This window comes from Psychroserpens mesophilus, from assembly GCF_050617655.1.
Lineage (GTDB): Bacteria > Bacteroidota > Bacteroidia > Flavobacteriales > Flavobacteriaceae > Psychroserpens > Psychroserpens mesophilus_A.
This window is the reverse complement of the sequence record NZ_JBODQC010000001.1, coordinates 1-115343: the sequence shown is the minus strand read 5'-3', so window position 1 is coordinate 115343 and position 115343 is coordinate 1. Positions and strand designations below refer to the sequence as shown.

Below are 115343 nucleotides of genomic sequence, written 5' to 3'. Positions count from 1 at the left end.
TAGGGTTTGACAAAGAAAACTCAAAAAGACAATTATGAATGCTACTATAAGTTGACCTATTTCCAAGCCAAGAGCGATTTCTAAAATGGCCAGTAGTTTGTTTTCAGAAGCTGTTGTTAAAGCGTTGAGGTTGTCTGCAAAACCAAGTCCATGAACCAATCCGAAAAAGAGTGTAATGAAAAAGAGAACTCCAATTTTAGTATGTAGTACTTTTTTTCCAGCTGTGAAAATATTAAATAGAGCTACAATTAAGATGATAAACGAAATCAGAAATGATATGACTTTAAGATCCACACTTATTATATTATAAGTCACCAAACTCAAAGATAAACAGTGTCCAACTGTAAAGACAGTTATTAATAATAAGATTCGTTTCCAGTCTTTAAAGAGGTAAGGAAGTATTAAAACTATTAAAAAAAGAATATGCTCATAAGCATTAATATGAAGGACATGGTAGATGCCATCTTGCAGGTTTGATATAAAATTATCTATCATGGTTTATGTGTTTGGGTTATTTCAAAGTTACATTTTAAAATTTATACTTAAATACAAACTCACAAGAAAAGTAGTGAGTTATTATAAACTGAAAAGAAGAAAAATATTTTCTTTAATATTTCGTTTGATGCAAGAAATGCAAAATAATTTTATTTAACTTCGTATAAAAGTTAAATTAACTAAGGAGTAATAGAACGTTAAACCTTTGTACTCTGATGTGAATTTTATTTTTTAATTACAATTTTTTTATATCTTTAACGCTTAAACTAATAAAATTAAGAACTAGAACGATGAAAAGACTATTTTCTATCTTAGCCATAGCAGGATTAATGGCTTTCACTACTACTGTAAATGCTGCAACAACAATTGCAACTACACTACAAGACGCAGATGTACCAACTGAAGAATTATCTTTTACACAACAGGTAAAAGAGCGTTTTATTGAAGGTGGACCATTCTTTATGGGTATTGTATTGCTGTGTTTAATCTTAGGATTGGCAATCGCTATTGAAAGAATTATTTATTTAAATCTTGCGACTACAAACACAAAAAAATTAACTCAAAATGTTGAAGATGCTCTTCAATCAGGTGGTGTTGAAGCAGCTAAAGAAGTTTGCAGAAACACAAAAGGACCTGTTGCATCTATTTTTTACCAAGGTTTAGATAGAGCCGATGAAGATATTGATGCTGCTGAAAAAGCTGTTGTAGCTTATGGAGGTGTGCAAATGGGACAATTAGAAAAGAATGTGTCTTGGATTTCGTTATTTATTGCATTGGCACCAATGCTTGGTTTCATGGGAACTGTACTCGGTATGATTGATGCCTTCGATAAAATTGAAGCTGCAGGTGACATGAACCCTTCATTAGTTGCTGGTGGTATTAAAGTGGCTTTATTAACAACAGTATTTGGTCTGATTGTTGCTATTATATTACAAATCTTTTACAATTACATTATCTCTAAAATTGATAGTATCGTTAATGATATGGAAGATGCTTCAATAACTTTAATGGATTTATTGGTAAGACACAAAAAGTAATAATCATTTATTAAATCATACATAATATGAATATTCAAAAAATAATCAAAATTGGTGCTTTAGTAATTGGTCTGATTGCAGTTTACTTCTTAGTAAGAATAATGATGCTTGGCGATGATGCTATTGAGGCTGATGTAGCAAACCAAAGTGTTTTAACGGGTTTTGCAAATTTGGCTTATGTTGTTCTTGCAATTGCAGCGATATCTGCTCTCCTATTTAGTCTGATAAACTTATTTAGTCATCCAGATAAACTTAAGAAAGCATTAATCTCTTTAGGTGCTTTTGCTCTTGTTTTAATAATCGCATGGTTTGCATCCTCAGGAGAAGAACGACTTTTAGACGAAGGAAAAGTTTTAACTGCAGGAGAATCTCAAATGGTTGAAGCAGGAATCAAAGCATTCTACATTTTAATTTTGTTAGCAGCAGGTCTAATGTTGTTTTTCGGAGTTAAAAAGACGTTAAGTAAATAAAAATACAAACTAAATTATGGCAAAACGATCAGCACCAGAAGTAAATGCAGGATCTATGGCTGATATTGCATTCTTATTGCTCATATTCTTCTTGGTAACTACAACTATACCTAAAGATTCAGGTATTACGCGTAAGTTACCTCCAATTGAAGAAAATGACGAGGATGTAATTATCAAAGAGAAGAATATTTTTACCGTATTGTTAAATGGTAAAGATCAGCTTCTAGTTGAAGATGAATTAATGGAAATAAAAAATCTGAGACAAGCAGCAGTAAAATTTCTTGATAACGGAGGAGATGGAACTTGTTCTTATTGTAGAGGTGCAAAAGACCCTAAATCTTCTGATAATCCTGATAAAGCAATTATTTCATTGAAAAATGACAGACAAACTTCTTATGCTGCTTACATTACAGTTCAAAATGAATTAGTAGCTGCTTATAACCAGCTTCGTAATAGAAGAGCTTTAGAAATCGGTCCTAAGAAAGGGTTTCCTGACATGGATTTTATAGCAATGGAAAAAGCATATGATGATGTAAAATTTTCTGGAAACAAAGAAAAACTTAAAGAAGTCATTGAACAAATCAAGATTGAGATTCCTCAAAAGCTTTCTGAAGTAGAATAATCAAAACATAACACATGTCTAAATTTAAAAGTAAAAAAGATAATAGTTTGCCTGCTGTAAATACGGCATCTTTACCAGATATTGTATTTATGTTATTGTTCTTCTTTATGGTAGTAACAGTAATGAGAGAAGACAATTTGTTAATTGAAAACAGGTTACCTCAGGCAGACCAAGTTGAAAAACTCGATAAAAAATATCCAATCAGTTATATTTATGTTGGTAAACCTGCCAAAGGTTATGAGAAATTTGGTACTGAAGCCCGTTTACAACTAAATGATAAGTTGGCAGAAATTAGTGAAGTTCAAGCTTTTATAAATGCCGAAAGAGCTGCATTACGTGAAGAGTTAGTTCCTAAATTAACAGTGTCATTAAAAGTTGACAGAGAGGCTAACATGGGTATCGTAGGTGATATTAAAAAGGAGCTTAGAAAGGCAAGCGCATTCAGAATTAATTATACCACTGCAACTGGAGATGCTAAAGCTAATCTAGATAAGTAGTTTAAGAACTTAAATCAATTAAATAAAACAAAAGCATCCTAATACAGGATGCTTTTTTTTATGTTAGCCTCTAAATCTTTTTATCACTATTGCGTTATATTTGTACTATGAAAGCTAAGCTCTCTTATTTATTTTTTATAGTCTTGGGATGCTACATGTCTGATGCACAAAATCAAGCAGATACATCAGTTAAGTCAGATACAACTACTGTAGTAGATGATAAATACAGAGAAGATCAGTTTTATGTATCGGTTACTTATAACCTGTTGGGAAATAAACCTGATGGTGTCTCTCAAAGTGGTTTTTCTAGTGGGTATCATTTTGGATTTATCAGAGATATACCAATTAATAAAAGAAGAAATCTAGCCCTAGGTGTTGGTATTGGACTTTCTGCAAATTCATATAACCAAACCTTGCAGATTTCTAAAAATGATAATGATTTTCAGTATGTTGTATTAAATGATAATGAAATTGCATACAGTAAAAACAAGTTTACGACTTACCTAGTAGAGTTTCCTATTGAGTTTAGATGGCGAACTTCTACAGCTATCGAATACGATTTTTGGCGAATTTATACAGGCGTAAAATTTGGTTATATTTTATTTAATTCTTCAAAGTTTAACAGTGCAGGAAATGATATAAAATTGTCTAACATTGATGATTTTAATGCCTTTCAATATGGTTTGACTTTTAGTGCAGGATATTCAAATATTAGTTTTCATTTATATTATGGACTCAATCAAATTTTTAATAATGCAACGCTAGAAGATGGAGCGTCTATTGATATGAATTCTGTACGAATAGGGTTGATGTTTTATATCTTATAAGGGCTTTAAATCCAGTAATTTAACAAAACTAACTGTGGCATCAAGCCTATAAAAAAACCAATAATTAACTCTATGGTTGTGTGGGCTTTTAAGTGCAATCTTGATGTTGCAATAGCGCCTAAAATGATACACATCAATGCAATAGTTCCATTTATATTAATCTTAAAATGAATGCCTAACGCTACGGCAAACATAAAAAATCCTGCAGCAGCTATCATATGAATGCTGGCCTTGAACTTGACAACAGCCAATGCAAAACAGGTTATTGTAGAGATTAAAATACCAATAAAAAAGAAATATAATTCGGGAATTTCATTTTGAGGGAGTACTCTAATTAACACTAAAACAATGATAAGACTGTTTAGCAACAGCGGAAGCTTACGCTCGTCTGTAGTTTCAAGATATACCGAATTTACTTTTTTTAACGTTTTTAAAAGATAATACAGTAACAACGGAAGAATTACAGTTAATATCGTAATAGAAAACAGTTTTGCTATAAGAACGGAATCTGGAATAAAGCGAGGAGTCTTCGAAAAATAAAAAATAACTCCTAAGAGAGGCATTAGTAAGGGATGAAAAATAAACGATATGCTTTTTAAGAGCGGATTGGTCATATTTTCTTTCTCAGTCTAGCCACAGGAATGTCTAATTGCTCACGATATTTAGCAACAGTACGACGCGCAATAGGATAGCCTTTTTCCTTAAGAATTGAAGCTAGCTTTTCATCAGTAAGTGGTTTGCGCTTATTTTCTTCTTCAATGACTGTTTCTAAGATTTTCTTAATTTCACGAGTGGAAACTTCTTCTCCTTGATCGTTAGTCATCGATTCTGAGAAAAATTCTTTAATCAATTTTGTACCATAAGGCGTGTCAACGTATTTGCTATTAGCTACACGAGAAACAGTGGAGACGTCCATATCAATTTCATCAGCAATATCTTTAAGAATCATAGGTTTAAGTTTGCGCTCATCACCTGTGAGAAAATATTCTTTCTGATAATGCATAATAGCACTCATGGTTACAAAAAGTGTTTGCTGACGCTGTTTAATTGCTTCAATAAACCATTTGGCTGCATCTAATTTTTGCTTGATAAAAAGCACTGCGTCTTTTTGTGATTTACTTTTATCTTTTGCCTCTTTGTAACCCTTCATCATGTTGCTATACTCTCTTGATACATGAAGTTCAGGAGCGTTTCTTCCGTTAAGAGTAAGGTCTAATTCGCCCTCAACAATTTTGATAGCAAAATCAGGAACCACATGTTCTACCATTTTATTGTTTCCAGCATAAGAACCACCTGGTTTCGGATTAAGACGTTCAATTTCCTCTATAGCGTCTTTGAGTTGTGCTTCGGTAATATCGAATTTTTGAAGTAGTTTTTTGTAATGCTTTTTTGTAAACTGATCGAAAGCTTTGTCTATAATATCGCAAGCGAGTTCAATATCAGGATACTTTTCTTTTCTGTGTAATTGAATGCTTAAACATTCCTGAAGATTTCGCGCTCCAACACCAGCTGGATCCAATTGATGAACTTTATGAAGGATTTGCTCAACCGAAGCTTCATCAGTATAAACGCCTTGTGTAAATGCCAAATCATCAACAATATCACTTAATGAACGACGTATATAACCACTCTCGTCAACACTTCCTACTAAAAATTCGGCAATATCACGCTCGTCGTCATTTAACCTGAATGTATTTAATTGATTCGTTAAATGTTGGGTGAAAGATGTTCCAGCTGCATAAGGCACATTTTTTTCTTCATCATCACTACTGTAATTATTGGCTTGTGTGCGATATTCTGGTATTTCGTCATCACTTAAATAATCATCAACATTTATATCTTCAGCTTCAATGGTTTCATTGTCATTAAAGTCATCATTAGAATTATCAAATTCATCGAGATTGTCGTCAAACTCATCACTGGTTTCTTTGCCGCTTTCTAAAGCCGGATTTTCTTCTAATTCTTGCTTTAAACGTTGTTCAAAAGCTTGAGTAGGCAACTGAATCAACTTCATGAGTTGAATTTGTTGTGGTGACAACTTTTGAGATAATTTAAACTGTAAATATTGTTTAAGCATGTATTGAGTTTGGTATTGTAGTAAAGTTAAAAAAAAACAATCTATATTTTTATGTAAACATAGATTGTTTTAATTAATTTTTAAACCAAATTAAATTTAAAATTCTGCATTTTGAGGTGTTCTTGGATAAGGAATGACGTCTCTAATATTTCCCATTCCAGTTGTGAACATCACTAAACGCTCAAAACCCAGACCAAAGCCTGAATGCACAGCTGTTCCATATTTACGAAGGTCTAAGTACCACCAAAGCTCCTTTTCATCAATATCAAGTGCTTTCATTTTTTCTTTGAGTACATCCAATCGTTCTTCACGTTGCGATCCTCCAACCATTTCACCAATGCCAGGGAATAATATATCCATAGCTCTTACTGTTTTTCCATCTTCATTCAAACGCATATAAAAGGCTTTTATATTTGCAGGATAATCAAATAAAATCACAGGGCATTTAAAATGCTTTTCAACTAAGAAACGTTCATGTTCACTTTGCAAATCGGCTCCCCATTCTTCAATGATATAATTGAACTTCTTTTTCTTATTTGGTTTGCTATTCTTTAAAATATCGATAGCTTCTGTATAGCTTACACGTTTAAAGTTGTTGTCGACTACAAACTTTATTTTTTCAATTAAGCTCATTTCCGAACGTTCAGCTTGAGGTTTTGTCTTTTCCTCATCCAGTAAACGTTGTTCTAGAAATTCTAAATCTTCACGATTGTGTTCTAAAACATAACTTAAGACAGATTTCATAAAATCTTCAGCTAAATCCATGTTTCCAGCCAAATCCATAAATGCAACTTCAGGTTCAATCATCCAGAATTCAGCTAAATGACGAGAGGTGTTAGAGTTTTCTGCTCTGAATGTTGGTCCGAAAGTATACACTTTTCCAAGAGACATTGCGTAAGTTTCTGCTTCTAACTGGCCAGAAACGGTAAGATTGGTTTCTTTTCCGAAGAAATCTTGTTTGTAATCAACATTGCCATCTTCACTTAAGGGTGGATTTTTAGCATCTAAAGCACTTACTCTAAACATTTCACCAGCACCTTCTGCATCGCTTCCTGTAATAATTGGCGTGTGCATATAGTAAAAGCCGTTCTCATTAAAATACTTGTGAATCGCAAATGATAAAGATGAACGTAAACGCATGACAGCACTAAATGTACTTGTTCTGGTGCGTAGATGTGCATTTTCACGTAAAAATTCAAAAGAGTGTTTTTTAGGCTGAATAGGATATTCGTCTGGATGAGAATCACCCAAAACATCAATTGAAGTCACTTGTATTTCAACTTTCTGACCTTTACCTTGACTTTCAACCAAGTCTCCTTTAATATGAACTGCAGCACCTGTAGTAATGCGTTTTAGAAGGGCTTCATCAGTGTTTTCAAAATCAACAACACACTGTATATTATTAATTGTAGAACCATCATTTAAAGCAATAAAGCGATTGGCTCTAAATGTTCTTACCCAACCTTTAACTTCAATAGGTTGTAAAGTGATATCCTGTGTTAATAATTGTGAAACTGAGTATGTCATTTTAATAAATTTTTATACAAATATATATGTTTATGATAAGATGTTTTCTTCTGAGTCTTCGTCGTCATCAGAATCTTCAGGAATGATATTTATAGCTGGTTTTCGTAATACTTCCTTGTTTGCAATATTTCTTTCTAATGACAATAAAAGAGATGGTAGTAATAAAAGGTTAGATAACATAGCAAACAATAATGTTGCTGAAACCAATGCGCCTAATGCTACTGTACCTCCAAAACTTGAGGTTGTAAAGACAATAAAACCAAAAAATAAAACGATAGATGTGTAAAACATACTTACACCTGTTTCTCGTAATGCAGCATATACTGATTTTCGTATTTTCCAGTGGTTAGCCTGCAATTCTTGTCGGTATTTTGCTAAAAAATGAATCGTGTCATCTACAGAAATACCAAAGGCAATACTAAACACCAATATGGTTGAAGGTTTTATAGGCACGTTTAAAAACCCCATCAATCCAGCAGTAACCAGCAGAGGTAATAAGTTTGGAACCAGTGACACTATAATCATTCTGAAAGACCTGAACATATATGCCATAAACAACGAAATAAGAAAGATGGCAAGACTTAAAGAAATCACTAAATTTCTAACTAGATATTTTGTCCCTTTTTGAAACACTAAAGCTTTTCCAGTCATGGTCACTTCATAGCGTTCTTTTGGAAATACTTTATTAATTTTATTTTGAAGATTTTCTTCAATACGCTCCATTTTATCAGTACCAATGTCTTTCATAAACGTTGTGATACGAGCATACTGACCAGTGCTGTCTACAAAATTTTTAAGCATATCGACATTAGAAGACGAGTTTTTAGCATAGGACAAAATAAAACTGTTTTCTTGACTTGTTGGTAATTGATAGTATCTTGGGTTGCCATTGTAGTATGCCTGTTTGCTATACTTTACCAGGCTTACCGCAGAAATTGGCCTTGATAATTCTGGCGTATCAATTATGAGTTCCTCTAATTCGTTCATACGCTTGAGCGTACTTAGTTTCATGACGCCTTTTTTACGTTTGGTATCTACCATTATTTCTAATGGCATGATTCCGTTAAATTCACTTTCAAAAAATTTGATGTCTTTGAAGAACTCTGTGTCTTTAGGCATGTCTTCAATCAAACTTCCTGAAATTTTAATTTGGTAAATACCAATAATACTCGCGATTAAAAGTACTAATGATGTGATGTAAATTGTGATTTTTTTATGCTTTACCATGCGCTCAATCCAGTTTACAAAACCACCAATCCAGCGCTTATTTAAGTGTTCAAGATGTCGTTCTTTAGGATAAGGCAAAAAGGTGTATATGATTGGAATGACCAGTAAGCATAGCATGAATATAGCCAATATGCTTAAAGAAGCCACAATACCGAACTCTTTAAGTAAGGTGCTTTCCGTTAAAATAAATGTAGCAAAACCAGAAGCCGTAGTTACGTTCGTCATTAAAGTAGCATTACCAATTTTTGTAATAACGCGTTGAAGCGATTTCACTTTATTGCCATGGAGTTTAACTTCATGCTGATACTTGTTGATTAAGAAAATACAATTCGGAATTCCAATTACAATAATTAAAGGAGGAATTAAAGCGGTTAACACTGTAATTTCATAATTGAGTAAACCTAAAATTCCGAAGGTCCACATTACTCCAATACAAACAACAATCAGTGATATAAATGTAGCTCTAAACGACCTAAAGAACAGGAAAAATATGAGAGATGTGACACCAAGGGCTAACCCAATAAAAAGACCGATTTCATCAACAATATTTTGGGAGTTTAAGGTTCTGATATATGGCATACCAGAGACTCTTACATCAAGATTATTTTTAGCTTCAAAATCATCTATTTTGTCTTGAAGGGTAAGCATGATAAAGTCTTTTCTGGCAGGCGTATTTACGATATCTTTTTTAAGATATATGGCTGTTCGAATTGTTTTTGTGTCTTTGTTGAACAAAAAGTTATCGTAAAAAGGGTATTGCTCAAAAAGTTCGTCCTTTAGAACGTCTATTTGCTCAATTGATGTAATGGAGTCTTTTATAAAAGGTTCTAAATCAAATTTTTCAGCCTTAGTATTTTTAACTAATTTTTGAAGATCTTTAATAGAAACCACAGTTTCAACTTCGTCGTAAGATTTAAAATCTTCAGAGAGCTTATTCCAGGCATTTAATTTTTCAACTGTAAATAGCGTGGTGTCTTTTACTCCGAGTATAATCAGGTTTCCTTCTTCACCAAAAATATCCAAAAACTCATTATAAGTAACATTGACTTCGTGATCATCAGGTAATAAATTGGCTTCAGTATAGGTAAAGCGCATGTGTTTCCATTGAGAACTAAAGAATATAGTTGCCAATACAATACTTATGAGTATGCCTATTTTATTACGTAAAATTAATCGCGCAATAACTTCCCAAAAACCTGTTGAAAATAATTTAAACATCTACCTATTAAAAAGGAGCGACAAAGGTAGAAAAAAGCAAGGGATATGCTCTATAAATAAATGCTAATTTATTGTAATTATAAGCTAACGTTAAATGTGAATTTTACGGCAATATTATCTTCCAGTTTAGGTAAATGATATCCTCCATAACGATAAGCGAAACTCAGACCAAACCCAAACAGTAATTTATTGAGCTCAAAGCCAGCTTCAGAAAAACCCTTTTGAAGTGTTCCAAACGAAATGTTTTTATGGCGTTCAATATCGTGCATGTTTCCTATTGCAAACCTTGATATCAACACTAATTGAGGTCTGTAACGTTCGCTAATTTTGAAAGGTTTTACGAAATGTTTTATTTGAAGTGTGGCGAAACGATCTGAGAAAAATTCATTAAAATACATGGTTTCAAAACTATTAACACCAGCTACAGAAAACCGATTCATAATGGTTTCCTTTCTGATGTTATTTGGGTAGGCATGATACAAATGAGTTAAAGGTGTGTTTCCAGTTGCTAAACCACTACTTAGTACCAATTCTGAAAACACATCATCATTGTATCTTATTTTATGTTGAGTTCTAAAGTCGACCTTAAAAAAATTAAAATCACCTTTTATGACATTCTTAAAGCTTTGTGTTAATTGAAGTGTAAATTGCGGATAACCATTATTGGTTTCTACTACTTTATCTTTTAAGGTCTCATAAGTGCTAAACGGACTCCATTGCAAACTGATTTTAGCAGTAGTGATATCAAAATTACTAAAGCGCTCATCTTTAACCATAAAATTATAGTCGTAAGTTGGGTCAATTTTACTGATTGCAAACTCAGTTTCTGTAATCAAGTGATTTGATAACTGATGCTCAATATTAATAGCTTTTGTAATGTGTTTATGGAATAAATCGATATTCAATAAGCGCGGTTCAAAAAATTGAAAAAAGCGTTTGTCAGTTAAAAAACTGGAGCTTCCTGTTTCTTGTAAATCATCAACATAGGAGAGGTTAATCCAAGTATCAGTAGATTTATTAACTCTAAAACCACCTCCAATTCTATATTTAAAGCGATGATCTTTAAATCCATAAACCACATAACTATCGATACGATATTTTTCTGAAAACTCATCGTTGGTTACACCTCCTAATCCCGTTCTTAAACCTTCATACTGATTGTATTTTATGAGATACCTAAGATCGACATTTAAAAATTTTGTTGGAAAGTAACCATTGCCTAATTGCTTGAGATAGTCAATTTTATTAATCGTATCTTTTTTAACCAGTGACGAATCCTGTTGGCTTATGGGTTCTTGTGAATGCAATGCATAAGAACATAGTGTTATAAGTAATAAAAATATACACTTCTGCATTGAGGACTATAATGAGTTAAAATTAATAGAATAAAAAAGCGACATAAGTTAGTCGCTTTTTTGAGATTTATACAGTCATGATTTCTTTTTCTTTGACTTCAAAAATATGATCTATTTTTTTAACGTACTTGTCTGTCATTTGTTGTATGTCAATTTCAGCATTTTTTTGTTGATCTTCAGAAGCATCATCAAGTTCTTTAATGTCATGATTTGCATCTTTACGTGCATTTCTAACACCTATTTTAGCGTCTTCTGCCTCTGCTTTTGCCTGTTTTGATAAATCACGTCTACGCTCTTCTGTTAAAGGAGGCACATTGATGATAATTGTTTCACCATTATTCATTGGGTTGAAGCCCAAGTTGGCAATCATAATACCACGTTCTATCTCCTGAAGCATGCTTTTTTCCCAAGGTTGAACAGTAATTGTTCTTCCATCTGGAGTGTTCACATTTGCGACTTGAGACAAAGGTGTTTGAGAACCATAGTAGTCTACCATAACACTTCCAAGCATTGCAGGACTTGCTTTTCCTGCTCTAATGTTCACAAATTGTTTTTCTAGGTGCTTGATAGCACCATCCATAGCTTCCTGAGCTGTATCTAATATAAATTTTATGTCTTCGTTCATTTTAAAAAACTTTAATTCGTAAAAGACTTACCAAAAAATAAGCCAAATATTATAGATTTACTTTAGTTCCAATATTTTCTCCGGAAACCACCTTCAATAAGTTTCCTTTTTTATTCATGTCAAATACGATGATTGGTAACTTGTTTTCTTGACTAAGAGTGAAAGCCGTTGTATCCATAACCTTAAGCCCTTTTCGCAATACATCATCAAATGTGATATGATCAAATTTAACAGCAGTTAAATCCTTTTCAGGATCTGCAGTATAGATGCCATCAACACGAGTTCCTTTTAAAATCACGTCTGCTTCAATTTCAATAGCCCTTAAAACGGCAGCTGAATCTGTTGTGAAATATGGATTTCCTGTTCCACCACCAAAAATAACAACACGTCCTTTATTTAAATGACTCATTGCTTTTCGTCTAATAAAAGGTTCAGCAACTTCGTTGATTTTAATGGCTGTTTGTAATCGGGTTTTTACACCAGCATCTTCTAGTGCATTTTGCAGTGCTAGTCCGTTAATAACAGTCGCTAACATTCCCATGTGGTCACCCTGAACGCGATCCATTCCATTCATGGCTCCAGCAACACCTCTAAATATATTACCACCACCAATAACAATAGCGACTTCTACACCTAAATCTGTTATTTCTTTGATATCTTTTGCGTATTCTGATAAACGCTCAGGATCAATTCCATATTGACGAGAACCCATTAAGGCTTCACCAGATAATTTGAGTAGGATTCTTTTGTATTTCATTTTTTCGTGTCTATTGTCTTTTATGGTCAACCGTAATTTGTCACATTAACTATCAACTTACCTTAAGGTAATAATTTTGACTCATTTCACGGTCGTGTTGAAAGTTTAACAAATATAATCATTATTGTAATTTAGAAAAGTAGAATTTAGATATAAAAAAAACCTCTCAATCATTGAGAGGTTTTTTTATAAAAAATATATAATAGATTATCCTACTGTAGCACGCTTAAATCCAGTAACAACAACATCACCATAAGATGCAACATACTGAGCAACAGTTTGTTTTTCATCTTTGATAAATTTTTGATCTAATAAACATTGTTCTTGATCTAAGGTTGTATTGTCAGAAATAAAACGTTCCATTTTACCTGGTAAAATTCTGTCCCAGATTTGTTCTGGCTTACCTTCGGCTTTTAATTCTGCTTTTGCTGCTTCTTCAGCTTCAGCAATAACTTCAGGAGTTAATTGCGCCATAGAAATATAGCTAGGTACATTTTTTAAAGTTTTACCTAAACGTCCTAATTCGATATTGTCTTTTTCGATAACTGCAATTCTGGCTTCAGTTTCAGATGCAATAAAAGCGGGATCAAAATCTTTATAAGATAATGTTGTTGCTCCCATTGAAGCAACTTGCATTGCAACATCTTTTACTAAAGTTTCAACATTGTCAACTTTTGCAGATAAACCTACTAAAGCAGCAATTTTATTGATATGAACATATTGTCCAACATAAGGAGCATCTAATCTTTCAAAAGCAGTGATGTCTAATTTTTCACCAATAACTCCAGTTTGTTCAATTAATTTCTCAGCAACAGTCATTCCACCAAAATCAGCATCTAAAAAAGCTTCTTTTGTATTGTAGTTTAATGCAAGTTCTGCTAATTCGTTTGCTAATGCTACGAAGTTTTCATTTTTTCCAACGAAATCTGTTTCACATCCTAATACAATAGCAACACCTGATGTGTTGTCTGCATTAATTTTTGCAATTGCAGCACCTTCAGATGATTCTCTGTCTGCTCTTTTTTCAGCTACTTTTTGTCCTTTTTTACGAAGTACCTCAATAGCTTTGTCAAAATCACCTCCAGCTTCAACTAAGGCTTTTTTACAATCCATCATACCAGCTCCAGTGGCTTGTCTTAATTTATTTACTTCTGCGGCTGTAATTTTTACAGTATTTTCCATAGTGATATAAAATTTAAAAAAGTCGTTTAATTATCATTTTATAAAGAAAACAATTAAACGACTTAATTATATTGTGTAATTGTTAATTTATTCTTCTTCGTTTGCAGCAACAGGTTTAGCTACTTTTGCTTTTTTATCTGTTTTTGCTTCTTTTTTAGCTGCAGGTGACTTTTCACTTTTAGCATCTTTTTCAGCTTTGTCTGATTTTCTTTCAGCTAAACCATCTGCAACTGCTGATGTTACGACAGACATGATGCAGTTAATAGATTTAGAAGCATCATCGTTAGCAGGAATTAAGTAGTCTACTTCACGCGGATCAGAGTTTGTATCTACCATTGCGAAAATTGGAATATTTAATTTTTGAGCTTCTTTAATTGCGATGTGCTCACGTTTGATATCTACAACAAATAATGCGCCTGGCAAACGTGTCATATCAGAAATAGAACCTAAATTCTTTTCTAATTTAGCACGCTGACGATCTACTTGCAAACGTTCTTTTTTAGATAAAGAGTTAAATGTTCCGTCTTTCTTCATACGATCAATCATAGCCATTTTCTTAACAGCTTTTCTAATGGTAACGAAGTTCGTTAACATTCCACCTGGCCATCTTTCAGTAATGTAAGGCATATTTACATTACCTGCTTTTTCAGCAACGATGTCTTTAGCTTGTTTTTTTGTAGCGACAAATAAGATTTTCTTTCCTGAAGCTGCAATTTTATGCAAAGCTTCGGAAGTTTCTTCAATTTTTGCCTGTGTTTTGTAAAGATTGATGATATGGATACCGTTACGTTCCATATAAATGTAAGGAGCCATATTTGGGTCCCATTTTCTTGTTAAGTGTCCAAAGTGTACACCTGCGTCAAGTAAGTCTTTTACTTTTACTTTTTCCATGTTGTATTCGTTTACGTTCTGTTAAATTAGCAATGATAAAGTGGTTGCTTTCGCTCGCCTTCATCATTTAGATGCTAAACTTTCTCCCAAACTCGTTTTGGGATTTCTTTATGTCATCCTAAATTTAGTTCAGGATGTTTTTAATCTTGCTGAATTATTTTCAGCGGTTTTAATGAAAGCTGTTCTGATGATTGACCAGAACAGCTTTGATAATTTTTTATATTCCGAAGAAAATTCAGAATAATAAAAAAGAATAGGATTAACGCTTCGAGAATTGGAATTTCTTCCTTGCTTTTTTCTGACCGAACTTTTTACGTTCAACCATTCTTGGGTCTCTTGTTAATAATCCTTCTGGCTTTAATATTAGTCTGTTTTCTGGATCTAGCTCACACATTGCGCGAGATAATCCTAAACGGATCGCTTCGGCTTGACCTGTAATGCCACCACCATAAACGTTTACTGTAATATCAAAGTTGCCATCGTTGTTAGTCATGGTTAAAGGTTGGTTTACTTTGTACTGCAATGTAGCAGTAGGAAAATAAGCCTCCATGTCTTTTTTGTTTACCGTGATCTTGCCTTTTCCTTTAGCAAGGTACACACGAGCAACAGCCGTCTTTCTACGACCGATTTTGTGAATTACTTCCATTAGTTAACTTGGTTTAAGTCAATTGCTTTTGGTTTTTGAGCGTCATGTTTGTGCTCAGAACCTACAACAACATTTAAATTACGGAATAAATCTGCACCTAATTTGTTTTTAGGGAGCATTCCTTTTACTGATTTTTCTACGATTCTTGCTGGATCTTTTCCAAACAATTCAGTCGCAGTTAAACTTCTTTGACCACCTGGATAACCTGTGTGACGAATGTACGTTTTGTCATTCCACTTGTTTCCTGTTAAGTTGATTTTTTCTGCATTGATAACAATTACGTTGTCTCCGCAATCAACATGTGGTGTGAAGTTAGGCTTGTGTTTACCTCTTAAAAGTATTGCTACTTTAGAAGCTAAACGACCTAGCGTTTGATTTTCAGCATCAACTAAAACCCACTCCTTGTTAGCAGTAGCTTTGTTTGCTGAAATCGTTTTGTAGCTTAATGTGTCCACACTTATTCATATTAATTACTTGTCTCACGACAAGCAGGTTAAACTTTTCTCTCTCAAAAAGAGTTTGCAAATTTACGATTATATATTTGATTACCAAATAGTGTACAGATATATTTTATATCTGTTTTTTAAACAAGTATGGAGTAAATTCGTGAGATGAATTTTTTAAAGAAATTTAGGGATAGGATTTTAAGACTAAATTCCATTGAATCAATTTAAATAATTCAATGTTAATATATAATTTTTGAGGTTTTGAATTTAGTTTTTTCTTAAATTTAATTGCAGATTTATTAAAGTAATTGCTCACACTATATTTTGTAGTAATCCCTTTTTTTTCCAAGTGTCTGTAGCATGTATATCTTAAATAAGGAGCTAAATTTTTCCCTCTAAAATTAGGTAATGTATACATGTTTAGTAAGTAAGCTTCATCGGTGTTTAATTTGAATTTACGGTTCTTAATTTCAAAATCATTCAATTCAATAAACATATAAGCTGCAATTGTGCCTTCATTTATTAATCCAACACATTCTTGACCATCAGTAAAACTTTTATGAATTTTCGTTTCAGTAATAGAATCTGTTTCAGCAAGGACATTACTTAAATCTTCTTTTTTTAAAGACCTAAAAGAAAATAACTGATCAGTTTTTAGTATTGGTTTTTCAGTAGGAATGACTTCCTCCTCAACCCAATAATAAGGCATGATATCAATGCCAATTTTTGCAAAGGCATGTCTTACTCCTTGAAGGAATAATCCATTTCTAATTACTTCTAAAATAACTTTGAAACTATAAGGCGATTTCTTTTTAGTTGTCATTACTGTATTATTTATAAATACGTCCATAACGTCCATTACCAGGCTCTAAACTCATTTGGGTTCTGAATTCTTCAGGAGTCATAATCTCACGTTCGTTTGCTTTAGCTATGACGTGAATTCTTTCCAGTAATTCACTATTGGTAGCTAATTTTGTTCTGGTAGTGTCGTACCATATATTATCTTCAATTCCAACACGAACACCACCACCAACAGCAATAGACAATGAGTTCATTTTTAGCTGACTGTTTCCAATACCTGCTAAACTCCAAAACGATTCTTTTGGTAAATCATTAATCATGACACCTGTATGCAATATGTCTGCTTGTGCGCATGCGATGTTTCCAAATAACAAGTTGAAATAATATGGAGCCTGCAACAAATTTTTACGTTCTAAATATTTGGCATAGTTAATCATACCTGCATCAAAAACTTCTAATTCTGGAACTATACCACGTTCTTTCATGACTCTTGCCAGGTCTTGAACCATTTTTGGTGAATTAACACTTGCGGTTGCATTAAAATTTAAAGAACTCAATGTCAAACTTCCCATATCTGGTTTTAGATGCCCTTCAAGTTGTAAAGCATCAGATCGTTGTTCAAGTTCGCTAAAATCTCTACCACTTAATGATACACACAGTACAAGTTTAGGCGCGTATTTTCTGATACCTTCAATAATTTTGGCATAGATTTCTTTTTCATAAGTTGGCTTTCCAGAAATAGCATCTCTGGCGTGCAAATGTACCATAGTAATACCTATTTCATTCGCTTTATGAACGTCTTCTATTATTTCTGAAGCTGTAACAGGTACATGAGGCGTCATGTCCTTTGTTGGTATCATGCCTGTTGGCGTGAAATTGATAATTAGTTTGTCTTCCAAAATTGTGGAGATTTTGTTGAGTGTGGAAGGTAAAAGAAATTGTCAGAAAACTATCAATAATAGGATTTACAGCGATTTAAGCCGATTAATTACAAATTCTTATTAGAATTCCTTCATTTTTCAATAATTATTTGTGGTTGTTTAAAGGTTAAAATTTACATCAACCACAAAATCAGATGCTTTTTACGTTAACTGTCGCACGTTGTAACCTATCATTAATTGATTTCCCCAATCCGAAATCTGGAAAACGTTCTGCTATAATGATATCTAAATCCTGCTTATCCAGTTGATGTAATGCATCATATAATTTTGAAGCTGCTTCTTGTGTATCTGTGGATTTCGAAAGTACGATTTGAAAGGCTATGGCTTGATGGTCTGAAAGCTTATTAATGGCTAAAACACCAATTCGCTTATCTCTGTTTTTTTCAATAGCTTCGGAAAGATTGTCCACTAAAATAGTCTTAGTTTTTGGTGCATAATGCCGCTCTAACATTCCTGGAGCATCAGGTGTAATTTCCTTTTTGTTTTTAATTTGAATTGAACCAACAATAGATTCAATGGTTTCAATAGGTGTAGAACCTAGACGATAAATGATAGGTTCATCGCCTTCAAAACCAATGATTGTGGATTCAATGCCTCGCTGACAGGATCCACCATCGAGTACCATTTGAATATCATTTTTAAAATAATCGTTGACGTGTTGTGCAGTTGTCGGACTGATACTCCCAAACGGATTGGCACTTGGTGCAGCCAAAGGGAAATCTAATTGGTTCAGCAAATCTAAAGCCATTTGATGATTTGGAATACGAACGGCAACCGTCTCTTTTCCTGCTGTAATGATATCAGGAATAATCGATTGCTTGGGAAGAACAAGCGTCAAAGGTCCAGGCCATAAAGCATCAGCTAATTGTTGCGCTTTTTTAGGCACGTAACTCACGATGGTTGGTAAGAGTTCTACCGATGGGATATGAACAATTAAAGGATTAAAAAAAGGACGCTTCTTCGTTTCAAAAATGCTTTTGATGGCTTTTTCGCTGAATATATTTCCTGCCAGACCATAAACTGTTTCAGTGGGAATTGCCACTAACGCTTCAGCATTTAAAATTGTAACTGCTTTCGATATGTCTTTTGAAATAATAGTCATAGTTTCAATATGACTGCAAACTTACTTCAAAAACTTATACATTTAAGCATCGAGTTGTTTATTTTTCTTCTCTTGCTTTTGCTGTAAAAGTGCATAGCCTATAATTACCATTTCAAGACCTAATATGGCGAGTTTTGCTTTTTTACTTTTGGTTAAAGCGCTTGTGATTCCGAGTACTTTTGTAATAATCATAACTGTGACTTTTTGATGTTAAAAATTAGGCGTTATCTCTTGGCTGATGGATTTCCCTTCTTTCTTTTTGTTGTTGATTAATATCTCTGCCATCAGACTCCTTTTTATTTATTGCCTGTTCTGAAATACTCGTTTCGTTTTTCTCGAGTTTGTCGTTTTTATCTGCGTTAGTGCTCATAATTTTAATTTTTTGTGAGTTTTAATATACGAAACAGGAGTTACACCTTTTTGCTGATTTAAGGTTAGAATTAACTGAAATACGACGACTTATTATTTTACATCCTAAATTTCAGTTCATGTCAATCCATTTATTAGTTTTGCAGCTTTAAATAAATTGAGATGATTTCAGTTGATAATTTGGCGGTTGAGTTTAGTGGTCATACCTTGTTTAGTGATGTGTCATTTACGATTAATGCAGATGATAAAATTGCCTTAATGGGTAAAAATGGTGCAGGAAAATCGACCATGATGAAAATTATTGCAGGTGTTCAAAATGCCACTCGTGGTAATGTGAGAACACCTAAGGATGCGATTATTGCGTATTTGCCACAACATTTATTAACCGAAGACAATACAACTGTATTTGATGAAGCTTCAAAAGCCTTTAGTCATGTATTTGAAATGCGTGATGAGATGGAAGACCTGAACAAGCAACTCGAAACCAGAACCGACTATGAGTCTGATGAGTACATGAAAATCATCGAGCGTGTGTCTGATTTAGGTGAAAAATATTATGCTCTGGAGGATGTGAATTACGATGCTGAAGTTGAAAAAGCACTCAAAGGGTTAGGGTTTAAGCAAGACGATTTTACCAGAGAAACCAATGAGTTTTCTGGAGGTTGGCGAATGCGTATTGAACTGGCTAAAATTTTATTACAAAAACCAGATTTGATTTTATTAGATGAGCCAACCAATCATATTGATATTGAATCGGTCATCTGGCTAGAAGACTTTTTGGTCAATAAAGCGAATGCCGTTGTGGTGATTTCTCACGATAGAGCGTTTATAGATAACATTACCAATCGTACGATTGAAGTGACCATGGGTCGTATTTACGATTACAAAGCCAAATATACCCATTACCTGCAATTACGTGAAGACCGAAGAGCACATCAAATTAAAGCGTATCAGGAACAGCAAAAATTTATTGCCGATAATCAGGCGTTTATTGACCGATTTAAAGGCACGTATTCCAAAACCAACCAGGTGTCGTCACGAGAACGTATGCTTGAAAAGTTAGAAATCATAGAAGTGGATGATATTGACACTTCTGCGTTGAAATTGCGATTTCCACCAACACAGCGTTCAGGAGATTATCCTGTAACAGTGAAAGAGGTTTCTAAATCTTATGGAGAGCATGTTGTGTTTAAAAACGCGAATATGTCGATTGCCAGAGGAGAGAAAGTCTGTTTTGTCGGTCGAAATGGCGAAGGGAAATCCACGATGATAAAAGCTATTTTAGGTAACATTAATGTGGAAGGCACTTGCAGTTTAGGTCATAATGTGAAGGTTGGTTATTTTGCGCAAAACCAGGCTGCTTTACTAGATGAAAATCTCACCATTTTTCAAACGGTTGATGAAGTCGCTAAAGGTGATGTACGCACCCAAATTAAAAATATTTTAGGTCGCTTTATGTTTAAAGGCGATGAAATCGATAAAAAAGTGAGTGTGTTGTCTGGTGGAGAAAAAACCAGATTAGCGATGGTGAAACTGCTGCTGGAACCTGTAAACCTGCTGATTCTCGATGAGCCTACAAATCACCTCGATTTAAAATCTAAAGACGTCTTAAAAGAAGCCTTACAAAATTTTGATGGCACACTAATTCTCGTATCTCACGATCGTGATTTTCTGCAAGGTTTGGCTAAAAAAGTATTTGAGTTTAAAGATCAGCGTGTGATTGAACACTTTGAAACGATTGATGCGTATTTAGAGCGTAATAAGATTGAGAGTATCAAAGCGCTTGATTTATAGTTGCAAAAATGTTGATTTGTTGATGTGTTTCTTTATTCATTTTGCCTTGATGCAAAACGAATCAAAACATCAAGACCAAGCCAAGGAATTTTTCAGTTTTGCAAACTGAAAACCGATTTGAAAACTCCGCGTCGAACAGAGTTCTCCTGTTTTCGGAGCTTTTCTTCATCTATTCTTCGCCTTGGCGTTCAATTCTGTGAATTGATTTGGGACATGCGATTTATAATGTTAGTTTTTATCTCAATCATAATTTCTAATTTTGCTAACTGCGTTAGGGATTGAGGCATTTGTTGAAGCTCTTTTTGTGTTGTTCCACATAAGCAACACAAAAAAGCGACTGCCGAAAGCCCGACCCTTGGGTAACGCCCAAACTAGTAAAGCGATAGGATTACATCAAATTTAACAGCTAAGCGTTTAATTTTTAAGTATTTTTGCAAGATTATGCAAGAGTTACAACTTTCAGACTGGTTACCTACCACAAATAAAGAGGTCAAGATACGAGGTTGGGAATACCTTGATGTGATCTTGTTTAGTGGTGATGCGTATGTAGACCATCCAACCTTTGGTCCTGCAGTAATTGGTCGTTTGCTTGAAAGTATGGGCTTGCGTGTAGCAATTGTGCCGCAACCTAATGTAAATGATAACCTACAGGATTTTGTAAAACTTGGAAAGCCTAGATTATTCTTTGGTGTGACAGGTGGTTGTATGGATCCTATGGTGAGTAATTATAACGCGAATAAGAAGCGTCGTGACAAAGATGCCTATACACCAAATGGCGATATCGGATTTCGACCAGATTATGCATCTTCTGTATATGCTAACATCTTAAAAGACAAATGGCCAGATACACCAGTTTTAATTGGAGGAATTGAAGGTTCTTTACGTCGTGTCACACATTACGATTACTGGAGTGATAAATTGATGCCAACGATTTTAGAAACTTCTAAAGCTGATATGCTGGTCTATGGAATGGGTGAGCAACCCTTACGTGAAATTGTTCGTTTGCTTGAAAAAGGGGTTCCGTTTAGCAGTTTGAATACCATTAATCAAACGGCTGTACTTTTAAATAAAGAGGAGAGCATTCCGAAAAACAGCAACTGGGAAGATGTAGAAATCGCTTCTCATGAAACCTGTTTACAGGATAAAAAACAATACGCTTCTAATTTTAAGGTCATTGAACAGGAGTCGAATAAACTGGCTGCACGACGTATTTTTCAGAAAGTAGGTGATAAGACTTTGATGATTAATCCGCCTTATCCAACCATGACTGAGGAAGAAATTGATGCCTCTTTCGATTTGCCTTACACGCGTTTACCACATCCAAAATATAACAAGCGTGGACCAATACCTGCGTTTGAAATGATTAAATTTTCGATTAACATTCATCGTGGATGTTTTGGTGGTTGTAGCTTTTGTACCATTTCGGCACATCAAGGCAAATTTATTGCGTCGAGAAGTCAGGAATCGATTTTAAAGGAAGTCGATACCGTTGCCAATATGCCAGATTTTAAAGGCTACTTGAGTGACATTGGTGGCCCAAGTGCCAACATGTATCAAATGAAAGGAAAAGTACAATCTATTTGTGACAAATGTGTGGCTCCCAGTTGTATTTCTCCAGTGATTTGTAGTAATTTAGACACGTCGCACAAACCCTTAACCGAATTGTATCAGGCAGTTGATCGTCATCCGAAAGTGAAGAAATCGTTTATAGGTTCTGGAATTCGTCATGATATGCTGGTGCCTGAGTTTAATAAAAATGCCAACCCGAAAGAGCTCGACGACTATACTGAAGAAGTAATGACCAAGCATGTGTCTGGACGCTTGAAAGTCGCACCAGAACACACAAGTGATCCTGTATTAAAACTGATGCGGAAACCGTCGTTTAAATACTTCCATAAGTTTAAAGAACGTTTTGATAAAATCAATATCAAGAATGGTTTGAAGCTTCAGCTCATCCCTTATTTTATATCGAATCATCCAGCCTGCGAAGCCGAAGACATGGCTAATCTTGCTGCCGAAACCAAAGATATGGGCTTTCAGTTAGAGCAGGTGCAAGGCTTTACGCCAACACCTATGACGGTTGCGACTGTGATTTATTATAGTGGTTACCATCCGTATACACTCAAGGAAGTGAACACGCCAAAAACTCGAAAGGAAAAAGATGAGCAGCATCGTTTTTTCTTCTGGTACAAGGACGAAAACAAGGCGTGGATTAAAAAGACCTTAAATAAATTGGGGCGTCAGGATTTACTGGACGTCTTGCTTCCAGCTAAAACTGAAAAATGGCGTAAAAATAAACCGAAAGGTGATGCCAAACATACTTTTGATGATGCGGTTCCTTTTAATCAGCGGAAGAACAAGGTGAAGTATGCGAAGGGGAAAAATAAAAAAAGACGATAATTATTTTAATTAATTTTCTAAAACTTTTACAAATTCCCCAATTACTCTCATTTCTTTGCTGTTTTCTTCATCAAGAATTATACTTGCAAAACTCTTATCATAAGAGTTAGGTTTCAACATTATTGAATTATGCTGATAGCCTTCCTCTGTGACAGTTTTATCACTTACATATGTTTTCACAGTAAATGCTGAATTGAAATCTGGGTCATAAGTATCTCTGTTTTCTATTAGAAGAATTTTACCACTACGAGAACCTGCGTAATACTTTTTGAATATGCAAATAGAGTTGTTTGGAATAATTTTGTTCATAGATTCACCAATTACTCTGCAAGCAAAATAATCATCTTCAGCGAATTTTTCAGGAACAGATATTAAGTCGTATTCTTTTTCATCTTGCATTTCGCTGAAAGTTCCTGCCGCTGCGTGAAAATTATATAACGGAATTTTAAATTCTAATGAATTCTCTTCTTGTTTTAATTTTTTTGATTCTTGTTTTACAGTAGGTCTAGATGTCTTTTTCTTTTCTGTTGCTGTTATGTAACCATATAAATCATCCTTAACTGGTTGTTCTAATTGAAATTTAAAATGAACGACAGGTTTGCCAGACTCAGGCATTTCTGCTTGTTGGATTGAGTTTTTAATTATTGATGCATCACCCATGTAATAAAAGTCTGTTCCTTCAGCATCTTCTTTTTTTACAAATAGCAATATGCGTTTAGAACTAATTACATTTTGAATCTCAGGACTATTTAATTTTCTATTAGATCTAGATTCCCAAGCAAAAATTGAAGGTGAAATGAAATGGTCGTTGTACTTTATTGTATCATCTATGTCATCTGACTTATGATAAGTTACAAAACATGGAGTTACTTCATTTCTGGTTCTGTAACCGTAAATTGTGCTGCTGATGTCATTCTCCCAGTTCAATAATCTACAAACATCTTTTCTACTATATTTGTTAAAAAGCAATAGACCGTCTTTATAATTTTTTTTGTTAAAAGTACTGTCGAAGGTATATATTGAATAATTTATTGAATCAAGTAGAAAATCTTTAAAGATACTGTTGTCAAGTATTTCTATGAATTCACGATGGAATTTGAAAGAATTTTTTTCCAAGTATATCACTTTCTTTTCCTTTCGAATAAAACTAAAATTAATATTAGAAATACTAGATTCTATAGTTTCTACGCTTGGTATGTAATTATACTTTTCAAATATTAATTCATTAAGTTGAGAAATGCTTAATTCATTATCATTTAATAATTCTTTTAATATTAAACTTTCTTCGATTCTTTTAGAATTGTTTATTTCCATTGAAAAAAGTTCTAATAAACTTGATAGATTTTTATCTAAAACTTTATCAAATGTCTTATCAGCCTTTTTAATAAAATTAAAATAAGACTTAGAGTATTCAACGAATGAGAATGGTTCTCTTGCATTATTTTTAACAAAATCCATCATCATAGGAATTCGACCAATTCTACTCTTTAAATTATTGTAGTCAATCTTTAGGTCTTTAAGCAGTTGCATGTTAGCAGAATCGATTGAAGCGTATATTTTTTCTTTTGTAATTTCATCAAAGTTAATAGTGGATTCGCCTGGTATCATGCTACTGCCTTCAGAAATTAACTTTCTTATTTTGTCCTTATTGAAGGATGTATCTCCATATAAGGCAATAGGAATTAAATAATTGTTTTTATAATTACCTATAAAATCAATGACTGTTAAGTAGTGTTTTTCATAAGTTTTTCTCAATCCTCTACCTAATTGCTGAATGAAAATAATAGCAGATTGTGTTGGACGTATCATTACAACTTGATTAATTTTAGGAATATCTATTCCTTCATTAAATATATCAACAGTAAAAATATAGTCTAATTTTATTGCTAAGTTGTTACTCTCTAATTTATCAATGGCTGTTGCCCTTTCTTCTTCTGAATTGTCTCCAGTCAAAGCAACAGTATTGTAACCTCTTTGATTAAATTTTTCAGATAATTCTTTTGCTTCTGCTTTCTTTGAACAAAAAATTAGACCTCTGGTTATCCCATTGTCTGAACCGTAAAATTCAATTTTTTCAATGATTTTTTTCACTCTTTCGTCAGCAGTTAATAACCTAAAATCAGATTCATTTTCAAGTATTTCATCATTAACAGATAAATCTGTAACACCGTAGTAGTGAAATGGAATAAGCATGTCTTCTTCCATAGCTTTACTTAATCTAATTTCATAAGCTATGTTGTGGTCAAATAGGCTATAAATATCATTTCCATCAGTTCTGTCAGGTGTTGCAGTCATGCCAAGAAGAAACTTTGGTTGGAAATAATCTATTAATCGAATGTATGATTCAGCACCAGAGCGATGGGATTCATCAATAATTATATAGTCAAAACAAGCCCTGTCAAATTGTTCTAAATGAGTTGATTTAGATATTGTTTGAACGGTTGAAAAAACAAAGTCACAATCTAATTCTCTTTTGTTACCAGAGTACAAACCCATTGTTTTTGTGTTACCAAAAATTATTTGGAACGTCTCCATTGCTTTTTTTGCAATGTTTAATCTATGGACTACAAATAACAGTTTTCTAGGATTAAATGCTTTAGCATCAAAAGCTGCTAAAAATGTTTTTCCTGTGCCTGTTGCTGAAATTATTAAGGCTTTGTTATTATTTTTTCTTAATATCTCTAAGTTTGCCAATGCTTCACTTTGCATTGAGTTAGGAGTTATTTCTAAACGAAGCTCCTCAGATAATTCTTTCTGACTTTTTTTATAAACGAGATATTGTTTTTTATAAACTTCTTCATAGTTTTTAATATAAGCTTCATTTACAATTTCTCCAACACTAAAATCACTCTCAAATTCATTGATTACTTTATTTACAATCGAACTAGAGTTTCTAGCCGAAACTTTCATGTTCCATTCTTTATTTGTCGATAATGCTGAAGAGGTTAAATTACTACTTCCAACAATTAAATTATAATATTCAGAATGATTAAAAATGTAACCTTTAGAATGTGAATTTTCTTTTGTTATTATTTTTAATTCAATGTTTTTGAATTGGGATAATCTTTTTAAAGCTTCAGGCTGTGTAAAATTAAGATATTGTGAAACAAGAATTTTACCTTTTATTCCTTTTTCGTCAAGACTCTTAAAAGTATTTATTAAAGTAGCAACACCATTTGTGGTAACAAATGCAACAGATATGTAAAAACTCTCACAGTTTTCTAATTCCTTAATAATTGTGGATAGTACTTTTTTTCTTGGTATTTTCCTATTGACAAGTAATTCAGGTTGAAATAGAGCATCTGATTCTAATGACTTGTCAATGAATCCTGTTAGTATGCTGTCTTTAAAATTATCGTTAAACGATTTCTCCATCCTCAATTAATCTATTTACTATTGGAATATCTGCCTCAGCCCAATCAAGTTTATTTAAGTGCTCTATTGTTAACCATTCAGACGAAATGTGTTCATTTAGTTGAATATCTTTTGTTTTAGCATAACATTTAAAACAATGCATAGTTAATTCAAAGTCAGGATACCTATGAACAACGGTTAGAAATAAATCGCCAATTGCAGAAGGAACAAAATTCAGCTCTTCAATTAATTCTCTTTTTAATGCTTCTTTTTTTGATTCTTCCTTCTCAATTTTTCCTCCAGGAAATTCGAATTTTTCTGAAACATATAATAACTTATTTTTTGGTCTCTGAACACATAAAATTTCATTAGCGAAATATATTATTGCTGCAACAACTTCAATTTTTTTCATGATTCCAAATATCTAATGCGCCTCCAACCAATTATCACCAATATCTAAATCGACATCAAGAGGTACGTCCAGTTTGTAAGCATTCTCCATTTCGGTTTTGATGAGTGTTTTTAGTTCTTCGAGTTCGGGTTTGTACACATCAAATACCAGTTCATCATGTACCTGCAAGAGCATTTTCGATTTGTAATTGCCTGCCTGGAGTTTGTCGTAAATCTTAATCATCGCAATTTTAATGATGTCAGCTGCAGAGCCTTGTATTGGTGCATTTACTGCATTTCGTTCGGCAGCACCACGAACCACAGCATTACGAGAATTGATGTCTTTTAAATATCGACGTCGCCCTAAAACCGTTTGTACATAACCGTTGTCGCGAGCAAAATCAACCTGCTCATGAATGTAACTGCGTAATTTTGGATAGGTGTCATAATAGGTGTCAATGAGTTCTTTAGACTCGCTACGTGACAGATTCGTTTGGTTGCTCAACCCAAACGCAGAAACTCCATAAATGATTCCGAAGTTAACGGTTTTGGCATTGCTACGTTGCTCACGAGTGACTTCAGAAATAGGAACATTAAATACTTTTGAAGCTGTTGACGCATGAATGTCTTCACCATGTTTAAAGGCTTCAATCATCGTTTCTTCTTTGCTTAATGCGGCAATAATGCGAAGTTCTATTTGTGAATAATCGGCCGCTAAAAGCGTGTACTCTTCATTTCTTGGAACAAAAGCTTTTCGAACCTGACGACCACGTTCGGTACGAATTGGGATGTTTTGTAAGTTCGGATTGTTACTACTCAATCGTCCAGTGGCAGCAACGGTTTGCATATAATCAGTGTGTACACGTCCAGTTAATTCTTCAACCTGTAAAGGTAAAGCATCGACATAAGTGCTTTTTAATTTTGATAAACCTCTGTAATCTAAAATTTGCTGAATGATGTCGTGGTCTTTGGCTAAATAGGATAATATATCTTCGCCTGTTTTGTATTGACCAGTTTTGGTCTTTTTTGGCTTGTCGACCAATTTTAGTTTTTCAAATAAAATGATGCCTAACTGCTTTGGTGAAGCAATATTGAATTCTTCGCCAGCCGCTTTATAAATGCTTTTTTCAAGGTTTGCAATATCGCTATTGAGTTGTTCAGATAAGGAATTTAAAAACGCTTTGTCTAAATTAATACCTTCTAATTCCATAGCAGCAAGTACACGTAGCAACGGAATTTCAATCTCATCAAACAATTTTTGCGTATTGGCTTCTCCTAATTCTTTTTCGAAATGTTCTTTTAGCTGAAGCGTAATATCGGCATCTTCTACAGCGTATTCGGTTTGTTTTTCTAAAGGAACCTCACGCATTGAGAGTTGATTCTTCCCTTTTTTGCCAATGAGTTCTGTGATGGAAATTGGAGTGTAATTCAGATAGGTTTCTGCCAGCACATCCATATTATGTCGCATATCTGGATTGATGAGGTAATGCGCTAACATGGTATCAAAGAGTTTGCCTTTAACTTCAACATTGTATTTTGACAGGACTTTGATATCGTATTTTAGGTTCTGACCAATTTTTTGAATGGTTTCGTTTTCAAAAAACGGTCGGAGGACTTCAATGAGTTCTTGTGCTTCGGTTTTATCTTCTGGGAATGGCACATAAAACCCTTTGCCAGCTTCCCATGAAAAAGCGATGCCAACGAGTTCTGCTGTTAAGGGATTCAATCCTGTGGTTTCCGTATCAAAACATACAGAAGTTTGGTTCAGTAAGTTTTTTACAAAGAGTTTGGTTGCCATTCCTGAAGCGACACTCTGGTAAAAATGTGAGGTCGTTTCGGCTGTTTTTCTGGTATAGTCTGAAGTGGTTTCAGTAGTTGCTGAAGCATCTCCTCCAAAAAGAGAAAACTGACCTTCACCAGCTGATTTTTGTTCTTTAGGAGTAGCTTTTTCTTCTGAAGGTTTAATGTCTTGAGTTTGTGTTGCTGGAGTTACTTCTTTTTCTGAAGCAAAGGTTTTCAGAAAGTTATCTGTGAGTCGTCTGAATTCTAAATCGGTGAAAATTTGTTTTACTTTTTCAACATCAGGATGATCGAGTTCAAAATCTTTAGCATTAAAGGTCACAGGTACATCGAGCATAATCGTTGCCAATTGTTTTGAAAGGAGTCCGAGTTCTTTATTCGCTTCAATTTTCTCTTTCATTTTTCCTTTCAGCTCATGCGTATTGGCTAATAGGTTTTCCATGCTGCCATAAGCGGCTAAAAATTTCTTAGCTGTTTTTTCACCAACACCAGGTAATCCAGGAATATTATCACTAGAATCTCCCATCATTCCTAGAAAGTCAATCACTTGCAAAGGATCTGTGACTTCAAATTTCTTTTGCACTTCAGGAATTCCCCAGGTTTCATAACCACCACCAAATACAGGTCTGTACATAAACACATTTTCGGTAACGAGCTGTGCAAAATCTTTATCAGGTGTTACCATATAGGTTTTATATCCTTCTTTTTCCGCTTGACGAGACAAAGTTCCAATAACATCATCGGCTTCATAACCTTCTTTTACCATAATTGGAATGTGCATGGCTTCTAAAATGTCGCAGATATAAGGAATAGCCGTTTTAATGCCTTCAGGTGTTTCATCACGATTGGCTTTATAAGCTTCAAACATCTCTACACGATCCACACTTCCACCTTTATCAAAACATACTGCTAAATGATCTGGTCGTTCACGTTTGATAACGTCTAACAACGAGTTCATAAAACCCATAATGGCAGAGGTGTCTTCTCCCTTAGAGTTGATTCGAGGATTCTTTATAAAAGCATAGTAGCCACGAAAAATAAGGGCATAAGCATCAACAAGAAATAGGCGTTTTTGATCTGACATGAACTTTAATTTTGAAGTTTATAAAGCTACAAAAACTTATGCGTTTATATGGAACAAATTGAATAGCAATTTGTAATTTTCCGAAGTAAAATAAAAACGAATGAAAAAATTTTCAATAGCCATTCACGGAGGAGCTGGAACTTTAGTCAAAGGAATGATGACGCCAGAATTAGAAGCGAAATACAGAAGCGATTTAAAAGCGGCTTTAGACAAAGGGTATGCTGTTTTAAATGAAGGAGGAACAGCTATTGACGCTGTTGAAGTTGCTGTAAAAGTTTTGGAAGATTCTCCCTTGTTTAACGCAGGAAGAGGTTCGGTGTTTACAGCAACAGAATCTCATGAAATGGATGCCAGTATCATGGATGGAAAAACGTTAAATGCTGGAGGCGTAAGTTTAGTTTCAGGAATTAAAAATCCAGTAAGTTTAGCTCGTGATGTTATGGAAAAGAGTGAACACGTGTTTCTGGCTGGAGAAGGTGCAATGCAGTTTGCTAAAGAACTCAGCTATACCTTAGAGAATGATGCGTATTTCTATGATGAATTTCGTCATAATCAATGGTTAGAAATAAAGGATACTGATAGTTTTCAGCTGGATCATTCTATAAAGAAAGACTCAAAATTTGGAACCGTTGGTGCAGTGGCTTGTGACCAGAACGGAAATATTGCAGCAGCAACTTCAACAGGTGGCATGACCAATAAAAAATGGGGACGCGTTGGTGATAGTCCTATGATTGGCGCAGGAAATTATGCCAATAATAAAACCTGTGCCATTTCATGTACTGGAAGTGGTGAGTTTTTTATTAGAGGAGTTGTGGCTTATGATGTAGCGTGTTTGATGGAACATAAAAATATGAGTTTGAAAGCCGCTTCCGAAGAAGTGATTCATAAGCGGATTCTTGAAATTGGTGGAGATGGTGGATTGATTGCTGTAGATACTCAAGGTCATATTGCAATGCCTTTTAATACGGAAGGCATGTATCGTGCAAGTAAAACTTCCGAAGGAGAAGAAGATATTTCTATTTATAAATGATTAAGTTGTTTTCCTTTTAAATCTTTTTATAGGTAAAAAATAAAAAATCATACTCCATATAAATAGGACATTGAATACAAATAACACTGTTCTATGATTATAGAAAACGACAGTCATTGCCATATCAATAAATAGCATGAGCATAAAAAAGTTTGGTGTGTATAAAATGAGGTCTTTTAAAGCATCATGATTATACAGTGTTTTGTCTTTTATTTTGAGACTTAACCAATGAGGGTTTTCGGACGGAATAGGTGACCAAACTTGGTTTTGGTCTCGATCTAAGAAATTGAAGAATCGTTTTAATTTAAGTAATGATTTTTCTTTGTAGTTGATTATTAGTTGATGCTTTGGAAAACTCAAAAATGCTATTAATACAATGGCTAAAGATTCAATAAAGTGTCCAAATCTAAAAGCGGTTAACGTAAATAGAGATGTATGAAAAATGATGATAAACCAAAGGGTTAGGTTTCTTGTTCTTTTAAATAGAATCAATACAGCAATGGCAAATTCAGTAAACATGGCAATATATGATAACAGCTTTGCCAAGACCATTTCTGGTAAAAACACTGAAGCATACAAATACACAGGATTCTCTCTGGCTGTTCCCAACCAGGTATCCATAAATGCTCCAGACCACCAATCGGGTTCTAAAAATTTATTGATTGAAGCACCAAAATACACTAAACTCAATTGAAATATAAGTAAGTAAGGTGGTTCTTTATCATTGGTTAATCCAGCTAAAAACAGAGCACAACCACAAATAAAGGTGTGGTTAAAAAATAAAGGTTTTGAAGATAATATGTTTGTTATAACCACAAGCCCAAGGATTATACTTGCTGTTCGGACTTTAATATTAAACATCAAGGAAAAAGCACTTAAAACATACATCGCTCGTAACGAGTATTTAAAAACATTTGGGTACTCGTTAAACCAGTCTAAAGCTGGAATAAAAGGAATAAAAGGGTCTTGAATTTTAAAAAAAATATGATGTGCTGTCATTAATATGACTAATAATTTGCACATCAGCAGTATGTTTGGATGTAACTTTGTACCTCCAAACTGAAAGGGTCTTACTATGAACGTTGATAGGCTACTCATTTTTATATCTCCATTCTTTTTCTTCATGACCATTAATTGAATATATCATCAAAACTTGGGCATGATCATCTTTACCATAAGTACGTTCGTATTGTGAAATTAAAGAGAAAATGTTATCAATAGAGCGTTGTTCCCAGCCGTTCATTTTATATTTATAGCGAGCATAAGTTTCTTCTGGAGTCAGTTTTTTTCCGTTGATGGTAACAAATACTTCAAATTTTATATGACTATCATATGGTGCCCAACAAAAAAAACGCTCAGGAATAAAACGTGCATAAGCTATTGAGCCGACTTGCAGTAGCAAAAAAAGAATTCCTATTAAAAGCCTGATTTTCATAAGCTTCAAATCTATGTGAAATTGAAATAAGCTTCAAAAAAATTAGATGAAAGGAGCTTCAATAGGGAGGACTGTTACTTTTCTGTTTTTAATGTTGTACTGATCACCATTAGAAAGGACATGAATCGTAAGATTAGCAATAGTCATTGGTGTTCCTTCTGGAAGCACTTTTTCGTTATTGTGAGTTAATTTACTTCCATCAAAAACAATGACCATTCCAGAGCCAATAACCGTACAGTCATTTCCATCTTTTATAATCATACCTGTATCTTCTGCTAGTCCGATGCCTAAAAGATTAGGATGTTTTGCTATGGCTTCAGATTGTCTTCCAAAGCGACCACGACGAATAAAATGCGTGTCTATAATGACTTCAGGAATCAAGCCTAAACCGCTGTACATTTTAACTGCGCCTTTAATGAAAGACTCTGTAGCACTTCCTCCAGCAATCATTTCATTAGCCATTGCCATTGCACCTGCACTAGTACCAGCAATCACAAAGCCTTCTTCATTTTTGTAGCGATCTAATAAAATATTATGAATAGCTGTTCCGCCAATTTTATTTGTAATTTTTGATTGGTCACCTCCTGAAAACATGACACAATTTGCCTTCTTAATTAAGTCTATAGCATGTTGTTTTTCAGCATCCTTTTTAGAACGTATGTCTAATACCTCAACATTTTTACAGCCTAAAGTAGTAAAAGCTGTCACATAATTATCACCAACTTCTTTAGGAATGCTAGATGCAGTAGGAATGACCACAATGTTAGCATTTGTGCCTCCAGCTTCTTTGACGACATGGTATAAAATACCTTCTTCAATAAATTCTAAAGTGTACATTTCATTAGTGTCAATACCTTTATCTTCATTTCCTCCAATGGGAATTAGAGTTCCTTTTATCTTCTGCATACGATCTGTTCTGTAGTTTAAATATTAAGCAAAAATAAACTAATTTTTCTTTTGAAAAATGTTATATTTATAATCTTTCACATTAACTAACTGAAATTAAATTTACATGAAAATACGCGAGATAAATGCCATGAGAGGGCCAAATTATTGGTCTGTAAGACGTCATAAATTAATAGTGATGGTTCTTGATCTTGAAGATATGGAAGAAAAACCTTCTAACAAAGTTGAAGGATTTTACGAACGATTAAAAACCATGTTTCCTGGCATGTTTGAACATCGTTGTTCTGTAGGTGAAGCTGGTGGCTTTTTCCAACGTGTTGAAGAAGGCACTTGGATGGGACATATCATAGAGCATATTGCTCTTGAAATCCAAACGCTTGCAGGAATGGATGTTGGCTTCGGAAGAACAAGAGGTTATGGGGAAGAAGGTGTTTATAACGTGGTGTTTGCTTACATGGAAGAATCGGTTGGTCGCTATGCAGCTAAGGCTTCAGTTAAAATATGTGAAGCTTTAATTAGTGGAGAAGAGTATGACTTGTCTGATGATATTCAGCATATGAGAGAGCTTCGGGAAGCTGATCGCCTAGGTCCAAGTACAGGTTCTATTGTTGAAGAAGCAGAAGCTCGTGGAATTCCATGGATTCGATTAAATAAATATTCACTTTGTCAGTTAGGTTATGGAGCCAATCAAAAACGAATTCAAGCAACGGTTACAAGTGAAACAAGTAGTATTGGTGTTGAACTGGCATGTGATAAAGAAGATACAAAGTATTTATTAGAACAAGCAGAAGTTGAAGTGCCAAGAGGAGATATTATTCGTCGTGAACGCAGTTTGGAAGAGGCTTGTCGTTATGTTGGTTACCCTTTAGTGATTAAACCAATTGATGGTAATCATGGTCGCGGCATTACCGTTGATATTCAAAACTATGAAGATGCGCTTCAGGCTTTTCATCATGCGAAGGAAAGCTCTAAAAGTGGAGCAATCATCGTTGAAAAATTTATTAAAGGAGCCGATTACAGATTATTGGTGATTAATAATAAATTGGTTGCTGGTGCCATTAGAACTCCTGCACATGTTATAGGAGATGGAACATCTACAGTACAAGAACTAATTGATAAAGTCAATTCAGATCCCAGACGTGGTTATGGTCACGAAAATGTTCTAACTCAAATTACGGTAAATGAACTTACGAAAACGATTATTAAAGATGCTGGATATACTCTAGACTCAGTAATTGCTGAAGGTAAACGACTTATTTTAAAAGATACAGCTAACCTAAGTACAGGAGGAACTGCAGAAGATATTACAGATATTATTCATCCGGCAAATGTATCTATGGCTGAGCGAATTTCAAAAATTATTGATTTGGATATTTGTGGAATTGATATCATGACAACCGATATTTCCAAGCCATTATCAGAAACAGGAGGAGCCGTTCTGGAAGTCAATGCAGGTCCAGGATTTAGAATGCATTTGGCTCCAACAACAGGATTGCCTAGAAATGTAGCAGCTCCAGTTATTGATAAATTGTTTCCTCAAAAAGGAGATACTGGTCGTATTCCAATCATTGCCATTACAGGTACTAATGGAAAAACAACGACCTCACGTTTAATTGCTCATATTGCCAAAATGAACGGTTATCGAGTAGGTTATACAACAAGTGATGGTGTTTACATTCAAAACAGGCTATTAATGACTGGTGATTGTACAGGTCCTGCCAGTGCAGAGTTTGTACTTAAAGATCCTACCGTTAATTTTGCTGTGTTAGAGTGTGCCAGAGGTGGATTATTACGAGCCGGATTAGGCTTTAAAAAATGTGATGTGGGAATTGTGACCAATGTCGCTGCAGACCATTTAGGTCTTAAAGGAATTCATACCATAGAACAGTTAGCTAAAGTTAAAGGTGTTATTCCAGAAACCGTATTACCTGATGGATATGCGATTTTAAATGCTGATGATGATTTAGTGTATGACATGCGAAGAACTGTGGATTGTAACGTGGCTTTGTTCTCTATGGATGAAAATAATCCTCGAATTAAAGCCATGCAACGCCTCAATGGGATTACTGCCATTTATGAAAATGGATATGTAACTATTTGTAGAGGTGAATGGAAAATGCGCATTATGAGAGCTGAAAATATTCCACTAACCTATGGTGGTAAAGCAAAATTCATGATTCAGAATGTGTTAGCTGGAATTTTAGCTGTTCATGTACAAGGTATAAGTATAGAAGATATGAAAGCAGGTTTAGAAACCTTCATTCCTTCGGCATCTCAAACACCAGGACGATTGAACCTTTTTAAATTTAATAATTTTACAATTTTATTAGACTATGCACATAATGCAGCTGGAATGAGAGCGTTGCAAAAATTTACAGATGAATTAGAAGCAACTGTTAAAGTTGGTATTATTGCTGGCATTGGAGATAGACGTGTTGAAGACAACAACGAAATGGGATCTATTGCTGCTGAAATGTTTGATGAAATCATCATTCGCCAGGATAAACGCCTGCGTGGAAAAACAGAAGAGGAACTTATTAAGATGTTAAATGATGGTATTAAAATGAAAGATCCTAATAAGAAAACAACAATCATACCTTCTGAAAAGGAAGCCATCACCTTTGCAGTTAAAAACGCAGTAAAAGGCTCACTTATTATATTGTGTAGTGATGTCATTCCTGATGCTCTGGAATTAGTTAAAAAGTTTAAAGAACAAGAAGCTAATGGTGAATTAAGCTTTGCCTAATGTTAGCTTAGGTATAGACACAAAAAAACCCGAAACAACGTTTCGGGTTTTTTTATTTTATTATTTAGGCTCTTAGCAAACTCTTACTTCTTTTACTTTAATGTGTAAACTTTTTCTGTAAGCTTTAATGCTAATGATATCTGTACTTTTCTTACGGTTAATCTTAATAACTTGAGCTTTAATTCCAGACGCTGCAGTTGCATCACTCTTATTTATTTGAGTGTCATTGTTTTTTTCAATTACAGTTTCAATAGTATCACTGTTTTTAGTATCTGTACTAGCTTCTTGTGCTGTAGATAAGAAAGGTAATAATGTGATTGCTAATATTGTTAAAACTGTTTTCATAATTGTTTGTTCTTATTATTAAACTCATGTCAAAGAAACACAACATTAAAGTTGAAGATGAATATTTTGGATAAAAGCGGTTACTTTTTAGATAAGATGAAATCGCTCGCAAAAAACATCGATGAACTACACAAAAACGGCTTGTAGCCCAATAAATACGTTGTAGATGAAATGGTGGTTTTTTTAGATAAGTGGTTTTTTGGTGTGCATTTCACCGATAAAAATAGCATTGCTTTTTAGAGACCCTTTGTTTATAGGTGTTGCAAGTATTATTTTAAAAAAAGGCTGTTTGTCGATGCCTTTTTGATTCTGGTAGGATGACTAGAAGGATTGAATTTTTTGTATCTTTCTACTTTTACCGAAACAGAACATGAACGATTCTAATAATACCTACGCAGCACTTTTCAATGCACAAAAAAACAATCAATATATAGTTGGTAATACAACGTATAGAGAACGAATTAAAACGTTGAAATCACTTAAACTCGCTTTAGAAGTTACCTTCAAGCAAGAAATAAGAGATGCACTCTATAATGATTTTAAAAAACCACAACTTGAAACAGACCTTACAGAGATATATCCAGTTATTGATGAAATTAATTTTGTAAGCCAACATTTAAAGTCCTGGTTAAAACCTCAAAAAGTAGATACACCTATGGCGTTGCTTGGCAGTTCGTCATGGATTAAAAATGAATCTAAAGGAGTGTGTTTGATTATCTCTCCTTGGAATTTCCCTGTAAATCTTACATTCGGACCTTTAGTGTCTGCAATTGCTGCAGGAAATACGGTTATTTTAAAACCTAGTGAGATGACACCTCATACCTCTAAGGTCATGTCTAAAATTGTAAAGGCAATTTTTAATACCAATGAAGTCGCACTTGTTGAAGGTGAAGTTGAGGTCTCACAAGAGTTACTCAAACTTCCTTTTAATCATATCTTTTTTACTGGTTCACCTAATGTTGGAAAGATTGTAATGGAAGCAGCCTCAAAGCATTTAACGTCTGTGACTTTAGAGTTAGGAGGAAAGTCGCCAGTTATTATTGATGATACCTCTAATTTAGATAAAGCGGTTAAGAAAATTATCTTCGGAAAGTTTCTCAATGCAGGACAAACCTGTATTGCACCTGATTATGTATTTGTCAATGAGTCTATAACTTCTGAATTTAAAAGTGCATTTAAAAAGTATCTTACTGAGTTTTATACTGAAAATCCTTCCGCTTCAGATTCCTTCGGAAGAATTGTAAATCAGAAACACTTTAATAGGTTGAAAGGCTATTTAGAAGATGCCATCTCTAGAAATGCTGTAATTGAACTAGGTGGAACTTTAGAAGAGCAAGACAATTATATAGAACCAACGTTGGTGTTTAATGCTTCCGAAGACAGCGATCTCATGCAAAATGAAATTTTCGGACCTATACTTCCAATAAAAACCTATGCTAAAACCGATGAGGTTGTCAATTATATTAATTCTAAAGAAAAGCCGTTAGCGCTGTATATCTTCAGCAAAAACAAAAAAACCAGCGATTACATTATCAATAATACCAGAGCAGGAAGTACATGCATTAATCATAACTTATTACAATTTTTAAATCATAACTTGCCTTTTGGAGGTTCAAATAACAGTGGTATAGGAAAGTCTCATGGTCTTTATGGTTTTTTAGAATTTACGAATCAACGTTCCGTTTTAAGGCAACATACTTTTGGCGCAGTAGATTTGTTGATGCCACCTTATACTAATTTTAAACAAAAAATAGTGGATTTGACTATTAAATGGTTTTAAGCTTCAACAAAATAATCAGAATGAATATTTTTATTCTCTCCATTTTGATATTTCATATAGGTAAACCCTTTGTGAATACAATAAGAACCTACATCACCTGATGTATTCATTGCTATATAAGCAATTTGAAATTCTTTGTATCGCTCATTTTTACTTGTAATTCGTTTTACGGCTTCTTCACAAGCCTTTTGAGGTGACATGCCATTTCGCATGAGTTCAACAATTAAAAAACTGCCAACTGTTTTTAAGACTTCTTCACCCATTCCTGTTGCAACCGCACCACCAATTTCATTATCAATAAATAATCCAGAACCAATAATTGGCGAATCGCCTACGCGACCTTTCATTTTATAAGATAATCCAGATGTTGTACATGCTCCAGCAATATTTCCATTACTATCCATACACAACATGCCAATTGTATCATGATTTTCTATATTGATTAAAGGTTTATATTCAGGTGACTTTAGCCATTCTTCCCAGGCTTTCTTTGAGTCTTCAGTAAGTAATTTGTCTTTTTTAAAACCTTGACGATACGCAAATTCTTCAGCTCCAAAACCAGTTAACATTACATGAGGTGTTTCGGTCATAACGCGTTTAGCCAATGCTGCAACATTCGTAATGTTTTCGACACAAATAACTGAGCCACAATCACCATTGCTATCCATAACACATGCGTCAAGTGTAACATTTCCTTCTCTATCAGGAGCACCACCTTTACCAACAGTGGTGTTTTTGATATTTTCCTCTTCAATGGCAACACCAGCTATAGCAGAATTTAATGCTTTCTTGCCTTTAGAGAGTTGTTCACCAGCTTTTGCATTTGCGGCTACAAAAGCCCATGTGCATATTGCAATTGGTGTTTTGGATATATTTGCAGTCATAATCATTTCATTTTTATTTTCTTTTGAAGGATTTTCAACACAACTACTCAATGAACTTCCAACAGCAATTCCGACTCCAGTTAGCGATGCTTTTTTTATAAATTGTCTTCGCTTCATTGAATTAATTTTTTAGAGTTTTTATAGCCATACCACAAAATATAACCATAGCAAATAGTAATAAATAAAAAGGCGAACTTAAATCCGTTGGCATCAATTAAACTCCCGCAAATTAACGGAATGATTGCTCCACCAACAATCGCCATACATAATAAACCTGAACCTTTAGGTTTTAAATCGCCAATACCATCAATAGCCAGTGTAAATATGGTTGGAAACATAATAGAATTAAACAATCCGACAGCTAAAATGCTCCACATAGAAATTAAACCTGTATTAGAAATTGAAATGATTATCAGCAAAATGGCAATGCTTGCAAAAACACCAAGCACTTTACCTGGTTTCATTATTTTGGTTAAGTATGAACCTACAAAACGTCCAATCATTGCTCCAGACCAATAGAAAATTACGAAAATCCCAAGTAAGGCTTTATCATCTGCGCCATTTAAAGATTTAAAGAGAATAGTTGCTACTGTATCTGCAATTTTCATTAGCACTGAACTTTCTCTTATAAGCGGAACCATATTCATGTCCTGAAAATAATTCACCAGAAAACTTCCAATAGATACCTCTGCACCAACATAAAAGAAAACACCAAGCACACCAAGCATCAAATTTTTGTTTTTCAATGCACCAGAATAAGAACCAGTATGTGTTTCATCTATTAATTTTGGAAGCTTTGCAAAAAAGAAAATTACAGCTATAATCATTATAAATGCCGCTAAACCTAAAAAAGGTTTTTGAACAGCTGAAGCTTCAGTTGCTAAATACAATTGCCTGGCTTCTCCGGTAAGACTTGCAATTTCTGTTTCGGTTTTAATTTTATCACTTAAAATAAACAATGCGCCAACTGCTGGAGCAATTGCTGTTCCCAAAGAATTAAAAGCTTGTGATAAATTTAACCGACTCGATGCACCTTCTTCACTTCCTAAAACTGCTACAAAAGGGTTGGCTGCTACCTGCAAGATGGTGATGCCTCCAGCTAAAATAAAGTATGCCAAAATAAATATTCCGAAGATGCGATAGGAAGCAGCTGGATAAAATAGTAAACAACCTAAAGCCATAGTAGTTAATCCTAAAATGATTCCTTTTTTATATCCAATTTTCGAAAGAATATAACTGGCAGGAACCGATAAGACAAAATAAGCACCAAAAAAAGCAAACTGTACCATTATTGCTTGTGCATAGCTTAGTGTGAATAGTTCGCGTAATCTTGGTATTAATGAGTCGACAAGCACTGTGATAAATCCCCAAAGAAAAAACAAGGTGGTTAAAAGAACAAAAGACGAGTGGTAGCTTTTTTGTGGGTTCATATATTTTTATTTACATCATTGAGCGTTTCTCAGGTCGTGGTATTTTAATGATTATTCTATGCTTATTTCATCTGTAAATATCCAGCTTCGTCCATCATGTGGATAGCCTAAGTGCCACTCTGGAAGTTCTCCTAACGTTTTAGCAATGATTTTGATATAGCGATAATTTGATTTTGTTGGTTTGAATTCTAAACTTTTGATAGTGACCTCATCGGATGGTGTTGGTGTTTCAAAAGTGTAATTGTCAACAGAGGTGAACGTTTTCCCATCTTTTGAAACAAAACATTCAACTTCTGTAGGATAAAAAATCCATGAGCGTTGATCTTTTAAAAAGTTAATGGTTACTAAATTCAAGGGTTTTTGACTTCCCAAATCTACGGTTGCAATAACATCTTCATTCCAATAGCCTTGCCATGTTCCTGTTCTAAAGTCTTTTGTGCCTAAGATACCATCTATAAGCGCATCGTTACCTCCAGCATTGTACTGGTTGGCATATTCGGTGTCTAGTTTAATAGAAAGGTTAGGGTCTATTTTGTAAAATTTAGTTTCAACTGTTGCACTCTTAGTTCTATTTTTTTCTGAATACATCTTAAGAGTTGTTGGTTCGGAAATGATAAACGGGTTCTCATATTCAACAAATTCTTCAGTATCAAAACTGTAAAAAATGGAAGCATCTTTATCTACATTATCTAAAACAACTTCAGTTTTGCCTTTAAAAGCAACATTGCCTTTTGCTATAAATGGAACGGGAACAATCTGAAAGTTCTCAATTTTTGTGACAGGTTCTTGTCCGTCAAGACTTCCCCAAAGTGCTGGGTTTCCTGTCATTTTAAATTCTAATGTTCCACCAGATATAAGATCTTTATGCGAAATGAATGTCTTATCGAGTGATTTACCATTTAAAGTTGCCGATTGGATGTAAATATTGGTATCGCTTAGGTTATGAGCTATAATATTGAACTGTTTTCCGCTTTCTAAATTAATGGTTGCTTTATCAAACAGAGGTGTTCCAATAATATATTGATTACTTCCAGGAGTTACAGGGTAAAATCCCATTGAAGCAAACACATACCATGCACTCATTTGTCCGCAATCTTCATTTCCAGAAATACCATCGGGTTCGTTGGTATACAATTCGGTTAGAATTTGATGAACTTTCTCTTGAGTTTTATGTGGTTTATTGACAAAATTATAGAGGTAAGCCATATGGTGACTAGGCTCATTGCCATGAGCATATTGTCCTATGAGCCCAGTAATATCAGCCTGGTTTCTACCAGATGTTTCAGCTTTTGCTGTAAATAATTCATCTAATTGAGCTTCTAATTTATCTTTTCCACCAAGAAGCTTTATAAACCCTTTAATATCCTGTGGTACATAAAAACTATATTGCCAGGCATTAGCTTCGGTATAATTAAAATTCACTTCATAAGGATCAAAAGGTGCAAACCATGTGTTTCTAAAACGACCTCGCATAAATTGTGTTTCTGGATCAAAAATGTTTTTATAGTATTGTGCTCTTTTAGTATAAGTCTCATAATCCTCTTCTTTTCCCATTGCTCTTGCCATTTTTGCTATCGTCCAATCATCATAAGCATATTCTAAGGTTTTAGAAACCGATTCGCTTTCTTCTTCCACTGGAATAAATCCAAATTTCTTATAACTTTTAAGTCCGAGTTGATCTCTCGTTGCCGAATGCTTCATTGCTACAAAAGCTTTTTCAACATCATAATCTCTAATGCCTTTCATATAGGCATCAGAAATAACAGGAACTGCATGATAACCAATCATACAACCTGTATAATTAGCACTTAAGTCCCAAATTGGCATGATGCCACCTTCGTCATATTTTGCTAAAAAGGTATTGATGAAATCGTTAGTTCGTTCTTGTTCTATAAGTGTATAAAGTGGATGTGCAGCGCGATAAGTGTCCCAGAGAGAGAAGACCGTATAGTAATCAAAATCGTTAGTTTGATGAATGTTTAAATCCATCCCTCTATAACGACCATCCACATCTTGGTATAAGTTTGGAGCAATCATAGTGTGGTACAATGCCGTATAAAAATTAGTTTTGTAATCTTCATTTTGAGATTCAATAACGATTTTTTCCAGTTGGCTTTCCCAAGAATTTTGAGCTTCGGTTTTAAGGTCATCAAAAGATTTATGACCAATTTCTTGTTCTAGGTTGTTTTGTGCTCCAGCCTCATCAACGGCTGAAATAGCAATCTTTACATAAACAGGATCGTTGTCTGGGTTTTTAAACTGAATCGCTGCTTTTTTACTTTGATATTTATAGTTTTTTGAAACAGGAGTGTTGCCTTCAAGATAAGTAATGTTCTTGATAGGCTTTGAAAAACGAATGTTATAAAACAAACGTTGGTTTGTAGCCCAAGCTTTTGAGTGTCTGAAACCCGAAACCGTAGAATCATTAAGCATCTTAATTTTATAATCTAACAATTCATCGCGATGTTCTAAATCTAAAATAACGAATTGATCTTCTGAAGATGGGTAACTGTATTTATGAATACCACTTCGATTAGAAACACTTAATTCAACTTCAATATTTGTTGTATCCAGTAAAACTTTATAATAACCAGCCTGAGCGGTTTCATTTTCATGAGAGAAATGAGCACGATAACCAGAGTTTCCATTTTTACCATTATTGAAATTGATAGTATTCGTAGGCATTATAAGAATATCTCCATAGTCGCTTACACCTGTTCCGCTTAAATGCGTATGAGAAAAGCCATAAATGTATTTATCACTATAATGATAACCAGAACAGCCATCCCAACCGTCAAGTCTTGTATCTGGACTGAGTTGCATCATACCAAAAGGCATTGTAGCTCCAGGATAGGTGTGACCATGACCTCCAGTGCCAATAAAAGGGTTTACATAATTAATAAGTGGTTTGTCTTTTTTTGCGCTATGTTTATCAGAATCTTGGCTACAACCAGTTAAAATAAAAGCCACTAAGGCAAAAGAAAAGATAAGTCGCATGAACAGGGTTTTAAATTGACTGAAAAGATAGTAAATCTTAAGGTATAGTTAAATATGTTTTTTATCTATATACTTAAGCTTTGAAATGAGTTATCTTTGGAAAAACTACGTTTATGATGCGATGGATTATCTTTATTATAATCTATATTCTTTTTTCAGTATATGGCTTTCAGGCTATTAAAACTATAACAAAATTAAGTTGGGTACATTATTTGTTTATTGCTATTGCAGTTGTCGTAGCAGGTAATTTTGTTTATCAGTTTTCTATAGGTTCTGAAGGACGAGTTCTAAATCCTGCCAAGAGTTATGCTTTTGGATTTTTACTGGCATTTATGTCCTTAAATGTAGTCATGGTTCCTATTCTAATTGGCGAGGATCTCATTCGTTTATTTTTAGGACTTTATGATAGATTGTTTGCTACCAGAGAAACGTTCTACATGCCATCCAGACGAAAGTTTATTAGTACCATTGCTTTTGGATTAGCAGCTATTCCTTTTGCGTCATTGCTTTACGGAATGTATAAAGGAAAGTACAGGTTTCGAGTTTTAAATTATGTGCTTCATTTTGAAGATTTACCTGATACTTTTGATGGTTATAAGATTACCCAAATTAGTGACATTCATTCAGGAAGTTTTGATAACAGAAAAAAAATTGAATATGGAGTTAATCTTATCAAAAAGCAAAAGAGTGATGTCATTCTCTTTACTGGAGATATGGTGAATAATAAATCTTCTGAAATGCTGCCTTGGACAAATTTATTCAGTCAACTTAAAGCTAAAGATGGCGTGTTCTCTGTCTTGGGAAATCATGATTACGGTGATTATATTGATTGGACAACTCCAGAGGCAAAAGCTCAAAATTTAGCAGATTTAGTTCAGTTGCAAAAAAAAATGGGCTATGACGTGTTGCTAAATGAAAGTCGGTTTATTGAACGTAACGGACAACGAATAGCAATCATGGGAGTTGAAAACTGGGGAAAAGGAGGTTTTAAGAAGGCAGGAGATCTTCAAAAAGCCAAAGCTGATGTTAATCCAGATGATTTTAAAATTTTGATGACACACGATCCTAGTCACTGGGAAGCTGAAGTTGTAAATGATGATTATCACTATCACCTAACTTTAAGTGGTCATACACATGGCATGCAATTTGGAATTGAAATTCCAGGTTGGATAAAGTGGAGTCCCGTAAAATGGAGATATAAGCAATGGGCAGGAATTTATGAACAACTAGGGCAATATATAAATGTAAATCGAGGATTTGGTTATTTAGGGTATCCAGGACGTGTTGGAATTTGGCCTGAGATAACTGTGATTACACTTAAAAAAGGTTCAAATAATGCATAATAGCATGGAATTGTTATTTTTACTCCGAAATTGTTTATTTTTATAAATAATTAAGAGTGAACCTACTAGGTTAGATTATCTAAAGGATAACAAAAAAATGTGTAGGTTTGTAGTAACATGTTTAATTTAAAAGTTTAAACGTATGTCAAAATTTGGGGAACTTATAGATGTTGACATTCCTGTTTTGTTGGATTTCTTCACAGAATGGAATGAACAATCTACGGCAATGCATCCAGTAATGCGTGATGTTGCTGCCGCTCTTGGTGATAAAGCAAAAGTCATTAAAATCGACGTTGATAAAAATAAGGAGTTGGCTGAAGCACTTCGTGTTAAAGGTCTGCCTACACTTATTATTTATAAAAACGGAGAAATGAAATGGCGCCATAGCGGAGAACAAGATGCTAATACACTTATTGGCATTGTTCAAGAGTTTCTTTAAAAACGTAAGGCTTTAAATTTAAATCCAGCTTTGCTAAAAAAGTCTAATACTTTAGGAAGCGCATACATCATATTTTTTGATGCTTTTATACTATCATGAAATACGATAATACTTCCATTTTTACTTTTTGAAATAACATTGTCTACGCATTCGTCTCCAGAAAATTCTTTTTGCCAATCGAACGATAAGACGTCCCACATAATAATTTGATAACCTAAAGCCATCAATTGTTTTCCTTGCTTTGGTTTTATTTGTCCGTAAGGAGGACGAAATAAATAGGATGGTTCAGGTTGCTGAAGTTGTATTTGTTTTTCGGTTTCTAATACTTCAGCGACATAAGTTTCCGTTTTTGTTTTCCATCCTTTTACATGATGTTGGGTATGGTTACCTATTGCATGATGATCTTTGATAATGTTTTGAAAGATATCGGGATGTTTTGCAATGTTTGTGCCTATACAAAAAAATGTTGCTTTAGCATCAAACTCTTTAAGTGTGTTTAATGTCCAATTTGTAATTTCAGGAGTTGGACCATCATCAAAAGTTAAATACAACTCTTTACGATGAGTTGAAATATCCCAAACATAATTTGGAAATATTTTTTTAGCAACTAAAGGCGTTTTAACAGGAGTGATGTTCACAATTCACTATTGATCTAATTTCAGAATACTATCTATGGTGTCTTTAACAATATCAGCATCTTCTCTAAAATATTCATCTTCATCCTCAGAAGCTTCATCCTCACCTGTAAAGTGTTTAAAGAGTCTTAGGTAATTGTTGAATTTTTCAGTTTCTTTTAGTGCTAAATCTTTATCATTATAAATAACCAATAAATCAACTAAACCTCTGTAGCGTTCAATATCTGAAACGATTTCATCTAAATATCGTGTTTGATTTTCAATTGTTAATTCGCTGTAATACTTTAAGTTTTCTTGATATTTTTCAGCGACATCTTGATATAGTTTTCTGGCTTTTTCGGTTTTTTCAATTTCGTAGTATGCACCAATATAGGGCTCAAGCAATGTGTAATACCCAAATTTATCTACAGGCATTTTTTCCATGGCTAGGTCGGCAATATTTTCAGCTTTTTCAAGTTGGTCTTCATTTATAAGTTCTTCTATTAATCGCGCCAAATTACCTCTGTAAGTTATACCATTTTTACGAGTTTCAACATCATGATAAATGTTATTACTACCACTATTTCCCCAATTCCAAGACATTACTTTGTCGTACATTAATTCAGAATCGATTCGTCCCATATCGAATGGATTAGCTCTATCAATAGGTGTTTTTATTGGGACTAATTTATAGCACAAACCATCTAACTGAAGGTAATCTTTCATCCAAATATAATCTTCGTCACTAAAGGCACCACCTGTGAAATAAATTGGGCGTTTCCAGTCATTATTTGCCACGATATCTAACATTAATAATCTGTTTTTATGTAAAGCACTTCCTTTAATTTCGACACCTAAATAAGGTAAAATCTTATCAGCATTTTTTTGCTTAACAATACCGTTATCTAAAACGGTTTGTTTATCAACAGGAATTCTAATATAGCGTGTTGGAAAATAATTTGAATTAAGTAATTGAGATGGGTAGCCTGTTGGATCTTCACCTTCGCGTTGTAGAATATATTTCAATTTGTATTTAGGGTCATCATTAGCAATAAAATTTATAAAATCTTTGATCATTAAAGTGTCATCAGTAATTTCTCGCCTAATGACATAATCTCTGGTTCCATATTTATATTGATCATGCGTTAATTGTGAAGGAATAGGGTCACTTTCATAAGCTTTTCGTTTCATTTGGTCAATGTACCAGTCTGTTTGAAATAAACTTGTATTAACAACTCTCACATCGGTACGAACACCTTCAATTTCTTGTAGATACCAAAGTGGGAAACTGTCGTTGTCACCAATGGTAAACAAGATAGCATTAGGTGCACAAGATTCTAAGTAGTGCCTTGCCATTGCGTTTGCAGTATACTTATCAGATCTGTCATGATCGTCCCAGTTGTTTGCGGCTAAAATTCCCGGAACTAATACCAAACAGACAATAGTGATCAATGGAGCTAAAAATTTTGAAGTTACTTTAGTTTTTAAAAGGTCGTAAATAGCATACACCCCAAAACCTATCCAAATGGCAAATACATAAAATGAACCTACAACAGAATAGTCACGTTCTCTTGGCTCAAATGGTCTTACATTGGTGTAAAACTGAATGGCTAATCCTGTAAACAGAAAGAACACCAGCATCACCCAAAAACGTTTTGGGTCTTTCGACATGAGATAAAAGAAGCCTATGAGTCCTAAAATAAAAGGAAGAAAGTAATACGTGTTCCTTGCTTTATTGTTCTCAACATCACTTGGTAAATTATCTTGAGACATGCCTAGATGAAGCTCATCAATAAAGTCGATACCACTAATCCAATTACCATGTAAATCAGTATATTTACCTTGAATGTCATCTTGACGTCCAGTAAAATTCCACATAAAATAACGCCAATACATATAGCCCAATTGATAATCTATCATGTAATAGAAATTATCAAGAAGTGAAGGTTTTTCAATATCTAAAAATTGTTGGCCAAATTGCTTTAAGAAATTATGATAATCTTCATAATCAACCTGACCTTCCATCACATCTTTTCTAAAGGCATTGACTTGTTCTTTAATGCTATTTACTCTTAGGTTAGAATATTGACTTGCCTCATCATTAGAGTAACCTTGATCTAAGGCATCATTATAAAGCGTAATACCTAAATCAGGTTTAATTTTAAAATCAAGTAATCCAGTAAACATCATATAGTTCTCAGCATGTTCTGTACTCCACATACGAGGTAAAATTGCTGCTTGCTCAGAATTGTAATTTTGTTTAGCGTTTTTATAGTCGTTCACTATAACGTACTTGCCTTTTTCATAGTCTTTTTCATACTTGGGTTTATCATCCACATAAGGATTGTTTTCATCTAAACCTGTGTACTGTTCCGTAAAAAGAGGGCCGTAAAACAGATGTGTTTCAGGATATTGTTCTAAGTTATAATATGCTAAAAGCTCTCTTGCACTTGACGGATTGTTTTCATTAATAATAACATTTGCGTTTGCTCTTATTGGAAGCATAAGCCAAGACGAAAATCCAATGAAAATAAATATCAAACACAATATTAAGGTGTTGGCATATTTATAACCTTTCTTTCTGGTTTCTTTTAATCCGAAGTAAAATGCTGCAATTAAGACTATTCCAGCTATGATAGACCCTGAATTAAATGGCAAACCTATGGTGTTGACAAAGAATATTTCGGAAGCACTAAATAGTTTTAGTGCATTAGGCAGTAATAATTTGAATATGAATAATAAAATAGCGACAGCTACAATATTGGCAATGATAAAATTCTTAACCGTTACTGTTTTGTAGTTTTTAAAAAAGTAGATTAATCCCAAAGCAGGAATGGTTAATAATCCCATAAAGTGAACTCCAAACGATAAACCAATTACAAAAGCAATTAAGATTAGCCATTTATGACCTCTTGGTTCATGCATGTCTTGTTCCCAGCGCAGACCTAAATAGAATAGTATTGACATTATTAATGTTGCCATTGCATACACTTCTGTTTCAACAGCATTAAACCAAAAAGAGTCTGTAAATGTAAAGGCTAAACTCCCAACTAAAGCACTTCCTAAAATTGCTATTGATGCATTTTTAGTGATTTCACCATCATTAGATAGAAGTTTTCTTAACAAGATGCTTATGGTCCAGAACATGAAAAGTATAGTAAAAGCACTGGCCACAGCACTCATCATATTCATCATCATTCCTATAGCTTCGTTGTTTCCAAAAGTAAAAATTGAGAAAAACGCTCCTAAAATTTGAAACAAAGGAGCACCAGGTGGATGTCCAACTTGTAATTTTGAAGAGGTCAATATGTATTCACCAGCATCCCAAAAACTCACAGTGGGTTCAACGGTTAATGCATAGGTAATCAATGCTATTGTAAAAGCAAACCATCCTAAAATGGTATTCCATTTCTTGAAATTGAAATGTGTCATATCCAAGGTGTATTAGTGCGAGCGAATTTACTAATAAATATATAAAACGCTCAATTTTTTAAGTAAACGTTATGCTTTTTTGATTATTTTTTAGAAATTTATTTGTACAAATAAAACTTTGTAGTAAATTTGCACTCTCGTTTTGAGATACTGGCCTATGGTGTAACTGGTAACACGTTGGTTTTTGGTACCAAAGAGTCTAGGTTCGAGACCTAGTGGGCCAACAAAAAAAGTCTTCCAATTATTGGAAGACTTTTTTCTTTTATTGGTATTTCCTGTCTAATATCTATATTTTAAATGTAATAACAGGTCGTTTTGCATGATTTACTAAATCTTCACTGATACTTCCGTTAAAGAAATGAGCAATACCTTGTCTGCCATGTGTGCTGATTCCTATAAGATCTGCATCAATATCTTTTGAGAAATTTAAAATGCCTTTTTCAACACTTTCGTCATTATAGATGTTTATTGTGTAGTTTTTAAAACTATAGCCTTCAATAAAATTACTAATACGCTCGTTAGCCTTTTTAGTCGTAGTGAAATTTCCTGCAGTATTTACCATCAACAAATGAATTTTAGCTCCAAAGGCTGTTGCAAACTCAGTCGCTTGACGATAAGTTTCCTTATTGTCGTTCTTAAAGTCTGAAGCAAATACTAAGTCATCAATACTAAATTCTTCATGTTCATTTTTAATCACCAATACAGGAACATCAGACATTCTAACAACTTTTTCAGCATTAGAACCTACAAACATTTCTTTAAAACCACTAGCACCATGTGATCCCATAATAATGATATCTGCACCTTGCTCATGGCAAATCTCGACAACGCTGTTAAAAGACGCTTCGGGTTTAACAATTTCATGAACCGTTATGTCTTTTAAGTAATCACTATCCATAATTTCTTCAAACTTTCTATGCGCCATTTTCATAAAAAACATAACCTCTGGAACTTCTACACGTGCACTTACTGTATCAATTTCTTGCATTGGAATTTCTAACATATGCAATAAATGAATTTCACTACCATGTTTTTTTGCGATTTGTGCTGCTACTTTTAAAGCGTTTTCTGCCTCTGGAGAAAAGTCTGTCGGAACTAATATTTTTTTCATAAATTACAGGATTGATTTTAATCATATAAATTTAATAATAAAAATCGACATATCGCATCTTGGTGAAATCAATATAATTATTGTATATTTGCAGCGTTGTTTGAAGAAAAAAGAATAATGAGCGGACGAAAAGTCCGCTCTTTTTATACTAAAAATGTTCAGAGATTCCGTAAAAAAATTATTAGAAGAAGGGCTTAATCAAAGAAAAGACTTGTTTCTGGTTGATTTTGATGTAAAAGGAGATAACGCTATCAAAATCGTTATTGATGGCGATAATGGTGTTCTGGTAGAAGATTGTATGTTCATCAGTAGAGCGATAGAACACAATTTAGATAGAGAAGAACAAGATTTTTCTCTAGAGGTATTGTCTGCAGGTGCCACATCACCTTTAATTAATAAAAGACAATACAAGAAGAATATTGGTAGAACGCTAAGTGTAAAAACAACAGACAATGAAGATTTTGAAGGAAAGCTCACAGAGGCTGACGACAAAAAAATTCTTCTGGAATGGAAAACGAGAGAACCTAAACCTGTTGGTAAAGGTAAAGTAACTGTAAAAAAGCAAGCTGAATTATTGTACGATTCGATAAGTAAAGCTCAAGTTGTAATAAAATTTTAATTCATAAGAGTAATGGAAAATATAGCGTTAATTGATTCTTTTTCAGAGTTTAAAGACGATAAGTTAATCGATCGTGTGACGTTAATGGCGATTTTAGAAGATGTCTTGAGAAATGCCCTAAAGAAAAAATATGGAGATGATGATAATTTTGATATTATTATCAATCCAGATAAAGGAGATTTAGAGATTTGGAGAAATAGAATTGTAGTAGCTGATGATGAGGTTGAAGAACCAAATCAGGAAATTGCTTTATCTGAAGCTCAAAAAATAGAACCTGATTTTGAAGTTGGTGAAGATGTTGCTGAAGAAGTAAAACTTGTGGATTTGGGTCGTCGTTCCATTTTAGCATTAAGACAAAACTTGATTTCTAAGATTCATGAACACGATAACACAAATATCTATAAACAGTTTAAGGATTTAGAAGGTGAAATATATTCAGCTGAAGTACATCACATTCGTCATAGAGCTATTATTCTTTTAGATGACGAAGGCAACGAAATTATCCTTCCAAAGGACAAACAAATTCCTTCAGATTTCTTTAGAAAAGGAGAAAATGTTAGAGGAATAATTGAAAGTGTTGAGCTAAAAGGAAACAAGCCAACAATAATCATGTCGAGAACTGCACCTGTATTTCTTGAAAAATTATTCGAGCAGGAAATTCCTGAAGTATTTGATGGATTAATTACCATTAAAAAAGTAGTTCGTATTCCTGGAGAAAAAGCAAAAGTAGCTGTAGATTCGTATGATGATAGAATCGATCCCGTTGGAGCTTGTGTTGGAATGAAAGGTTCTCGAATTCATGGTATTGTTCGTGAATTAGGAAATGAAAATATTGACGTGATCAATTACACCAACAACCTTAATCTTTTTATCACGAGAGCGCTTAGTCCTGCACGAGTGACTTCTATTAAAATTGATGAAGACGGAAAACGAGCTGAAGTGTTGTTAAAGCCAGAAGAAGTATCAAAAGCTATTGGTAGAGGTGGTCATAATATTAGGTTGGCTGGTCAATTAACGGGTTATGAGATAGATGTATTCAGAGAAGGTGCTGAGGAAGATGTTGAGTTAAGTGAATTTACAGATGAAATTGAAAGCTGGATCATTGAAGAATTCAGTAAAGCAGGTTTAGACACTGCAAAAAGTATATTAGAGCAAGATGTTGATGATCTTGTAAAACGTACAGATTTAGAAGAAGAAACAATATTAGATGTTATTAGAATTCTAAAAGAAGAATTCGAAGATTAATACCTGTTTAACATCGTAAAGTTAATTTGGTATAAAATATTTTTAAGTTATATTATAAGCAGTTTATGGCTCAAACAAGATTAAATAAAGTATTACGAGAACTCAATATCTCTATTGATCGTGCTGTTGATTTTTTAGAATCAAAAGGTGTCGAAATAGAAAAGAGTCCTAATACTAAAATATCAGAAGACGTTTACACAATTCTTTCCAACGAATTTCAAACTGACGCTAATAAAAAAATGGCGTCGCAAGAAGTTAGTGAAGCAAAACTAAAGGAAAAGGAAGAATTGCGCGAACAGCGTGAGCGTGAGCTGGAAGAAAAGGCTAAAGAAGAAGAGAGGAAGAACAAAGAGGTTGTCAAGGCAAAAGCTGATCTTAGTGGTCCAAAACAAGTTGGGAAAATAGACCTAGATAAGCCTAAAAAAGCTGTAGAACCAAAACCTGAAGCGCCTAAGGAAGTTGCAAAACCAGAAGCAAAAAAGGAAGAGGTTAAAAAAGAAGAAGCGCCTAAAAAAGAAGACAAGAAAGTTGAAAAACCAAAGCTCAAAGAAACGCCTAAAGAAGTCGTTAAAGAAGAGCCTGCAGACGAAACCTTAAAAACACAATATAAAAAGTTATCAGGACCAACAATTGCTGGTGAAAAAATAGACCTTTCTAAATTTAACAAGCCTAAGAAGAAAAAAGAAGACAAGAAACCAGCCGATAATAAGTCTGGTTCTGGAGGTGATTCCAACAAGAAAAAACGCAGACGTATAAGCAAAGGTCCTGGCTCGGGAGGAGACAACAGCTATGGAAATAGAGGTGGAAACCAAAGAGGAGGATATAAAGGAAAAGGTAAGCGTACTAGCACAGTAAAAGAAGAGCCAAGTGCTGAAGAAGTTCAAAAGCAAGTTCGTGAGACCTTAGAAAAACTTCAAGGAAAATCAAGCAAAGGAAAAGGTGCAAAATATAGAAGAGAAAAAAGAGATTTACATAGAGAGCAATCTGAAATCGATCAGAAAATTGAAGATGCAGAAAGTAAAACTCTTAAAGTAACCGAGTTTGTAACTGCAAATGAAGTTGCTACCATGATGAATGTTTCTGTTACTGAAATTATTTCAGCATGTATGTCACTGGGTATGATGGTAACCATGAATCAACGTTTAGATGCTGAAACTTTATCAGTTGTTGCTGACGAATTTGGCTATAAAGTTGATTTTGTAACTACTGATATTGAAGAATCAATTGAAGAAGTTGAAGATAGACCAGAAGACTTAATAACTCGTGCTCCAATCGTTACCGTTATGGGTCACGTAGATCATGGTAAAACATCATTGCTGGATTATATTCGTAAAGAAAATGTAATCGCAGGAGAGTCAGGAGGAATTACACAGCACATTGGTGCTTATGGAGTTCAGTTAGAAGATGGACAAAAAATAGCATTCCTTGATACACCAGGTCACGAGGCTTTTACAGCTATGCGTGCTCGTGGAGCTCAGGTTACCGATTTAGCAATTATTGTGGTTGCTGCCGATGATTCAATCATGCCACAAACAAAAGAAGCAATTGCACATGCTCAAGCAGCAGAAGTACCAATTATTTTTGCGATTAATAAAATAGATAAGCCTGGAGCTAATCCTGAAAAAGTAAAAGAAGGACTGGCACAAATGAATCTTTTAGTTGAAGATTGGGGTGGAAAAATTCAATCTCATGATATCTCAGCTAAAAACGGAACAGGGATTAAAGAATTACTTGAAAAAGTATTGCTAGAAGCAGAATTATTAGAGCTTAAAGCAAATCCAAATAAACTAGCTAGCGGAACAGTTGTTGAAGCCTTTTTAGATAAAGGACGTGGATACGTATCAACAATTCTGGTTCAGGCTGGGACATTAAAAGTTGGTGATTACGTACTTGCTGGAAAAAACAGTGGTAAAGTAAAAGCTATGCATGACGAACGTGGCAAAGAAGTAAAAGAAGCTGGACCTTCAACACCAGTATCAATTTTAGGTCTGGATGGAGCGCCTCAAGCAGGTGATAAGTTTAGCGTGTTTGAAGATGAAAGAGAAGCAAAACAAATTGCTGCAAAACGAACACAACTTCAGCGTGAACAATCGGTCAGAACACAACGTCACATTACATTAGATGAAATTGGTCGTCGTATCGCACTTGGTGATTTCCAAGAACTAAATATCATTCTTAAAGGAGATGTGGATGGTTCTGTTGAAGCATTGACAGATTCATTCCAAAAATTATCTACTGAAGAAATTCAAGTAAACATCATTCATAAAGGTGTTGGAGCGATTACAGAAAGTGATGTGTTATTGGCAACAGCTTCCGACGCAATTATTATTGGTTTTAATGTTAGACCAATGGGTAATGCAAGACAAATTGCTGACAATGAAGAAATAGATATCAGAACATATTCTATTATTTATGATGCTATCAACGATTTAAAAGATGCGATGGAAGGAATGTTGTCTCCAGAACTTAAAGAAGAGATTACAGGATCCGCTGAAATTAGAGAAACCTTTAAGATTTCTAAAATTGGAACGATTGCAGGTTGTATGGTTACTAACGGTAAAATCTACAGAAACTCAGGAATCCGTTTAATACGTGATGGTGTGGTGATACACACAGGAGAATTATCGTCATTAAAGCGTTTTAAAGATGATGTCAAAGAGGTTGCTAAAGGTTACGATTGTGGTATTCAATTAAAAGGATATAACGATATACAAATTGATGATGTTATTGAGGCATTCCAAGAAGTGGAGGTTAAGAAGAAATTGAAATAATTAATCCTTAAGAAACAAAAAAAAAGCGACCATATGGTCGCTTTTTTTTGTTTCTAAGCTATAACTAAAAGAATTATTTTTTATCCTTTTTAGGTTCGAAAATAAAAGCGTTATTATATTTCTTTTTAATTTTTAATAATGCCTTGTCGGCTTCAAGTCTGCTTCTAAAGTTTCCTACCCAAATTTTTGTATTTGGTGAGTCAAATTCCATGCTTACAGGCCATTCATTAAATGAGTTTAAAAAATTCTGTTTTGAGGTTTCTGCGCCAGATCGCGTACCAGAATAAACTTGAATCTTGAATAGATTTACTGTTTTAACATCTTTCTTATACTCTAATAACTTGTCTATATCACTATCTTGATCAATATTAACAGTTCCGTTTTGAGCAAAACCCATTATCGTGAAACTAAAAAAAGCAATTGCTATTCCTGAAAATTTTATCTTATGATTTATCATAACTATGTGATTTAATGCAAAGAAAATGATTTTTTTTTAGTGTGTACATATTTGATTCAATTATATAACTTAATAAAGATTTAAAATATTATTTAGAATCTGTATAAATTAACAATTAACAGTTCACTAACATTTCTAAAATCGACATTATGTCTTATTTTTGCGTGAGATTTTACAAACGTTTTTTTTCAATTTAATTAATGAAAAAATCATACCAAAGTTTAGAAGATAATTCAACTAACACTATGATACAAGTGATTTACCGTAAACTAACAGCAAATTTCCTCAATTTAGGGTTAGTTTTTTTACTCACGATTTCTACATCACTTACTGCTCAGGAAGGTGATCCAGCTAAAGGAAAAACTTTATATAATACAAATTGTGCTTCTTGTCATCAATTAGATAAAAAGATGACTGGACCTGCTTTGCGAAATGTAGAAACTCGTTTAGCAGAAGAACATGGCTTGGATAGAGAATGGTTAAACAAATGGATTAGAAATAGTGCTGGCTTAATTAAATCTGGTGATGCTTATGCAAACCAAATTTTCAATGAGTATAACGGTACAGCAATGACTGCTTTTCCGCAATTATCAGATCAAGATATTTCTGATATTTTGGCATACACTGCAGAACCACCAAAGGAAACTGAGACTCCTGTAGCTGCGTCTGGTAGTGAAACTAGTCAATCTGAAGATGGTGTCTCAAATAAATTAATATTAGGTGCTTTAGCAATTTTATTTGCTTTACTGGCAATGGCTTTAATTTTAGTCCGTAAAACTTTAAACCGTTTTGCTGAAGCTAAAGGGGTTGATATTGTTCAAGAAGACAAAAGCCTTCCTATCTGGAAAGCTTTCGTTCAAAATCAATTTTTAGTTCTTGTGTTTTCAATATTTTTATTATTAGCTAGTGCCTATTTTGTTTATGGTTATATGATGCAAGTTGGAGTTGATCAAGGTTATGAGCCTGTTCAGCCAATTCATTATTCGCACAGAATTCACGCTGGAGATAATGGTATTGATTGTAAATATTGTCACTCTTCGGCTAGAGTAAGTAAGCATTCTGGTATTCCGTCATTAAATATATGTATGAATTGTCATAAGTCTATTTATGAAGTTGCTCCAGAAACACAAGCAGAAGGTATTAACGAATATGGGGTAGATTACAATGCTGAAATTAAGAAGTTATATGCTGCCGTTGGTTGGGATGATGCAGAACAAAAATACACTGGTGAAACACAACCTGTGAAATGGGTAAGAATTCATAATCTTCCTGATTTCGCATACTTTAATCACTCTCAGCACGTGACTGTAGCAGGCGTTCAATGTCAAACATGTCATGGACCAGTTGAAGAAATGGAAGTCATGTATCAATACTCATCTTTAACTATGGGTTGGTGTATTGATTGTCATAGAAAGACTGAAGTTAATGTAAAAGATAATGCGTATTACACCAAAATACATGAGCAATTATCTAAGAAATATGGTGTTGATAAATTGACAGCTGCTCAAATGGGTGGGCTGGAATGCGGAAAATGCCATTACTAATAAGTTTAATAAGAAGTAATTCAATTATATAATATGTCATCAAACAAGAAATACTGGAAAAGTGTTGAAGAGCTAAACCAAAATAGCTCTATTGTTGAGACGCTTAAACAGAATGAATTTGTTAATGAGATTCCTACCGAAGAATTCTTAGGTAATAAAGAGTCTCTAGAATCATCTTCTACTACGCGTCGTGACTTTTTAAAATACGTGGGTTTTAGTACTGCCGCAGCAACATTGGCTGCTTGTGAAGGACCAGTAATTAAGTCTATTCCTTATGTAGTGCAACCTGAGGAAATTATACCTGGAGTTGCTAACTACTATGCAACAACCATTGCTAACGGTTTTGATTTTGCAAGTATATTAGTTAAAACAAGAGAGGGTCGTCCAATTAAAATTGAAAACAATACAATGGCCACTACTAATGGTGGTGCTAATGCCAGAGTTAACGCTTCGGTTTTAGGATTGTATGATATATTAAGAATAAAGTCACCAATAAAAGGAGATTCTGAAATCTCATGGTCAACTTTAGATACTGAAGTAGGTCAGAAATTAGAGGCAATGAAGACTTCTGGAAAGCAAATTGTGTTATTAACACAAACATTTGCAAGTCCTTCGACTTCAAAATTGATTTCTGAGTTTTCTAATACTTATGGCAATGTGCGCCATGTGGTTTATGATGCAGTTTCAGAATCTGCGGCTTTAGATGCTTACCAGGCTAAATATGGTGAGCGTGGATTAGCTAATTATGACTTTTCTAAATCAACGACCATAGTGTCGGTTGGAGCTGATTTCTTAGGAGATTGGCAAGGTGGTGGATTTGATTCTGGTTATGCAAAAGGACGTGTGCCTCAAAATGGTAAAATGTCTCGTCATATTCAGTTTGAATCTAATATGTCTTTATCAGGAGCTAATGCAGACAAACGAGTGCCTTTAACTCCAAGTCAACAAAAACAAGCATTAGCAAAATTATATAGTTTAATAGTTGGTGGCTCTGTGTCTTCAGACTTACCAGAACATATAAATATAGCTGTTCAAAATGCAGCCAACGAATTAAAGAAAGCAGGAAGTAATGGTGTTGTAGTTACTGGTATTCAGGATGTGAATGCTCAGGCTGTTGCTATCGCAATCAATGAATCTTTAAGAAGTAAGGCGTTTGATCCAAAAACACCTATTAAAACAAGACAGGGTAGTACTAAAGATGTAATGGCTTTAGTGAATGATATGAATGCTGGTAAAGTCGGAGCGCTTATCATGAGTGGTGTTAATCCGCTATATACATTGCCAAATGCTGCGGAATTTGCAGAAGGCCTCAAAAAAACTGAATTGTCTGTTGCATTTTCGATGAAAGCAGATGAAACAGCTTCACTTTGTGATTATATTGCAGCTACTCCTCACTACTTAGAATCTTGGGGAGATGTTGAAATGAAAAAAGGTCATTTCAGTATTATGCAACCAACAATCCGTCCATTATTTGATACACGTCAGTTTCAAGAAGCTTTATTAAAGTGGACTGGTAATGATATGACATACCGCGAGTATATTAAAGAGGCTTGGGGAGGTTCAATACTATCCGGAACACCTTTTAACAAAGCGGTTCAGGATGGGGTTTATGTTCCTGGAATGTTTGGGAGTAGACCAGCAGGATCTTCTATCACATCAACAGAAACTTCAACCGAATTAAAAGATAAAAAAGATAGAACGTTTGTAGGTGGTATCATCCATGATGTAGCTGTAGGTGTCGGTCTAAAGGATGAAGATAAAGATGAATATACAACAACGTCATCCTCAACGACAACAAACAGTTCTAATTCTGTTTCTGGTATAGCAGCCATTGATGCAGGAAGTGCAGCAAGAAACCTTGCTTCGTCTGCAAATTCTGAAGGTATGGAGTTGCAACTTTATACAAAAACAGGAATGGGAGATGGTCAACAAGCCAACAACCCATGGTTACAAGAATTTCCAGATCCTATAACTAGAACCTCTTGGGATAACTATTTAACTGTTTCCGCTGCTGATGCTAAATCATTGGACTTAATAAATGAACACGATGCAACAGGTGCTTTAAATGGTAGTTATGCTGATGTTACGGTAAATGGAGTAACGGTTAAAAATATACCTGTAATTATTCAGCCAGGACAGGCTAAAGGATCTATAGGATTATCTTTAGGTTTTGGTAGAACAGCAGGTTTAAAAGATGAAATGAAAACTGGTGTTAACGCTTATCCGTTATATCAGAATTTTAATAACGCTCAAAGCGCAACCATAAATAAAGCAGAAGGAATACACGAGTTTGCATGTGTACAATTGCAAAACACATTAATGGGTCGTGGTGATATCATCAGAGAAACCACCTTAGAAGTTTTCAATACCAAGGATAAAAAGCACTGGAATCCAATACCTATGGTGTCTTTAAACCATGTCGAAACTCCAGTAACATCACCAGAAGTTGATTTATGGGATGAGTTTGACAGATCTATAGGTCACCATTTTAATTTATCTATTGACTTAAATTCATGTACAGGTTGTGGAGCATGTGTTATTGCATGTCACGCTGAAAACAATGTGCCAGTAGTAGGTAAAGAAGAAATTAGACGCAGTCGTGATATGCATTGGTTGCGTATAGATAGATATTATTCATCAGAAGATACGTTTGCTGAAGATGATACGAAGAAAGATGAATTTTCTGGACTTTGGGGAGATAAAGGTTCATTGGGTGGATTTGGAGAAATGGAAAATCCAGCTGATAATCCACAGGTTGCTTTTCAGCCAGTAATGTGTCAGCATTGTAATCACGCACCTTGCGAAACAGTTTGTCCAGTGGCTGCAACGTCACATGGTCGTCAAGGTCAGAATCATATGGCTTACAACCGTTGTGTTGGTACGCGTTATTGTGCAAACAACTGTCCTTACAAAGTAAGACGTTTCAACTGGTTCTTATACGCTCAAAACGATGAATTTGATTACTATATGAATGACGATTTAGGTCGTATGGTATTGAATCCTGATGTTGTGGTTCGTTCTCGTGGTGTGATGGAAAAATGTTCTATGTGTATTCAAAAAACACAAAAAACAATTCTTGATGCTAAACGTGACGGACGAGAAATTAAAGATGGAGAGTTCCAAACCGCATGTTCAGCTGCTTGTAATAATGGAGCGATGGTATTTGGAGATATCAACGATAAAGACAGTAAAGTTGCAAAACTTTTAAAAGATGATCGTATGTATCACTTATTAGAAAGTGTTGGTACTAAGCCAAATGTGCAGTACCATACTAAAGTGAGAAATACAACAGAAGCATAAAAATTAATTAAGAAACAATTATAATAGATTATGGCGTCTCATTACGAAGCACCTATTAGAAGACCCTTAGTTACGGGAGAAAAATCATATCACGATGTATCGATAGATGTGGCAGCTCCAGTTGAAGGAAAAGCAAACAAATCTTGGTGGATTGTATTTTCAATAGCACTTATCGCTTTCCTTTGGGGAATAGGTTGTATTATCTATACAATTTCCACTGGTATCGGAACTTGGGGTTTGAACAAAACCGTTGGTTGGGCTTGGGATATTACTAACTTTGTTTGGTGGGTTGGTATTGGTCACGCAGGAACATTAATTTCTGCAGTACTTTTATTATTCCGTCAAAAATGGAGAATGGCAATTAACCGTTCTGCTGAAGCAATGACAATTTTCTCTGTTGTTCAGGCAGGTTTATTTCCAATCATTCACATGGGGCGACCATGGTTGGGATATTGGGTATTGCCTATTCCAAATCAATTTGGTTCACTTTGGGTTAACTTTAACTCACCTCTACTTTGGGATGTGTTTGCAATCTCAACTTACTTATCGGTGTCATTAGTATTCTGGTGGACAGGTTTACTTCCTGATTTTGCAATGTTACGTGATCGTGCTATAAAACCATTTCAAAAGAAAATTTATGCTTTGTTAAGTTTCGGTTGGTCTGGTAGAGCAAAAGATTGGCAACGTTTTGAAGAAGTATCTTTAGTTCTTGCTGGTTTAGCAACACCTCTTGTACTTTCTGTACATACTATTGTATCTTTTGACTTCGCAACCTCTGTAATTCCAGGTTGGCATACCACAATTTTCCCACCTTATTTTGTTGCTGGTGCAATTTTCTCTGGATTTGCAATGGTAAATACGCTTTTAATCATTATGAGAAAAGTATGTAATCTTGAAGATTATATCACAGTACAACACATCGAGTTAATGAACATAGTCATTATGATTACTGGTTCTATTGTTGGTGTGGCTTACATTACTGAGCTATTCATTGCATGGTATTCTGGTGTTGAATACGAGCAGTATGCATTCCTTAACAGAGCAACTGGGCCTTATGCTTGGGCATATTGGGCAATGATGACTTGTAACGTGTTCTCACCACAGTTTATGTGGTTTAAAAAATTACGTACAAGCATCATGTTTTCTTTCTTTATTTCCATAGTTGTAAATATTGGAATGTGGTTTGAACGTTTTGTTATTATTGTAACATCATTACACAGAGATTATTTACCGTCGTCTTGGACAATGTTCTCACCAACATTTGTTGACATTGGAATTTTTATCGGAACAATTGGATTCTTCTTTGTATTATTCTTATTGTACGCAAGAACATTCCCTGTAATTGCTCAAGCTGAAGTGAAAACAATTCTGAAATCTTCAGGAGAGCGATACAAAAACATTAGAGAACGAGGAGACAGTTTAGTAGGTACAGGTTCTGATGCCAGAACGTCTAACTTGAAAATTGAAGAAACCACAACTGCTAAACGACCATTGCAGGATAAAAAAGAGAAATTAGAAAACTTACTGAAAGGTGTTGGAACTTTTGATGCGACACTACAAACAGCAGATGATTTAAAAGTTATCAATGGTATTGGTCCTAAAATGGAAGAAGTACTTAACGGTATTGGTATTTTTACTTATGCTCAAGTAAGTAAGATGACAAAAAGAGAATATGACTTGTTAGATGATATTACAGGTTCTTTCCCAGGAAGAGCTGAACGTGATGACTGGTCTGGACAAGCTAAAAAATTAATAAACTAAAAATAGTACATGGAAGCTTCAAAAGTAATTCACGCTATTTATACAGATGATGACGTCTTAATGAATGCTGTCAAAAAAGTTAAGGCAGAGAGACATCACATCGAAGAAATATATACGCCTTTTCCTGTTCACGGACTAGACAAAGCTATGGGCTTAGCTCCAACGCGTATTGCAATTGCATCATTTATATATGGATGTATTGGTTTAACTGTTGCTATTGTGATGATGAATTTTATCATGATTGAAGACTGGCCTCAAAATATTGGAGGGAAGCCAAGCTTTAGCTATATAGAAAATATGCCAGCTTTTGTACCTATTATGTTTGAGTTGACAGTATTTTTTGCAGCTCACTTAATGGTAATTACATTTTACTTAAGAAGTAGAATGTGGCCATTTAAAAAAGCTGAAAATCCAGACCCAAGAACTACTGATGATCATTTTCTTATGGAAGTAGCTGTTCATGGCAACGAAAACGAATTGTCAGAGTTATTAAAAGAAACTGGAGCAGTAGAAATTAATTTAATTGATAAAGAGCACTAATTTATTCAGATGAAAAGCTTATTTAAAATAATAGTAATATTAATGATGTTTGCAAGTATTCTTTCGTGTAAGAAAGATACAAGACCAAATTATCAGTTTATGCCAAACATGTATGAACCTGTAGGTTATGAAACCTATGCTGAGTCTGATGCTTTTCCAGGAGGAGTTGAAGCGCAATTACCAGCAGAAGGATCAATACCAAGAGGTGATTTTATGCCTTTCGAAATTGAAAATACGAATGACGGTTACCTTTTGGCTAAACAAACCTTAATGAGTTCTTTAGATTCAACTCAGATTGATTCGGAAAGAGGAAAAGAATTATACGATATTTATTGTGGGATTTGCCATGGTAACAAAGGTAAAGGACAGGGTAAGTTAGTCAAAAGAGAAAAAATTCTAGGTGTGCCTAGTTATGATGATGCCGGAAGAGCTATTACCGAAGGAAGTATTTACCATACAATATACTACGGAAAAAATGCAATGGGCTCTTATGCTAATCAATTAAACGAAGAAGAACGTTGGCAGGTTGTAGATTATGTTTTAAAATTAAAAACGGATCTAGAAAAGTAATTTAGATAAAGATTATATACAGATATGTACACATTTTCAAGTAAATTAAAAATATTTTCTATTGTACTTATTGTTTTAGGTATACTAGGCGTTGCTTATGGCTTTATGACATCTCAAAAATCTTTAGATGAAGTAAAGGAGATGATTGCTCATGAAGAAGCTGGACATCATGGAGCTAGTCATGATGCTGAAACTAAAGCACACGTTGTAGCTGGAGTAGAAGATCATTCAGACAATGCTCATAAAGCTAATGCACACGATGCTTTAGCAGATACTGATCATCACGCTGAAGCACACCACGATGATGAGCATGCCGAACATGTTATGCATCAAATTCATAACAGACCTTATGCAGCTTTGTATGTTGCAGCGTTTTTCTTTTTTATGATAGCACTTGGTGCTCTAGCATTTTACGGTATTCAATGGGCTGCTCAAGCAGGATGGTCTCCAGTTCTCTTTAGAGTTATGGAAGGTATTACAGCTTATGTGTTGCCTGGAGGATTAATAGTATTAGCGATTGCTTTTGTGGCAGATAGCCATTTATTTGTATGGTTAAAAGAAGGAATAACTACTGAAGGTCATGAAAATTACGATGCTTTGGTTGCAGGTAAATCGGATTGGTTAAATAAACCATGGTTTTTTATCAGAGGCTTAATTTTCTTAGGTGGTTGGGTTCTATATAGACAATTTTCAAGAAAGTTCTCTATCGCTCAAGATAATGCTGATATAAATGATAACCGTAACTTTAAGAAAACGTTTCGTATATCAGCTGCATTTCTCGTGTTTTATATCTACACAGAGTCTATGATGTCATGGGACTGGATCATGAGTGTTGATCCTCATTGGTTCTCTACATTATTTGGCTGGTATGTGTTTGCATCTATGTTTGTTAGTGGTATAACTGTAATTGCAATGATTACAATGTACTTAAAATCTAAAGGTCATTTACCATTTGTTAATGACAGTCACTTGCATGATTTAGCAAAATTTATGTTTGCTATTAGTATTTTCTGGACATATTTGTGGTTCTCTCAATTCATGTTAATTTGGTATTCTAACATACCTGAAGAAGTAACATACTTTGTAACACGTTTCCAAGATTACCAATTGCCATTTTTAGGTATGGTAGCTATGAATTTTGTTTTCCCATTACTACTTTTAATGAATAGTGACTATAAACGTATTCCATGGTTTGTTGTAATGGCTGGTATTGTGATTTTATGTGGTCACTATATTGATGTGTTCAACATGATTATGCCTGCAACCGTAGGAGATAGATGGTATATTGGGATACCTGAAATTGGATCCGTAATGCTTTTTGCTGGGATATTTATTTTTGTTGTATTTACTGCGCTTACAAAAGCACCATTACTAGCTAAAGGAAATCCATTCATTAAAGAAAGTGAACATTTCCATTATTAATAAATTAAATAAAGAAGACAAACGACAATGACTGCTTTTTTAACACTTATAATAGTACTTTTTATTGCTATCGCTATATGGCAAATGGTAAAAATATTTGATCTAGCTCAAATAGGTTCAGATAATGATCAAGTAGCTACTGATAAAGATAATACCATTAATGCATATTTAATGATGGGATTCCTTGTCTTTATTTATGCCATCACTATAGCTAGCTTCTGGTATTTAGGAGATTTACCATTAATATCAAATGCTGCTTCAGAACATGGATCAGAGATTGATAACTTAATGATCATCTCAATGATTATCATTTTTATTGTACAAACGTTTACACAGTTTCTCCTGCATTATTTTGCTTATAAGTATAAAGGTGAAAAAGGACGTAAAGCATTATTTTATGCAGATAATAATACATTAGAAGCTATTTGGACTTTTATTCCTGTAGTCGTATTAGCAGGCTTAATTATTTATGGTTTGTTTACATGGACTAGCATAATGAATATCGATGAAAGTGAAGACCCAATAGTTATTGAGTTATATGCTCAGCAATTCAACTGGAAAGCAAGATATGCTGGTGAGGATAATACTTTAGGTATGGCCAACGTGAGATTGATTGATATTGATCGTGCTAACATATTAGGTGTTGATGAATCTGATCCAAATGCCCAAGATGACATTATCACTACTGAACTTCATTTACCTGTTGGCAAACCAGTTTTATTCAAAATGCGTTCTCAAGATGTTTTACATTCAGCTTATATGCCACATTTTAGAGCACAAATGAATTGTGTTCCTGGAATGATCACACAATTTGGATTTACGCCAACTGTAACAACCGCTGAAATGCGTCAAAATCCAGATATTGTTGAAAAAGTGGCTAATATTAATGCTTTGAGATTAGAGAGACAAGACGAAATTGAAGCTAAAGGACAAGAATTATTATATGAGTTTGATTACCTTTTATTATGTAATAAAATTTGTGGTAAATCTCACTATAATATGCAAATGAAGATTATTGTAGAAACCCAAGAGGAATATGATGCTTGGTTAAGTGAGCAAAAAACCTTCAAGAATTCTTTAACTAACTAAAAGATTTAAAAAAAGAAAATAGATTATGTCAGCACACGCAGATACTCACGCACACGACGATCACGGACATCATCATAAAGAGACTTTTGTGACTAAATATATTTTTAGTCAAGATCACAAAATGATTGCCAAACAGTATCTAATAACGGGTACCATCATGGGAGTTATAGGTGTATTAATGTCTATAATGTTTCGTATGCAAATTGCTTGGCCAGAAGAACCTAACGTTCTTTTTGAAGCATTACTTGGAAAATGGGCTCCTGATGGAGTTATGGATGCAGATATTTATCTTGCATTAGTAACAATTCATGGTACCATTATGGTATTCTTTGTATTAACTGCAGGATTAAGTGGAACCTTCAGTAACTTACTTATTCCGCTTCAAATTGGAGCGCGTGATATGGCATCTGGTTTTTTAAATATGGTATCATACTGGTTGTTCTTCTTATCTAGTGTCATCATGATTATTTCGCTATTTGTGGAAGCTGGACCAGCTGCCGCAGGTTGGACAATTTATCCACCTTTAAGTGCCTTGCCTATGGCTCAAGGAGGTTCTGGTATGGGTATGACTTTGTGGCTCGTTTCGATGGCTATATTCATTGCTTCATCATTACTTGGTTCATTAAATTATATAGTAACTGTAATTAATTTACGTACAAAGGGGATGTCTATGACAAGATTGCCATTAACAATTTGGGCTTTCTTCGTAACAGCTATTATTGGTGTAGTATCATTTCCTGTACTTTTATCTGCTGCTTTATTGTTAATTATGGATAGAAGTTTCGGTACATCTTTCTTTTTGTCAGATATATTTATACAAGGGGAAGTATTACATTATCAAGGAGGTTCTCCTGTACTATTTGAACATTTATTCTGGTTCTTAGGGCATCCTGAAGTATATATCGTGATATTACCAGCGATGGGATTAGTTTCTGAAATTATGGCTTCAAACTCTCGTAAACCAATTTTTGGTTATAGAGCAATGATCATGTCAATTTTAGCAATTGCATTCTTATCAACAATTGTTTGGGGTCACCATATGTTTATATCTGGTATGAATCCTTTCTTAGGATCTGTATTTACATTTACAACATTATTGATTGCTATTCCTTCAGCTGTAAAAGCATTTAACTGGATAACCACCATTTGGAAAGGAAACATACAAATGAATCCAGCCATGCTGTTTTCTATAGGATTTGTTTCCACATTTATTACAGGTGGTCTTACCGGTATTATTTTAGGTGATAGTGCTTTAGATATTAACGTACATGATACATATTTCGTAATTGCACATTTCCACTTAGTAATGGGTATATCTGCACTTTACGGAATGTTTGCAGGAATCTATCACTGGTTCCCGAAAATGTTTGGTCGTATGTTGAATAAAAACTTAGGGTATTTACATTTCTGGGTAACGGCAATTTGTGCTTATGGTGTATTCTTTCCAATGCATTTTATAGGTATGGCAGGTTTACCAAGACGTTACTATACAAATTCTAGTTTCCCATTATTTGATGATTTAACTAATGCTAATGTGGTAATTACTCTGTTTGCAATTGTAGGTGGAACTTTTCAATTAGTATATTTATGGAATTTCTTTCATTCTATTTTCTTTGGTAAGAAGGCAGAACAAAATCCTTGGAGATCAACAACGTTAGAATGGACAGCTCCAGTAAAACATATGCATGGTAACTGGCCAGGAGAAATCCCTCATGTTCACCGTTGGTCTTACGATTATAGTAAACCTGGACACGATGTAGATTTTGTTCCTCAAAATGTACCTTTAAAAGAAGGAGAAGAAGAATTACAACATTAACATGTTTTTATAAAAATATTGAAAAGCCTTTCGCAAATAACGAAAGGCTTTTTGTTTATCTTTGCTTGAACTGAATATGTTTCAGTGTCTAAAGACATAGTTTATGAACGAAAACTTAGATCCTACAAATGAGAATTTTTCTCCAGAAGAACTGGATGTAGAAAAAAAACTGAGGCCCTTATCCTTTGATGATTTTACAGGTCAGGATCAAGTATTAGAAAATCTTCAAATTTTTGTTCAAGCTGCCAATCAGAGAGATGAAGCCTTAGACCATACATTGTTTCACGGACCTCCAGGACTTGGAAAAACAACACTTGCTCATATTTTGGCAAGTGAGCTCAGTGTAGGAATTAAAGTGACTTCTGGTCCAGTTCTGGACAAACCAGGTGATTTAGCAGGTTTGTTAACCAATCTCGAAGAGCGTGATGTTTTATTTATTGATGAGATTCACAGGCTCAGTCCAATAGTGGAAGAGTACCTGTATTCGGCTATGGAAGATTTCAAAATTGATATTATGATTGAGTCTGGTCCAAATGCCAGAACTGTTCAAATTAATTTAAACCCTTTTACTCTTGTTGGAGCAACTACCCGTTCTGGATTATTAACATCTCCTATGCGAGCCCGTTTCGGAATTCAAAGCCGTTTACAATATTATAACACCGAATTATTAACCACAATTGTACAACGCAGTGCATCAATTCTTAGTGTTCCAATTACAATGGAAGCTGCAGTTGAAATTGCTGGTAGAAGTCGAGGTACTCCCAGAATTGCCAACGCATTATTACGTCGTGTTAGAGATTTTGCTCAAATAAAAGGCAATGGTAATATCGATATTAAAATCGCAAAGTTTGCTCTAGAAGCTCTCAATGTCGATGCGCATGGTTTAGATGAAATGGATAATAAAATTCTACAAACCATTATCGATAAATTTAAAGGTGGTCCAGTTGGAATTACTACTATTGCGACCGCAGTTAGTGAAAGTCCTGAAACGATTGAAGAAGTCTATGAGCCTTTTCTCATACAGCAAGGGTTCATCATGCGAACACCTCGCGGACGAGAAGTTACAGAGCAAGCATACAAGCATTTGGGAAAAATTAAAGGTCCAACTCAAGGTGGATTATTTTAAAATTATTTAAGTCATTCTGAACTTGTTTCAGAATCTTATTAAACCTTTGAAGTAAACAGTTTTAATGCATTCAAAAAAAGACATTCCTACAGTTTCTTTACCTAAATTTCTAAAGCATTCCTTGGAGATTTTAAAAAACCCGTTACCTTTTCACCATCGAAACTTTAATGAAAAAGGCGATATATTCAGATTAAAAGTTGGTTTTAATTCAGACGTTTTTTTTACCAGAGATACTGCATTTGCACAATATGTCCTTCAGAAAAACCAAAAAAACTATGTCAAATCTAAAATTCAAACAGAAGATTTAGTAAAATATGTAGGTGAAGGCCTATTAACTTCCGAAGGAGAAAAATGGAAGAAGCAACGAAAAATGATGCAACCAGCATTTCATAAAAAGCAACTCGAAACATTGCTAAACGGAATGCAAGACACGATAGTTTCCGAATTTAAAAACATTAAAATAAACGACACAACAGACCTTTTTCCAATTTTGAATGACTTAGCATTTCAAACTGTGGTGAAATCTCTATTTACAAAAGCTGCAAAAGAAACAGATATGGAAAGGCTTCAATTTATTACTGAAGCTAATCAAAAAATGCTTGTTAGAGAATTACGTCAACCATATTTAGGTTGGTGGTTTAAAAGTAGCGGAACTTTAAAGAAGCATTTAGATCTTTCAAAAGAAGCAAGAATTATTTTAAAGGGTATTGTTGATGATAGAAAATCTTCAGGACAACATTATGGTGATTTATTAGATATGCTTTTAGAAACCAGATATGATGATGGCAAAGGGATGACTGAAGAACAACTTATTGATGAAATCTTAATCATTTTTACAGCAGGACATGAAACCACTTCTAATGCCCTCACGTTCACATTTCAGTTACTGGCAAAGCATCCTGAATGGCAAGATAAAATACATGCGGAATGGTTGAATTTAAGTAATGATGCAGATTTAATGACTCGTGTTTCAACATCTAAAGTGTGTCAGCAAGTCCTTGAAGAATCGATGCGATTGTATCCTCCAGCTTATTTTATAGATCGAGTCAATGTGACAGATGATGATTTCAACGGAATGCATTTTAAAGCGGGTTCTAATCTATTGTTTTCGGTTTATGAAATGCATCGTCATCCAGAGTTGTGGGAGCAACCTGAAGCATTTATGCCTGAGCGATTTGATGGAGGTGGACGACAATTTTCTGCTCAATACTTTCCGTTTGGCGCAGGACCAAGAAAATGTATAGGAAACAATTTTGCTATGTTTGAAATGATTATCGCTGTAAGCGAACTCATCTCTAAATTTAAAATTCATGCCGATTTTGAAAGTATTGAAATCACACCATTAATCACTTTGAAACCAAAAAATGCATTTCTAAGATTTGAAGAACGATTGTAATGCTTGATAACAAATCGAAATACAGCCAATTCATTAAAACTGAAGCCAAGCGACTCGGTTTTTTATCGTGTGGTATTTCTAAAGCTGAGTTTTTAGAAACGGAAGCTCCAAGACTTGAAAAATGGCTTAAGTCTAATGCACATGGTGAAATGCGTTATATGGAAAACCATTTTGATAAACGACTTGATCCTACTAAGCTGGTTGAAGGTTCTAAAAGTGTTGTTTCTTTATTATTAAACTACTATCCGCAAGAAACTCAAAATGAAAACACGTTTAAGGTGTCTAAATATGCTTACGGTACAGACTATCATTTTATTATTAAAGATAAGCTAAAACAGTTGCTACATTCAATTCAAGACGAAATTGGTGACGTTCATGGTCGCGCATTTGTAGATTCGGCTCCAGTGTTAGATAAAGCTTGGGCTGCTAAATCGGGTTTGGGTTGGATTGGAAAGCACAGCAATCTTCTCACGCAGCAAGTTGGTTCGTTTTATTTTATTGCAGAATTAATTATCGATTTGGAATTGGAATACGATTACGCAGTGACCGATCATTGCGGAACGTGTACAGCCTGCATTGATGCCTGTCCTACAGAAGCCATTACTGAGCCTTACGTGGTAGATGGAAGTAAATGCATTTCCTATTTTACAATTGAATTAAAAGACAATATTCCTTCAGAGTTTAAAGGCCAGTTTGATGACTGGATGTTTGGTTGTGATGTATGTCAGGATGTTTGTCCGTGGAACCGTTTTTCAAAATCTCATAGTGAGCCTTTATTCAATCCACATCCTGAATTATTAGCAATGACTAAAAGCGATTGGGAAGAAATTACCAAAGAAACTTTTAATCAGGTATTTAAAAACTCAGCTGTAAAACGTACCAAGTTTGAAGGTTTACAACGGAATATTAAGTTTTTAAAATCTTAGCTTTAGTAGAATCTCTTTTTACTAGTGCAGTTTCTAATTCAATAATTTTTGGGTTTACTTCTTTTCCTTTTTTTGAAGCTTTTAATTCTTTATACAATTGCTTAAAAGCCATTTTTCCCATTTCATATCCAGGTTGGTCAATAGTAGATAACGAAGGTGTAATAGCTGAAGACATAAACCAATTACTAAAACCAACTATTGAAATATCTTCTGGAATTTTCACTCCTAATCTATTAAATTCAGTAATCGCTCCAATAGCAACCATATCTGTATTTATAAAAATCCCATCTACATCATTATGATCTTTGATTAATTGTGCTGCATTTTTTTTGCCTTCCTCAAAGCTCTTATCACTACAATCACATATATATACTAAACTTGGGTCATAAGCCAAATTGTTATCTATTAGAGCCTTTTTATACCCAAGAAACCTATCAATAGAGTTTTGTGGTAATAAAGGACCTCTAAAATGGGCGATACGTTTGCAACCGATATCAATTAAGTGTTGAGTTGCAGTATATGCCGCTTTTCTATCATCTATAATAACTTTTGAGCAGTTTACAATTTTAGCAATTTTATCAAACATAACTATAGGTTTGCCTTGATCAATAACATCAGTAAGATGTTTAAAATCTGAAGTGCCATTAGCTAACGAAATTAAGATGCCATCAACATGTTTGCTTAATAGCAAATCAATTTGCTTTTTTTCAAGTTCAAAAGATTCATTAGATTGTAAAATAATAACAAGATATCCTTTTCTTTCAGCTTGAGAGATTATACCTTTAATTACTGTGGAAAAGAAGTGGTGTACAACTTCAGGAATAATTAATCCAATAGTTTTTGATTCTTTGGTTCTAAGGTTAACTGCAAATGAATTCGGCCTGTAATTTAATTGAGTTGCTGTTTCTCGAACCAGTTTTCTGGTTTTTTTACTAACATCAGGATAATCTTTTAATGCTTTTGAAACCGTAGTTATCGAAATATCTAAAGTTTCGGCAATTTCTTTTAGTGTAACTGGTTTCAAAATGTCAAAATTTTAATCGCAAAATAATAAAAATAAATGAAATCGAAAACGTTTTCGATTCACCGAAAACGTTTTCGATTTATGAAATTCTCTAAAAAAGAAATATTAAATATAGATTCGGTAAAAATTAACCACTATAATTATCAAATTATTAAAATAGACTAAAAATGATTACAACTAAAAAATGTTACAGTTTATTGCTAATGCTAATGATTTCGATATCTGCTGTTTTCGCTCAGTCGAAAATCTCAGGTAGTATTACTGACAGTGCAGGTATTCCTTTAGCAGGAGTTAATGTTATTATTGAAGGAACGACTCAAGGAGCAGTTTCAGACTTTGATGGAAATTATACCATTGCAAATGTAGAAAACGGAACATATACGTTAAATGCAACGTATTTAGGTTTCTCTAAGTTTTCTCAAAGTGTTACAATTAATAACGAAGACGTTATTATTAATATTTCAATGGCTGAAGATGCAGAATCTTTAGATCAAATTATTGTAACTGGTGTTACTAATCCAAAATCAAGAATAGAATCGAGTGTTTCTGTAACAACAATGCGACCAGATGTTATTGAACAATCTGCGCCAAGAACTACAGCTGAAATTTTCAGAACTATTCCTGGTATCCGTTCAGAGTCTTCTGGAGGTGAAGGAAATTCTAATATAGCTGTTCGTGGTGTTCCAGTTTCATCTGGTGGATCTAAATATGTTCAGTTACAAGAAGATGGGTTACCAGTTTTACTGTTTGGTGATATGTCTTTTGCTACAGCAGATATATTTACGAGATATGATTCAAATATTTCTAGAATTGAAGCTATTAGAGGTGGTTCGGCATCAACGTTGTCGTCAAATTCACCAGGTGCAATTATTAACTTAATTAGTAAGACTGGTAAAACTGAAGGTGGTTCTATAGCAACTTCATTTGGATTAGATTATGGAAATTTCAGAACAGATTTCGAATATGGAGCTCCAATAGCCGAAGGACTTTACTTTCATATGGGTGGTTTTTACAGAGTTGGTGAAGGTATTCGTGATGCAGGTTATACTGCTAATAATGGTGGACAATTCAAATTTAATTTTACTAAAGAATTTGATAAAGGTTATGTGAGATTATATGCTAAATATTTAAATGATAGAGCTATTGCCTATTTACCAAATCCAATTCAAGTAACAGGAACCAATGCTGATCCTAATTTTGAAAATGTGCCAAATTTTGATGCAAATAATCAAACCTTACATACACCATACTTATCTCAAAATGTTGGTCTTGGAGAAAGTGGACAATTAAGAAGATCAAATGTTAGTGATGGAATGAATCCAATTTCTACATCAGTAGGTATGGAAGCGTCTTTTGATCTTGGTGATGGATTTAAAATTAAAAACAATGGAAGGTTCTCATTTAATAAAGGTGGTTTTAATTCTCCTTTTCCAGCCAGTGTTTCAACTGTATCAGATTTCTTAGCTGGTGATTTTGCTACAGATAATGGATATGATTCTTTAGTTTATGCTAATGGAGATGGAGCAGTGCCTTCAAATTCACTAATAGCTCCAGTGGTACTTTTCGATACCCAATTAAATAATTTCAACAACTTTATGAATGACATTCGTTTAACAAAGTCATTTGATAATATTGATGTAACTGTTGGTTATTTTAAAGGAATCCAAAACGTATCCATGTCATGGTTGTGGAATTCTTACTTATTAGAGGCACGAGGTGATGATGCAAGATTAATTGATGCTGTAGATGCTGGTGGAAACACTTTATCTACTAATGGATTAGTTGGTTATGGAGCTGCTTTTTTCGGAAATTGTTGTCAGCGTAGTTATGATACAAGATATAATACATCTGCACCTTATTTAGCAGTAGCTATTGAAGTTTCAGAGAAATTAAACTTTGATGCTAGTGTTCGATACGATAAAGGTAAAGTAGACGGTTCGTTTGCTGGACCAGTGACTTCAGTTAATGACATAAATAACGATGGTGACATTTCACTACCAGAGCAAACGGTTCAATCTATAGATTTAGCTAATCCAACTACAGTAAATTATGAATATGATTATGTTTCTTTTTCATTAGGAGCTAATTATTTATTAAATGATGACCAAGCTATTTTTGCTCGTTATAGTAGAGGTGGTTCAGCTAAAGCAGATCGTATTTTATTTGCTGGTTTAGACTATACAAATAGTGATAGAATAAATGCACTAGATTTTATAAATCAAGCAGAAATTGGATACAAAAGAGGATTTGAAAAAGGATCACTTTATGCAACTGTCTTTTTCGCTAAAACAGTTGAAGAAGGAGGATTTGAAGCTACTTCTAATAGCATTATAGAAAATGATTACAAATCTATTGGTATTGAAATAGAAGGTTCTTACAGATTTAGCGAATCTTTTGATATTAGAGGTGGATTAACCTTTACAGATGCTGAAATTGATTCAGGAGATAATGCTGGTAACACACCAAGAAGACAACCAGACTTTATTTATAATTTTATTCCTACGTTTAACTTCGGAAAAACAAATCAGAATTCATTTGGTTTAAGTTTTATAGGTCAAAGTAAAGCTTATGCTCAAGATTCGAATGAGTTAGTATTACCAGGTTTTGTAATCATTAATAGCTTTGTTAACTTGGGAATAACAGACAACCTAAAAGCTAATCTTTCAGCTAACAATATTTTTGATTCTTTAGGTATCACTGAATCTGAAGAAGGAAGTATTGTTGAAGGACAAACAAATTATTTAAGAGTTAGACCAGTTCCTGGAAGATCAATTTCTTTGGGACTTAACTATAGTTTCTAATAAATTTTAATTAAGTGTTAACAAAATTTATTGAGTTTTAAGTTGATTTGAGTTGAGAGTCAATGCCTTTTAATAGCATTGGCTCTTTTTTCACAAAAATTAAGTTACATTACTTAATATTAAAACGTTTTAAAACATAAGGCTATGCTAAAAAAACCAAAATTAAGCTTCTGGCAAATTCTGAATATGAATGTTGGATTTTTTGGAATTCAGTATAGTTTTGGATTACAACAAAGTGCAGTAACTCCAATTTATGATTTTTTAGGAGCAAGTCCTGATCAAATTCCTATTTTACATCTCGCAGGACCAGTAACAGGTTTATTAGTTCAGCCTATCATTGGAGCATTAAGCGACAAAACATGGAGTCCGAAATTAGGAAGGCGTAAACCATTTTTCTTAATTGGAGCTATTCTGTGTAGTTTAACTTTAATAGCATTTCCGTTTAGTAGTTCTCTTTGGATGGCAGCAGGTTTGTTATGGATTTTAGATGCTGGAAATAATACAGCAATGGAACCTTACAGAGCTTTGATTGCAGATAAATTGAATGAAGAACAACAACCTTTAGGTTTTCAGATGCAAAGTTTCTTTACAGGATTAGGACAAGTATTAGCTAATGTATCATTGTTTGTTTTTCCATTAATTTTTATTGGAATGACTGGTTCCTTGCCAACTTGGGTTTATGCTTCATTTTTTTTAGGTGCATTTTGTTCTATAGCTTCGATTTTATGGAGCATCAGCAAAACAAAAGAAATCCCTCCAACAGCTGAAGAATTAGAAAAACTCAGAGAGAAAAGGAGTGTTTTTGAACCACTAATAGAAATTTTCTCAGCCATTAAAGATATGCCAAAGGTGATGTGGCAATTGGCTTTAGTGTATTTATTTCAATGGTATGCGTTATTCTGTTATTGGCAGAACTCTTCAAAAAGTGTTGCGCTTTCAGTGTGGAACGTAACTCCAGAAAATAAGGAAGTCTATAGCGAAGCTGTAAGTTGGACAGGTTTAGTTAATGGCTGGTATAATGTAGTCACTTTTTTAGTTGCTTTTGCTCTTGTAGGATTTGCTAAAAAGTACAGCGCAAAAAAAGTACACGCGTTTTGTTTACTTATTGCTGCAATTGGATTTCTAGCCTTTCCACATATTGAAAATAAAAACTTACTATTCTTCGCAATTACAGGATTTGGAATTGGATGGGCAAGTATGATGGGAATACCATATTTAATGGTGGTTTCAGATATTCCAAAGGAAAGATATGGAGTTTACATGGGAATTATAAATATGATGATTGTTCTACCTATGATTCTACAAACGCTATCGTTTGGTTATGTGTTAAAACATTTTTTAAATAATGATCCGCGAATGGCAATTTCATTTGCAGGAGTTCTTTTAATTATTAGTGCGATTTTAACATTATTTATTAAAACTAAAAAAGCACCAAACAATATAATCGCTACACCAATAGGTCACTAATTTTAATATTAAATTATTTATGAAAAACATAGATATTCTATGCGTTGGAGAAGTTTTAATTGATTTTATAGGTCATCAATCAGAAGTATTGATAAACGACACTAGAGATTACCATAGATATTTAGGTGGTTCACCAACAAATGTAGCTATGAATTCTTCGAGGTTAGGATTGCATGCAGCTATGGTTGCAACTGTTGGAGATGATGGTTTTGGAGATTATATCTTTAAAAGATTTCATGAAGTTGGTGTAAATACAGATAGCGTTAAAATAATTAAAAACAAACCTACAAGTGTCATATTTGTTTCTAGGTCAGAAACCACTCCAGATTTCATACCTTTTAGAGAAGCAGATGCAGAAATTATTGAAGATCAAATTTCCAAAGATATTTTATCTAAAACGACAATTTTTCATACCACTTGTTTTGCTTTAAGTAAAAAACCTGCTCAAACTACAATAATTAAAAAAGCAGAAGAAGCGTTTCGTCTTGGTAGCCAATTGAGTATAGATTTAAATTATTCTAATAAATTATGGAATAGTAAAGAGGAAGCATTAAATGTTTTAAAAGAGTATTGCAAGTTCAATCCTTTAATTAAAATAAGTGAAGACGATTTAATTCGACTTTTTGACAAGAACATGTCTCACAAACAAATGTTTGAATTTTTTCATGACGAAGGAGTTGATATGGTATGTTTAACTTTAGGTTCAAAAGGTGTGAAGTTATCTCAGAAAAATAAAAAAATAATAGAAATGCCTGCTATCAAAATCGAAAAAGTAATGGATGCAACAGGAGCAGGAGATGCCTTCTGGTCAGGCTTTTTGTTTGCTTACATTAAGAAAAAACCTTTAGAGAAATGCTTAGAAGTTGCTTTAAAACTTGCTGCTCTTAAACTGCAAAATGTTGGTAGATTACCTGATAATATCAATATACTTTCTAAACTATTATAGTAGAATTAAATTAAAACCACTCAGTAATGAGCCTAGTATATAACAAATCAATTGAATTATTATTTAAATGTTCTTCCGAAGATGGATTTCTGGCGAGTGCACAAAATATTTCTAATTATAAAAGGGTTTGGGCACGAGATGGTGTTATCTGTGGCTTAGCTGCTTTAGCTTCAGGAAATGAAGAGCTTATTCAAATTTTTAAAAAAACCATAGAAACCTTAGCTGCTCATCAACACAAGATAGGAACTGTCCCTTCTAATGTTAGTATTCAAAATAATGATATAGATGTCAGTTATGGTGGTTTAGCAGGTAGAGTAGATGCCGTAACGTGGTTTGTTATAGGAGTTTGTCAATATGCGTATTGTAAAAAGGAGGATTCATTTATTGATAAATACAAGTCTAATATCGAAAAATGCTTCACACTTTTAGAAGCTTGGGAGTTTAATAATAAACATTTATTATACGTGCCTTTGTCTGGCAATTGGGCTGATGAATACATAACTGATGGCTATGTTCTATATGATCAACTACTCAGATTATGGGCTTTAAAAAGTTATAATCATTTTGTGAAGAGCGATAGCATATCGAATAAGATTGAAAACATAAAAGAACAGATTCAAATTAACTTTTTTCCTGATTCTGGCGGAGAAAAATTTCATGAAAAAGCATATAACGAAGTTAAATTTAAAGATTATTTGCCTTGTTCTTTCTCTCCTTCAGGATATAAAATTCAATTTGATGCCTTTGCGAATGCTTTAGCTGTGATGTTGAATATAGGTGATGAAGATTTTCAAGATAGACAAATGAATTTTGCATTCAACTTGGCCTCAGAAACAAAATTAGGAATGCTTCCAGCGTTTTGGCCACCTATATCAGAAGATGATGAACACTGGAACTTATTAAAAAACAATTGTAAATACGAATTTAGAAATTATCCAAACGAATTTCATAATGGAGGAAGTTGGTCAATGGTCAATGGTTTTTTTGGTTTAGCACTATTTTCAAAAAATAAAATACAACAAACTGATTTTATTCTGGAAAAAATTAATAATGCGAATGAGATCTCCGATTTTTCTTTTTATGAGAATTTCAATACAAAAACTAGAGAGCCTAACGGAGTACCTTATTGTGCTTGGAGTGCAGCAGCAGGAGTTTTATTACATCAAACAAGGTATAGTGATTTTAAACTTTTAATTTAATTTAGAAAATTACTTAAACGTAAAACCTGTTGCAAATTTAAAAACAAAATTATCTCCAGAATCTGGTAGGCTGTGAAATCCATAACGATAAAAACCGCCAACTCCCAACCCTAAGTAGCCTACATTTAGATAATTCACCTTGATAAGGTTTCGAAGCTCTAATCCTGTTTCCAAAAAGAGCTCATTTTTGATGTTAAAGACAATAGTTTCATGATTAGCTGGATTGGAAACATCTCCAATTCCAAAGTTATTATGAAGCACAATTTCAGGCGTAAAATAGCCTTTGTTGTTAAGTAACATTCCGAAGTTATGATTTGTAAAGAGGTTCACGTATCTGTCTGATAAAAATTCGTAAGGTTCAGTCGTTTGAAAATGATTATGAAATACATAAGGAAATGTATCATCATAACTTCCTTCACCTGTAAATAATTGTCCGTAAGGAATTGAACTATCAATATAACCCATATCTAATCTATAAGTAGTTTTTCCTAAACCTTTGGTTCTGAAACTGTGATCTAATGTAAAACGAATCTTGTTATAACTAAAATCACTTCCGAAGACATTTGATAAACCACGAGAATAGGTAAGGTTAAAAGCTGGGTCATCACTTGCTATTCTCGTAATGGAATTAAAAATGTTATTCAATTTCTCATTCACAAAGTATCCAATACCAATATTTATCTCAGAATTCGTATAGCCAACAATAGATTTACCACTAGTATTAAAACTATAATTGTACAGCGGATTAATTTCTGCTGTGTTAAAACCAACAGTCCAGTCAATATTCCTAAAGAGTTTCATTTTGGTATTGAAACTAAACGCTTCTATTTGATCCATTTGTTCGGCAAGCACATATCTTGGGTTAAATAAAGGCTGATTATGCTTAAAATAAGAAGAACCTGTTTCTTTTAAATTGTTTTCATACTTTAATTGAATGGCGATGTCTTTTTTCCCTGGTACATCAATTAATAGTTCTCCACCATATTTCCATTCGTAATCCTGAAATCCGTAACCTGCAAATCCGCCAATTGAGATATGCTCAAAAATATCTTCATTGGTGTAAAATCCTGCACCTAATCGCAACCCTTCATATTTGTTATAGCTAACGAGTTTTAGAAGATCAATGTCAATATACTTTAACGGAAACAAGCCTTTGGAAAGTTTTTCAGAATATGTCAAAATCTTATCAAATTTTAGTTGTTCACCAATACTGTCAATGACTACATAAGTACGTTTTTCTTTTATGGTTAACGAATCTTGGCGAATGGTGTTCCAGAAATTAAAATCTTTTTTAATCGCTTCCTTTTGAATCCCGACAGGCAAAACAGGAAAGTCTTTTTTAGTCAAAGCTGGATTGAGCTCGACTTTGGAAAGATAACTTTTACCAACATATTTGATTGCTCTAGATGTTTCACCAATACTGATTTGAAAATTTAATTGCTCGGGAAACCAATGCTCCTGATTAATGAATGCATATTTCTGCTGGATAGAAACCTTTATCTTTCCTGAATTGAAGGTTGTGGCATCTACACTCTGAACTGCATAACCATTAGAATTGATATAAATTAAACCTTTTAAACCTTCGAAATTCCTGTTTGTATTAGGTTCAAATGAAATAGCAAAAATGGTATCTTTACCTCGTAAATATTCTTCTTTAAGTCTGAATTTATATTTCTTAGTACTCCCTTTCGAAATCGGATTTAAATAATCGGTTTCAAATAAAGTGATGTATTCTTCATAAAATGAAAATGGCTGAATACTATTGGCTAACAAAGCGAAGTTTGGATTTTTAAATCCAGAGCTTCTTGTGGCAATAATACTATCTTCAGTAAATCTTGGCTTAAGGTATTTGTGTTTTGCTACAGTTTCAGTGATAAAAAAATATGATTTTTCAAAAAACTTATCTAATTCATTTAAGCTATCTTCTTTGACTTCCATTCCTTCTCCATCAACCACAATTTTGTCATAAGATTGATAGGTAAATGTGTTTAAATTTTCAGGATTATTTAAAGCTCTATTTTTAACTGCGTTTCTGATAATTCGATGTGCAGGATTTTCTGTGTTGGTAATAACCACTTCATCAAGCGTACTTATTTCTTTTTTAAGAGCAATTGTATTTGAACTCAAATCAGATATATCTAGTCTTTGAGATGCATAACCAACATAACTTATCGTAAACGTCTTTACGGTATTTGGAGCATAAAACATTCCGTCAATGTCAGAGATTGTTCCGCTGTACACATCATCATTAAATATAATGTTTGCAAAAGCTATGGGTTCATTGGTTTCAAAATCGACAATTGTAAACGATAAACCATTTTGGGAAAAGCTCTTAAAGGCTAGTAATAAAATTAATACGAGGATTTTTTTCATTCAGAAAGCAAGGGTTGATTATTCTTACAAACGACTAAAGTATAAATATAGTATTCTATTTAAAAACAAGTGCTTGTAATCCTTTTTTTTAAGATAACATTTGCTATAAAACCGTTACATTTGTAGCTTATTTAATTCAGGAAGTTAATTCACAAATCCATGAGCAAACAAAGTAAAAGAAGAGAGGCTTTAGTATATCATGCAAAACCAAAACCAGGAAAGATTGAAGTTATTCCCACAAAAAAATATGCTACGCAACGTGATTTATCTTTAGCGTATTCTCCAGGTGTTGCTGAGCCCTGTTTAGAAATTGAAAAGGATAAAAACAACGTTTATAAATATACTGCTAAAGGCAACTTGGTTGCCGTTATTTCTAATGGAACAGCCGTTTTAGGTCTTGGTAATATTGGTCCGGAAGCCTCAAAACCAGTGATGGAAGGAAAGGGATTACTTTTTAAAATTTTTGCTGATATTGATGTGTTTGATATTGAAGTTGGTACAGAAAATGTTGAAGAATTTATTCAAACCGTAAAAAATATAGCACCTACGTTTGGAGGTATAAATTTAGAAGATATTAAAGCTCCTGAAGCTTTTGAAATTGAAAGACGATTAAAAGAAGAACTGGACATTCCAGTCATGCATGACGATCAACATGGAACTGCAATTATTTCCGCAGCAGCACTAATTAATGCTTTAGAAATAGCAGATAAAAATATTGATGAAGTACAAATTGTAATCAGTGGAGCTGGAGCAGCAGCCATTTCATGTTCAAGATTATATCAAGCATGTGGAGCTAAGCGGGAAAATATGGTAATGCTAGACAGTAAAGGCGTTATTAGAAACGATCGCGATAACTTAAGCTCTCAAAAAGCAGAGTTTGCTACACATCGAAAAATTGATACACTAGATGAAGCCATGAAAAATGCAGATGTATTTATTGGTTTGTCTATGGCAGATATTGTTAAGCCAACCATGTTAAAAACGATGGCAGCTAACCCAATTGTGTTTGCAATGGCTAATCCAAACCCAGAAATTGAATATGACCTTGCTGTTGCCACACGAGACGATATCATTATGGCTACTGGAAGAAGTGATCATCCTAATCAGGTAAACAATGTACTTGGTTTCCCTTTTATTTTTAGAGGTGCTTTAGATGTCAGAGCTACTAAAATAAATGAAGCTATGAAAATGGCTGCTGTTAGAGCATTAGCCGATTTAGCTAAAGAACCAGTACCAGAACAAGTCAATATAGCTTATGGTGAAACTAGGTTGACGTTCGGAAAAGATTATATTATTCCTAAACCTTTCGACCCAAGACTTATTGCTACTGTACCACCAGCTGTTGCCAAGGCAGCAATTGAAAGTGGTGTTAGTAAAGAACCTATTATGGACTGGGATAAATATGAAGAAGAACTCCTACAGCGATTAGGCTCAGATAATAAGATTGTACGTTTGCTTCACAATCGCGCAAAATTAAACCCAAAGCGAGTGGTATTTGCTGAAGCAGATCAACTCGATGTTTTAAAAGCAGCACAAATAGCTTATGATGAAGGGATTGCAATTCCAATTTTATTGGGTCGAAAAGAGTCCATTTTGGAACTTATGGAAGAACTTGAGTTTGACGCAAATCTCGAAATCATTGATCCAAAATCTGACGAAGAAGTAGAGCGTAAAAACACATATGCTAAAGTCTATTGGAAGAACAGAAATCGTAAAGGAGTGACATTGTTTTCTGCGGAAAAAATCATGCGTGAACGTAACTATTTTGCAGCTATGATGGTTAATGAAGGTGATGCTGATGCTTTAGTTACTGGCTTTTCCAGAAATTATCCTTCGGTTGTAAAACCTATGTTAGAACTTATTGGTTTGGCTCCTGGAGCTACTCGTATTGCGACAACAAATGTCATGATGACAAATCGCGGACCAATGTTTTTAAGTGATACGTCTATAAATATTAATCCTTCGGCTAATGATTTAACTCGTATAGCACAAATGACTGCCAAAGTGGTTAGAATGTTTGGAATGGAGCCTGTCATGGCAATGACATCATACTCAAATTTTGGATCTTCAAAAAATCAAACAGCAACCAAAGTTCGCGAAGCCGTTGAGTATTTACATAAACGTCATCCAAATTTACTGGTAGATGGAGAATTACAAACAGATTTTGCATTAAATAGTGAAATGCTTCAGGATATTTTTCCCTTTTCAAAGTTAGCTGGTCGAAAAGTGAACACCCTTATTTTTCCTAATTTAGAATCTGCCAATATTACCTATAAATTGCTAAAAGAGTTGAATAAAGCAGATTCAATAGGTCCAATAATGATGGGAATGCGCAAACCAGTACACATCCTTCAATTAGATGCTAGTGTTGACGAAATTGTTAATATGACAGCAATCGCAGTTATTGATGCACAGCAAAAGGGAAAAATTGAAAAAGAACGCCTAAAACATTAGCAAAACATCATCTTTGAAATGTAAATAATTTTATTACATTTGAGTTTTTTAACCGAAGCTCATAAATGATTACGCATATTCAGGGGAAATTAGTAGAGAAGAACCCAACAGATGTTGTTATAGATTGCAATGGTGTTGGTTACTTATTGAACATATCGTTACATACATATTCTCAAATTCCTGATCAAGAAAATCTGAAACTATATGCGTATTTAATTGTGCGGGAAGATGCACATACGCTTTTTGGATTTTCTTCAGTCTCTGAACGCGAAATTTTTAAACTTTTATTGTCTGTAAGTGGTATTGGAGCCAGTACAGCAAGAACCATGTTATCCTCACTAACACCACAGCAAGTTAAAGAAGGTATTGCTCATGGTGATGTGGCTTTAATTCAATCTATAAAAGGAATTGGTGCTAAAACAGCAGCAAGAGTTATTTTAGATTTAAAAGAAAAAGTGTTGAAGGTTTATGATATAAACGAAGTTTCTGTTAATAAAAACAATACTAATAAAGATGAAGCGTTATCTGCTTTAGAAGTTCTCGGATTTGCCAAAAAGCCATCCGAACGCATTTTAGATAAATTATTGTCTCAACAACCAGATTCAAGTGTAGAAACCCTTATTAAGGACGCATTAAAAAATTTATAAATTTGATTACAACAACTAACTATAACTTGCTTAAATCTTTACAACATTTTATCTTGATTCCAATTCTGGTACTGGTTAGTACTCATGCTTTTGCTCAGCAAACACCAACAACTCAAGATACTACAGCGACTACTCAAACAGGTTTTTCACTAGGTAATATGAATATGCCTAATCCACAAAGTATTGTTTCAAAATACACCTATGATCCTCTTACAGATCGCTACATCTATACAGAATCGGTAGGTAAATTTAATATCAATTATCCTATCATATTAACACCTGCAGAGTTTCAAAAATTAGTATTACTAGAACAACAACAATTATACTACAAACAAAAAATAGATGCTAAAGAAGGTAAAAAAGAAGGAGCAGAAGATGAACAAAAGAATCTGTTACCAGAATTTTATGTCAACTCAGGGTTTTTTGAAACTATTTTTGGAGGTAATACAATAGAAGTGATTCCTCAAGGTTCTGTTGAAATGGATTTAGGGATTTTGTTTACAAAACAAGATAACCCAACATTCTCTCCTAGAAACCGTAGTAATTTTACATTTGATTTTGATCAACGTATTAGCTTAAGTTTATTGGGGAAAGTTGGTACGAGATTACAAGTAACAGCTAACTATGACACAGAGTCTACTTTCGATTTTCAAAACTTAGTGAAGTTAGAGTATACACCAACTGAAGATGATATTGTTAGAAAAATTGAAGTTGGTAACGTAGCCATGCCTCTTAATAGCTCCTTAATTACTGGTGCTCAAAGTCTTTTTGGTGTAAAAACAGAATTGCAATTTGGAAAAACAAGAGTGACAGCTATATTTTCTGAACAGCGTTCACAATCGCAATCTGTTACAGCTCAAGGAGGTGGAACCTTAGAAGAATTCGAATTTTTTGCAAGAGATTATGATGAAAACAGACACTTCTTTTTATCGCAATACTTCAGAAATAACTATAACGAAGCCATGCTTCGTTACCCTTTTATAAATAATAACATCCAGATTACTCGAGTTGAAGTTTGGGTCACAAATAGAAGTAATCAAACTGAAAACGTAAGAAATGTCGCTGCTTTACAAGATTTAGGAGAATCTGAAGTTATCGGTTTAAACAGTCCGCCACCAGGATTTGTTACTGTAGGTGCTAACGCTCCATCAGATAATGGTAATAATAGATTCGATCCTACTAATATTGGAGGACCTGGTTCTTTATTGTCGCCTTTAGTAAGAGACATTACAACGGTTGAACAAGGTATTCTTGTACCAGCCAATGAAGGTTTTGATTTTGGTAAGCTAGAAAATGCCAGAAAATTGCAACAAGGTTCAGATTATCAATTGCAACAACAACTCGGTTATATATCACTTAATCAAAGACTCTTAAATGATGAAATTCTGGCTGTTGCATTCCAATATACCATTGGAGGAGAAGTGTATCAGGTAGGTGAATTTGCAAATGATGGTATCAATTCTACTGCAACAAATAATGATGATGATCAGGATGGTATTCCTAATGATGCCGATGTAGATGTTAATGGAGATGGTACTCCAGATAATGGATCTGATACTGATGGTGACGGAATTAATGACAACTCAGATGCCGATGTTAATGGAGATGGAGTTATAGATAATGGAACAGATTCTAATGGCGATGGCATAAACGATAATTCTACAGTAGTCAATGGGTCTTCTCAAAGCTTAATTGTTAAAATGCTTAAGAGTCCAATAACTAGCGTGAATCAACCTATTTGGGATTTAATGATGAAAAACATCTATGACACAGGTGCTTTTCAATTAGAAAAAGAAGATTTTAGACTTAATATCTTCTATACAGAAGCATCACCATTAAACTATATCTCACCAGTGGTTTTACCAGATGGAACAACTGTTCCTTTTCCACCTTTTGATAATAACTCACCTTTTGATAATACAGATGATGGTGAAATTATAGATACACCCTTAATACGGTTATTTCATTTAGACCGATTGAACTTTAATAACGATCCTCAGGCTGGTGGTGATGGTTTCTTTGATTATGTTGAAGGGATGACAGTATTGGCACAAAACGGAAAAATCATTTTTACTAAAGTGGAACCATTTGGTCGTTATCTCTTTGACATTCTTGATACAGATGGTAACCCAAATAACAATGCTGCCGATTATGAGCAAGACACGTATGATAACCTTAACCAAGAAAAGTATGTGTACGATATCCTATATAAGCAAACAAAGACCGCAGCTTTAGATGAAGCTGAAAAGAATAAGTTTCAAATAAAAGGACGCTATAAATCTTCAGGTAGTGATGGGATTCCGTTAGGAGCTTTTAATGTTCCAAGAGGTTCTGTTGTTGTTACTGCTGGTGGTCGTACTTTAGTTGAAGGTGTAGACTATACAGTGAATTATCAAATTGGTCGCGTTCAAATTTTAGATGAAGCTCTTAAAGCATCCAACATCCCAATTAACGTTTCTGTAGAAAATAATGCAGTTTTCGGACAGCAAACGAGACGTTTTACAGGTGTTAATGTAGAGCATCAATTTAATGATAACTTCGTTTTAGGAGCAACACTTTTAAATCTTAACGAAAGACCTATTACGCAAAAAGCTAACTATAATACAGAGCCAATTAACAACACCATTTTTGGTTTTAACGGAAATTACTCAACTGAAGTCCCATTTTTCACTCGATTGGTAAACAAACTTCCAAATGTAGATACCGATGTGCCTTCTAATTTATCTGTTAGAGGTGAATTTGCATATTTAGCACCTGGAGCTCCAAAAGGTACCGATTTTAATAACGAGGCAACGGCTTATGTTGATGACTTTGAAGGAACACAAGGCGCTATCGATTTATTATCGCCTCAATCCTGGTTTTTATCTAGTAGACCTAGGCAGTTAGGAAAAGTCTATCCTGGATTTAACGGAGAAGATGAGAATGGTATTCAGAATGGTTTTGATAGAGCTATGCTAAACTGGTACACGATTGATCCAATCTTTTATAGTAATCAAAGACCAGGTGGAATTACAGATGATGATGTTTCTAACCTTTATACAAGACGAATTTTTATTGACGAAATATTCCCAGAAGTAGACATTGCTCAAGGACAACAAACAATTATTAATTCTTTAGATTTAGCTTATTATCCAACAGAAAGAGGACCTTATAATTTTGATCCTGATGCTACAGACGGAGTCATTGAAGCCGATGATAGTTGGGCTGGGATTACAAGACAAATTACCTCTACAGATTTTGAACAAGCCAATGTAGAGTATATAGATTTCTGGGTGCAAGATCCATTCCTTGATGATCCTAATCCTTCATCAGCTCAAGGAGGTAAACTATTTATCAATCTTGGTAATATCTCTGAAGATGTATTAAAAGATGGTAAAAAACAATATGAAAACGGACTTCCAGAAGATGGTAACATTAGTGATTTAACAGCAACAAGTTATGGTACTGTTGTGCCAAGAAATCAATCGCTAATCTATACATTTTCAACAGCTGGTGAGCAAAGAGATAATCAAGATGTTGGTTATGATGGTTACGATGATATTGAAGAAGCAGGTCTTAATGTTAATGGTGTTATTAATGGCGCAGCATTCGGTCCAGATCCATCAAATGATAATTATACCTACTATTTAAATACCGATGGAGATATTCTTGAACGTTATAAGCGCTATAATGGTTTGCAAGGAAACACTCCAGATGTATTTACTGATACTAATAGAGGTTCAACAGCACAGCCAGATGTAGAAGACATCAACAGAGACAATACAATGAATACAATTGACAGCTATTTTCAATATGAAATAGATATCAATCCTAACGCATTGAATATGGCTAATAACCCTCTAATTAATGATGTTAAAACTACAACAGTCACACTTCCAAACGGACAAGTGCGTAATGATATAAAATGGTACCAATTCAGAATTCCAATTTCAGATCCTACTCAAGCTATAGGAGGAATCACAGATATTCGTTCTATTCGTTTTGTAAGATTATTTGTTAATGGCTTTCAACAACCAAGAGTATTGCGTTTTGCAACACTTGACTTAGTGAGAAGCGATTGGAGACGATATACATTAGCTTTAGATGATGAGCCAAATAATGATGGTGACAATACAGATCTGAATGTTGGAGTTGTAGGGCTTCAGGAAAATGATGGGAATTATGTCTTGCCTCCAGGTGTTGAATTAGAACAATTAAATAATAATAATAACATTATCAGACAAAATGAACAATCCTTACAAGTTGAGGTTTGTGAGTTAGAACCAAGAGACTCTAGAGGTGTCTTCAAAAATATCAACGTAGATATGCGTCAGTACAATAAACTACGTATGTTTATTCATGCCGAAGATGGAGAAACAGGTAATTTAAGTGATGGTGATCTGGTTGGTTTTATCAGAATGGGTAATGATTTTACTCAAAATTACTATCAAATTGAAGTGCCTTTACAAGTGTCTTCTGGTAGTGCTAGTCCAGAAAATATTTGGCCAGAAGTTAATGAAATAAATATCGAGCTCAGTATTCTTGAACAAATAAAATCTTTAGGAATAACTAACGGAACTTTAGCAAATGAAGATCCAACATTTTATGATATAGTAGATGGTCAACTTATCGAAGTCGATGAATTTGACACACATACGATTGGGCAACAAAGAGTTTCCATTAAAGGTAATCCAAACTTTGGAGATGTAAGGGTGTTGATGGTTGGTTTGAAAAACCCAGACAATAATGGTATGAATGTCTGTGGAGAAGCATGGTTTAATGAACTTCGTTTATCAGATTTAGATAATGAAGGTGGCTGGGCAGCAGTTGCCGCTGTAGATGCTAATTTTGCCGATTTTGCTGATATAAGTGCTACAGGAAGAAAAAGTACTATCGGATTTGGTTCTGTCGAGCAACGTCCTAACGAACGAAGCAGAGAAGACGTTCAACAATTTGATATTGTTACCAATGTGAACTTAGGGCAACTATTACCGAAAAAATGGGGAATCCAAATTCCGTTTAACTACGGTATTGGTGAGGAAATAATTACACCAGAATATGATGAATTCTATCGAGATATAAAATTAGAAACTCAATTAGAAAATACAAATAATAAAGATTCGATACTTAATGTTAACGAGAGTTATACCAAAAGACAAAGTATTAATTTTATTGGTGTAAGAAAGAATAGAACTACCGAAAAAAAACCACGTTTTTATGATGTTGAAAATCTAACCTTCAACTATACCTACAATAAAACAGAACACAGAGATTTTGAAATTGAGAGGTCTTTAGAACAAAATGTTAGAGTTGGAGTAAATTACAATTACAGTTTTGAACCTAAAAATATTGAACCGTTCAAAAAAAATGATTCTTTATTTAGAGGAAGGTACTGGAAAATATTAAAAGATTTTAATTTCAATCCAATACCAACCAGCTTTTCTGTAAACACAGATATTCTCAGACAATTCAATAAACAAAAGTTTAGAGAAGTAGACTTAACTGGAGATAACATTGGTTTAGAAGAACTATTTAGGCGAAATTATAATTTCAACCTTCAATATGTCATAAATTATAACCTAACAAAAGCACTGAGTCTTAATTTTACAGCATCAAATTCAAATATTGTACGTAATTATTTTGTTGATGATGTTATAAATGGTAGACAAGATCCTAGTTTAGATGTTTGGGATGGATTCTTTGATTTAGGAGATCCAAATATTCAAAATCAACAGCTTCAAGTTAATTATGAAATTCCTTTATATAAGATACCAACATTAAGCTTTTTAAGAGCTACATATTCATATACTGGAGACTTTCAGTGGCAAAAAGGCTCAGATTTAAATGAAAATTTACAAATTAGAGATCCAGATAATCCTAATGTTATTAATACATTTAATTTAGGTAATTCCATTCAAAATGCGAATACGCACAATATTAATTCAACATTAAACATGGAAAATCTTTACAAGTATATTGGGCTTGTAAAAAAGCCTGTTCGTGGAGCTAGATCAAATAGCCGTTTAAGAGGCGCTGTTCCAGCAGGATTGAAGCCTAAAGATGATAAAGCAGATTCTAAAAGTGATGATAATACGAGTGCAAATGATAATGCTTCAAAAAGCAAAGTTGCAGCTGGCACAAAAATTTTAAACGGAGCTATAGACTTATTAACGAGTGTAAAACGAATTCAGATCAATTATTCTGAAAATAATGGTACATTTTTACCTGGTTATTTGCCAACGCCTGGGTTTTTAGGAACATTGAAGCCGTCTCTAGGGTTTACTTTTGGTAGCCAGGCAAACATTAGAGATAAAGCAGCACGTAATGGTTGGTTAACTATATATGACCAATTCAATCAACAATATACTGAGGTTACCACACGTATTCTTGATATGTCGGCAAATGTAGAATTGATTGAAGATTTGAAAATTGATATTACTGGAAATAGAACTTACTCAGAAAACTTAACACAAAACTTTAATACAACAGATATCAATAACGATGGCTTTAGTGATACTTACAATGCACTCCTCACAAATTCATTTGGTAACTTTAGCATTTCTACAGCCTTAATTAAAACAGCATTTCAAAAAAGCGACGAAACACAATCTGAAGCTTTTGATGATTTTAGATCAAACCGATTGATTGTGGCTAATCGATTAGCAAGAAAATTTTATGGCACAGATAGTTACGCCACAGATGGAGAAGGCTATCCACTAGGTTTTGGTAAAAATAGTCAAGCGGTTTTATTACCAGCATTTTTAGCAGCATATAAAGGGCAGAAAGCAGATAAAATAGGATTGTCGGCATTTAGAGATGTCCCAATTCCTAATTGGCAATTAAAATATACAGGTTTCATGAAAATGAAATGGTTTAAAAAGAATTTTAAACGCTTCTCTATTACCCATGGTTACAGATCAAGTTACACCATAAATCAATTTAGAACGAATCTTGATTTAGAACCTGGAAGTTTACAGCCAGGAGTGGCCTACGAAGATCAGGATCAAGATAAAGTGCTAGATCAATCAGGCAACTTTAAAAACGGAACTATATTTAGTAATATCAACTTAGAAGAACAATTCAGTCCATTATTCAGATTAGATTTTGAAATGAAAAATTCAGTCAAGATTTTAGCTGAAATGAAAAAGGATAGAATTCTGTCTTTAAGTTTTGATAATAACCTTTTAACTGAAATTCAAGGTAACGAATATATCCTCGGGTTAGGGTATCGAATTAAAGATGTACGCATACGATCTAAATTAGCTGGACCTAGACAAATTATTAAGAGTGATTTAAATATGAAAGCAGATGTTTCAGTAAGAAATAATAAAACAATCATTCGATATTTAGATATTGAGAATAATCAAATTACACAAGGTCAAACTATTTGGGGACTTAAATTTGCTGCCGATTATGCATTTTCAAAAAACCTGACCGCTATATTTTATTTTGATTATACCTTCTCAGAGTATGAAATCTCAACAGCTTTTCCTCAAACAACAATACGTTCAGGATTTACACTGCGATATAATTTTGGTAATTAATGATATATATTAAACCAAAAAAATTATTTTTGTAAGCATATTAATCATAACTAAACAGATGAAAATACCATCAGATTTAAAATATACCAAAGATCACGAATGGATTAAGATTGAAGGTGATACTGCAACTATAGGAATTACTGATTTTGCACAAAGTGAATTAGGAGATATTGTGTATGTTGAGGTTGAAACAGTAGATGAAACACTTGATGCTGAAGAAGTTTTTGGAACTGTTGAAGCTGTGAAAACAGTTTCAGATCTATTTTTACCGCTTTCGGGTGAAATAACCGAATTTAATGAATCGCTAGAAGACGAACCAGAAAAGGTTAATTCAGATCCTTATGGAGAAGGATGGATGATTAAAATGAAATTCTCTGATGCATCACAAGTTGAAAATCTTCTTTCGGCAGAAGATTATAAAGCTCTAGTAGGTGCTTAAACGTTGGTCATTGTTAATTTTGTTTTTGTACGTCGCGACATTAACTTTTGCTAGTTTAGGGAATGTTAGTGGTGTACCAAAAATAGGATTTTCATTTGATGACAAAATTTATCACTTTTTAGCCTATGCCATTCTTACCTTTTTGCTGCATAATTATTTTACCATAACTACTGTAAAGCGAAAAGTTTTACTCTCTGTTGTAATTGCGGTTATTTATGGCATTATTATTGAGGTTTTACAATCGATTGTAACAGATTTCAGAACACCTGATTATCATGATGTTCTTGCAAATACAGCAGGCGCATTATTTTTAATTTTGTTATTAAGATTTAAAAACAAACTAAAGTTAAAATAAATAATAGCTTGCTTTTTTAACATATTTTTGGTTAATTTAGCAGACCTAATACATTAAAATAGATATGGAACCCAAAAAGAATACAAAATCAGATGTGAGCAGAAATGCTTCACTCTACTTTGCTGTAGGTCTTGCGTTAATGATGACATTGACTTATTTAACAATTAATTATAAGTCATATGATAAGTCTAATATTGATATTGGAATGGTGGATGTTGATGACGAATTAGAAGAAGAAGTTCCAATTACTCAACAAGAAATTATACCTCCACCTCCACCGCCACCACCTCCAGTTGTGCCTGAGGAGATTGAAATTGTTGAGGATGAAAAAGAAATTGAAGAAACTGTTATAGAATCTACAGAAACAGATCAGGAAGAAGAAATTGTAGAGGTTGAAGAAGTCGAAGTCGAAGAAGTTGATGAAGATATAGAGGTTCCATTTGCAGTTATTGAGAACGTGCCAATATTTCCAGGATGTGAAAAAGAAAAAGGCAACAATGCTAAGAAGCAATGTATGTCTGATAAGATTGCTCAATTTGTAAATAGAAAATTTAATACGGAACTAGCTGGAGATTTAGGTTTAGAAGGCAAACAACGTATTAGCGTTATTTTTAAAATTGATAAAAGTGGTAATATTACCAACATAAGAGCAAGAGCTCCTCATCCAGGTTTAGAAAAAGAAGCAAAACGTGTTATTGGGCTACTTCCAAAAATGCAACCAGGTAAACAGAGAGGTAAAGCTGTAACAGTGCCTTACTCTCTTCCAATTTTATTTCAAGTTCAAGACTAAATAGTCATAAACATATCAGTATTCAAAATCCCATCTAAAATTAATTAGATGGGATTTTTACTTTGGTATGCTTATTGTGATTTTATCATAATATTAACATTAACATTTAAATATTATGAAAAATTTAGAAAAATCGCACAATATTGCTGGTCAGAGCAATAAGAAAGTGCAAAAATCGCAAAAGCATGATGCAAATTTACAAAAAAACTCAATGCTCTATTTTCAAATAGGTCTTATTCTTTGCTTATTGGGTGCTTATGGTTTATTTGAAATGAAGTTTGAAAAAAAAGGGGTTGTTATCCCTCAAGTTCCTCACATTGAGGAAATTGCAGAGGTTCAAATTAAAAACTACGTTATTGAGCCAGATGTAATCGTCGAAAAACAAGTTGAGCAACGCTCTCAAAAGCTTGCGGACAAACCTCCTGTAATTGTGGATAATGAAGTAGAGATTGTTGAAGCAAAAATCGATTTGGTTAAGCCTGAAATTTTGAACAAACCCATTGCTGTTCACAATATTGAGGATATTGAAAAGCCAAAAGTTGTTGATGATCCGTTTAATATGATAAATGTTGAAGTTGTTCCTATTTATCCTGGATGCGAATACGCTACAACCAATAACGAGCGTATTAAATGCATGTCTCAAAAACTTGGGAAATTGGTTCAGAGAAAATTTAATACTGGATTAGCAAACGAATTAGGATTATCAGGTCTACAAAAGATAGATGTGCAGTTTAAAATTGATAAAAATGGTCTAATCACCGAAATTAAAACAAGGGCACCTATGCAGCAACTGGAAGACGAAGCTAAGCGAGTTGTAAATAAGATTCCTCAAATGACACCAGGTAAACAACGTGAAGAGCCTGTTTCTGTACTTTACAATTTACCAATTATGTTTCAGGTAAGATAATTAAAAACTATTTTAAAGAAACAAAGCTGTTATCCATTGGATAACGGCTTTTTGTATTAAACATGAATTGGTTTTGGGTTTTGCTTTCACTTTTGAAAAAAATAGTATCTTTCCGACATCAAAAACGCATCCTTTGTTTATGAAAAATTGCTGCATTATTCTTTTTACTTTATTTATTGGCTTGTCAAATGCACAAACGGTTGAAAACTACGAAAAGCCACCAATATTCCCTGGATGCGAAGGTCAGCCTATTAATGCACTCAAAGTGTGTTTTAATAATAAACTCAATCAGCATATTTTTAATACATTCAAAATTCCAGAGATTGTTAATGATGAATCTTATCAAGGAGATATAAAGATTCTTTTTGAAGTAAATCAAGAAGGTCAAATTAATGTGCTTTTTATTGATGCAGTTTATGACGAACTCAAAGACGAAACTAAACGTGTTTTTGAAGAATTGCCTAAAATAACTCCAGGAACTTATAATGGCAAACCAACCTATTTTCAATATTCTTTAAGTGTAAAGATTCCTTTAGTTAATCCAGAGATTTTAACGAATGAAGTTAAACCTTTACCAAGCGTAAAAGAAATCGCAGACCTAAATGATTTGGTGAGTAATGAATTTGACAGTGTTAACATAAGGACCACTAAATACGAAAAGTTAGAGTATCAAAGTCAGCTTAACATTCCGTTTACCCATAACTATTATGCTAGGTTCGACCAACAAATGAATGGTTTGGGGACAAATAGCCATACAGCTGCAAAACCATTCATGTATGCTGAAGTTGCTAAATACTATGATTTTAAAGCTGAAAAAGAAGCTCTAATTAAAGGAACAGATGCGTGGTGGAGCAGAAAACTATGGAACGAACACTTAGTTGCTGTTCAAGGGAAAGATTACTGGTTTACAGTTGATCCAGTTTTTGATTTACAAGTAGGAAAAGATACTGAAGCAGATTTTAATACCACATTTAATAATACAAGAGGAATTTTTATACAAGGAGGTTTAGGTAAGAAGTTTAATTTCACAGCTTCTGTTTACGAGAGTCAAGGTCGATTTGCACAATATTTCAATGAGTATGCTGAAAGCCTGAAGGCATCAGGATCAGATCCAGCCATCATTCCTGGTCGTGGTATAGCTAAAAGATTTAAAGATGATGCATATGATTATCCAGTCGCTGAAGCATACCTGTCTTATACTCCAGCAGAGTTTTTAAACATTCAATTTGGTCATGGTAAAAATTTTATTGGAGATGGTTACAGGTCATTGTTACAAAGTGATGTCGCCAGTCCTTATCCATTTTTAAAGTTGAATACTAAATTTTGGAAAATTAAATATACAAATACTTGGATGTGGTTAAGAGATGTAAGACCTGAAGCTACTGTAGATGATGCGTTTCTTACCAAATACATGGCAAATCATTACTTAAGCTGGAATGTTTCAAAACGATTAAACATAGGTTTATTTGAATCAGTAATGTGGATCGATTCAAACGATAGAGGCTTCGATATTAATTATCTTAATCCAGTCATTTTTTACAGAGCGATCGAATTTGCTACAGGTCCAGAAGCTGGTAATGCCATTTTAGGAGCTTCAGCTAAATATAAATGGAACAATAAGGTGAATCTTTACGGTCAATTTATTCTTGATGAATTTTCATTAGATGATATCACAGGAGGAAATAAAAGCTGGAAAAATAAATTTGGATACCAGTTAGGTGTGAAATACTTTGATGCGTTTAAAGTTAAAAATTTAATGCTTCAATTAGAATATAACCGAGTCAGACCTTACACGTATTCTCATAATTCCATTGTCTTGAATTATGCTCATAATAATCAGCCAATGGCACATCTTTGGGGAGCAAACTTCAGTGAAGCTATCCTCATTGGTAGGTATAATTACAAAAGGTGGTTCGCAGATGCTAAACTTATTTTTGGAAAACGAGGTTTCGATTTTAACGATGGGACTGACTTTGCTAACTATGGGTCTAACATCTACAGAACAGAAGATGATCGTATTGCCAACTCAGGAATAACTGTTGGTCAAGGCAACACTACACATGTATTTCAAGCTGATGTAATAGCTGGATATATTATAAATCCGGTTACTAATTTAAGAATGTTTGCGAACGCTACATTTAGAGACTATAACCCTCAAGCAGATACTGCAGCAGCTTTAAAAACCAACACCTCTTGGTTTAATATTGGAATTAGAACAGATTTGTTTAACTGGTATAATGATTTCTAAACGGAATTTTTTTTATAAGCTCTCATAAAAGATTTTCTTGTTTTTTGAAATTTATCAAATCTAATCTTACAAGCCATTAATAAAAAGCGAATTACTTTTGATTAGCATTGCTCAAAAACTTTTTTCAGAGTATCTTTGCAAACGCAATAAAAACTCTTGTATTGAGCACAGCAAAAACATCAATTCCTAAAGCTTCAATAATTTCCGATTTTAAAGAAATTACAAAGATAAGATTATCTGTAAGTGTTGTTTTTTCTGCAATTGCAGGATATTTACTTGGTGCAGTAGCAGTAGATGTATACACCTTAATTTTGTTAGCTTTTGGTGGCTATTTTATGGTTGGAGCATCTAATGCTTATAACCAGATCATTGAAAGAGATTTAGACGCTTTAATGGATCGCACTAAAAACCGACCAGTTCCAGCTGGACGAATGTCGGTACGAACCGCATTCATCATTGCAACCATTTTTACAATTGCAGGAATTACGACACTTTACGTGATTAATCCAAGAACAGCAATGTATGGTGCAATATCCATCTTTTTATATACCTGTGTTTATACACCATTAAAAACTAAAACACCATTATCGGTTTTTGTTGGAGCCATTCCAGGAGCTATTCCTTTTATGTTAGGATGGGTTGCAGCCCGAAATGACTTTGGTATTGAACCAGGTACGCTTTTCGCTTTACAGTTTTTTTGGCAATTTCCTCATTTTTGGGCCATTGGCTGGTTCTTGTTTGACGACTATAAAAAAGGAGGGTTTTTTATGTTGCCAACTGGTAAACGAGATAAAGGAACAGCAGTACAAACTATAATGTATACCATTTGGACGATTATAATTTCTATCGTCCCAGTGTTCGGTGTTACAGGAGATTTAAAGTTGTCCGTTGTGGCTGCTGTAATTGTTTTTGCCTTAGGTTTAGTAATGCTTTTTTATGCATTTGAATTGTTTAAAAAAAGAACAGCAAAAGCAGCAAAACAGTTAATGTTATCAAGTGTCTCATACATCACCTTGTTACAAATAATATATGTTATTGATAAGTTTATAAGATAAATATGGATTTAACGGAAGGAACGATACAGGAAAAAAACGATAGAGCAAAACGAATGATGCTCTGGTTCGGAATCATTTCACTTATCATGTCATTCGCTGGTTTAACCAGTGCTGTTCTGGTAAGTAGAAAACGTGAAGATTGGATGCATGATTTTGAAATGCCTAATGCATTTTTAATAAGTTGTGTACTAATTATTGTAAGTAGTTTGACTTTTATACTAGCTAAAAGAGCATTAAAAAGCGGAAACAGAAATCTTACAACAATTATGTTATTATTAACTTTTGGGTTGGGAATAGCGTTTATTTATTGCCAGTTTTATGGTTTTGGTCAAATTATTTCCTCAGGCTATAATTTTACAGGACCTACTAGCAATGTCACAATGAGCTTCATTTATGTTATCGCATTTGTGCACATTTTACATGTTCTCGCAGGACTTATTTCACTATTAGTCGTAATTTATAATCATTTTAAACAAAAATATAATGCAACAGAAATGCTGGGCATGAACCTTTCAGCTACGTTTTGGCATTTTATAGATATACTGTGGCTATTCTTGTTTTTGTTTTTATCATATTTGGTATAATTTTTTAAACAATTTGATAAGCTAAAAGCCTATATCTAGTCTAGTATTAGTGTCTGTTTTCAATTTTTAGAAGATGATGTTTTTTTAGATAGATAAAATGATTATTTTTGTGCAACTTTTAACAACTAAACGCTTTATATGGATACTACAGTAGCAAATACTGGAACAGAAGGCAAAACTTGGGGTGGAGGAAACGAACCCTTAAAAGCCAGCTATGGTAAGATGATGATGTGGTTCTTTATCGTATCTGATGCCTTAACATTTTCTGGATTTTTAGCAGCTTACGGATTTTCAAGATTTAAGTTTATTGGTTCATGGCCAATAGCAGATGAGGTGTTTACACATATTCCATTTTTTCACGGAAACTATCCGATGATTTATGTTGCTTTCATGACATTTATATTAATTATGTCATCTGTAACAATGGTACTTGCTGTTGATGCTGGTCATCACATGAAAAAGGCCAAAGTTACATTTTATATGTTTTTGACCATTATTGGTGGTTTAATATTTGTAGGTTCTCAAGCCTGGGAATGGGCAACATTTATTCAAGGTGACTATGGAGCAGTACAAACTAAAGGAGGAAATATTCTTCAGTTTGGTAAATATGAGACTATAGATGGTGAACAGGTATTTAAACGTGTTGCTGTTAGAGATATTGCGCTTGATGCTCATGGAGAAAGAGTTCAGCATGAACGTAAAAGCGGTCTTTGGTTTGTGAGTGAAGGAACCTTACCTTCTTATTCAGTTGATGAAGTATACAATGGTTTACAAGCTAATACTGATGTTTTAGTAAGAACGCAAACCATTAATGAAGAAGGTCATAAAACCGTATTATCGAGAGAAGAATCGTTAAAGCAAATTAAAAATAACGGTCAGTTAATCGTTGAAGGTGCTAACTTGCATGTCAATGAATATGGAACCTCACTATTTGCTGATTTCTTTTTCTTCATTACAGGATTTCATGGGTTTCACGTATTTTCAGGTGTGGTAATTAATATCATTATCTTTTTTAATGTCATCTTAGGAACCTATGAAAGAAGAGGAAGCTATGAAATGGTTGAAAAAGTAGGATTATATTGGCACTTTGTAGATTTAGTTTGGGTATTTGTATTCACATTCTTCTACCTAGTTTAATTTAGAATAATAGTATTTAAAAATGGCACACGCACATAAATTAGAAATATTAAGAGGTTTAATAAAGTTCAAGTCAAACACTCAAAAAATTTGGGGAGTTTTAATATTGCTTTCAATTATTACAGCTATAGAAGTCGTTTTAGGGATTTATAAACCAGAAGCTCTGATGGCTAACGTGATTGGTATGAAAATCTTAAACTGGATCTTTATCATATTAACGATTGTTAAAGCCTATTATATTACTTGGGATTTCATGCACATGAGAGATGAAACCAAAGCATTAAGAAGAATGGTAGTATGGACTGCAGTGTTTTTAATTTGCTATCTTATTTTTATTCTTTTACAAGAAGGAGGATACATTGAAAGTATTTATACCAATGGTTTTGTAAAAAAAGATTTTTAACATGTTATAAATAACATAAAGTATATAAAAAGGCGGTTTATTTAAACCGTCTTTTTTATTTTTGCATTATTAATTAAAGCCTAAAACTCATGAAAAAAATGCCATTAAAAACGATGCTTGTTTTAGGTATTTTATTCTTTCTGCCTGTCATATTTTTATTGTTTTTATATCCTTCTACACACAATTATAATGCTTTAGATATTGTAGATGACAATGTAGGTGAATTACAATTTTTTTCTTCAAACTCTGAAGCGCAAATTCAGCTAAAAGATCACATAACTATTTTAGGCTTTTTAGGAAGCGAACCTGTTAATCATGTCATTGCTGCTTCAAATTTAAAAGAATTAGTTTACGATAAATTCAAAGGATTTAAAAAGTTTCAAATCGTTTTAGTGCTTCCTAAAGGTTCAGAGTCTGAGGCAGAACAACTTCAGAAAGAAATTAACAACTATGACGATATGCGCTTTTGGCACTATGTTTTTGGTGAGCCTAATGATATCAATAACCTGTTTAATAGTTTGAAATCTGAAGAGTTACTTAATAAAAACTTATTTACAGATCATGTTTTTATAATTGATAAAGATTTAACACAACGTGGTAGAATTGACGATAGAGAAGATAGAGAAAAGCAAAAAAATGAAGCAATTTACCCATTGTATTCTTATGACTGTATTGAAGTTGCTGAAATAAAGAACAAAATGAGCGATGATCTTAGAGTTCTATTTACAGAGTATCGCCAAAAACGTAAAGGAAATTTTAATTCGTCTTCCAGACGTGCAGAAGACATAAATGCAAATGCTAACTAACTTATAATGAACACTAAAAAAACAAATTATTCTTTTATAGGTATCGCTTTTATAATTTTGGTCTTCGGAATTATTTTTGTTCCCAAAATTGTAGATCGAATCCAAGGTAATGATGTAATCAGAACAGAAAGCAGAAGCAAAAATGTATCTGTAGATTCTGAAGGTTTTGTTTCAGATTTGATGTTTTTGAATATCAATGGTAACCCTAAAAAGGTACCTTCTTTTTCGTTCAAAAATCAAAATGGTGAAACCATAACCAATCAAGACTATGAAGGTAAGGTATATGTTGTAGAATTTTTCTTTACCACATGTCCAACCATATGTCCGAGAATGAACAAAAACTTAGTGCAAATTCAAAACACATTCACAGACTTTGAAGATTTTGGTGTAGCCTCATTTACCATCAATCCAGATTATGATACGCAAGACGTGTTAAAAGCGTATGCTGAAAATTACGGAATTACCAATCCAAACTGGCATTTAATGACAGGTGATAAGGAAACCATTTACGAGCTTGCAAATGTTGGTTTCAATATTTATGCAGGAGAAAATCCTAATGTAGAAGGTGGTTTTGAGCATTCTGGAAATTTTGCTCTCATTGATAAAAATGGATTTATACGTTCAAGAAAAGATGATTTTGGCAACCCTAAAATATTCTATAAAGGGATAATTAGTGAAGTCGAAAAAGAGGATGAAGATGGTGAAACTGAAGAAATAAGTATGCTAAAAGAAGATATAGCAAAACTTTTAAAAGAAGATTGATACATCATGATTGAAACAGAGAAACTCTCAGAAGAAAAAAAATATAACAAATGGATTGTGGTTTTGGCAATCGCGATTCCTTTAGTTGTTGCAGTACTTTCAAGACTAAAACTACAAGATTTCGGAATTGAAGTCGAACCATTAACATTTTTGCCGCCTATTTATGCAACTATAAACGGATTAACAGCTGTCATTTTGGTGATTGCTTTTATTGCTATAAAAAATAAAAATTTAGTACTTCATGAAAACTTGATGACAACAGCTCTTTGGTGTTCAGTAGTTTTTTTAGTGATGTATGTAGCCTATCATATGACGAGTGATTCAACAACTTTTGGAGGTGAAGGTCTTATTAAATATATGTACTACTTTATTTTAGTGACACATATATTATTGTCAATTGTAATTATTCCTTTTGTTCTCATTACTTATGTTAGAGCCATAACTAATAATTTTGAACGTCATAAAAAAATTGCAAGAATTACGTTTCCTTTATGGTTATATGTTGCTGTTACAGGTGTAATCGTATACTTAATGATTTCACCTTATTACGTTTAAGTATGAAACGAAGACTCTTATTATTTCTTTTTTCTATTCTTTTTTTCTTCAAAGGAAATGCGCAATGTGCTATGTGCAGAGCGGTTTTAGAAAGTGAAGAAGGACAATCAACAGCCGAAGGTGTTAATGATGGTATCATGTACCTTATGGCAATACCATACATCCTTGTTGCAAGTGTTGGTTTTGTAATTTATTGGACATACTTCAGAAAAAAGAAAGAAATAAAATAGAAAAATCGACGTTTTACTGTAACATTTCTAGAATTAAGAAGTCTTATAAATATCAATCAAAAAATCAATTCTTAACAAATAGTTGGCATAATCCATTTAAGGATTATTGTAATATTGTTGAGAATTAACCATCTCCATTATGATACAAATCAAAGATTTACATAAATCTTATCACATGGGAAGCAATTCGCTTCACGTTTTAAAAGGTATTAATTTTGACGTAAAAGAAGGCGAACTCGTGTCTATAATGGGGTCTTCAGGATCTGGAAAATCAACACTTCTTAATATTTTGGGAATGCTTGATGAGGCAGATACTGGAAGTTATATTCTTGACAATGTTCCTATTAAAAATTTAAATGAAAAAATAGCTGCCAAATATAGAAACGAGTTTTTAGGCTTTATTTTTCAATCATTCAATCTTATCAATTACAAAAGTGCATTAGATAATGTGTCGATGCCATTGTATTATAAAGGAGTCAAGAGAAAAGAGCGTACAGAAAGAGCGATGCATTACCTGGAAAAAGTTGGTCTTGCACAATGGTCTCACCATTTGCCTAGTGAATTATCTGGTGGACAAAAACAACGTGTGGCTATAGCAAGAGCGTTAGCCAGTGATCCTAAAGTGTTATTAGCAGATGAGCCAACAGGAGCTCTAGATACCAAAACGTCCTATGAGGTTATGGAGCTTATCCAAGGGATTAATGATGAAGGTAAAACAATATTAGTCGTTACGCATGAGCATGATATTGCTCAAATGACTAAACGTATTGTCAACCTTAAAGATGGAATTATAATTGACGATAGTAGAGTAGAACAAGTTAGAGCCTCTCAACATGTTTGATATAGAACGTTGGCAAGAAATATTTGAAACCTTAAAGAAAAACAAACTACGAACGTTTTTAACTGGGCTTTCTGTGGCTTCCGGAATCTTTATATTGGTGATACTTCTCGGGTTTAGTAAAGGAATTGAAAATGGCGTAAAGTCTGAATTTGAACAGGATGCTACCAATCTTATTACAGTATGGACAGGTGTAACGACAAAAGGTTATAAAGGTTTAAATCCAGGACGTTATATTCAGATGAAGAATGAAAATTTCGACTTTATTTCTCAAAAGTATGAGGATAATATTGAGTACAAAACATCATTGTACTCCATTTGGGGAGCAGAGATTGCCTATAAAAACGAAACAGTAAACTACCAAGTTAGAGGTGCAATGCCTGGTCACCAGTTCATTGAAAATGCCGAAATGGAATCTGGTAGATTTGTTAACCAATCAGATTTAGATGAAACCAGAAAAGTGGCAGTAATTGGTCGTCGATTACGCCAAGACCTATTTAAAAATGAAAACCCAATCAATAAAAGTATTTCAATTTTTGGAATGAATTTTAAAGTGATTGGCGTTTTTATTGATCCAGGAGGAGAACGTGAAGAACAACAAGCTTATATTCCATTAACTACATCACAAAAAGTATTTGGTGCTGGAGATAACATAAGAAACATGCTGTTTACTATTAAGATGTCTGATAATTTTGATGAAGCTGTTGCCTTATCTCAAAATATGGCAACTGCTGTAGAAAATGAATTAAAGCTAATGCATACAGTTTCTCCAGATGATACTAGTGCAGTCAGAGTATTTAATACATTAGACGAAGCCAAAAAGATCTATTCATTAGTTGCTACCATTCAAGCTGTATTTTGGTTTGTGGGCATAGGAACAATAATAGCAGGAATAGTAGGTGTAGGAAATATTATGCTCATTATCGTTAAAGAGCGAACAAAAGAAATAGGCATTAGAAAAGCCTTAGGAGCTTTGCCATCATCTATTGTTGGTATGATATTACAAGAGGCTGTTTTTGTAACCATGTTTTCAGGATTATTTGGATTGATTTTTGGATTGGGACTTCTGGAACTAGTAGGTCCTCAGCTAGAAAGCGATTTCTTAAAATATCCTCAAGTTGATTTTAATATTGCACTTACAACAGTATTCTTATTGGTGTTTGCAGGTGCCATAGCAGGTTTTATTCCTGCGTACAGAGCAGCAAAAATTAAGCCTATTGTAGCACTAAGAGACGAATAATATGTTTAGTAAAGACCGTTGGAATGAAATACTAGAAGCTTTAAATGCCAATAAGTTTAGAACTTTTTTAACTGCATTTGGAGTGTTTTGGGGAATCACAATTCTTGTCTTGTTGTTAGCACTAACAAACGGACTAAAAAACGGAGTCATGTCAGACTTCGGAGACTTTGCTACGAACTCCATGTTTATGTGGACTCAAGGCACTTCAAAACCTTATAAAGGATTGCCTAAAGGACGCTGGTTCAGCTATAAAATAGATGATGTTGCAGCTATAAAAAATGAGATTCCAAATATCAAATATGTATCTCCAAGAAACCAGTTAGGAGGTTTTAGAGGAAATAATAATGTAGTTAGAGGTACAAAAACAGGTGCTTTTGAAATTTATGGAGATTATCCTGAATATATCAAACAACAACCCATGGATATTATTGATGGTCGTTTTCTTAGTTATTCCGATATTGAAGCTAAACGAAAAATTTGTGTTGTTGGAACAGGAGTTGTTAAAGGGCTTTACGATAAAGACGAAGATATTTTAGGGACCTACATCAAAATCAATGGTGTTAATTTCTTAGTGGTTGGAACTTTTAAGATGAGCAATAGCAGAGGTGATGGTGAACAAGATGCCAATACTATCTATATTCCATTTACCACATTCGGACAAGCCTTTAACAGAGGAGATCGTGTAGGTTGGATGGCTATTACAGCCGTTGATGGCACTTCAATTACAAGCATTAAACAACAAGTGTTTGAACTAATGAAATCCAGACATAAAGTTCATCCTGACGATGACAGAGCCATTGGTCATTTTGATTTATCAGAACAATTTGAACGTATCAATGGATTATTTTCAATTTTAACAATCGTAGGATACTTTGTTGGAGCTTTAGTATTAATGTCTGGTATTATTGGAATAAGTAACATTATGCTTATTGTAGTAAAAGAACGCACTAAAGAAATTGGAATTAGACGCGCCTTAGGAGCATCACCTTGGACCATAAAAGCACAAATTTTACAGGAAAGTTTAATTTTAACCATTTTATCTGGAATGGTTGGTATTTCATTTGCTGCTTTAGTGATTTGGGTTATGAATACTATATTAGATAATGCAGGACCTGTTGAAAATTTTGCTAATCCAAGCGTAAGTATGCAAGTTGTATTTACGGCTTTAATAATATTAGTGGTTTCAGGAGTATTAGCTGGATTAATTCCTGCAAATAGTGCCACTAAAATGAAACCTGTAGACGCATTAAGAATAGAATAAACTAATCATCAAAAAACATGAAAAGAACTAAAACCGTAATCTTATTGGTATTAATTGTTGTTGTATTTGGAGCAGCATTATATTATCTATGGCAAAAAAATCAGGAAGATCCTGTAACATACACTTCTGAAGCACCTTCAGAACAAACAATCGTAGTTAAAACAGTAGCCACAGGAAGCATTGTTCCGAAAGAAGAAATATTAATTAAGCCAAATATTTCAGGTGTTATTGAAGAAGTATTTATCGAAGCTGGTGAATATGTACAACAAGGCGACCTTATTGCTCAAATTAGAGTCATACCTAACGTGTCTAACTTGACCAGTGCAAAAAACAGTATAGCATCTAATAGCAATGCATTACAAACTGCTGAAATCAATTTTAAAACACAACAAGCTATTTTTGACCGTCAAAAAGCATTGTTTGAGAAAGGTGTTATTTCTGCAAATGAATTTGATGAAGTTAATAATACCTATCTACAGGCAAAACAACGTGTTGGACAAGCTAGAATTGACGTAACTCAATCTCGTCAAAACTATGACATTATAAAAACAGGAACCACTTCAGGTTTAGGAAGTGTAGCTCAAACACAGGTTAGAGCAACGGTTTCTGGGATGGTTTTAGATGTGCCTGTAAAAGCTGGAAATCAAGTTATTGAAGCTAATAATTTCAATGAAGGTACGTCAATAGCTTCTTTGGCAGATGTTAAAAAAATGATTTTTGAAGGAAAAGTAGACGAAAGTGAAGTCGGAAAAATAAAAGAAGGATTACCACTTGAAATTACAGTAGGAGCTATAGAGGATCAAAAATTTGACGCTGTTTTAGATTACATCGCTCCTAAAGGTGTTGAAGAAAATGGAGCCATTCAGTTCGCAATAAAAGGAACGCTTAAAAAAATCGATTCAACCTTTATAAGAGCTGGTTTAAGTGCCAATGCATCTATTATTCTTGAAAAAGCTGAAAAAGTACTAGCTATAAAAGAAGCTCTGGTTCAATACGATGAAGAAACAAAAAAGCCTTATGTAGAAGTTGAGGTTGGAGATCAGAAATTCGAAAAAAGAGAACTGGAGTTAGGCATTAGTGATGGTATTTTTGTTGAAGTTCAAAGTGGTATAACAAAAGACGATAAAATTAAAGTTTGGAACCAGGTTCAGGGCTTTCAACAATTTGCTCAACAATAATTTTAACATTTAGTGTAACACTTAACGGTTTAGATAGACATATAAGACATTATGAAAAAATCAATCATTATAGCATTACTTCTTTGTGGAGTTTTAGTAAATGCACAAAACAAGAAATGGACGCTAATAGAGTGTGTTGAACACGCCTTACAAAATAATATTTCAGTAAAACAAAGTGAACTGGATCTTGAAGCAACTGAAGCAGATAAGCTTTCGGCTATAGGGAATTTTCTTCCTAGTTTTAGTGCTGGTGCTGGAGTTTCTGAAAATACAGGTCTTAGTTTTAACCCAGTAACCAATAACGCACAAACGACAACTTTTTTATCTGTAACAGGGCGTATTAATGTTGGCTATACCTTATTTGATGGTTTAAGAAATTTCAGAACTTTACAAAGAGCTGAAATATCAAAACTAGCAAGTCAGTATCGCCTTGATAAAATGAAAGATGATATTTCATTGTTTGTAGCAAACGGATACCTGCAAGCCATTCTAAATAAGGCGAATCTTAAAGTCTTAAAATCGCAAAATGAAGTTACAAAGGAACAAATTCAACGAACACAAGAATTAGTTGATGCAGGCTCATTACCAAGAGGAGATTTATTAGAAATACAAGCAACAGATGCAAGTGAACAACAAGCAATAATTAATGCTGAGAATAATTTAAGAATATCATTAATCAGTTTAGCTCAGTTGTTATTAATAAAAGATTATGAAAATTTTGATGTACAGGATGAAGGCTATGATATCATCGATGGAGGAATTGCAGATAAAGATATTTCAGAAATTTTAGCTCAGGCTAAAGAAAGCAGATCTGAAATAAAAATTGCTGAAGAAAATGTATCCCTTGCAGTAAAGGATCTTCAAATCTCTAGAAGTTCATATTATCCATCACTTTCTGCATTCTTTGGCTATGATACGAGATATACGAATGCTACATCATTTATTCAAGAACTCGATGCTGCAAACCCATCAACTACAGAGCAGATTGGAGTTGTTCAATCCACAGGAGAGCCTGTTGTAGGTCAGTTTCCAAATTTGCTCACTCGAGAAGTTGGTGCAGACCCGTTTACACAACAACTATGGGAAAATGATGGTATTTCTTATGGAGTACAATTAAATATCCCTATTTTTAATGGATTTGCAACGCGCAGTAATGTTATGCGAAGTAAAGTGAATTTAGAACGTACAAAGTATCAATTAGAACAAGCTGAATTAGATTTAGAATCTACAGTTTATCAGGCTTATGTAGATGCCAAAGGCTCTTTAAAATCTTATGAAGCAGCAATGAAAGCAGTAGAATCACAAGAACTAGCATATGATTATGCTAAAGAACGTTACGATGTAGGTTTAACTAATGCTTTTGATTTTAGTCAGTCTAAATTGCGTTACGATAACTCAAAGATTGAGCTTAACAGAGCTAAATACGATTATATATTTAAGTTAAAAGTCTTAGAGTTATATTTCGGAATTCCGGCAACAGAATTGAAGTTTTAAACCAGTATTAATAGAACTGAAAAATTATTTTTTTGAGCTCATAATTTTAGAATTTTTGGGCTGCCAACAACCAACTTAAAATGAATATAAAATGAGTAAAACAGTAAAAATCAGCCTTGTTGTTATCGGACTCTTGTTAGTCGTCTTGGTTTTAGGTAAATCGATGGGATGGTTTGGTAAGAAAGGCAATTTTAAAGAAGTTGAAGTAAAGGAAGTCAGCTTAGTTGATATAGTAGAAACGGTTTCAGCAACAGGTAAAATTCAACCAGAAGTTGAAGTTAAAATTTCTAGTGAAGTTTCAGGGGAAATTTTAGATCTTCCATTTAAAGAAGGTCAGCAGGTAAAAAAAGGAGACCTTCTAGTGAGGGTTAATCCAGATTTAATTCAGTCTGCTGTTAATAGATCACAAGCTACATACCAAAATATACAAGCAAATCTGGAGCAAGCTGAGGCAACTTTAAAACAAGCTAAAGCAGATTATGACAGAAATAAACTACTTTTTGAAAAAGGGGTCATTTCTAAAGCAGATTGGGATAGGGCAATTGCTTCATACGAAACTGCAGTCGCAGGAAAAAATTCAGCATATTACAGCGTTCAGAGTGCTGCTGCTTCTGTAAATGAAGCAAAAGATAATTTGAGTCGCACCGAAATATATGCACCAATGAGTGGTACAATATCGTTGCTTAATGTAGAGTTAGGTGAGCGAGTTGTTGGAACACAACAAATGGCAGGAACAGAAATATTAAGAGTGGCCAATCTTAATAATATGGAAGTTGAAGTTGATGTTAATGAAAATGATATTGTTAAAGTACAAATTGGTGATTCGACAATTGTTGAAGTCGATGCCTATTTAAAGAAAGAATTTAAAGGAATAGTTACTGAAATTGCTAATTCTGCTGCTGGTACTTTAAGTGCAGATCAGGTGACTAATTTTAGAGTTAAAATTAGAATACTTGAAGAGTCTTATAAGGATCTTATGGAGGGTAAGCCAGAATATTTTTCTCCATTCAGACCTGGTATGACAGCTACTGTAGACATTATCACCAATAAGCGAAATGACATAGTTGCTGTACCAATAAGTTCTATTGTTATTAAAACCGATACGTCATCTGTAAAGAAAAGTTATGAAAAGCTATCTTCAGGTGATATCACGTCTGAAAGTGAAGAAAAATTTGAATGTGTTTTTGTTTCAGAAAATGGAGAAGCAAAATTAAGAGTGGTTAAAACCGGAATTCAGGATGATACGAATATTGAAGTGATTTCTGGTCTAGAAGAAGGTGATGAAATTATTACTGGTCCTTATAGCGTAGTCTCAAAAGCATTGAAATCTGGAGATAAAGTAGAAGTTAAAAATAAAGAAGAACTTAAAGAAATGTCTTCTGAAGACTAATTTTAAATTAATATGGCAATCATATTAAGTATTGAAACATCAACAACAAACTGTTCGGTCTCTCTTTCAAACGAAGGGGAGACTTTAGTTTTAAAAGAGGATAATAATGCTAATTATTCTCATGCAGAATCTTTACATGTATTTATTAATGAGGTTATTAAAGAAGCGAAGTTAACGTCAAAAGATATCGATGCTATAGCTGTGAGTAAAGGTCCTGGCTCATATACAGGCTTACGTATTGGAGTTTCAGCAGCAAAGGGGCTTTGTTTTGCTTTAAATATTCCGCTAATTTCTGTATCTACTCTACACGCATTAGCACATCAGGTGAATGGTAATGATGGACTTATTGTACCCATGTTAGATGCTCGTCGTTTAGAGGTGTATTCCGCAATTTATGACGCTTCATATAATGAAATCAGAAAAGTAGAAGCTCAAATTTTAGACGACACGTCCTTTTCAGAATATTTAGAAAAAGGTATCGTTTATTTTATTGGTAATGGTGTTGAAAAAACAAAAAAGTTAATACAGCATCCAAATGCGGTTTATGTTGAAGGAAAGTTGCCTTCCGCTAATGAAATGAGTTCTTTAGCGTATAGTAAATATAAAACAAGCGACATCGAGGATGTCGCCTATTTTGAACCGTTTTATTTAAAAGATTTTATAGCTTTAAAAGCTAAGAAATAAGATTATTCTTGTTTTTGTATTTCAACCTGATGAGGATAAGGAATATCAATTCCAGCAGCATCAAGAGCTTCTTTAGTTTGTTCTGTAACATCAAAATAAACGTTCCAGTAATCTGCAGTATTGCACCAAGGTCTGACAGCAAAATTTATGGAGCTATCCGCTAATTCCATAACCGTTACAGTTGGAGCAGGATCTTTAAGTATTTTTGGATGAGATGTTAAAACATTGGTGAGCACTTCTTTTGTTTGTTTGATATCAGAATCATATCCAACACCAAAAATTAAATCCACACGTCTGGTACCTTCAGTAGTATAGTTAACAATATTGCCATTAGACAACGCTCCATTAGGTATAATGATTTCTTTATTTGAAAGCCCAGTAAGTTTAGTTGTAAAAATTTCAATTTCTTTTACAACGCCAATTTCACCTTGCGCTTCTATTAAATCTCCGATTTTTATAGGTTTGAAAATCATCAATAAAACACCTCCAGCAAAATTACCTAAAGATCCCTGAAGAGCAAGTCCAATTGCTAAACCTGCAGCAGCAATAATTGCAGCAAAAGATGTCGTTTCAACACCAACGGTTCCTAATACAACAATGATGAGTACAATTTTTAAAATCCAACTCAATAAGTTTAATAAGAATTTTTTGAGGCTTTCATCGTAATCACGCTTCTCCATAGCTTTTCTTAAGCCTTTAATTAGGGATTTAATAACCCAGGACCCAATAATCCATATCGCTATTGCACCTAATACCTTTGGTCCAAAATCAACAATAATTTCGTATCCTTTATCAATCCATTTTTGTAACTCCATCAGTCTTTAGTTTTAGTTTAGGTAAAAATAAAAAAACCGAATGGATTATTTAAGAGATAACACATTCGGTTTCAAGAAATTTAAGTTTTTTGCCTAAAGAAGATTAATATAGTTAACGAGTTCAATTAAATCTTCTTCTCTAGATGTTTTGATTTTATTTTCCTTCATGAAATCTATTATATCATCATATTTGTCAGGGAAAATATTTGAAAGGTCTTTTTTCTTTTTAGGAAATTCTACAGCTGGATTATCACCAATAGCAATGAAATACCTGTCATCAAGCCTTATGAACTCAGCAGGCTTGCCTTTGTCATAACTCGTTTTAGCAGGTTTTCTGTCTACAAATTTTATACTTTCTTTTATTAAAAGCTGGTGTTTACTGTGAGCATCATTAGCATGTACAAAATATCCTCTAACAGTGCTTCCTTCGTCATTTATATAATCTACAGCTTCATAGGTTTTGTCGTCTCCAACAAAAATAATTAAAAGGTTGTCGATATTTCTATTTAAAGCATTTGGCTCTTGTCCATCAATTTCAATTTCAATTTCGTCATTAAAGGCGTTGTATCTTAATTTAAAAATTTTAGTACCATCTTCAAGAGATAATTTAGCAGGCATAAAGGCGTTTTGAATGTAAACTGAACCTCGAATAGTTTTATCGCTGTTATCAAAAGAATAAAGAGCACTTGGAGGCAAATTAGATAGTAGAACTTGATTACTACCATTTTCTTCTTCTTGTGCGTAATTTTTTTGAATGGCAAAAAGTGCTAGTAAAATTGCAACGATATGTAGTTTTTTCATTTGAATGTTTTTATGAATTAATCAAGCATAGTGCCAAAAAAATTTAGAAATAATGCTTTATAAGTTTGTAATGCTACTATTTTATTTAACCTCAAAAGTTAGTTTTAGATTCACTCTAAATTCTGTAACACTTTCGTCTTTTACAATAGCGCTTTGTTCCTTTACATAAACCGAACGTATGTTTTTTACCGATTTTGAAGCTTCCTTTACGGCTTTCCTTGTTGCATCTTCCCAACTTTTGTCTGAGTTTGATAAAACTTCAATTACTTTTAATACTGCCATTTTATTTTAGATTATTGATTTGAAATCTAAAGATATTAATTATTATTGAAACTATCCATTTATAGCTTCTACGATTTCAACTTTCCCTTTGAGCATTTCTTTAAGCATGTTTTCGATACCATTTTTAAGGGTAAATGTTGAAGAAGGACAACCACTACAAGCACCTTGTAAAATTACTTTCACTTTCTTTTCATTAGCATCATAAGATTGAAATTCAATATTGCCGCCATCACTTGCAACAGCAGGCTTTACATATTCTTCGAGAATATTAATGACCTCTTTTGAAACATCGTCGTGAGCTTCAAATTTAGCATCAAGTATGTCGTTGGTATTTTCTGTTGAAATTGGATTGTCGATTAGTACAATGTCTTTTGCGTTTTCGATATAAACTCTTATAAACTCACGTAATTCCATTGTGATTTCATTCCAGTCTGCAATGTCATATTTGGTTATAGAAACAAAGTTTTCATCCAAAAAAACACTTTTTACAAAAGGGAAATGAAATAATTCAGAAGCAAAAGGAGAATTTTTAGAATCGTCAATAGATTTGAATTCGTGATAATTATTAACTAATTTTTTATTAGCTACAAATTTAATAACAGATGGGTTTGGAGTGCTTTCAGCATACACAGTAACAGGTACTTTCTTTTTTGCTGAGCCATCTTTGATTATAACTCCACCATCATTAATGTAAGTTTCAATCTGCTCAGCAACTTCGTCTTGTACATCAGGCCATTCTACAATATTAAAACGTTCAACAGCTATAAAATTTCCTGAAATGTATACTTTCTTTACAAAAGGTAAGTAAAATAGTTGTTGGGCTATAGGAGATGGCGAAGCATCATCAATAGTATTAAATTCATAACTTTCTTGCTGTGTTAAGAATTTGTTTGCTTCAAATTTTATAATCGTAGGGTTTGAAGTATTTTTTATAATAATTTTTACGTTTTTCATGGCGCTTATTTTTTGCAAAAATACTAAACTATTATATCAATGCTACAATTTTTAAGGATTACCTAAGTCTTCTAATTTAATAAGTAATACTAAAGTTTAATAAAATGAGTTATAAAGTAAATTACTTAATAGTTCCGAACTGATAAACTGGCAATTTTGTAATAGATAATAAGATGTAATTAGTTAAAATTTACTAAATTTCGCTTTTATTATGAAAAGCTTAATTATCACAAAGCAGATTATTAGTGTAAACGTTATATTTGACTATAAATCACAAATAGCTTATATGCTTGTTTTTAAGAGCATTGTGGCTCTAATTTTTTTGTAGCCTTTTCTAATAAAACTTAGATTAATGATCAGTCAAGTATTATGAAGAAACTATACGCATTACTTATATTATTACTTTCATTTAGTTCTTATGCCCAAGATCTTTTAATGCAAGCTGGTACATTTAATAGATGTGAACCAGATTTTTTCTATGATACAGGAGGAGCAACAGGTTCATATTCAAGTGATGAAGCTATTGTAACTACTATTTGTGCTGTAAATACTGGAGATTTTGTTAGTGTTGATTTTACTACATTTAGTACGCAGCTCAATACAGACATACTAACTATTTATGATGGAGATGATACTACAGCTCCAGTAATTGGCTCTTATTCCGGAGTAGCTGGGCCAGGAGTTGTTACTGCATCTGATACTAATACAAGTGGATGCATTACTTTTGAATTTATTTCTAATGGAACAGGAAACACAGTAGGTTGGGAGGCAAGCATTACATGTCAAGAGCAATGTCAAGTTATTACAGCTTCTATAGATAGTACAAATCCAGTAGCTAATGGTTCTGGGATTGTTGAAATTCCACCAAATACTACTATTGACTTCAATGGAAGTGCAATATTTTCAAACGATGACACAGGAGCAACTTATAACTGGAATTTTGGTGATGCATCAAGCGATACTGGAACTTCTGTTTCTCATCTTTATACCAACCCAGGGACATATAATGTGACTTTAATTGTAACTGACCCTAATCCTACAGGATGTTCAGATACAGCTACGATAACAATTTTAGTTTTAGAGCCCATCGTTTCCATTAATAATGCAGCTTATCCAGAATCTTCATTTACACCAGAAGAACTAATAGAAAATGTTCTTGTTTCAGGTGGTTGCTCCGGAGTTGATAATTTTTCGTTTCAAGTTAATGGAGCTCCAAATGCATTACAAACTAAAAGTTACGGGTATTTCACCAAAGGAGGAGCTGTTAATTTTCCTTTTGAAGAGGGAATAGTTCTATCTACAGGTAGAGCTTATCCAGCTGGAAATACTCCAAATGGTGGTGCTCTAGTGTCTTTTAATAATGGTCAGGCAGGTGATGCAGATTTAGATGCATTCTTTACTCCAAGTGATCCGACTTTTAATACTAATGATGCAACATTTATAAAATTTAATTTTGTTCCTACAGCTGATGAAATTAGCTTTCGTTATATCATGTTTTCTGAAGAATATGACGGTAGTACTGAATGTAGCTTTGCAGATAGTTTTGCCTTTCTTTTAAGAGAAGTTGGAACCACTGCTTACACTAATCTTGCTGTGTTACCAGATGGAACACCTGTAAGTGTTACTAATATTAATGATTCAGGAAATTGTACTGCTAATCCGGAATTTTTTGAAGGGTATCTTTTAAATGACACTAATTACGGAGGAAGAACAGTAGTTTTGACCGCAACTGCGAATGTTATTCCTAATACAACATATGAAATAAAACTAGTTGTTGCTGATGAAGGCGATTCTATATGGGATTCGGCAATATTTCTTGAAGCAGGTAGTTTTAACTTAGGAGGAGAATTAGGTGATGATATAACTATAGCTGCTGGTAATGCAGAATGTGAAGGTCAGATAGTTACTTTAGATACAGAAGCGCCAACTGCTACTCATACTTGGTTTCTTAATGGAGATGAAATTTCAGGTGAAACAGGATCTACACTTGATATAACTGAAGGAGGGATTTATTCTGTTAATGTGGTTTTCGCTCCTGGTTGTGAATCTTCAGATTCTATTGAAGTTGAATTTAAGCCTAGTCCAGTGGCAAATCCAGCACCAGACCTTAGTATTTGTAGTTTGACAAGTGTTGGCGAATTCAATTTAACAGATAATGATGCTGTAATATTAGGTGCACAAAACCCTGATGATTTTATAATAACATACCATCCTACACAAGCAGATGCCGATGCAAATACAAATGCACTTATAAGTCCATATACTAATATTTCAGATCCTCAAACGATTTATGCAAGAATAGCGGATGCGACACAAGAGTGTTTTTCAACTACAACTTTTGATTTAGTATTTAGCACTTTGGCTATCAATCCAGTTACACCATTTCAAGTATGTGATGACAATATTGATGGCTTTGCAATGTTTGATTTGAATATCAAGAATGCTGAAGTTATTGGCGCTTTAGATCCAGCTACAGTTAATGTCACTTATTATGCTACTCAAGTTGACGCAGATGCTGGAACTAACCCTTTATCAATACCTTTTACGAATACAATTGTTGACAATCAAACGATATTTGTGCGCTTAGAAACTAATGATGATGCTACTTGTTATAACACCACCACATTAGATTTAGAGGTAATAATGAATCCAGTTGCAAATATTGTTACAGCTTTAGAGGTTTGTGATGATGA

The 115343-nt window shown here is 33.7% G+C and carries 91 protein-coding genes and 1 tRNA gene (1 of these 92 running past the window's edge); 55 read left to right on the top strand and 37 right to left on the bottom strand.

Going from position 1 to position 115343, the window contains the following annotated elements; translation table 11 throughout:
• A protein-coding gene (locus ACRHNM_RS00460) for a HupE/UreJ family protein (protein ID WP_431132556.1) crosses the window boundary here: on the bottom strand, positions 1-495 show its 5' portion. 96 nt of this gene lie to the left of the window's left edge; the window shows 495 of its 591 coding nt (coding positions 1-495); its start codon is at positions 493-495; its stop codon lies off the left edge, out of view.
• Between the two features lie 290 nt (positions 496-785).
• On the opposite strand from ACRHNM_RS00460, the gene ACRHNM_RS00455 reads away from it, so the two are divergent.
• From ACRHNM_RS00455 to ACRHNM_RS00435, 5 genes are all read left to right on the top strand, one after another.
• Complete coding sequence (locus ACRHNM_RS00455; protein ID WP_431132554.1) at positions 786-1532, top strand: MotA/TolQ/ExbB proton channel family protein; 747 nt, start codon at positions 786-788, stop codon at positions 1530-1532.
• 26 nt (positions 1533-1558) lie between these two features.
• Positions 1559-2002, top strand: a complete 444-nt coding sequence (locus tag ACRHNM_RS00450; protein WP_431132553.1) for a hypothetical protein — start codon at positions 1559-1561, stop codon at positions 2000-2002.
• Between the two features lie 16 nt (positions 2003-2018).
• Positions 2019-2624, top strand: a complete 606-nt coding sequence (locus ACRHNM_RS00445) for an ExbD/TolR family protein (RefSeq protein ID WP_431132551.1) — start codon at positions 2019-2021, stop codon at positions 2622-2624.
• A gap of 14 nt (positions 2625-2638) precedes the next feature.
• Positions 2639-3121 (top strand): ExbD/TolR family protein, encoded by a 483-nt coding sequence (locus ACRHNM_RS00440; protein ID WP_431132550.1) that lies wholly within the window; start codon positions 2639-2641, stop codon positions 3119-3121.
• A gap of 107 nt (positions 3122-3228) precedes the next feature.
• Positions 3229-3948 carry a porin family protein gene (locus tag ACRHNM_RS00435; protein WP_431132548.1) on the top strand — a complete coding sequence of 240 codons (720 nt, stop codon included), beginning with the start codon at positions 3229-3231 and terminating at the stop codon, positions 3946-3948.
• A 5-nt stretch (positions 3949-3953) separates the two neighbouring features.
• Here the strand turns inward: ACRHNM_RS00435 and ACRHNM_RS00430 are convergent, their stop codons facing one another.
• From ACRHNM_RS00430 to ACRHNM_RS00355, 16 genes are all read right to left on the bottom strand, one after another.
• On the bottom strand, positions 3954-4511 hold the full coding sequence (locus tag ACRHNM_RS00430; RefSeq protein WP_431132546.1) for a hypothetical protein: 558 nt from the start codon (positions 4509-4511) through the stop codon (positions 3954-3956).
• 47 nt (positions 4512-4558) lie between these two features.
• Positions 4559-6025, bottom strand: a complete 1467-nt coding sequence (gene rpoN / locus ACRHNM_RS00425; RefSeq protein WP_431132544.1) for an RNA polymerase factor sigma-54 — start codon at positions 6023-6025, stop codon at positions 4559-4561.
• Between the two features lie 96 nt (positions 6026-6121).
• Complete coding sequence (gene asnS, locus ACRHNM_RS00420; protein WP_431132542.1) at positions 6122-7552, bottom strand: asparagine--tRNA ligase; 1431 nt, start codon at positions 7550-7552, stop codon at positions 6122-6124.
• 30 nt (positions 7553-7582) lie between these two features.
• On the bottom strand, positions 7583-9997 hold the full coding sequence (locus tag ACRHNM_RS00415) for an efflux RND transporter permease subunit (RefSeq protein ID WP_431132540.1): 2415 nt from the start codon (positions 9995-9997) through the stop codon (positions 7583-7585).
• Between the two features lie 77 nt (positions 9998-10074).
• Positions 10075-11352 (bottom strand): DUF5686 family protein, encoded by a 1278-nt coding sequence (locus ACRHNM_RS00410; protein WP_431132538.1) that lies wholly within the window; start codon positions 11350-11352, stop codon positions 10075-10077.
• Positions 11353-11419: 67 nt separating this feature from the next.
• Positions 11420-11977, bottom strand: coding sequence for a ribosome recycling factor (gene frr / locus ACRHNM_RS00405; protein WP_431132536.1), 558 nt, complete (start codon positions 11975-11977; stop codon positions 11420-11422).
• A 49-nt stretch (positions 11978-12026) separates the two neighbouring features.
• A complete protein-coding gene (gene pyrH / locus ACRHNM_RS00400; protein ID WP_431132534.1) occupies positions 12027-12734 on the bottom strand; it encodes a UMP kinase in 708 nt (235 codons plus the stop codon).
• A gap of 207 nt (positions 12735-12941) precedes the next feature.
• Positions 12942-13916, bottom strand: a complete 975-nt coding sequence (gene tsf, locus ACRHNM_RS00395) for a translation elongation factor Ts (RefSeq protein WP_431132532.1) — start codon at positions 13914-13916, stop codon at positions 12942-12944.
• A gap of 87 nt (positions 13917-14003) precedes the next feature.
• A complete protein-coding gene (gene rpsB, locus ACRHNM_RS00390) occupies positions 14004-14807 on the bottom strand; it encodes a 30S ribosomal protein S2 (protein WP_431132530.1) in 804 nt (267 codons plus the stop codon).
• Positions 14808-15066: 259 nt separating this feature from the next.
• Entirely contained in the window at positions 15067-15453 is a 387-nt protein-coding gene (gene rpsI, locus ACRHNM_RS00385) for a 30S ribosomal protein S9 (RefSeq protein ID WP_431132528.1), read from the bottom strand.
• Entirely contained in the window at positions 15453-15908 is a 456-nt protein-coding gene (gene rplM, locus ACRHNM_RS00380; RefSeq protein ID WP_431132526.1) for a 50S ribosomal protein L13, read from the bottom strand. The genes rpsI and rplM overlap by 1 nt, the downstream gene beginning before the upstream one ends.
• Before the next feature lie 175 nt (positions 15909-16083).
• Positions 16084-16722, bottom strand: coding sequence for a GNAT family N-acetyltransferase (locus ACRHNM_RS00375; protein ID WP_431132524.1), 639 nt, complete (start codon positions 16720-16722; stop codon positions 16084-16086).
• Between the two features lie 7 nt (positions 16723-16729).
• Positions 16730-17599, bottom strand: a complete 870-nt coding sequence (locus ACRHNM_RS00370) for a 3-keto-5-aminohexanoate cleavage protein (protein ID WP_431132522.1) — start codon at positions 17597-17599, stop codon at positions 16730-16732.
• 172 nt (positions 17600-17771) lie between these two features.
• Positions 17772-18743: an L-threonylcarbamoyladenylate synthase gene (locus ACRHNM_RS00365; protein ID WP_431132520.1), complete on the bottom strand. Its 972-nt coding sequence runs from the start codon at positions 18741-18743 to the stop codon at positions 17772-17774.
• A gap of 42 nt (positions 18744-18785) precedes the next feature.
• Complete coding sequence (locus ACRHNM_RS00360; protein ID WP_431132518.1) at positions 18786-18935, bottom strand: hypothetical protein; 150 nt, start codon at positions 18933-18935, stop codon at positions 18786-18788.
• 25 nt (positions 18936-18960) lie between these two features.
• Complete coding sequence (locus ACRHNM_RS00355; RefSeq protein ID WP_431132516.1) at positions 18961-19113, bottom strand: hypothetical protein; 153 nt, start codon at positions 19111-19113, stop codon at positions 18961-18963.
• A 161-nt stretch (positions 19114-19274) separates the two neighbouring features.
• On the opposite strand from ACRHNM_RS00355, the gene ACRHNM_RS00350 reads away from it, so the two are divergent.
• A complete protein-coding gene (locus ACRHNM_RS00350; protein WP_431132514.1) occupies positions 19275-20906 on the top strand; it encodes an ABC-F family ATP-binding cassette domain-containing protein in 1632 nt (543 codons plus the stop codon).
• A gap of 441 nt (positions 20907-21347) precedes the next feature.
• Positions 21348-23306 carry a YgiQ family radical SAM protein gene (locus tag ACRHNM_RS00345; protein WP_431132512.1) on the top strand — a complete coding sequence of 653 codons (1959 nt, stop codon included), beginning with the start codon at positions 21348-21350 and terminating at the stop codon, positions 23304-23306.
• 9 nt (positions 23307-23315) lie between these two features.
• Here the strand turns inward: ACRHNM_RS00345 and ACRHNM_RS00340 are convergent, their stop codons facing one another.
• From ACRHNM_RS00340 to polA, 3 genes are read right to left on the bottom strand one after another with little or no spacing between them, the layout of a single operon-like run.
• Positions 23316-26681, bottom strand: a complete 3366-nt coding sequence (locus ACRHNM_RS00340) for a DUF3427 domain-containing protein (RefSeq protein ID WP_431132510.1) — start codon at positions 26679-26681, stop codon at positions 23316-23318.
• Positions 26665-27072: a (deoxy)nucleoside triphosphate pyrophosphohydrolase gene (locus tag ACRHNM_RS00335; RefSeq protein ID WP_431132508.1), complete on the bottom strand. Its 408-nt coding sequence runs from the start codon at positions 27070-27072 to the stop codon at positions 26665-26667. The genes ACRHNM_RS00340 and ACRHNM_RS00335 overlap by 17 nt, the downstream gene beginning before the upstream one ends.
• 12 nt (positions 27073-27084) lie before the next feature.
• Positions 27085-29934: a DNA polymerase I gene (gene polA, locus ACRHNM_RS00330; RefSeq protein WP_431132506.1), complete on the bottom strand. Its 2850-nt coding sequence runs from the start codon at positions 29932-29934 to the stop codon at positions 27085-27087.
• 100 nt (positions 29935-30034) lie between these two features.
• Here polA and ACRHNM_RS00325 point away from each other — a divergent pair, with 100 nt between their 5' ends.
• Entirely contained in the window at positions 30035-30964 is a 930-nt protein-coding gene (locus tag ACRHNM_RS00325) for an isoaspartyl peptidase/L-asparaginase family protein (RefSeq protein ID WP_431132504.1), read from the top strand.
• On the opposite strand, the gene ACRHNM_RS00320 is transcribed toward ACRHNM_RS00325, so the two are convergent.
• Genes ACRHNM_RS00320 through ACRHNM_RS00310 form a run of 3 tightly spaced genes read right to left on the bottom strand, consistent with a single transcriptional unit; the run spans position 30965 to position 33305 of the window.
• Positions 30965-32089, bottom strand: coding sequence for an HTTM domain-containing protein (locus tag ACRHNM_RS00320; RefSeq protein WP_431132503.1), 1125 nt, complete (start codon positions 32087-32089; stop codon positions 30965-30967). It abuts the gene before it with no gap.
• Complete coding sequence (locus ACRHNM_RS00315; RefSeq protein ID WP_431132501.1) at positions 32055-32399, bottom strand: hypothetical protein; 345 nt, start codon at positions 32397-32399, stop codon at positions 32055-32057. The genes ACRHNM_RS00320 and ACRHNM_RS00315 overlap by 35 nt, the downstream gene beginning before the upstream one ends.
• A 42-nt stretch (positions 32400-32441) precedes the next feature.
• Positions 32442-33305 carry a cyanophycinase gene (locus ACRHNM_RS00310; protein WP_431132499.1) on the bottom strand — a complete coding sequence of 288 codons (864 nt, stop codon included), beginning with the start codon at positions 33303-33305 and terminating at the stop codon, positions 32442-32444.
• 106 nt (positions 33306-33411) lie between these two features.
• Here ACRHNM_RS00310 and cphA point away from each other — a divergent pair, with 106 nt between their 5' ends.
• Positions 33412-36051, top strand: a complete 2640-nt coding sequence (gene cphA, locus ACRHNM_RS00305) for a cyanophycin synthetase (RefSeq protein ID WP_431132497.1) — start codon at positions 33412-33414, stop codon at positions 36049-36051.
• A 72-nt stretch (positions 36052-36123) separates the two neighbouring features.
• Here the strand turns inward: cphA and ACRHNM_RS00300 are convergent, their stop codons facing one another.
• Positions 36124-36396, bottom strand: coding sequence for a hypothetical protein (locus ACRHNM_RS00300; protein ID WP_431132495.1), 273 nt, complete (start codon positions 36394-36396; stop codon positions 36124-36126).
• 370 nt (positions 36397-36766) lie between these two features.
• Between ACRHNM_RS00300 and ACRHNM_RS00295 the strand changes: the two genes are divergently transcribed.
• Positions 36767-38176 carry an aldehyde dehydrogenase family protein gene (locus ACRHNM_RS00295; RefSeq protein WP_431132493.1) on the top strand — a complete coding sequence of 470 codons (1410 nt, stop codon included), beginning with the start codon at positions 36767-36769 and terminating at the stop codon, positions 38174-38176.
• Here ACRHNM_RS00295 and ACRHNM_RS00290 read toward each other — a convergent pair.
• The 3 genes from ACRHNM_RS00290 to ACRHNM_RS00280 are packed head-to-tail and all read right to left on the bottom strand — an operon-like array spanning position 38173 to position 43487.
• Complete coding sequence (locus ACRHNM_RS00290; protein WP_431132491.1) at positions 38173-39177, bottom strand: isoaspartyl peptidase/L-asparaginase family protein; 1005 nt, start codon at positions 39175-39177, stop codon at positions 38173-38175. The genes ACRHNM_RS00295 and ACRHNM_RS00290 overlap by 4 nt on opposite strands.
• Positions 39174-40490 (bottom strand): sugar MFS transporter, encoded by a 1317-nt coding sequence (locus tag ACRHNM_RS00285; protein ID WP_431132489.1) that lies wholly within the window; start codon positions 40488-40490, stop codon positions 39174-39176. The genes ACRHNM_RS00290 and ACRHNM_RS00285 overlap by 4 nt, the downstream gene beginning before the upstream one ends.
• Positions 40491-40541: 51 nt before the next feature.
• Positions 40542-43487, bottom strand: coding sequence for a GH92 family glycosyl hydrolase (locus tag ACRHNM_RS00280; RefSeq protein ID WP_431132487.1), 2946 nt, complete (start codon positions 43485-43487; stop codon positions 40542-40544).
• A gap of 113 nt (positions 43488-43600) precedes the next feature.
• Between ACRHNM_RS00280 and ACRHNM_RS00275 the strand changes: the two genes are divergently transcribed.
• Positions 43601-44830: a metallophosphoesterase gene (locus ACRHNM_RS00275; protein ID WP_431132485.1), complete on the top strand. Its 1230-nt coding sequence runs from the start codon at positions 43601-43603 to the stop codon at positions 44828-44830.
• A 142-nt stretch (positions 44831-44972) separates the two neighbouring features.
• Positions 44973-45269, top strand: coding sequence for a thioredoxin family protein (locus ACRHNM_RS00270; protein WP_033957573.1), 297 nt, complete (start codon positions 44973-44975; stop codon positions 45267-45269).
• Here ACRHNM_RS00270 and ACRHNM_RS00265 read toward each other — a convergent pair.
• Both ACRHNM_RS00265 and ACRHNM_RS00260 read right to left on the bottom strand, forming a co-directional pair.
• Entirely contained in the window at positions 45266-45907 is a 642-nt protein-coding gene (locus ACRHNM_RS00265; RefSeq protein ID WP_431132482.1) for a polysaccharide deacetylase family protein, read from the bottom strand. The genes ACRHNM_RS00270 and ACRHNM_RS00265 overlap by 4 nt on opposite strands.
• A gap of 6 nt (positions 45908-45913) precedes the next feature.
• Positions 45914-49315, bottom strand: a complete 3402-nt coding sequence (locus ACRHNM_RS00260) for a protein O-mannosyl-transferase family (protein WP_431132481.1) — start codon at positions 49313-49315, stop codon at positions 45914-45916.
• A 151-nt stretch (positions 49316-49466) separates the two neighbouring features.
• Between ACRHNM_RS00260 and ACRHNM_RS00255 the strand changes: the two genes are divergently transcribed.
• Positions 49467-49539, top strand: a tRNA-Gln gene (locus ACRHNM_RS00255).
• A gap of 62 nt (positions 49540-49601) precedes the next feature.
• Here ACRHNM_RS00255 and ACRHNM_RS00250 read toward each other — a convergent pair.
• Positions 49602-50426 (bottom strand): universal stress protein, encoded by an 825-nt coding sequence (locus ACRHNM_RS00250; protein WP_431132479.1) that lies wholly within the window; start codon positions 50424-50426, stop codon positions 49602-49604.
• Positions 50427-50580: 154 nt separating this feature from the next.
• On the opposite strand from ACRHNM_RS00250, the gene rimP reads away from it, so the two are divergent.
• The 3 genes from rimP to infB all read left to right on the top strand — a co-directional run bounded on the left by rimP (position 50581) and on the right by infB (position 55061).
• A complete protein-coding gene (rimP, locus tag ACRHNM_RS00245) occupies positions 50581-51045 on the top strand; it encodes a ribosome assembly cofactor RimP (protein WP_431132477.1) in 465 nt (154 codons plus the stop codon).
• Between the two features lie 12 nt (positions 51046-51057).
• On the top strand, positions 51058-52290 hold the full coding sequence (gene nusA / locus ACRHNM_RS00240; protein WP_431132475.1) for a transcription termination factor NusA: 1233 nt from the start codon (positions 51058-51060) through the stop codon (positions 52288-52290).
• Between the two features lie 65 nt (positions 52291-52355).
• Positions 52356-55061: a translation initiation factor IF-2 gene (gene infB, locus ACRHNM_RS00235; RefSeq protein ID WP_431132473.1), complete on the top strand. Its 2706-nt coding sequence runs from the start codon at positions 52356-52358 to the stop codon at positions 55059-55061.
• A gap of 73 nt (positions 55062-55134) precedes the next feature.
• Here the strand turns inward: infB and ACRHNM_RS00230 are convergent, their stop codons facing one another.
• A complete protein-coding gene (locus ACRHNM_RS00230; protein ID WP_431132471.1) occupies positions 55135-55518 on the bottom strand; it encodes an SPOR domain-containing protein in 384 nt (127 codons plus the stop codon).
• Between the two features lie 245 nt (positions 55519-55763).
• Between ACRHNM_RS00230 and ACRHNM_RS00225 the strand changes: the two genes are divergently transcribed.
• The 11 genes from ACRHNM_RS00225 (at position 55764) to queG (ending at position 71008) form a co-directional block, all read left to right on the top strand.
• Positions 55764-57062, top strand: a complete 1299-nt coding sequence (locus tag ACRHNM_RS00225) for a c-type cytochrome (protein ID WP_431133988.1) — start codon at positions 55764-55766, stop codon at positions 57060-57062.
• Positions 57063-57095: 33 nt separating this feature from the next.
• On the top strand, positions 57096-60362 hold the full coding sequence (locus tag ACRHNM_RS00220; RefSeq protein WP_431132469.1) for a TAT-variant-translocated molybdopterin oxidoreductase: 3267 nt from the start codon (positions 57096-57098) through the stop codon (positions 60360-60362).
• A 30-nt stretch (positions 60363-60392) separates the two neighbouring features.
• Positions 60393-62123 carry an NrfD/PsrC family molybdoenzyme membrane anchor subunit gene (gene nrfD, locus ACRHNM_RS00215; RefSeq protein ID WP_431132467.1) on the top strand — a complete coding sequence of 577 codons (1731 nt, stop codon included), beginning with the start codon at positions 60393-60395 and terminating at the stop codon, positions 62121-62123.
• Positions 62124-62132: 9 nt separating this feature from the next.
• A complete protein-coding gene (locus ACRHNM_RS00210) occupies positions 62133-62663 on the top strand; it encodes a DUF3341 domain-containing protein (protein ID WP_431132465.1) in 531 nt (176 codons plus the stop codon).
• A gap of 9 nt (positions 62664-62672) precedes the next feature.
• Positions 62673-63233: a c-type cytochrome gene (locus ACRHNM_RS00205; RefSeq protein WP_431132463.1), complete on the top strand. Its 561-nt coding sequence runs from the start codon at positions 62673-62675 to the stop codon at positions 63231-63233.
• A 24-nt stretch (positions 63234-63257) separates the two neighbouring features.
• Positions 63258-64655 carry a quinol:cytochrome C oxidoreductase gene (locus tag ACRHNM_RS00200; protein WP_431132461.1) on the top strand — a complete coding sequence of 466 codons (1398 nt, stop codon included), beginning with the start codon at positions 63258-63260 and terminating at the stop codon, positions 64653-64655.
• Positions 64656-64682: 27 nt separating this feature from the next.
• Positions 64683-65744 carry a cytochrome c oxidase subunit II gene (locus tag ACRHNM_RS00195; RefSeq protein ID WP_431132459.1) on the top strand — a complete coding sequence of 354 codons (1062 nt, stop codon included), beginning with the start codon at positions 64683-64685 and terminating at the stop codon, positions 65742-65744.
• A gap of 25 nt (positions 65745-65769) precedes the next feature.
• Positions 65770-67560 carry a cytochrome c oxidase subunit I gene (locus ACRHNM_RS00190; RefSeq protein ID WP_431132457.1) on the top strand — a complete coding sequence of 597 codons (1791 nt, stop codon included), beginning with the start codon at positions 65770-65772 and terminating at the stop codon, positions 67558-67560.
• Between the two features lie 103 nt (positions 67561-67663).
• Positions 67664-68686, top strand: a complete 1023-nt coding sequence (gene ruvB / locus ACRHNM_RS00185; RefSeq protein WP_431132455.1) for a Holliday junction branch migration DNA helicase RuvB — start codon at positions 67664-67666, stop codon at positions 68684-68686.
• A 64-nt stretch (positions 68687-68750) separates the two neighbouring features.
• Positions 68751-70082: a cytochrome P450 gene (locus tag ACRHNM_RS00180; protein WP_431132453.1), complete on the top strand. Its 1332-nt coding sequence runs from the start codon at positions 68751-68753 to the stop codon at positions 70080-70082.
• Positions 70082-71008: a tRNA epoxyqueuosine(34) reductase QueG gene (gene queG / locus ACRHNM_RS00175; RefSeq protein WP_431132451.1), complete on the top strand. Its 927-nt coding sequence runs from the start codon at positions 70082-70084 to the stop codon at positions 71006-71008. Before ACRHNM_RS00180 ends, queG begins: the two co-directional genes overlap by 1 nt.
• Here queG and ACRHNM_RS00170 read toward each other — a convergent pair.
• Positions 70989-72032 carry a LacI family DNA-binding transcriptional regulator gene (locus ACRHNM_RS00170; RefSeq protein WP_431132449.1) on the bottom strand — a complete coding sequence of 348 codons (1044 nt, stop codon included), beginning with the start codon at positions 72030-72032 and terminating at the stop codon, positions 70989-70991. The genes queG and ACRHNM_RS00170 overlap by 20 nt on opposite strands.
• A gap of 167 nt (positions 72033-72199) precedes the next feature.
• On the opposite strand from ACRHNM_RS00170, the gene ACRHNM_RS00165 reads away from it, so the two are divergent.
• The 4 genes from ACRHNM_RS00165 (at position 72200) to ACRHNM_RS00150 (ending at position 78445) form a co-directional block, all read left to right on the top strand.
• On the top strand, positions 72200-74833 hold the full coding sequence (locus tag ACRHNM_RS00165) for a TonB-dependent receptor (protein ID WP_431132447.1): 2634 nt from the start codon (positions 72200-72202) through the stop codon (positions 74831-74833).
• Between the two features lie 144 nt (positions 74834-74977).
• The gene (locus ACRHNM_RS00160) at positions 74978-76300 is read left to right on the top strand and encodes an MFS transporter (RefSeq protein ID WP_431132445.1); all 1323 of its coding nucleotides are present in this window, start codon (positions 74978-74980) and stop codon (positions 76298-76300) included.
• A 19-nt stretch (positions 76301-76319) separates the two neighbouring features.
• Entirely contained in the window at positions 76320-77246 is a 927-nt protein-coding gene (locus tag ACRHNM_RS00155) for a carbohydrate kinase family protein (RefSeq protein WP_431132443.1), read from the top strand.
• Between the two features lie 26 nt (positions 77247-77272).
• A complete protein-coding gene (locus tag ACRHNM_RS00150; RefSeq protein WP_431132441.1) occupies positions 77273-78445 on the top strand; it encodes a glycoside hydrolase 100 family protein in 1173 nt (390 codons plus the stop codon).
• Positions 78446-78454: 9 nt separating this feature from the next.
• Here the strand turns inward: ACRHNM_RS00150 and ACRHNM_RS00145 are convergent, their stop codons facing one another.
• The gene (locus ACRHNM_RS00145; protein ID WP_431132438.1) at positions 78455-80818 is read right to left on the bottom strand and encodes a DUF5686 family protein; all 2364 of its coding nucleotides are present in this window, start codon (positions 80816-80818) and stop codon (positions 78455-78457) included.
• Between the two features lie 159 nt (positions 80819-80977).
• Between ACRHNM_RS00145 and ACRHNM_RS00140 the strand changes: the two genes are divergently transcribed.
• The 23 genes from ACRHNM_RS00140 to tsaB all read left to right on the top strand — a co-directional run bounded on the left by ACRHNM_RS00140 (position 80978) and on the right by tsaB (position 109798).
• Positions 80978-83272, top strand: a complete 2295-nt coding sequence (locus ACRHNM_RS00140; protein ID WP_431132435.1) for an NADP-dependent malic enzyme — start codon at positions 80978-80980, stop codon at positions 83270-83272.
• Between the two features lie 65 nt (positions 83273-83337).
• Positions 83338-83919 carry a Holliday junction branch migration protein RuvA gene (ruvA, locus tag ACRHNM_RS00135; RefSeq protein ID WP_431132431.1) on the top strand — a complete coding sequence of 194 codons (582 nt, stop codon included), beginning with the start codon at positions 83338-83340 and terminating at the stop codon, positions 83917-83919.
• Positions 83920-83924: 5 nt separating this feature from the next.
• A complete protein-coding gene (sprA, locus tag ACRHNM_RS00130) occupies positions 83925-91442 on the top strand; it encodes a cell surface protein SprA (protein WP_431133986.1) in 7518 nt (2505 codons plus the stop codon).
• A 58-nt stretch (positions 91443-91500) separates the two neighbouring features.
• Positions 91501-91881, top strand: a complete 381-nt coding sequence (gcvH, locus tag ACRHNM_RS00125; RefSeq protein ID WP_431132428.1) for a glycine cleavage system protein GcvH — start codon at positions 91501-91503, stop codon at positions 91879-91881.
• A gap of 25 nt (positions 91882-91906) precedes the next feature.
• Positions 91907-92236, top strand: a complete 330-nt coding sequence (locus ACRHNM_RS00120) for a VanZ family protein (protein WP_431132425.1) — start codon at positions 91907-91909, stop codon at positions 92234-92236.
• A gap of 64 nt (positions 92237-92300) precedes the next feature.
• Positions 92301-93026, top strand: a complete 726-nt coding sequence (locus tag ACRHNM_RS00115; RefSeq protein WP_431132422.1) for an energy transducer TonB — start codon at positions 92301-92303, stop codon at positions 93024-93026.
• 115 nt (positions 93027-93141) lie between these two features.
• The gene (locus tag ACRHNM_RS00110; RefSeq protein ID WP_431132419.1) at positions 93142-93933 is read left to right on the top strand and encodes an energy transducer TonB; all 792 of its coding nucleotides are present in this window, start codon (positions 93142-93144) and stop codon (positions 93931-93933) included.
• A 139-nt stretch (positions 93934-94072) separates the two neighbouring features.
• Positions 94073-96181, top strand: coding sequence for a gliding motility protein RemB (locus ACRHNM_RS00105; protein WP_431132416.1), 2109 nt, complete (start codon positions 94073-94075; stop codon positions 96179-96181).
• Positions 96182-96342: 161 nt separating this feature from the next.
• Positions 96343-97236 (top strand): heme o synthase, encoded by an 894-nt coding sequence (gene cyoE, locus ACRHNM_RS00100; RefSeq protein WP_431132413.1) that lies wholly within the window; start codon positions 96343-96345, stop codon positions 97234-97236.
• Positions 97237-97238: 2 nt separating this feature from the next.
• The gene (locus ACRHNM_RS00095; protein ID WP_431132410.1) at positions 97239-97820 is read left to right on the top strand and encodes a cytochrome c oxidase subunit 3; all 582 of its coding nucleotides are present in this window, start codon (positions 97239-97241) and stop codon (positions 97818-97820) included.
• A gap of 138 nt (positions 97821-97958) precedes the next feature.
• A complete protein-coding gene (locus ACRHNM_RS00090) occupies positions 97959-98957 on the top strand; it encodes a cytochrome c oxidase subunit 3 (protein ID WP_431132407.1) in 999 nt (332 codons plus the stop codon).
• A gap of 22 nt (positions 98958-98979) precedes the next feature.
• Entirely contained in the window at positions 98980-99360 is a 381-nt protein-coding gene (locus ACRHNM_RS00085) for a cytochrome C oxidase subunit IV family protein (RefSeq protein ID WP_431132404.1), read from the top strand.
• A gap of 89 nt (positions 99361-99449) precedes the next feature.
• Positions 99450-100166 carry a hypothetical protein gene (locus tag ACRHNM_RS00080; protein ID WP_431132401.1) on the top strand — a complete coding sequence of 239 codons (717 nt, stop codon included), beginning with the start codon at positions 99450-99452 and terminating at the stop codon, positions 100164-100166.
• A gap of 6 nt (positions 100167-100172) precedes the next feature.
• The gene (locus ACRHNM_RS00075) at positions 100173-100928 is read left to right on the top strand and encodes an SCO family protein (RefSeq protein WP_431132398.1); all 756 of its coding nucleotides are present in this window, start codon (positions 100173-100175) and stop codon (positions 100926-100928) included.
• 6 nt (positions 100929-100934) lie between these two features.
• A complete protein-coding gene (locus tag ACRHNM_RS00070) occupies positions 100935-101483 on the top strand; it encodes a DUF420 domain-containing protein (protein ID WP_431132395.1) in 549 nt (182 codons plus the stop codon).
• A gap of 2 nt (positions 101484-101485) precedes the next feature.
• Positions 101486-101713 carry a hypothetical protein gene (locus ACRHNM_RS00065; protein ID WP_431132392.1) on the top strand — a complete coding sequence of 76 codons (228 nt, stop codon included), beginning with the start codon at positions 101486-101488 and terminating at the stop codon, positions 101711-101713.
• A gap of 139 nt (positions 101714-101852) precedes the next feature.
• The gene (locus ACRHNM_RS00060) at positions 101853-102554 is read left to right on the top strand and encodes an ABC transporter ATP-binding protein (protein WP_431132389.1); all 702 of its coding nucleotides are present in this window, start codon (positions 101853-101855) and stop codon (positions 102552-102554) included.
• Entirely contained in the window at positions 102547-103791 is a 1245-nt protein-coding gene (locus ACRHNM_RS00055; RefSeq protein ID WP_431132386.1) for an ABC transporter permease, read from the top strand. The genes ACRHNM_RS00060 and ACRHNM_RS00055 overlap by 8 nt, the downstream gene beginning before the upstream one ends.
• A gap of 1 nt (position 103792) precedes the next feature.
• Positions 103793-105052, top strand: coding sequence for an ABC transporter permease (locus ACRHNM_RS00050; RefSeq protein ID WP_431132383.1), 1260 nt, complete (start codon positions 103793-103795; stop codon positions 105050-105052).
• Between the two features lie 17 nt (positions 105053-105069).
• The gene (locus ACRHNM_RS00045) at positions 105070-106230 is read left to right on the top strand and encodes an efflux RND transporter periplasmic adaptor subunit (protein ID WP_431132380.1); all 1161 of its coding nucleotides are present in this window, start codon (positions 105070-105072) and stop codon (positions 106228-106230) included.
• A gap of 51 nt (positions 106231-106281) precedes the next feature.
• Entirely contained in the window at positions 106282-107724 is a 1443-nt protein-coding gene (locus ACRHNM_RS00040) for a TolC family protein (RefSeq protein ID WP_431132377.1), read from the top strand.
• Between the two features lie 91 nt (positions 107725-107815).
• Positions 107816-109114 carry an efflux RND transporter periplasmic adaptor subunit gene (locus ACRHNM_RS00035; protein ID WP_431132374.1) on the top strand — a complete coding sequence of 433 codons (1299 nt, stop codon included), beginning with the start codon at positions 107816-107818 and terminating at the stop codon, positions 109112-109114.
• A 12-nt stretch (positions 109115-109126) separates the two neighbouring features.
• Positions 109127-109798, top strand: coding sequence for a tRNA (adenosine(37)-N6)-threonylcarbamoyltransferase complex dimerization subunit type 1 TsaB (tsaB, locus tag ACRHNM_RS00030; protein WP_431132371.1), 672 nt, complete (start codon positions 109127-109129; stop codon positions 109796-109798).
• A 2-nt stretch (positions 109799-109800) separates the two neighbouring features.
• On the opposite strand, the gene ACRHNM_RS00025 is transcribed toward tsaB, so the two are convergent.
• The 4 genes from ACRHNM_RS00025 to ACRHNM_RS00010 all read right to left on the bottom strand — a co-directional run bounded on the left by ACRHNM_RS00025 (position 109801) and on the right by ACRHNM_RS00010 (position 112650).
• A complete protein-coding gene (locus ACRHNM_RS00025) occupies positions 109801-110613 on the bottom strand; it encodes a mechanosensitive ion channel family protein (protein WP_431132368.1) in 813 nt (270 codons plus the stop codon).
• Between the two features lie 93 nt (positions 110614-110706).
• Positions 110707-111414 carry a hypothetical protein gene (locus tag ACRHNM_RS00020; protein ID WP_431132365.1) on the bottom strand — a complete coding sequence of 236 codons (708 nt, stop codon included), beginning with the start codon at positions 111412-111414 and terminating at the stop codon, positions 110707-110709.
• Between the two features lie 81 nt (positions 111415-111495).
• Positions 111496-111696, bottom strand: coding sequence for a dodecin family protein (locus ACRHNM_RS00015; protein WP_431132362.1), 201 nt, complete (start codon positions 111694-111696; stop codon positions 111496-111498).
• Between the two features lie 51 nt (positions 111697-111747).
• Complete coding sequence (locus ACRHNM_RS00010; RefSeq protein WP_431132359.1) at positions 111748-112650, bottom strand: NifU family protein; 903 nt, start codon at positions 112648-112650, stop codon at positions 111748-111750.
• Positions 112651-113019: 369 nt separating this feature from the next.
• Between ACRHNM_RS00010 and ACRHNM_RS00005 the strand changes: the two genes are divergently transcribed.
• Positions 113020-115343 (top strand): choice-of-anchor L domain-containing protein (locus ACRHNM_RS00005; protein WP_431132356.1); only part of this gene is annotated, 2324 nt, incomplete at its 3' end.

What these genes read in the sequence shown, in the direction of transcription:
- ACRHNM_RS00455 (WP_431132554.1), top strand. Translation starts at nt 786, where the DNA reads ATGAAAAGACTATTTTCTATCTTAGCCATAGCAGGATTAATGGCTTTC.
- ACRHNM_RS00450 (WP_431132553.1), top strand. Translation starts at nt 1,559, where the DNA reads ATGAATATTCAAAAAATAATCAAAATTGGTGCTTTAGTAATTGGTCTG.
- ACRHNM_RS00445 (WP_431132551.1), top strand. Translation starts at nt 2,019, where the DNA reads ATGGCAAAACGATCAGCACCAGAAGTAAATGCAGGATCTATGGCTGAT.
- ACRHNM_RS00440 (WP_431132550.1), top strand. Translation starts at nt 2,639, where the DNA reads ATGTCTAAATTTAAAAGTAAAAAAGATAATAGTTTGCCTGCTGTAAAT.
- ACRHNM_RS00435 (WP_431132548.1), top strand. Translation starts at nt 3,229, where the DNA reads ATGAAAGCTAAGCTCTCTTATTTATTTTTTATAGTCTTGGGATGCTAC.
- ACRHNM_RS00430 (WP_431132546.1), bottom strand. Translation starts at nt 4,511, where the DNA reads ATGCCTCTCTTAGGAGTTATTTTTTATTTTTCGAAGACTCCTCGCTTT.
- rpoN (WP_431132544.1), bottom strand. Translation starts at nt 6,025, where the DNA reads ATGCTTAAACAATATTTACAGTTTAAATTATCTCAAAAGTTGTCACCA.
- asnS (WP_431132542.1), bottom strand. Translation starts at nt 7,552, where the DNA reads ATGACATACTCAGTTTCACAATTATTAACACAGGATATCACTTTACAA.
- ACRHNM_RS00415 (WP_431132540.1), bottom strand. Translation starts at nt 9,997, where the DNA reads ATGTTTAAATTATTTTCAACAGGTTTTTGGGAAGTTATTGCGCGATTA.
- ACRHNM_RS00410 (WP_431132538.1), bottom strand. Translation starts at nt 11,352, where the DNA reads ATGCAGAAGTGTATATTTTTATTACTTATAACACTATGTTCTTATGCA.
- frr (WP_431132536.1), bottom strand. Translation starts at nt 11,977, where the DNA reads ATGAACGAAGACATAAAATTTATATTAGATACAGCTCAGGAAGCTATG.
- pyrH (WP_431132534.1), bottom strand. Translation starts at nt 12,734, where the DNA reads ATGAAATACAAAAGAATCCTACTCAAATTATCTGGTGAAGCCTTAATG.
- tsf (WP_431132532.1), bottom strand. Translation starts at nt 13,916, where the DNA reads ATGGAAAATACTGTAAAAATTACAGCCGCAGAAGTAAATAAATTAAGA.
- rpsB (WP_431132530.1), bottom strand. Translation starts at nt 14,807, where the DNA reads ATGGAAAAAGTAAAAGTAAAAGACTTACTTGACGCAGGTGTACACTTT.
- rpsI (WP_431132528.1), bottom strand. Translation starts at nt 15,453, where the DNA reads ATGGAAGTAATTCACAAAATCGGTCGTAGAAAGACGGCTGTTGCTCGT.
- ACRHNM_RS00375 (WP_431132524.1), bottom strand. Translation starts at nt 16,722, where the DNA reads ATGACAACTAAAAAGAAATCGCCTTATAGTTTCAAAGTTATTTTAGAA.
- ACRHNM_RS00365 (WP_431132520.1), bottom strand. Translation starts at nt 18,743, where the DNA reads ATGACTATTATTTCAAAAGACATATCGAAAGCAGTTACAATTTTAAAT.
- ACRHNM_RS00360 (WP_431132518.1), bottom strand. Translation starts at nt 18,935, where the DNA reads ATGATTATTACAAAAGTACTCGGAATCACAAGCGCTTTAACCAAAAGT.
- ACRHNM_RS00355 (WP_431132516.1), bottom strand. Translation starts at nt 19,113, where the DNA reads ATGAGCACTAACGCAGATAAAAACGACAAACTCGAGAAAAACGAAACG.
- ACRHNM_RS00350 (WP_431132514.1), top strand. Translation starts at nt 19,275, where the DNA reads ATGATTTCAGTTGATAATTTGGCGGTTGAGTTTAGTGGTCATACCTTG.
- ACRHNM_RS00345 (WP_431132512.1), top strand. Translation starts at nt 21,348, where the DNA reads ATGCAAGAGTTACAACTTTCAGACTGGTTACCTACCACAAATAAAGAG.
- ACRHNM_RS00340 (WP_431132510.1), bottom strand. Translation starts at nt 26,681, where the DNA reads ATGGAGAAATCGTTTAACGATAATTTTAAAGACAGCATACTAACAGGA.
- ACRHNM_RS00335 (WP_431132508.1), bottom strand. Translation starts at nt 27,072, where the DNA reads ATGAAAAAAATTGAAGTTGTTGCAGCAATAATATATTTCGCTAATGAA.
- polA (WP_431132506.1), bottom strand. Translation starts at nt 29,934, where the DNA reads ATGTCAGATCAAAAACGCCTATTTCTTGTTGATGCTTATGCCCTTATT.
- ACRHNM_RS00325 (WP_431132504.1), top strand. Translation starts at nt 30,035, where the DNA reads ATGAAAAAATTTTCAATAGCCATTCACGGAGGAGCTGGAACTTTAGTC.
- ACRHNM_RS00320 (WP_431132503.1), bottom strand. Translation starts at nt 32,089, where the DNA reads ATGAAGAAAAAGAATGGAGATATAAAAATGAGTAGCCTATCAACGTTC.
- ACRHNM_RS00315 (WP_431132501.1), bottom strand. Translation starts at nt 32,399, where the DNA reads ATGAAAATCAGGCTTTTAATAGGAATTCTTTTTTTGCTACTGCAAGTC.
- ACRHNM_RS00310 (WP_431132499.1), bottom strand. Translation starts at nt 33,305, where the DNA reads ATGCAGAAGATAAAAGGAACTCTAATTCCCATTGGAGGAAATGAAGAT.
- cphA (WP_431132497.1), top strand. Translation starts at nt 33,412, where the DNA reads ATGAAAATACGCGAGATAAATGCCATGAGAGGGCCAAATTATTGGTCT.
- ACRHNM_RS00300 (WP_431132495.1), bottom strand. Translation starts at nt 36,396, where the DNA reads ATGAAAACAGTTTTAACAATATTAGCAATCACATTATTACCTTTCTTA.
- ACRHNM_RS00295 (WP_431132493.1), top strand. Translation starts at nt 36,767, where the DNA reads ATGAACGATTCTAATAATACCTACGCAGCACTTTTCAATGCACAAAAA.
- ACRHNM_RS00290 (WP_431132491.1), bottom strand. Translation starts at nt 39,177, where the DNA reads ATGAAGCGAAGACAATTTATAAAAAAAGCATCGCTAACTGGAGTCGGA.
- ACRHNM_RS00285 (WP_431132489.1), bottom strand. Translation starts at nt 40,490, where the DNA reads ATGAACCCACAAAAAAGCTACCACTCGTCTTTTGTTCTTTTAACCACC.
- ACRHNM_RS00280 (WP_431132487.1), bottom strand. Translation starts at nt 43,487, where the DNA reads ATGCGACTTATCTTTTCTTTTGCCTTAGTGGCTTTTATTTTAACTGGT.
- ACRHNM_RS00275 (WP_431132485.1), top strand. Translation starts at nt 43,601, where the DNA reads ATGATGCGATGGATTATCTTTATTATAATCTATATTCTTTTTTCAGTA.
- ACRHNM_RS00270 (WP_033957573.1), top strand. Translation starts at nt 44,973, where the DNA reads ATGTCAAAATTTGGGGAACTTATAGATGTTGACATTCCTGTTTTGTTG.
- ACRHNM_RS00260 (WP_431132481.1), bottom strand. Translation starts at nt 49,315, where the DNA reads ATGACACATTTCAATTTCAAGAAATGGAATACCATTTTAGGATGGTTT.
- ACRHNM_RS00250 (WP_431132479.1), bottom strand. Translation starts at nt 50,426, where the DNA reads ATGAAAAAAATATTAGTTCCGACAGACTTTTCTCCAGAGGCAGAAAAC.
- rimP (WP_431132477.1), top strand. Translation starts at nt 50,581, where the DNA reads ATGTTCAGAGATTCCGTAAAAAAATTATTAGAAGAAGGGCTTAATCAA.
- nusA (WP_431132475.1), top strand. Translation starts at nt 51,058, where the DNA reads ATGGAAAATATAGCGTTAATTGATTCTTTTTCAGAGTTTAAAGACGAT.
- infB (WP_431132473.1), top strand. Translation starts at nt 52,356, where the DNA reads ATGGCTCAAACAAGATTAAATAAAGTATTACGAGAACTCAATATCTCT.
- ACRHNM_RS00230 (WP_431132471.1), bottom strand. Translation starts at nt 55,518, where the DNA reads ATGATAAATCATAAGATAAAATTTTCAGGAATAGCAATTGCTTTTTTT.
- ACRHNM_RS00225 (WP_431133988.1), top strand. Translation starts at nt 55,764, where the DNA reads ATGATACAAGTGATTTACCGTAAACTAACAGCAAATTTCCTCAATTTA.
- ACRHNM_RS00220 (WP_431132469.1), top strand. Translation starts at nt 57,096, where the DNA reads ATGTCATCAAACAAGAAATACTGGAAAAGTGTTGAAGAGCTAAACCAA.
- nrfD (WP_431132467.1), top strand. Translation starts at nt 60,393, where the DNA reads ATGGCGTCTCATTACGAAGCACCTATTAGAAGACCCTTAGTTACGGGA.
- ACRHNM_RS00210 (WP_431132465.1), top strand. Translation starts at nt 62,133, where the DNA reads ATGGAAGCTTCAAAAGTAATTCACGCTATTTATACAGATGATGACGTC.
- ACRHNM_RS00205 (WP_431132463.1), top strand. Translation starts at nt 62,673, where the DNA reads ATGAAAAGCTTATTTAAAATAATAGTAATATTAATGATGTTTGCAAGT.
- ACRHNM_RS00200 (WP_431132461.1), top strand. Translation starts at nt 63,258, where the DNA reads ATGTACACATTTTCAAGTAAATTAAAAATATTTTCTATTGTACTTATT.
- ACRHNM_RS00195 (WP_431132459.1), top strand. Translation starts at nt 64,683, where the DNA reads ATGACTGCTTTTTTAACACTTATAATAGTACTTTTTATTGCTATCGCT.
- ACRHNM_RS00190 (WP_431132457.1), top strand. Translation starts at nt 65,770, where the DNA reads ATGTCAGCACACGCAGATACTCACGCACACGACGATCACGGACATCAT.
- ruvB (WP_431132455.1), top strand. Translation starts at nt 67,664, where the DNA reads ATGAACGAAAACTTAGATCCTACAAATGAGAATTTTTCTCCAGAAGAA.
- ACRHNM_RS00180 (WP_431132453.1), top strand. Translation starts at nt 68,751, where the DNA reads ATGCATTCAAAAAAAGACATTCCTACAGTTTCTTTACCTAAATTTCTA.
- queG (WP_431132451.1), top strand. Translation starts at nt 70,082, where the DNA reads ATGCTTGATAACAAATCGAAATACAGCCAATTCATTAAAACTGAAGCC.
- ACRHNM_RS00165 (WP_431132447.1), top strand. Translation starts at nt 72,200, where the DNA reads ATGATTACAACTAAAAAATGTTACAGTTTATTGCTAATGCTAATGATT.
- ACRHNM_RS00160 (WP_431132445.1), top strand. Translation starts at nt 74,978, where the DNA reads ATGCTAAAAAAACCAAAATTAAGCTTCTGGCAAATTCTGAATATGAAT.
- ACRHNM_RS00155 (WP_431132443.1), top strand. Translation starts at nt 76,320, where the DNA reads ATGAAAAACATAGATATTCTATGCGTTGGAGAAGTTTTAATTGATTTT.
- ACRHNM_RS00150 (WP_431132441.1), top strand. Translation starts at nt 77,273, where the DNA reads ATGAGCCTAGTATATAACAAATCAATTGAATTATTATTTAAATGTTCT.
- ACRHNM_RS00145 (WP_431132438.1), bottom strand. Translation starts at nt 80,818, where the DNA reads ATGAAAAAAATCCTCGTATTAATTTTATTACTAGCCTTTAAGAGCTTT.
- ACRHNM_RS00140 (WP_431132435.1), top strand. Translation starts at nt 80,978, where the DNA reads ATGAGCAAACAAAGTAAAAGAAGAGAGGCTTTAGTATATCATGCAAAA.
- ruvA (WP_431132431.1), top strand. Translation starts at nt 83,338, where the DNA reads ATGATTACGCATATTCAGGGGAAATTAGTAGAGAAGAACCCAACAGAT.
- gcvH (WP_431132428.1), top strand. Translation starts at nt 91,501, where the DNA reads ATGAAAATACCATCAGATTTAAAATATACCAAAGATCACGAATGGATT.
- ACRHNM_RS00115 (WP_431132422.1), top strand. Translation starts at nt 92,301, where the DNA reads ATGGAACCCAAAAAGAATACAAAATCAGATGTGAGCAGAAATGCTTCA.
- ACRHNM_RS00110 (WP_431132419.1), top strand. Translation starts at nt 93,142, where the DNA reads ATGAAAAATTTAGAAAAATCGCACAATATTGCTGGTCAGAGCAATAAG.
- ACRHNM_RS00105 (WP_431132416.1), top strand. Translation starts at nt 94,073, where the DNA reads ATGAAAAATTGCTGCATTATTCTTTTTACTTTATTTATTGGCTTGTCA.
- ACRHNM_RS00095 (WP_431132410.1), top strand. Translation starts at nt 97,239, where the DNA reads ATGGATTTAACGGAAGGAACGATACAGGAAAAAAACGATAGAGCAAAA.
- ACRHNM_RS00090 (WP_431132407.1), top strand. Translation starts at nt 97,959, where the DNA reads ATGGATACTACAGTAGCAAATACTGGAACAGAAGGCAAAACTTGGGGT.
- ACRHNM_RS00085 (WP_431132404.1), top strand. Translation starts at nt 98,980, where the DNA reads ATGGCACACGCACATAAATTAGAAATATTAAGAGGTTTAATAAAGTTC.
- ACRHNM_RS00080 (WP_431132401.1), top strand. Translation starts at nt 99,450, where the DNA reads ATGAAAAAAATGCCATTAAAAACGATGCTTGTTTTAGGTATTTTATTC.
- ACRHNM_RS00075 (WP_431132398.1), top strand. Translation starts at nt 100,173, where the DNA reads ATGAACACTAAAAAAACAAATTATTCTTTTATAGGTATCGCTTTTATA.
- ACRHNM_RS00070 (WP_431132395.1), top strand. Translation starts at nt 100,935, where the DNA reads ATGATTGAAACAGAGAAACTCTCAGAAGAAAAAAAATATAACAAATGG.
- ACRHNM_RS00065 (WP_431132392.1), top strand. Translation starts at nt 101,486, where the DNA reads ATGAAACGAAGACTCTTATTATTTCTTTTTTCTATTCTTTTTTTCTTC.
- ACRHNM_RS00060 (WP_431132389.1), top strand. Translation starts at nt 101,853, where the DNA reads ATGATACAAATCAAAGATTTACATAAATCTTATCACATGGGAAGCAAT.
- ACRHNM_RS00055 (WP_431132386.1), top strand. Translation starts at nt 102,547, where the DNA reads ATGTTTGATATAGAACGTTGGCAAGAAATATTTGAAACCTTAAAGAAA.
- ACRHNM_RS00050 (WP_431132383.1), top strand. Translation starts at nt 103,793, where the DNA reads ATGTTTAGTAAAGACCGTTGGAATGAAATACTAGAAGCTTTAAATGCC.
- ACRHNM_RS00045 (WP_431132380.1), top strand. Translation starts at nt 105,070, where the DNA reads ATGAAAAGAACTAAAACCGTAATCTTATTGGTATTAATTGTTGTTGTA.
- ACRHNM_RS00040 (WP_431132377.1), top strand. Translation starts at nt 106,282, where the DNA reads ATGAAAAAATCAATCATTATAGCATTACTTCTTTGTGGAGTTTTAGTA.
- ACRHNM_RS00035 (WP_431132374.1), top strand. Translation starts at nt 107,816, where the DNA reads ATGAGTAAAACAGTAAAAATCAGCCTTGTTGTTATCGGACTCTTGTTA.
- tsaB (WP_431132371.1), top strand. Translation starts at nt 109,127, where the DNA reads ATGGCAATCATATTAAGTATTGAAACATCAACAACAAACTGTTCGGTC.
- ACRHNM_RS00025 (WP_431132368.1), bottom strand. Translation starts at nt 110,613, where the DNA reads ATGGAGTTACAAAAATGGATTGATAAAGGATACGAAATTATTGTTGAT.
- ACRHNM_RS00020 (WP_431132365.1), bottom strand. Translation starts at nt 111,414, where the DNA reads ATGAAAAAACTACATATCGTTGCAATTTTACTAGCACTTTTTGCCATT.
- ACRHNM_RS00015 (WP_431132362.1), bottom strand. Translation starts at nt 111,696, where the DNA reads ATGGCAGTATTAAAAGTAATTGAAGTTTTATCAAACTCAGACAAAAGT.
- ACRHNM_RS00010 (WP_431132359.1), bottom strand. Translation starts at nt 112,650, where the DNA reads ATGAAAAACGTAAAAATTATTATAAAAAATACTTCAAACCCTACGATT.